Genomic DNA, 115,343 nt, shown 5'->3' on the forward strand with positions numbered 1-115,343 from the left:
ACTTTTCCGGTAATGGCTGGAATGATTCCCATAAAATCTGATAAACGCAGATTGGTTTTATCTACACCGGATTTTAAAGCTCGGCGTTCTGCACTGCTAATCAGGTTTTCAAAAGCCGTAATACTCATTCTGGCACTTACACCGCTTTTATTGTCGATGTATTCGCTTTCACGTGCTTCAAAACTAATTTGTTCTAAAATGTCTCTGGCTAAACTCGGCACATAGACTATATCGCTTTGGTTTTGATCCAGTTTTGCTTCCTGTTGTGTAATGGTTCTTGCAATTTCTACGGTTTCAGGATAATGCGTTAAAATCTGCGAACCTATTCTGTCTTTTAAAGGTGTTACAATACTTCCTCTATTGGTATAATCTTCCGGATTTGCGGTAAAAATAAACTGCATATCAAGAGGCATTCTCAATTTAAAACCACGAATTTGAATATCTCCTTCCTGCAGAATATTGAATAATGCAACCTGAATTCTGGCTTGTAAATCAGGTAATTCGTTGATTACAAAAATACAGCGGTTTGCTCTCGGAATCATTCCGAAATGAATTACGCGGTCATCTGCATATGATAATTTTAAATTCGCTGCTTTAATTGGGTCAACATCACCAATTAAATCGGCAACTGTAACGTCTGGAGTTGCTAATTTTTCGAAGAAACGTTCGCTTCTGTGTAACCATGAAATTGGAGTTTCGTCTCCTTTTTCTTCAATTAGATCTTTTGCAAAACGTGAAATAGGATTAAGCGGATCATCATTAATTTCCGAACCTGTTACAAACGGGATGTATTCATCTAATAATTCGACCATTTTACGTGCCAAACGCGTTTTTGCCTGTCCGCGAAGTCCAAGTAAATTGATATTATGACGAGAAAGAATTGCACGTTCTAATTCTGGGATTACCGTATTTTCAAATCCGTGGACACCTTCAAAAACTGGTTTTCCAGTTTTGATTTTCTCACGAAGATTGTTTCGTAATTCATCCTTTATACCTGTGCTTTTATATCCTGCAGCTTTTAACTGCCCTAATGTTTTTATATTGTTTATTTCCATTTTTATTGAAATATCGATTTTGTTATTGTTTTTATCTTCTGCAGATAATAAGCCCTGAATTTAATTTAAATACCAGCCGGCAAAAGCAGCGCTTTGACTTCGCTCAGCGTGACAACTGTGGCAGAGACTGATTACTGTGAATGAACACTTTACCTAACTCTCTTCTTCCTATTCGTTTCATAATCTTCAAAAATCATTTCGCCCAGACCTTTTAATCCTGTATAAAATGCTTTTCCTTGATTGGCTTCTGTGAAATGATTTACAAAACGCTGCAAATACGGATCATTAGCAATCATAAAAGTCGTAATTGGAATATGTAATTTTCTGGCCTGTTGTGCTTGTGTATAGCATTTATCTACTATATATTCGTCGAGACCGTTGCTGTTCATATAATACGAACCGTCACGTTCGCGCACGCAGCTTGGCTTTCCGTCGGTAATCATAAAAATCTGCTTGTTGGTATTTCGTTTTCGGCGTAAAATATCCATTGCTAACTGAAGTCCGGCAACTGTATTTGTATGATAAGGTCCAACTTGCAAATACGGTAAATCTTTAATTGGGATTGTCCAGGCATCATTTCCAAAAACCAAAATATCAAGTGTATCTTTTGGATAACGTGTTGTGATTAATTCTGCCAAAGCCATTGCAACTTTTTTGGCAGGCGTGATTCTATCTTCGCCATACAAAATCATACTGTGGCTTATGTCAATCATTAAAACGGTGCTCATTTGTGCCTTGTGCTGTGTTTCTTCTACAACCAAGTCGTTTTCGGTCAGCATGAAACTTTCGACACCGTTATTGATTTGGGCATTTCGCAGACTTTCGGTTAACGAAATACGTTCTAAACCGTCGCCAAAATTAAATTCACGAAATTCTCCGGTATGTTCATCACCATTTCCGGCATGTTTTGTTTTGTGATTTCCGTTTCCGGAACGTTTCAGATTTCCAAAAATCTGATCTAAAGCCTGCTGGCGAATCGCACGTTCTGTTTTAGCCGTAATCCCAAAACCGTTCGTTCCGTCTTCTTTGACTTCGTCTTTTATGTAACCTTTCTTTTTTAAATCTTCGATAAAATCATCGATTGTGTAGTTCTCGTCGGTCAGTTTATATTCTATATCTAACTCACGAAGCCAGCTGATTGCTTCATCAAAATCACCCGAAGTATGGGTGATCAGCTCTTTGAAAATGCCAAAAAGTTTTTCAAACGGAGACTGAAAAGGGGCTTCGTACGACTTAAAATAAAAACCTTTTTTAAATTCGTTTTTCATAATTTTAAAATTACGTTTTTTTAGAATTATGAAAAACGAAACGTTTATTAATTTTTAGTTAAAATATTCAACCAAAATCTACTGCTAACGGTGTTAGATATAATAATTATTCAAACTTTCCATCAACATAAAACCAAGAGCCATTTTCGAATTTAAAAGTAGAAAATTCGTAATGTATTTGAGTTTTTTGCACAGAATCTAAAAAATAAGCTTTAAACTCAACTGTATTTTCGGTAAAACTCAAAATTTCCAGTTTCTGCCATTTATTTTCTTGTGCCCACCTTAAAATTTCTGTTTTAGAATAATATTTTCTTTCAGAAATATAGGTCGTTTCTATAAGATAATCAGCATTATGGCTAGCATAAGCCGAATATCTGGAACGCATTAAAGCCAAAGCTGTTGGTGCTTTTTGATTCTTTTGAAGATATAATCCGCAGCAATTTTCAAAAAGTAATCCTGTGTCGCAAAAGCAGGTTTTATTCTCCATCGACCGGTTCTTCTCCATTAATTTTAACGTGAAGCTGATTTAATAAAACCTGATAACGGCTGATTTCTCTCACTTCTTCATCTTCTTCAGCAAAATCAATCATTTCATCTAGTGTATCACTTACTTCAAGAAGTTTATTATTGGCTTCTCTTGTATCTCCTGCAGCAATTAAATCAATGATTTCCTGAACGCTGGCTTTTAATGTTTCGAATTTATTACTCATGGTTATTTTTTTTAGGTTTCAAGTTTTAGGTTTCCAAGTTTCACGTTATACAGCAACTTGAAACCCTAAAACTTGAAACTATAATTTATTACTCTTTACTTTCGTTGAATTTTTTCACAATTTCTTTCAGCTTTTCTTTGCGGGAAACTTCGGCTTGTTTTTTCTTTGCCTGGGCTTTGTGCAATTTGTCATTGTGAATTTTGATGTTTCGTTCATTATTGCGTCCCATATATTGCTCTTTTAATTTCTTCTAAACTTTTTTCGGTAAAAATCAGTTCTGTAATTATCTCTTTTCTCAAATCGTTTATATCTCCATATTCAAAATGTTTTGCCCATGAAGTTAATTGCTGCAAATTTCTGACTTGTTTTAAACGTTTTGTCGTTTCAAAACTTGTCCTTAAAATTGCTTTTCCGTCGTATTCTGGATTTTTTTTATGCTGATAATTTGCGAGATTTTTTTCAAAATCGGCTTCTATATAATATAGTTTTTCATCGGCATTATCCGGATAAAACTCTTCCCAAAGAGCAAATCCTATTTTTGTTTTTGACTCAGTTTCGGGCTCACGAGCCAGTAAACGCCATTTACTATTGGCTAATCTTCCCCAATGGTTTGATACGCGATACATTCCGGCTTCGGTATAATAATAAGAACTTCCTGCTTTGCTTTCGAATTGTTTCTTTAAACCTTCAATTTCATTTGGAAGTACTTCATTAAAAACACAAAACGTATTTTTGAATGAATTAGGATGGGGTTTAAAATTTTTCTGCATGTGCAAATATACTCAGATTACAGCGAACTCCCCAAAACAAACTAAATTGATTAACTTTGCTTCTTCAATTTAAAATATAAAAACATGTCTAAAGATTCACATGAAAAATTGCCGCAAAAAGGAGTTTACACCGGCGTAATCGAAAAAGATGAAAACAACAATTATTTCTGTGGAGAATATCTTTTAGATTATAAAACGGTTGAGTCTAATTTTAAAGTTGGCGACTGGGTTACCATAAAATCTGTTATTGAGAACCCAAGCGATATCAGCTACGATAAATATCCTAAAAAGTCAAGAAACTTTGATAAAGCAAATCATAAACCGGGAAACTAAAAAAGTTATAAGTTATGAATTATGGGTTTTATCTTTATGCATAACAAGATAATTCATAATTCATAATTCATAATTCGAAAAGAATATTTTTTACATGAAAACTGAAAAGTTAAAAAAAAGTGTACCTTTGCAAAAAATTTGTCGATTTGAACTAAAAAAGATCAATTTCAAACTAATAGACAAGTAGTTACCTTTTATTTATGAAAAAAATAGTTGAATACCGCAAGTTACTAAACGTAGAGAAAACTGCAGAATTAAAAGATTTAAAAACAATTTATCGTAATGCGATGAAAGAATCTCATCCAGATAAATTTGTTGGAGATGAAGCTGGTCTTAAAGCTGCAGAAGAAAAAAGTAAAACGATTATTGAAGCTTACCACTTTTTAGTAAGTATTCACCCTGATACTATCAAACTTAATTTACCTGAGTACACAGAAACAATTTCAACTTGTTCTATTACTGATTTTAAATTTGTAGAAGGACGTTTGATTATTGATTTTTCTAATGGAAGTGTTTACGAATACATCAGTGTTCCTAAAGCAACTTACGTAAAAATGGTAAATGCTGATTCTCCTGCAAGGTTTGCAAAAAGACATATCTTAAATGCTTTTACCTGGAGAAAGAAAACAAATCAAGAATAATTTTATTCAAAAATATTTCAGAAAGCACTCTTTTTACAGAGTGCTTTTTTTATACTTTATTATTATAAAAATCCTATCTTCACGTTATAAACAAAAAACAAATAGGAGTTTTAAATCAAATAAAAGCAACAAAACCCCTGATTTTAGGACGATTAGAACAAAAAAAACTATAACAAAATTTTAGGTTACAAAATTCTATATGTTTTATAATTTTAGATACTTTTGTTGCACAAATCAATTAACTAATTAATTTTTTATAATGAAAAAAATACTTTTTTTACTTACAGCTTCTGCAGCTATAATTTCATGCAGTAAAGTTAAAGATGGAGAATACCTTATTACAGGTACTGCAAAAGGAATTGAAAACGGAAAAACAATCATTCTTCAAGGTTTAGATCCTGCTACAAGAATGTCAGTTGCGCTGGATACAGTAAAAGTTGAAAATGGAAAATTTGAAATTAAAGGAAAAGTTACTGAGCCTGCTTTCCACACTCTAATCATTCAAGGTGCTAACCAGCCATATCCATTTATATTAGAGACTGGAGAAATTAATATTGAAATTGATAAAGACAGTATTCATAAATCTAAAGTTTCTGGAACTTACAACAATGATGAGTACGTAAAATTCAACGAAGAATTAAACAAAACTCAAAAAAGCTTAATTGATTTTCAGAAAAAGAATACTCAGAAAATGCAGCAAGCTCAACAAGCTCAAGATACAGCAACTATCAACAGCTTGATGAAACAATACATGGAAATTCAAACAGAAGTACAAGCTAACAGCAAAAAGAAATACTTAGCTTATGCCGAAGGTCACCCAAAATCTTTTATTTCTGTATTGATTTTACAAGGAATGATCAATGATCCAAGTACAGATATGAAAAAAGCTGAAAGTTTATACAACGCTTTAGATGAGTCTGTAAAAAATACAACTCCTGGTAAAGAAATTAAATCTAGACTAGGTCAAGCAAAAATGCCTGCGGTTGGTGCAACAGCTCCTCCAGTTGGCAGCGCTAAATGAAGAGCAGATTTTTCGGCTCCTAACCCACAAGGAAAAGTAGTTTCGCTTAAAGAAAGCTTAGGCAAAGTAACTATTGTTGATTTCTGGGCTTCATGGTGCGGACCATGCAGAAAAGAAAACCCAAATGTTGTGGCTATTTACAAAGAGCTGCATTCAAAAGGATTAAATATTATTGGTGTGTCTTTAGATAAAGATGCTGAACACTGGAAAGAAGCTATTGCAGCTGACGGTTTAACATGGACTCATGTTTCAAACCTAAAATTCTGGGATGAACCAATTGCAAAACAATATAATGTTGAATCAATTCCGGCAACTTTTATTCTTGACGCATCAGGAAAAGTGGTTGCTCAGGATTTAAGAGGTCCAGAATTGAGAGCTAAAATATTAGAATTATTAGCAAAATAATTCTCCTTTTAAAATAAGTCAAAAAAAAATCTCCTTAGGGAGATTTTTTTGTTCTATACAGTATCATAATTTAGAAATGGAAGTTTATCAACAAAAAACAAAAACCTGGCTTAAAAAAGCTCATTTGAAGAGTTATTTAAAATTGTAATAATGCTTTTAAATTTTGCAGAAGTCAATTCTAAAACAATATTCAATATATTTTTTATGAATCTTTATTTAAATTATATCAATAAAAGTAATAGCTGCCGACTTAATTTAAGGTAAAATTAAAACATAAAGCAATGATTTTACCATAAAAATATTCCTACTTTTAGAAATAAATTAAAAAAAATACAAATTAGAGTTTTTTTATTTTATTCAATTCCAATGAATTAAAAAATAACTTTAAAATAACTTAAAATTAAGTCATTTTTTTGTTTGGAAATGTAGAAAGAGTTCCTATCTTTGCAACCGCTTAGAACAACAAAGCACAACGCTAGAGATTCGGGGAGATACTCAAGCGGCCAACGAGGGCAGACTGTAAATCTGCTGTGAAAACTTCGCAGGTTCGAATCCTGCTCTCCCCACCAAAAGGGTAAAAGAAGTAAAAAGGTCACTTTTTCAATCTTTTCAAAAACCCCTAAAAAACGTGGTAAAGCCTGCAAATCGTAAGATTCGCAGGCTTTTTTCATTTATGCTGCTTTTCATATTTTTTAAAACCGCTCAAAATCTCTATGGCAGAATCGTGGCACTTTTGGTTTCCACGAAAAACTGCCACAGAAATTGAATAAATCCCTTATAACCAAAGGGGTTAACGAGGTTAACGACTTGTTTTTTTGACGCTATAATTCTACATTTATTAATCTAAAAAGACTGAATTATGTTAGAAAACAGTTTTGGGTTAGTTTTCTTTATGAAAATAACCAGTAATGACAAAAGAATTAGAACGGTTTACTTTAGAATAACCGTAGACGGCATCCCTAAAGAAGCATCAACCAAACGCAAATGGGAGTATTCAAGATGGGACCAAAAAACCGAACGAGCGGTTGGCTCTAAAGAAGATGCAAAGTCTTTAAACTTCTTTCTTGATTCACTGACAATTAAAATCAATGAAATCAAAACTGAAATGCTCTACAGCGGAAAACATATAACTGCTGAAAAAATCATGGATCAAATTCTTGGAAGAACAGCACCAAAAATCAAGGTTCTGGAAGAATTTCAAAAGCATAATGACGAAATGAAGGCTCTTCTAGGAAAAGGATATGCAAAAGGCACTCTTGACAGGTTTACCATTACTAAAAACCATTTAACTGCTTTTATTAAATTCAAGTTTAAAAAAGAGGATGTTGAATTTGCGGATTTGAATCTCGAATTTGTTAAAGACTTTGAGTTTTATCTTAGAACAGTGCGAGACTGCAGCAATAACACTACACTAAAATACATTGCAAATTTCAAAAAGATTGTAATCCGCGCGATTGATAAGGAATTAATCACAAAGGATCCTTTTAAGAACTTTAAGGGGCGAAAAACAAAACTGGTAAAGAAACCGCTTACCACTCAGGAACTGTATGAACTGGAAAGGCATTATTTTACTACTGACAGGCTTAATGTTGTCAGGGACGTATTTGTATTCCAATGTTACACTGGACTTGCTTACATAGACGCTTACCAATTAAAGAAAAGTGATATCAAAGAAGGCATTGACGGAAACCTTTGGATTATGTCCGAAAGACAGAAAACAAACTCAACAACCAATGTCCCGCTGCTCCCTCAGGCACTTAAAATCATTGAAAAATATAAAGAACATAAGCTATGCATTCAGCGCGGAACGGTACTGCCTGTCTCATCCAATCAGAAAATGAATGAATACTTGAAAGAAGTGGCAGTTTTATGCGGATTTCCATTTACTTTAAATACTCACATCGCGCGCCGCACTTTTGGAAGCACCGTTACATTAAACAATAATGTTCCTATAAACGTAGTTAAAGAACTACTGGGCCACGCATCAGTAAAACAGACTGAAGCATACGCCATAACTGAACAGGCAACAATCGGCCGTGAAATGTCAATTCTAAATAAAAAACTCAATAAAACTGAGCCTAAAATGTCTAAGCCGGACTTGGCAGTTCTCAGTAGACTGGAAAAAGAAATCCAGGCAATCAAGAAAAAATACAACATTTCTTCTTGATAAATATTTTTAAGACATATTCAAACTTAAAAGAGGCTATCTCAAATATTTTGAGATAGCCTCTTTTTACATAGTTTTACTTCGCTCTTATAGCCAGGATGATACGAAGGGGTATACTTAACGTATCCTAGATCCTGAAGTTGTTTAAAATACTTATGATAAGTTGGCAGAGTGTTCACATGCGATAATTCCATAATTTTACTGCGACTTACTTTTATCCTCCTCCTCTGCCCCTGCTTGTATCCTAACCCCAGTATAGCTGTCAAAATTGACAGGTGCCAGACATTAAGTTTGGGATCCTTAGCGTACATAGACAAAAAACTCATTATATGGCTTTCTTTTAATCTATTAAACTTTGTCATCGCTAAAGAGTTTTTGAATATCTTCCCTGTTATAATAATAAGATCCAAGTACCTTTTTAAAACGTACTTTTTGCGAGGTTCTAAGATTCTGCACCGAGCCTGCAGAAATATCAAGCATCCTACGGACAGCTTTACTTTTCAGCCACTCAGATTCCCGCTCAATATTTTTTGGCTGAAATGCTTCCGCAACAGCAGTACGCACCGTATCGGCCATGTAAAGCCCGAACTGTCTTAAATCATCTTTCGTTATAAATTCTTCCATGAAATTCTGGTTTTACTCATTATAATATTTGATCATCTACTTTAAAACAAAACTCTGTCTACTTTCAATTTTTACAGTACAACTTATTCCAAGTGAAAATAAATACTGCTCCTTCTGTTCTTATTCTTAGTAGGCACATAAATCAAATAACCGTAGTCATCCAATTCACGCATACATTTTTGATAGGTTTTATGAGACATGATCTTAGCAATACTCTGGATTTCTATGCTGTAAGCCTGAATAGGATTTACAAAATCTTTGCTTGCACGAAATTGAAGCAGGGCTGCAAAAATTGCAATGTGAGTTGTGCTGATCCTGAAGTCATTTTCGATTGCCTGAAAAAATCCCGATAAAAGATTAAGATTTTCCATAACTGTATAAGATAAATAAACATCACATATGATGAGATTTTTTTGCGGTCTGCGACTCAATATTTTGCTGAGGCTTTAGCAACGGATTAATTTTACAGCCGTTTTTAATTTCCGCCAGACTAAGTTTCTGCATCCTGTCGTTATAAAAATTCAAGTTTTTAAAGCGTGGATTTGCTTCCAAAAAAACCTTCATTTCTCTCCCTTGTATCATAAGAAGAACTTCTTCCCTCCTGCCCTTTTTCAAAGAATCGGCCAGGGATTCAACTGCCTCATAATCATCATTTTTAAGAGGAACAGTCCTTAAAGCATCGCTTACATTGTATCCATACGATTCTGGAAACTCATGCATTCTATAATTGTCATTAAGATCCCTGTCGTTGAAGTTAAACTGTTTCCAAGTTCCGACTTTTAGGACTGCTCTCCCCGCAAGCATTCCGTATGCGTCTGCAGCGCTGAAGCCCTCAGTTTTCTCATTCTTAAAGTAATGTGTACAGCGTCTGGATGGCGACGAATCTGTGTAAAGAATTGATCTGAATCCATCAAATTGGTAAGCCCCCTGCGCATCTTTTACAAATTGAAGTGAATGTTCAAGTCTTTCATTCTCTGAGATGTGATAAGAAACAGGAATAGAAAAATTTAACTGCTGCTCCTGCATATGCTCCAATACTTTGCCATAAGCCACATGAAAACCGCTTTTTATAAGCTGTTCCTCTAAAGTTTTCTTGTTTAATTCCAAATCTTTAAGATAATCCTGTTTATCTATCCTTTGAAAAGCGACAGCACTAAGCGCTTCATTTACAAGTCTAACAATGATATTGGGATAGACTTGATGCTTCAATTTATTATATTCATGCTTAAGAAACCTGAGAGTTATTTTTTCATCTACAGCTTTCGTCTTTTTATATTTAAAAAGGAGCATCTTAAAAAATTTCAGTTTCTCTATGCCAAAAGAGCGTTCTATATTAGGGCTGTTCTGAAATAGAAATTTTAATTTTTCTTCCTTGCACTGCCAGACTTTTATCTCATTTTCTACTCTATTGTTTTCAGAAGACATAGCTGAACTCTAATTAATATTAAAACTTAAACCGATCTTCCTGCTTTTTTTGAACGGGAATTACTTTTTTTTTCTTTCTGAGAAGGCTCATCATTATTAGTGCTCTGCTCTGCACTCTTTTCTTTGGATTGGGACTGTTTCTCAGTCTTGCTTTCTCGGTCATTGATTCGCTGTAAAGAAGAATCGTAAACCTTTATGGTTTTAAACTGCGGATTAGCTTCAACGAACTGTTTTCTCTCCTCTCCGCCGACAACAAAAGTTACGGACTGAAGGTTTCCTTTTTTAAGCGAATTCATCAGATCTTCCTTGTACTGCGGTGTTAGCAGTTCTTTGATTGAATGCTTTTCCAGCGCAGCCTCCAAATCATAGCCATAGTTCTCATGATAATGCTGTAATTTGAAATTTCCATCATTTTCACTGTTTTTGAAGTCAAATTTTAACCAGCAATTATATGTTTCTCCTTCTTTAGTTTTTAAATCCTTATTAACTGATCTGCCCTCCATCAAATTATAGGCTTCTTTGAGTGTAATGCTGGTGTTATCGCTGTTTATATAAAACGTCTGCTCCAGTCCCGGCTTATTATCCTCTTTCTGGAGATTCACCTTATAGGAATTAAAAAAGTACATATCGCTCTGATCGGACTTTTTAAAATTCAGTTCAACGGTAACGGTATCCCTGTTAGGAACACCATTGTTCATAATGCCGGTATGGATCATTTTAAAATCTTTATCCCCTTTTAGGATATTCTCCCTTAATTCAGCATCGAAAGTTTCTCCGAAGCCGGTATATTTTAACTTGTCTTTCAGATACTGCACATTTTTCTCGTTCATGATCTTTACATTTTAAATTAGTACTAATTATAGGTTACCCAGTATTTCAAGATTAACCAGGTGCCTGTTCTTTATGTTAAGTTCCAGATGCCTGCCTCCATTTTTCTCAAAGACCTGCATTGTGAATTTCTTCTTTTCCGGTATCGTAAATTTAGATAAGGCAAAAACTACTATAGTTTGTGATTTGTCGGAAATCCTGCTAAATTCTCCGGTGCATAAAAGCGGTGTCATTTCTATTTCCTGAGCTGCAGTTCTTTTGGATTTTTTCTGGTCTCGGATAAAAAAACGAAGCTGGTCCACATCGTAATTAATTCTGGAATCATTCCCTAAAAACACTCTGAAATACATCACGTCCTGATGAATAAATATGCCGTCAACCTTAAACTCAATTTCTGCATTTTTTGAACCCAGTCCGCTTACCTTATTTTTCTTGGATAGAGCAAGCAGGGCATATTCTTTTATTTCTTTCTGGTTTTCGTTCTCAAGAGAAAACAGCAGCGATTTATCGTCACCAATTCGTAACCGCGCATCCACATTTAATGTAGGACACAGATCATCAAAATTTAAAATGAAACTGTAAAGATTACCGTCGGAAGTTACAACAGTCAGGTTAGTCTGTGGAAAATTCTGCTTGTCAGCTTTAAGAAGCAGTATATTTTCCACTCCTTTAGCTTTCTGCACCAGAACATCACGGCTTCCGACATCCAGGCTTTTTACCGGATACGGAAATAAAATGCTTGTGGTTTTTGAATAGCTAAGCTGTATATTATTAAATTCAGCTTTAGCATCATACTGCGCTGAAACTGAAAAACCAGCCAGAAAAATAAATGTGATAATTAGTGTCTTTAAATTTTTCATTTTCTTTTAGTTTAAAGTTATTGTTCATTCTTTTCTTTTTCATCGTAGAGAAGCACTTTGTAACCTGCCTTGACTGCTACTTTTATCAGCTTAACTTTCCTGCTTAAAAGTGATTTGGCTGCCTCCACTCCCATTCCTGCCGCCTGAGCTCCCCAAGAATCACTGACTCCTGCCAGTCCAATACTCTGCATGGACCTGTCAGCGGATGCTTTTGCTACATCCCTGTTTATGGTTCCAGGAATGTAAATGCCTTTAATGCCGTCTATATCAAAGACGGATAGTTCAACCGGGAAAATGGAATTCTGGTATTTTATGGTATTGATCTTTATTTCAAGCCTTTCTCCCTTAAGTGACGCTGTCCCAAAAACGAAACTGTTTTTTGGAATTAGTACGCCATTGATAAAAACGTCACTTGCAAGTCTGATTTTTACAATAGAACCGTTGACAATCGTCTGCGTTTCATGAACCGCTGCCTCAACTGCGTTCTGATTTTGTTCATCGTTGATTTCACCATCAAGCGAATAAAATGAATTTGCTGACTGCTCATAATTTATTTTGTTGGTCTGAAGAGAGCTCAGGTTTTGCTCTTCAGCTTTTCTGTTCACTGAAAAAACTTTTCCTTTTTGAAGCTTTGAGTTCTGACGCAGTTTCTCCTGTACACGTTCTGGGTGCTGGATATCCAGAATATTTTCCAGCATGCCGCCAAGCTGGGCAAGTTCAGGATCAGGCTCAGAAGGCGCACTCATGGCTGCCATGAGCTGTTCAAGATTTTTTAACTCGGCTGATTCACCGTGAGGCATTTTCTGGTACTGAAATTCCCTCATATCCTGACCGCTCTGATATTCTTTTGGAGGTTCCGCAATAGCTTTCTGGAGCGCTTCAAGTTTCTGGTACATCTTCTTTTCATTCTCTGGTTTGAAATAGTCTGTTTTCAGTCCGTTTTGTTTATCATTCCATGCAACCTCATCCGTATCAAAAAAACGTTTTGATTCAAGATTATCATTATCTTCCGCACCAACCGAATAATTAGGATCTTTCTTTTTTTGTTCCTGCAGTTTTATAGAATCAATTGATGCCTGGTCATAATAGCTCATTTTATCCAAACTGGAATCTTCCTTTAGTTTTGGATTTGGAAGCAGCATATTAAATCCCTTTTTTTCAGTTCCTGAAATTGGATTTTCTGTTCCTTTGCCTCCTCCAAGCACCCAGAACAGCATGGTTATAAATGGAAGAACAAGCAGTGGAAGAACCAGCATCATACTGCGATTCTTTTTCTCTCTGGCTGAAAGTGTTTTATGTTCCATAATCTTATTTTTTATAGTTAGATGAATTCGTTTCGTTGAGCTTCGGACTGCTGCTAAAATCTTCAGCGTTGGAATTTTGATTTTTAAACAAATCGATTAAGTCTGCCGCATTTATCACACTGTCAATATATCTGCTGAGATTGGATCTCTCAGCATATTTGTTAAATGGAAGATTCAGAGAATGGATATGGCCTACCTCATCACTATAAGATGGCTTAAGCACTTTTACTGCATCAATGTTCATTGATTTTTGACTTTCTGACAGAAAACCGCTCAATGCGTTATAAACACATAAAATCGTTGCAAGGGCCGCAAAAATGATTACTGAAAACTTAAGCTGTGAATTTGAAAGGTCTCTAGTCAGCCTATTCATTTTTGTTACCCACCAGAATCTGATCATCAGATATGACCTTGAAGACTTTACATTCTGTCTTTGTTTCCGCATCAGACTTCTCATGGCTTTCGATTTACTGTTCCAAGATCTTTGTTCTCAAGAGTATTGAAGCGTTCAATCAAAAACCCATGCGGATTGTTATCGCTCCTTGAAACATTTCGCAGCGTTCCTTCTGTAATCAGATTTCTGTTCAATATGCTTGTTGTCCTTATGATGTTCTGCCGGGCATAGCATTTAAAGCGATAGGGATATTCATTAATATCAATGCGGACGCTGTCTACAATAACAGTCTGGCTTATATTTCCTGATATAATTCCCGAATAATATCCGTTTTCTTTTAAATCATCGTATATGCGCTTGACAGAATTATCAGCCAGATACAAGGCCTTGGTAACATTGGCTTTAATTACTTTATCATCTGGGTCAAGGCTGAAGAAAAACTGATGGAATGTCCTGACGTGATCCCTTGCTTCAACAGGTACATTATCCTTATGGTCTGATGCAAATGCCTCAAGCGCCTTTCCATTTGCGAGGATATAAACCTTGTCGTGCATCAAAGCGACGGAACTGAAACTTTTATAAATAGAATAAGAGGTTATGGCAGCGCAGCAAAGAATAACCAGCATTGTAAATCCTCTTATATGACGAAAAGCAGTATCTATATTTTTCATTTTACTAAACATAATCGAGTGCTTTTAATTTTTAGAGTTTCCCTTGAGCTTCTCGCTCATGTAATTTCCTTTTTCCTCAAAATAAGGCGAAGCAGCTGCTGAAGATGACATGCTCTGGCTCATTCTGCCTGCTGCACTTCCCATTGAATCCATTACCATTCCTGCTGCAGTGGCAGCACCACCAATGACAGTAGAAGTTGAACCGCCAAACAAGCTTGTCACTTTCTGTCCCAATGCGCTTCCTCCTGATGCATGCACGATATAATTGGCCACGGAAGGCACAGTAAAGTACCCCACAATTCCAATAATCATGAATATTAAGTATCCGGGTTTGATAGGACATTCTTTCGGCGGATATGAGGTCAATTTCATCTTGACGCGCTCCTCTTCTTTTGCTGCTGCGGTATCAGGAGCTGGAATAAGTGATATGACCGCATATTATTTCAGTACGGAGAACAATTACAAAGGCACACAAGCTTGGCGTTTTGAGAGCCAGCAGTGGCGCATGAGGAATTCGTTTTATAATGCTAAAGAATCCTACTATGAAAACTCTCCAATCTTTCATGCTGAAAAAATAACTGCGCCGCTGCTTATCTGGTGCGGTAAGGAAGATGTTACCGTTCCTGCTTCCCAAAGCGTAGCATTATACCATGCCATGCGCAGGCTAAAAAAAGAGACGGTATTCCTGCAGTATAAGAATGAGGACCATAATCTCAAAAGCAAAGAATCCCAAAAGGATCTTAGTTTGAGAATAAAACATTGGTTTGATCATTATCTGAAAGGAGAGAAGTCCGAAAGATGGCTTAAAGAAAACCTGTAAAATAAATGCAGCCCGAAGGCTGCATTTTTTAATTAGTTTTGATCCTTAAAAAGAGGGACATTACAAGGTGCATCCGGAGAGTCTTTGTCCCAAGCGACATCTTCATTAATCCCGTAAGTACAGGTAGGACCATTGGATCTGTTGCACTCAACCTGTACTGGTTCACAGGGATCAGCAAGGGTATGAATATAAGCAGTTTGCGGTGGCAACGCTGCTCTGCTAATTTTTGCAGTATTGGTGCTTACAGCTCCAGCACTGGCTAATGCAAATCCAATCATTGGAAATGCAAGCATTTTCACAGTTGTTTTCATAATATATGGATTTAAAATTAATGATCTACTCTATTGCAGGTTTTCGATCGTTCCCCTGATACCGGCCGGTAATTTATTAGCGCCTGATATGTTTTTTAACAGGCTTTCCAAAACTGTATTTCTGTATTTTATCTCCTAAAATGCCGTAAAAGGCAGTCTGGGTAACTGTAAATTCTTTAAGCTTGTTTTTATCAGAATGGTAAACATAAAAACTGGACAGGTAATGGCCATTTTCTAAATAATACAGATCAATAGCTCCCGCAGTATTCCATACTTTTATGGACTCATGTTTGCCCATCAGCATGGACTGCACAAAAAGAACTCCCCCTTCCGCACCTATCTGCCTGTTGACCATTAAAGGAGGCGCAGCAAGCCTTGTATCACCAGAACCTTTCATAGTTACTATCTCAAGTTTTGCCTTTGAAACTGTATCGATTGTTCTGCCCCTTAAGGAGAGCTGCATTGTACTGTTTGCAGCAATAAACTCATTCCTATAATAATAGATATAAATAACTTTACCACTAGCTTTATCATAGGTAAACTGCCCGTCTGTGTCAAACACTCCATCCTGTTGCTTGATCAGAAAATCTGGAAAGAATTTGGTCTTACCCTCGTTGCCAATCTCCAGCAGTCCAGCTAAATGCTCTCCTCTTGGCGGCTTCTGTCCTCTGATGACAAAAGTGTTTCCGTTTATCACTGCTGCATCGGTAAAAAAAATCTTCTTATCCATTATGGTCTTGGCTGAAAAGTCTGAAACATTTCCCCGGAAGATTACTGGAACCATACCATCATACAGGAAAAAATAAGGATAGTCTATTCTTACTTCTGTAGACTGGAATGGATAATCATACTTGTCAAGGGTAATTTTGTGTTTGGCACTTTTACGCAGCAATGTATCAATTTCAGTAATGTAAAGCGGCGTGCTGTGATTGCCAAGATATATTTTATCTCTGTAGGATCCTGCAAAATAATAACCATAGCCGTCCAGTTTATATTCTGCTGAAAATTCTGCTGACATTGGAATAAACCTCCTGGTGAAAGGGTTCTCTTTCTGCATTGCTGATTCAGAAGAAAAAAGCAGCAGCGTAACAAAAGCTACACTTCCTAAAAGTGCTCCTAAAAGGCTGAACAAAATATTTATCGGTTTCATACAGTAAAAGTTTTAGTGGAATTTTTATACTTTTTATTCTCGATAATAAAAAATCCGGTGCCTGAAATAATCACAAATACAATATTGAAAATAATGTGGTCCCGCCAACCCAGACGCTGCAGGACGCCTCCACAAGAGCAGGGTATGTAATCACTGAAATTTAAAATGATAATAATATAGCATGTAAACATTGCCATAAGGATAAAGGATGCTAGAAGCGCAAATTTTCTGTACGGTTTCCATGCAAGAAACAAAGCCGTTAAAAGCTCTGCAATAAGAACGCTTGGAGCTGCTGCACCTGCATAAGCACTCAATACCGGAGATTGACCTAGTTCGACCCTGAAATTCTCATAATCAAGGATTTTGCTCATTGATGCATATACAAAAAGCACAATAAGACTGAAACATATTATTTCTTCTGTAATCGATAAAAATTTTACTGAAAATTTCATTTGTAGTAGCTTCATAGTTGTTATGCTAAATTAATAAGCATATTGCTTTTAAAGCTTTGCCAAAAGGTGCAGAAACTTTATCAAAAGGATAAAAAATAAAGGATGCCGCAGGCATCCTTTTAAAGTCATTTTTTTGCTGCTGCGCTCAGCTTCAGCAGCTTCTCGTTTATCTCTTCAAGCCCTCCTTTTTTTAGGCAGTCGGCTGCGAGAACTTTTAATTCCTCTTGTGTAGCACCGGAAACAAGACCCGAGAACGGCATGTCTTCCTTTACCTCGTTGCCCTTAAATCCTCCGTCGATAATCTGGTGCAATAGAAGGATTGCCTTCCTTGAAATCCTCGTATCGATCCTTACCTGCTCATTCATGCCGGGAGTGCTGAGAACCGTATCAAACACCTGGGCTACTTCATTGTTTGTCATCATACATCTAGCGTTTTAAAATTTTTAAATTAAAGTATAAAGATAGCTATACAGACTTAAGCCATCATAAGTAAAATTTACCCATGATGGTACGTAATCAATTTTCCTGTATAAATTCGTCTAAATATTTGAAGTGGTCTGAGTTTTTATACAGACTCTTTAAGATTGCCTGTCTTGCAGCAATCTGCAAGATGTCCGGTTGTATCACAACCGATATCTTGCTGCCTCTCTGCTCGGAACTCGCTGGCAGTGAAAACTGGAAGATTTGTAATGTCGAATGAAAAGGAAAAATGATGAAAGACGAGAAAAAAAACAGAAACAGATGGCTCCATCTCAGGCTCAGTGAGCAGGAATACAAGATCCTTCAGAAATATTTTGCAGAGTCGCTCAGCCCAAAACTGAGTGATTTTGCCCGAAAAAATCTGCTCCAAAAACCTGTTGTTTTAAAATACAGAAACCAGTCTCTTGATGATTTAATATCCGAATTAACAAGGCTCAGAACAGAGCTGAATCCCATTGGAAACAATTTTAATCAGGCAGTGAAAAAACTGCACTCGCTTTCACAGATTCCTGATTTAAAAATGTGGATTCTGGGTTTTGAAACAGATAAAAAAATGCTGTTCAATTCTATTGAAGATATTAAAATAACTATCCGAAATCTTGCTGAAAAATGGTTGCAGTCATAAATACGGGGTCATCAGTCAGAAGCATTTTCAATTACAATGAAAATAAAATGGAAGCAGGAAAAGCAGAACTTATAGGAGAAGGAAATTATCCTGCTGAAGCCTCCGAGCTTCGTAAGGACTTAAGGTTGAAACTGCTTTTACAACAGCTCGAATTAAATACAAATGTCAAGCGCGGAAGCGTTCACATATCGCTAAATTTCGATTCCTCTGAAAGCAATATTTCAAAGGAAAAGCTGATGGAAATTGCGCATTCTTATATGGAAAAAATCGGGTTCGGATTCCAGCCGTATCTGGTCTACCAGCATTATGATGCAGGACATCCCCATATCCATATCGTCTCTGTAAAAGTGAAGTCTGACGGAAAGAGAATTGACATGCAGAACATTGGCAGGAACCAATCTGAAACAGCTCGTAAAGAAATTGAAAAGGCATTCAACCTTGTTCCTGCAAAGGGCAGACAAAAGGAAAAAATACTAAATATAAAACCTGTGCAAAGCAGTGTTATAAAGTATGGAACAGCTGAAACTAAAAAATCAGTTGCTGCTGTGTTAAACGCAATAATTCCTAATTATAAATATACCACCCTAGGAGAATTAAATGCAGTGCTGAATCTTTATAACGTTACCGCTGTGCAGGGTAGCAAAGATTCAAGAATGTTTCTCCATAAAGGTCTGGTTTACCAGATTCTTAACGATAAAAAGCAGCCTGTGGGCGTTCCCTTAAAAGCCAGCAGTTTTTACATGAAACCTACCCTTAAAAATCTGGAATTAAAATTTGCTGCAAATAAAACAAGCCGCAATCCACATTTAAAAAGAGTAAAAAATGCAGTTGATCTCGCCTTTATGCATAACAGAATAAAGTCAGCTTTTGATCTTGACAGAATTCTGATAAAAGATGGAATCAAGACCGCTGAACGAAGAAATGAACAGGGGATTCTTTATGGCTTAACCTATATAGACCATAAAACAAAATGTGTATTTAACGGGAGCTCTCTGGGAAAAACTTACTCAGCTTCCGGCATAGAAGAACGCTGCTGCCTCGAAGGTTTTAACACCGGCAGAGCCGCCGTTGAAATTCTTGAGGATAATGCATTAAAAAATAAACCATCGCAGTCCTCATTTATTTCCGCTGGCGAGCTTCAAAAGATAATTGATTCGGTGCTGCAGCCTGAGTTTTCCGCTGATTTTATTCCCTCTCAGCTGAAAAGAAAAAAGAAACGAAAAAAAGGAAAAGGACAGTCCGATTATTAACTAAAAAAACTAAGACTATGCAGACAGGTGAAAATGAACAGGCGCTTAGAAAAATTTTGGATATGACAAGGCTTATCAGCATGATATTGTTAGGTCTTCATTTCTATTATTACGGATATAATGTGTTTAAAATATGGGGACTTGCATGCAGTTTTGCCGATAAAATATTAGCCAATATTTTTCACACAGGACTTTTTGATTATTTTCATTTGTCCAAGCTCTTTTCTTTGGGATTTTTATGCATTTCCCTGCTTGGAGCAAAGGGCAGAAAAAATGAAAAGCTGGACTTTAAAACTGCGTTTTTTTATATTGTTTTGGGACTCTTAACTTATTTTTTGAGTTACTTTTTTCTCATCACGAAGTCCACTGTGGAAAATAAATTGGTTCTCTATATGCTGTTCACCGCTGCTGGATATCTGCTCCTGCTGTCAGGGGGAACACTTCTTTCTAGAATCATAAGAAGAAATCTCAGCCGCAAGGATATTTTCAACAGCGAAAATGAAACATTTCCGCAGGAAGAAAGGCTTCTTGAAAATGAATATTCTATTAACCTGCCGGCACAATATAATTTAAAAAACAAAGTACGAAAAAGCTGGATCAATATCATAAATCCTTTTCGGGGAATCTTGGTTGCAGGAACCCCTGGCTCTGGAAAATCCTATTTCGTCATCCGTCATATCATAACCCAGCACATACGCAAAGGCTTCTCAATGTTTGTATATGATTTTAAGTTTGATGACCTCAGCATAATAGCCTATAATACCTGGCTTGAGAATAAGCATCTATACAAGGTTGAACCCAGATTCTATGTCATAAATTTTGATGACCTGAGCCGTACGCACAGATGCAATCCCCTTGATCCAAAATCAATGGAAGACATAACAGATGCAGCTGAATCAGCACGTACCATACTTCTGGGATTAAACCGCGAATGGATAAAAAAACAGGGAGACTTTTTCGTTGAATCGCCAATCAATTTTCTTTCTGCTGTAATATGGTATCTGCGTAAATATAATAACGGTGAATTCTGCACTCTGCCTCATGTAATTGAACTCATGCAGGTTGAATATAACAGCCTTTTTACTCTGCTGAGAACTGAAAAAGAAATAGAGATTCTGATAGATCCATTTGTCAGTGCCTACCTTCAGAATGTCATGGAGCAGCTGGAGGGACAGATAGCATCTGCTAAGATATCTATGGCAAGGCTTTCCAGTGCACAGCTTTACTATGTGCTCTCTGGAAATGACTTCACACTTGACATTAATAATCCTGCTGACCCTAAGATTGTCTGCATGGGAAACAACCCGCTAAAAATCCAGACCTATGGTGCCGTTCTCTCACTTTATGTAAGCAGGCTCATCAAGCAGGTGAACCAGAAAGACAGGATTAAAAGCAGTCTCATATTTGATGAATTCCCGACTATTTATCTCAATAATATGGACAGCCTTATAGCTACAGCCAGAAGCAATAAGGTAAGCACATGTTTGGGTATTCAGGACTTCAGCCAGCTTCGTAAAGATTACGGCCGCGAGCAGGCTGACGTCATATTAAACATTACCGGAAATATCATCAGCGGACAGGTAAATGGTGATACTGCAAAACAGCTCTCCGAACGCTTTGGAAAAATAATGCAGGATCGTGAGAGCATTTCCATAAACAGCTCAGATACGTCCATCAGCAGATCAAAACAACTGGAAGCTGCCGTGCCTGCTTCGAAGATTTCCTGTTTGAGTTCCGGTGAATTTGTCGGCATTACAGCCGATAACCCAGACTGTAAAATTGAACTCAAAGCATTCCATTCGGAAATAATCAATAATCACGAGCAGCTTAAAAAAGAAGAAGACTCATATCAGGGAATTAGCCCGGTGCGTATTATTAACAATACCATGATTGAACGCAATTATCTGCAGATTAAAGAGGATATCTCCGAAATTGTAAATTCAGAATTTGAGCGTATATTGCACGACCCTGCACTTTCTCATTTGATTATCAAAAAAAAGAAATAATTCTTTCATACTTCTGATATTCACTTTACATGCAACTCCTTTTTACCTAATTTTGTACTGATGAATTCCGAAGTAGCTAAACGATATTTCATCTATAAATGCTAATTAAATATACTTTAGGAATTATATCCCATTCATATTTCTTGGACACTATGAAAAGAAAAATTGATATCACTATTAGTATTTGTCTTTAAAACATTGAATATAATTCATGACAGTATACACGTCCCCTGAATTTATATTTCTGCTTAAAGAACAATTTATCCGCATCATCAAAACCTTCTCTTATGCAACTAGCTAAAACCCTAATATTAGGAGGAATTTGATGCTCTTTAAATTTTTTCTGTTTTGCTTTTTCTAGTGTAATAAATGACAATATTCCTAAGCTAAAACTCAGTTCAGGAACGAGTCTCAAAATAAAACTTCGGGCTTTTATCAAATACAAGCTTTTATCTGGTGTTTTAGGATCCGGAATAATATCATTTATCTCTTTTATTGTTTTGCCTTCTACATATTTTTTTAAAATTTCACACACAACAGGAAGTTTCTCAAGTATTTCCTTGTCGCTATGAACCTTACTTAGTTGCATACCACAAGCTTTTCTAATTTGATCGCGCGTATTAGGTTTGGTGAAAATTCGGCCTAGGAATTTTTCATCCTTACCTAGCCACTTGAAAAACCAATCTATGAATTCAGATATTGAATAATTAATAAATTTTTCAAAATCCTCTTCATCTATATTCTCCGAAAGTTGTAAAATTAACGTTGGGTCCACACCCGTTTTAAAGCTGACTTCTTTTGTCCACAGAACATCTTCTGACAAATCATCTAATTGTTTTCTTCTTTCTAAAAATTTTTCAATCTGACTTTCAAAACTTTCAGATTTCAACTCTTTTTCTGCTTTAAAAGCATACAAAGAATTCCTCAAAAGCACTCTTGTATCAAATTCTGAAAGTTTTTCTGCTTTAAATCTATATAAGATATTTGCCTGATTTACATCGAGTGCTTCTGCATCGTCTTGAAGGGAATCAAGCAGATATTCTAAGGGGTCCTCAATTTTAAGACATTGGTCGCCTTTTGAAAACACACGCTTTTTTAAATCCCACCATCTACTGGAAATCACTAAATCCCGCATCGTTACTATATCGCCAGGTATTAAGATAACCGCTCCCTGTGATGAGAGACCCGCTCTTCCTGCTCTTCCTGCCGCATTCAATAGATCATGCGGTTTAACTGGTTCTCTATACCCTAATTCATCATCAAATCTATCATCACCCGCTATAATTACTATTTCTGCCGGTAGGTTAATTCCTTGGGCCAAAGTTGCAGTCGCCACCATCACGACAGCACCATCAGCTATTTTATAATATTCTTCAATTAAATTCCTTTCAGCAGGAAGAAGAAGTCCATGATGCACACTTACATTGTACTGCATGTAAAAATAGGAATGTTCTATTGCGCCTAATTCTTTAGCTAAAAGTTCAATTTCTTTATCTTTTTCTTTACAAAAATCGGTAAAACTATTTTCTCGATCTAAGTTGTTATTGATCTTTTTCCAGGTCGAGTTTGCTATTTTAGGATCATCTACAAAAACCAATGTTTTGAGCCCCAATCTCGCAAAATGGATTGCCAGTTTCGAAGCAACTTCATTTCTATTACTTGTTAACTGCCATTTTTTATTTATATCAAGCGCCACCTTACTATTAATAATAGATGTTCTCAAATAATCACTATCAGCAGTCGTTTCCCAAATATTTTTCAAACTGAAAAAACAGTATGGCATGATCTTCATTTCTCTTTTTAAACCTAATGACGGACCAATGGTATCACCTCTGTACCTAGCTTCATTGCATAAATTCCGTAGATCCGAAATCTCGCTTTCCTCAAAAACAATACATCCGTGGAGCTGTCTTGTTGGTTTCCACGAAGAGTTAAAGAGAAGGCATTCGCGATTGGTGATTTTTTCCACCCAAGAACATATCTCTTGGCCATTTTCAACCATTGCAGAGATCAACAAATAATCTGAATGTGGAATTAAGGTAAATAGCGACAGCAAACAGTACATCGCATCTATTGAACGTCTATCTTTTTTTATATCTGTTCCGTGAATTAAATGAAATTCATCAAAAACAACCAAACCAACATGATGGAATATCTCAGGATATAGATTAATTATGGTGAGACATCGTTCGGGTGTCATTACCAAAAAAGGGAAATTATTAAATTCTGCAAATTCAGTATATTCTCCATCAAATTCAAAATCCTCAGGATCGTAGTCTTCAAAAAGGTCCTTTAAATTTCTCTTTACCTGATCTTCTAAGGCATGTGTCGGCACCAAATAGATTGTTTTTTTTCCAGAGTATGCAGTTGAAGCGATCTTTAGCTCCGACAGTGTTGACTTCCCTGCTCCTGTAGGCAACGTTAAGACTGCAGATGTTCCAGGCTGTAAAAATTGCGTAGCAACTGCATCCTTATGATTTTCCCACAAATATGGACGTTGTGCTGCCAGCTTGCTTAAAAATTTATTCCAAAATCCGCTATCGACACCATCGGGAGTAGGAATATTGATAACTCCTCTACCAGTTATATCACTTCCCAAAATTTTTAGAAGTCGTGCTAACCTATATGGTCCAGCAAAGACACTTTTCTGACCCAAAAATGCTTCTTCCGAGATAGACAATTCTATTACGTTATCAAAATGTACTTCGTGATCTAATATTTCTTTTCCTGTTAAGGAGGAGGCAATAGACACAATTCCCAATCCCAGTTCCCTCCACAGAAAATTTAAAGCTATATCTTCCAGATCAGAATCAATAGAAATTTCTTTTTCACTGAAACTAGCTTTAGAGATGAAAGATAATCTCCCTTTCGCCAATTCAACTATTGAAGCTACAAGTCTCTGCTGTGTCAAATTTAAGATCTTTGATTCAGGCAGTGAATTGGTCATCTCTGCAGCATCTGCCTGACTGTTTCCAATCAAAAACAGTATAATTGAAGCAATATATCTTGATATTACATCCGCATCTAATATTTTACCTGACTTGACGTCCTCCGATAAGGTTATTTTATATAATAAGCTGTTAGCTGTTGCGGCTACAAAAGCAATGGACTCTTTTTGCTCGTGATTTGGAATGCTAATAAGAATGGTTTCTAAATTGTTCGCTAATTTCTGTAGCAACATGAGGGAATTTAAAAGACCATCATTTTCTAAATTTACATCTCCCTCAGTGATTTGTCGCCTCAAACTAACAACCTGCGCATAAATTCTCGTCAATTCCTGGGGCAGCCTTTCAATATCAATATCTCCGATCTGTGGAATGTCTTTAATTTTTTCTTCTGTCTTACTATTATACATCCTAGCTTTTTTTTGATTCAAGATAAGTAATTACTTTATTAGCAAAATCATTCATCCATACCCTCATATCTTCGATGTGTATGCTGGAAGCACTTCTTCTGACCGAGGAGTCCCCTTCAACTGATTTATCATAATTTAAAAATAAACTTATCCTGCCTTCCAAGGGATTGTGGTCTGCATTTCTTGTTATCCCAATTCTATAGAGACGAAATTTATTTTCAAAGATATCATTCTGCACTTTTTCTAAAATTTCTCCCGCATTTAATCCGCCAATTAGACTCGAAATGATTCCTACAAGTGCATTATCTTTGGCGCCCTTCTCAAATTCTTTAAATTCTGGAAAAACCTGCGTAACAATTTTATTTCTAGGATTAGCTGTACATTTATCTTCTGTAATTATAATATTTTCAATTGTATCATCTGAATTAAGAGTGATAGCTAACCCATCAATACCATGCTGTGCGGGAGCAAAATGTGGATAATTAGAAAAGAATGGTACTGCAGATTTGCTTTTCGCAAGAACGATCCATGAAATCATTTGAAAAAGCCAGCCATCACGTTTGGAAGCACTGGTAGATCTAATTTTTGCGATTATCTGATCTATAGAATCATTTTTTTGAACAGGAAAAGTAGTAGACAAGGACCTAATTATTCTTAATATATGATGATGATGACCTAACAGCATTTCTCCAACAAATTGCGCCAATAAATCCTTATCGACTATCTCATATTCATTATCTACAAATGAGGGTGAACCATTTATTACATTAAATTTAAAAGGCATATTAAATTTTATTATTTAGAAAATATTCTTCCAGCTCCCGATGCGGTGCTCGTTTCAAAAATAGTCATATCCAATTGATTCAACTTAAGTAAAAATACTTGATTTACCATTACAGCAAGAAAAATACTCGTCGATACTGTTTATGTGCAACCTTATTAAAAACTACTATTTGATAAGTCAGGGTCCAAATTACAGAGGGATTATCAATATCCAAAAATAATACTTCACTAATACAATAGGATTTAATGCAAGAAGCAGAAAATCATTTCATCCATTTGGAAGAATACATTATGAAGGAGTTTTGAAGCAGACACTTGTAAATAATAGAACATTTTTAAATTTATTTCATTAAATAATGAAAAAGGATATTAAAAAAACTAAAATTAATTAACCATCACAATACTCGAATCCGGAAAATCAATATCCAGAAATTTCTTGATCATTCCTGTCACAACATCGATCCGTGTTCCTATGATTATATTTTTGTTCTTAGCGAACCAGTCAGTCATTATCGCCGTTAGTTTGGGCTTTATGATTCCAGTTGACATATCCTCGGGATCGGTGAACCAGAGTCCGCAACCGCTGATGCCATAAAGGTCCGGGCCTGTGCCATAAGTGCCTTTACTACCGTTATACACGTGTTTTTTATTGTACGTCGCGATAACATTCACGTAAGGATTCCGCCCCAACTGTTCGTAATGCTCGGCTCCTATCGGTGCTGTAAAATGAAATAGCGTGGTGATGCAAAAAATGTCGGTTTTATATTTGACTTTTGTCTTGCTGGCGGGAAATCCAAGAAAAGCGTAATATTCCCAAGGCTGGAAGATGTGATTGATGGCCAGATCCTCTGCCTGCACAAAACTATAAGACCTCTTGATATGTGGCAGACACTCGTCGTCCAATCGGAGGACTGCAATATCCAGCTCATCCTTTTCGCGATTCTCTGTTCGATTGATGTAGGTATCACCACCCGGATATATTATCTCTTTTTCCTGAGACAGAAAAATAAAAAACTCTCCGTGCTTGTCCATAACATGGGCGGCCGACACAAGGAAATAGTGATTTTGAATCTGAATAAACACGCCAGTTCCATGGGCTTTATAACTATAGCTGGACTTGTCTAGCATGACAATGCACGTGCAGCTCCTTATTGCTTCGATACTGGCAAACTGCAGTTTTCTGTATGCTTCAGCAGATGTATCCATATAAAATTATATTAATTCTACAATTAATTTATTACCTGAAAAATAATCAAAAATCGGAAATATAAACAAACGATGACAAAGTTTAGGCATTTCAACTTCATTAAGAATATTTAGCCCGTACAACAATTTATAGAAGAGGATGACAATCTGCGGCACTGCTTATGTACTAACGAATATTATAAAAGGAAAAATTCGCTTATACTATCTATAAAAGTGCTAGGACAGTCCCTTAAAACCATAGAACTATTACTTAGAAAGATGGAAATCATCCAGTGCTGAGGATTGAAGAATAATTCTTCCAATCATCACAGGCAGATTGTGAACCTGATAAAGAGCAATCTTCATCAGCTAAAAGAGAAGATAAATAATAGAAAAATTGATGCATAATCTTAGAGCCGGTATTATTACGGGCTCTTTTTTTTTGCCGACGAAGACACTTTAATGCCATAAAGATCTGAAAGATGTATTGCTTTGGAAGATGAAAAACATTTGTAATACAACATCTCAAAAAAACAGATGAAAGTTAGATTAATTTGGCAAATATTCCTTTTTCAGTAACTACGCCAAATACAATCTGAGCCTCCTCTGTTTGGATCTCATCCAATTCTTCTGCTTTGCGAACCCTTAGATTATGATAATAAGCAAGTGTAGGAACTACTACTACGATCCTAACACTATCCATTTTCTTGGAAGATATTTTGGAAGTACCTTTAGCTAGTGAATCATTAATTTTTCGCATCAGTCTATAGACAGACATATTTGATGCTGAAATTACCTCCACGCCCTGTTTAGTTATAAAATCTTCAATTATAAAATCCGGAAAGCGATTGTTTCGTATTATTTCCTTATTTCCCTCCGTTTGTTTTAGCCATGCATAGACCGCCTCCTCCGCCTGGTATCCTTCCAAATCCAGAGGATATACATTTTCATTCAATTCTATTTCCATTATCTTTACTTCTGTAACTGCTTCCTCGGCAGCACCAAGTATATCTAAAAATTTCGATGATTTAATGATATGTAATGTTTTATCCTCCGTATAATTTTTAAACTCTGTTATAAGTTCAAATCTGGGATACAGGGACTGGCTATCACTCCTGTAAAACCAGTCATTCTTTTCATCTCCCGAAACAAAAACAATATCTTTATTTTTGTTTTTCGCTACAGCCAATATCGTTCTCCAGATTATCAGATCTCCTATCCCATAATCATCTTTCGCTTTATCCTTAAATCCAGGAGGAATATTGTGCTTGTTTCTTCTTTCCAGATCATCTATTAATTCATCTTGCGAAAGGTCAAGTTCTTGTATAATATTAGACTTGAATAACTCCTTATAGACTGCACTCACTGGATCATCCCAGCGCCATTTTTTCATATTTTCAAGAATATTGTCTATTTTTTTTGAATAATTTTTCTGTAGTTCCTGTATCTGCTTTTCAATATCTTTTGCTTCTTTGTACTCCGTCAAAGATTCGAGTAGCGGATACTGACCAGTAGCGGGCTTACTGATCTTGCTTTTCACCGCATTAAGCTGTTGAAATAATGTTTTCAAGTGCTCGGGCCTGTTTTTAGCAAACTCTCGGGCGACTTGCGCCGGGATTAGCAGCTGATCTTTTGCAATAAGTTTCGAAAATGCCTTTTCTATTTCTTCAAAACTTGAAGTTGAAGTTTTATAAGGTAGCAGCAAAACGTTTGTATCTATAATAAAAATACAGTCTTCTTTGATATCCTCAATTGATTTTATATCAACATTAAAGATGTCAGCAGCATTCGGATATATATCATGGTGCAGAAAAGCCTTTTCTTTGTCCATTAATGATGAGTTTATATTGACAGCTAATATAATATTTTTAAACGTGTGTGCTTCGCAGATGTTAAAGAAAAAATATAAATGCTTTTGTTAATTTGATAGAGTCATCACTGGATAGTTGAGTTAAATCGGTCATTCCAAACAAATTCATTATTTCTTTTAAAACCTTATAAAAAGCGAAAGCATTATTTTAATTATTACAGTAATAACTGGAAAAAACTATCTTTACAAAAACTCCATTTTTATCAATTGTAATGTAGTAAGTGTCTCTATACGAAACGCAAAAGACTGGCTAACTTGTAAGCGAAACTACTGATTTACTCAAGGTTAATTTGAAATATGGATTAGCCTGAAAAATGTCATAAATATTAGTTTAATGAGCTTTGTGGCAAAATCGTGGCACAATGTATTTTTTAAAATTTAAATCACAGCAAAATCAAGGCTTAATGGGTTTAGGTTCGAAACTGTATACGCATTTTTATTCTTATTTTACTGAGCTTCAAAATTGACTTATCTCTGTTCTGCTACCCTGCCACTTTAGCCCCGACAGAAGCGGAAATCCTTTTGCGCCGAACCTGGGCGTAAAAGATTGCTTCGCCGGTTCGCCAGCGCTTGGGTGAAACGCATAGATGGAACAGCTACAAAAAAATAAAATTAAAACTAAAACAGCGCAATACAATTGGCGGTGCTGCCCGCTCAGATCAGTGTAGCTTATCATAAAGGCTGCACCATTATAAATAAAACCCCTAATTTTGCTTTCACAAAAGAATTAAAGCAACGCAGCCTTGACGGTGCAGGAGATATGAAAAAATATGAAATAAAAAAACCGCCCAAGGCGGCCGGCCGATCTCCCGCAATGAACATTTTTGGAACTTATGTTCACCGGAATTCAAATTTTAAAGCTGATTTATTATATAAGATCTTTCTGCAGATCTTTCAAGAGTCTTATTAAATCTCTTATTTCATCTTTCTCATAAGGGCTTCTGGGAGCATCTGTATACTCCCGGGATAAGATTTCAATAATCTCTGACTGGACTGTAATGATCTCAATTAGTTTATCTGCTTTCATAATAATGGCTTTTAACCAAATATAATCACTAATTTTGATACTTTAAATTCAATAATCACAAATACTGAAAAAAGGCTTCCAGACTCTGCCTGAAGCCTGCACAAGGGGCAGGCAGATCAAATAGCCACAAGCCTTTGAATTACAATGTCCGATATATTCAAAAAACATATAGCCAAGTTCGCCAAGGTACCAGAGGATGACTTTGAGCAGATCATAAAATTCTTCGACATCAGTGAGGCGGGTAAAAAAGAAAATTTACTGGAGCAGGGACAGATCTGCCGGCATCATTATTTTGTCCTGGAGGGGCTGCTCAGAAAATTCTACATCAACGAGAAAGGCAACGAGCAGACCACTGAATTTGCCATAGAAACCTGGTGGCTCACCGATAACTTTGCCTACGAGAACCAGCTCCCGACAGAGTTTTATATTCAGGCAGTGGAAAAATCCACACTGCTCTGCATCACACCCGAGAAGCGGCAGAAGCTGCTGGAGGAGTTTCCGGTGATGGAGCGCTATTTCCGTTTTGTCTACCAGCGGGCTTATGCAGCGGCCCAGAAACGCATCAAATTCCTTTTCTCGTTCTCAAAAGAAGAATTTTATTTTCAGGCAGTCCGCAACCACCCTGAATTTATTCAGCGTGTTCCCCAATACCTGATCGCTTCCTATCTGGGATTCACTCCCGAATACTTGAGCGAAATCCGCAAGAGGGCTCTTTCTTAAACCAGTTTAAGTTTTTTGTTTTTCATATTATCCAATTTTGCATGGAACAATTTAAATGAATAATACCATGCAGAAACGACTAAACATCAAGCAGGCCGCCCCTGATGCACTCAAAGCGATGATCGGCCTTGAAAGCTATCTTTCAAAGATTTCCATCTCCAAAACAGCCAAAGAACTCATAAAGATCCGCGCCTCGCAGATCAACGGCTGCGCCTACTGCATCAACATCCACACTCAGGACGCGGTAAAAAACGGCGAGACAAACCAGCGTATTTTTCTCCTGAGCGCCTGGAGGGAAGCGGGGGATATTTTTACAGAAGAAGAAAAAGCAGTGCTGGCGATAACGGAAGAAATAACATTAATACATCAACAGGGATTATCAGACCAGACCTATTCAAACGCCGTGCATTTTTTCAGCGAAAACCAGATTGCAGATATCATAACTGCCGTAATTACCATAAATCTTTGGAACAGGGTTGTACTGAGCACCCGACTGCCTATAGGACAAAGTCTGGCATAAAACTGCAAACAAGTGCGGGCTTAGACTCCATAAAAAACTTTAGAATTATAATCAGATCTGATAATAATGAGCCCGTTTGTTTCGGGCTCATTTCTTTTCCAGGAATACCAAAGCCAATCAGCAGCATCACAATTCAAAAATAAGAACTCAGCCCCGGAAGCATATGAATAAAATAAAAAAAGATTTCTTCTAAAAACTGCCTTTTAACACGGCCTTTCCTTTCAACAACCCAATTAAAGCATATCTGAAAAATCCCTTATAAATAGACTCAAAAAGCCATATTGACAATTTGGAGTTGATACCATTTATGCCACAAATATTTGAGGCGAATTTACAGTTTTTTTTCAATGAGGAACGTTTTGTGGTACAATCATCGCACATCGAATTCTGAATAGGATATACTAAATAAAATCAATACTTAAAAAGACTAAATTCGAGTATATTAATCGGACCTTTAGCCTGCGACCAATTCTTCAAATACTCGTCCCTTTCAGCAATCTTCCCGTTCACCGGCCAAAATCAAAAAAAATAAGTCTACTAAAAAAAACAACTAACTAACTAACTAACTAACTAACTAACTAACTAACTAACTAACTAACTAACTAACTAACTAACTAACTAACTAACTAACTAACTAACTAACTAACTAACTAACTAACTAACTAACTAACTAACTAACTAAAGAAGTTGTTTAAAAACTGAGGCACACTTTTTTTCTGTTCATTCACTTATATAACATAGTACTCCAGTATTGAAGTAGTCCAACTAACTCAAAGCGGAACCTCTTCATCCGCAACAAATTTGCCATAAATCATCTAAAATCTATTTTGAAAATAGACGATTAGTTTTGTAGCAAAATGATGGTACTTCGTGTTTTTAAAAAGTACTAATCCAGCAAAATAAAGGCTTAACGAGCTTAGGTTCGAAACTGTATACCCACATCAATTATACAGTTGTACTCAGCGGACTGGTCAGGGATACCTATCAGATTGTCCTGTTCAACGATACTGAAGAAATGCTGTCGCTCTATCAGGCAATGGAAAGGATGAAAACCCACTACGGATTTGACGTCGTGAGGAGATGCGCATGCGTCTCTTTCAAACCTAACAATAAACACGAAATTTTAAAACGCAAAAAATAAATCATGTTTCTCAACTGCCATGCCTATCATTCCCTGCGCTGCGGCAACATTCCGCTGGATGATTTTCACTGTGACAAATGTTCTTTTCGAGAGAATTATTGTTTGCAGCAAAGCAGCTTGATGCAGCAGCTATGCTGCATATCAGTATTTGAAGCATATACCCGTATGATATTGGATCTGCCTGCTTGTCTGATTGCTATTTTATAACTGGAATTCATTATTCTGTAAAGAAAATTGTACCTCTCCGCTATAATTTTGCTAAAGAAGCATTATGCATCCAGAGAGCTGCAGCGATCCTCCCTGCGGGGCAATCCCTTAGCGGCACGCGATAGCAAAAAAATAATTTAAAAATATAATGTGATGAAAACAGATAAAAAGGAAAATGAGCGTCAGAATTACAAAAATTTCCAAAATACAGATTCAGGCAAGCAGGGAGAGCAGAAAACCGCCTCCCCTTCCGACCACCCTTTTACAGAGAATGCCGAACCCGATTACGCAGATGATCTGAGCACGGAAGAGATCGGCAGCGGATCCGACCACCAGAAACCTTCAGACGCGGACCCGCAGAAATTAAAAGTCCGCAATTCAGACGTGCAGGACAGTGATAAAGACAGTAATCCATACGATTCAGAAAATCTTGATAATGAATCCGACAGCGGCTCGAAAGATATAACCGAGAAGGACATTGAAGAGGATCTTATAAATAATGATCCTTCTGAAGGTTTTGAAACTGACATTGACGCGCCCCAGAGTGATGAAACTCAAAGTGGCGGCTTCGAAACCATTGAACCCGATCACGATAACCCCGTTAACAAGGAATTTGAAATTGGGGAACTTGGCAACGAAGAGCTTAAAGAAGATGAACGCGTCAGAGATGAAACAGATAATGGTGCAGTCCACAATTACAGACCATCCCAACGAAAATTTTGATACACTTACCTTTTCTTTCCATATAAAACAGTTACGAATAACGGTTTTTTTATATGATTTCGTTTTTATAACCGCATCAGAGAGCTGAGGCCAAACTATATTTAAGAATCTGCCTATTGCTTATTACGCATACTGTTAAGTTGGAAATTAAAGACCATCTGCTTAAAATTATATAACAAAGTGCAAAAAAAAATATAAGCTCAGAATTTTAGAGTACATTATTTTTATTAAGTGAAGTACTTTTAAGCTAACCCCAAAAAAAAAATTATGAAAGCACTATTTTCCAAAGTTGTTATACTATCGGTTTTAATGGCGGCGCTGCACATCAGCTGTGAAGCGCTATGCGAAGATGAAAATGATGCCTCGAACCGCAAAGAAAATTATATAATCAAAAACGACTCACTTACTGTTTCAAAAAATTAATGACTGCCGGAAAGCTTGGCAGCTCTCAGTCGCCTTATAACAGTTTCTGAGTCTGCATATTTCCCCATCATGATGCCTGCTAAAGTGCGCACAGCAATGACCTTTGCATTTAATTGGCTGACAGTTAAAACAATAATAATCTGAAAATAATGTAATTAAACAGATACAGACTGTAATATAATCCGGCTCTTTCTACCGTAACTTTACTGCTCTTTAAATTACAAGAAAGAAAAGACTGCAGATAAAGCAGCATTTATTAACTATCTAATTTTAACATTATGATACCACAAGAAAACTACGATACTTACCGTCAGGACGACAGTCTGTATCATATGGGGGAAGAATCCATCCAGTCCGAAACCATGGAACATACCGATCCGGGCGTGAACCAGCATTATAAGGACGAAAGGTCTGCCGACCACCAGCCTACCGAACTGGATCATGACGATGCCGACAGAAGAACTTTAGATGAATCTGAAGCCGATGAAGATGATGAGGATTAAAGATATTACTTTTTCCGAGAATGACCAAAGTATATAAGCCTGCGTGATGCAATCATCTCGCAGGCTTTTTTAATCTATTATTTTACGGGGCGGCAATTAATCTGGCAGCTGGTCAATGCTGACTGGTTCTATCCTTGCCTTAGCATTCATATGGTGCCTGTATCGGCTTGAAGTTTCATAGGCCAGTTGTCTCACCCGCATAATATTGCCCAGCGGACGATGATCAGCCAGGCTGTGAAACGGATTAAAACTCAACGTGTCGTCTGCATACACACGGCGCTCGGGACTGAAAGTTTGCTGCGGATGAAAAGTAATTTTACTAACAGGCTGATAAGGACTCTGGTCCTCGGGCCACTGCACGGATCCGTCTTCCACGGGCATGATTTCCAAATCGGTGCAGAGCTGTGCGCCGATTTCATATTCCGCTGTAGCAGACTGGAAAAAATCAGCTACAATTTTTGTTAAAAAAGCGTGCTCATCTGCGTCGATAATATCCTTATCAATTTTCTTCCCCGCTAATTCCTTTACATTATCCGAAAGCGGCTTAACATTTATTTTGGCCACATAATCCCCAAAACGAAGTGCTGCCATACTGAAATAAGTATCCCCAAGGATATGCGGTCCCGGTGCGCTCAATTGATTGGTATCATCAGCAAGACCTACTGCGGCAAGTACATTCTGCACCCCGACAGCGGCCTTCTGCGCGATTTCCTGAAAGAGCTCCCCGCTTTCGGCCTGCTTTTCCAGCCCCTCCTGCATCTTGAGGTATTCCTTTATCGTTCCGGTTGGAATGACAGGATAATTTACCATAAGAAAGTCCTGGGTCACAGCGTCTGAGAGTTCTGGCAGCAGCTTTTCTCCTTCCACTCCGATTACTTTTATGGCCATACCCCTGAATGCTGACATTTTATCGGGTACGATGGAGCCCTGCGCCGTTGATAAGCGCACAATTACTGGATAAGTTCCGGCCTTGGCAAACAACCCCTGCGCCAGATGTTCGGGCAGGTTATCATATACCTTAAGCTCGCCTTTCAATACAGCATGGCTTTTGGCATGCGCATCGCGTATGGCATGTCGGTATTTCTCGTACATAAGGCGGTTAACCCTTGCCATCGAATCCACGATCTTCCGGCTTATTTCAAGTTCATCGGGCTGTATTACTTCGATCGAATCGCTATAAGGAATATACTCTATCATGTATGGTATGTTATTGTTTTTTAATCTTTTATTTTTTTACAGGAACAAACACGGCCTGCTGCAGGGAAAACTTTTTTGATGGTACGTTATTACCTTCAGTAAGTTCGCTGAAATTCGCATTCATGATCCAGGTTTCACTGCCCGAAACAGCCGCAGTAGAAGGAAAGGCAAAACGGTCTTCTACAGAAGTGGATTCCGAAACCTCCGCCTTAGTCCAATTATCGGTGCTTTTAATCTTGAATATTTTGTTTACTCCTCCATTCTGCACTAGTGTCAAAGTGGAATTGTCATTTAAAAGCATACCGTCTGCGCTTGGAAAGAACTGGTCTATTTTTACCTTTGTCCCGCTATTGGGATTTGAAATCGGCAATTTTATAAGTGCTCCTTTCCCATTGTTTGCTACCAGCAGAAAACCTTCCGGATGATAAACAATTCCATTGGGTCCGACTCCTGCTGTTTTAAGCAGTTCGTTTGTGCTGAATACTGACGCTGTTCCTTTTGCGTCCACTTTATACACAGCATAGGCATAACTATCTGTGATATAAGCATTCCCTTCTTTGTCAAAAGCCAGGTCATTAGGAAAATGTTCTCCAGCAACAAGGCCGCCCAGATCAATATCATTTAATTTCTTACCTGTTTTAAGGTCAAGGATAAGAAGCCTTGCCATTTTCTTTTTGGTATCAGGCGTGCTGAATTTGCTGTAGTTGGCATCGCCTGCACAGACAAACAGCCTTTTTCCGTCGGGATGTACTTTAAGCCCATAAGTTGATTTTAGGGTTTTATCGGTATATAATTCCGAATACCTGCCCTCTTTGGTAACTTTTCCAACGGTACCCAGTCTTGCCGAGGATACATAAAACGCATTGGCAGTCTGATCGAAAGCCACTCCCTCGGGATAACTTTCAGGCGCTTCAAATTCAATGCGTTTTGTCGGCTGCTGAGCCCATGTTAACTGAGCCGCTAACAGTAGTATAATATATTTTTTCATCTTTATTTTTGTTTGAGTGCGTAAATAATACCATTTGCATCATCTGAAATATAAACCACATCAGAACCGATCGCCAGTCCTGCGGGTCTGCCGAACCGTTCGTTGCCGATTAAAAATCCCGTTAAGAAATCTTCAGACCCTGTGGGATTGCCCTTGCTGTCAAATTTGATGCGTTCCACTTTGTAACCGCTCGGATTTTGTCTGTTCCATGAGCCGTGCCAGCATACCAGTGCATCTCCTTTATTTTTACCGCTGTCGAAAAATGCAAAAGCAATCGGGGCGCTGTGCGCGGGGAAATCCATTATAGATGCCTGAGTTGGTTTGACCCAGCCCTCCTTGGTATTGCCCACAGGGTCTTCCCTGCTCTGGTCCACTTCCTTCTTGCCGTAGGCGAAAGGAAATCCGTAATTGCCTCCCATAATAATCTTATTTAATTCTTCGGGAGGCCAGTCGTCTCCTTTAGTGTCTCCGCCGTTGTCCACACCCCACATTTCTTTGCTCTGAGGCTGCCAGTCAAAACCGATGGTATTTCGAAGCCCTGACGCATAAAGCCTTCTTTTCCAAGTCTGCGGGTCCACCTGCAGCATGGCGGCAGTTTCCTTATCGCTTTCCTTACAGTCGTTGCAGACGCTTCCCACTGAGATATACAATTTGCCGTCAGGCCCGAAATCCATCGTGCGGTTCGCATGCTGCCCGCCGCTCGGCAGATCTTTAATCAGCGTATCGGCGGCCTTGCCCAAAGTTCCATCCGCATTTAATGCATATCGAAGTACTTTGTTGTTATTGCACAGGTACATAAAATCATCTTTGGCCGTAATGCCGTGTACTCCTGGAAAATCAGCTACACGTGTCATATCGTCGAACCTGCCGTCGTTGTTGGTATCGGTCAGCATCAGCACATCTCCCGCATCGCGTCTTGTAACATAGAGCTGGCCTTTTTTGCCGATGTACAGCATCCTTGGTTTTCCAAGTCCCGTCGCGGCAGGGGTCGACTGCCAGCCATTTGCCGTTTTAAGGCCCGATGCGAGTGAGGAACTGTACTCAAGATGGGTAGGGAAATTGGTAATGGTCACTTTCTTGGTATCTTCTTTAGGAGGTATGCCTTTCTGGCCGTAGGAAAGCAGCCCCATCACACATAGAAATGCAGTAAACTGGTATTTCGTTTTCATATAGCGTAAATTAATTAGTTCTTAATAGCTGCGCAAATACCTTAAAATAAGAATATTAGTCTGGATTTGCGTATCCAAAAGTATTACCAATAAATAGTAATCAATTACAAGATATGCTCTAATACTTATAGGATTTACATCATATGGGAAAATTCAAGTAGGACTGGAATGGGTAAAATGGGTCTGGCAGGCAGAATTGAGTCCTGACTGGCAGTACTAGATAGTGAGAGAGGACGAAAATTTTTCTAAACTAAATTTCCTCGTCGGTTATTGGATGTATTAATCTTTGATTTAGCAAATTCGTCCAAAATCAGCTGTACAGATCTTTCTACATCTTTTGCGATAAGGGAAGATTCCAAAAGGTAATTGTCGACGTAATCAAAGACAGTCTTTTCTGTTTCGTCCAATTTTCTGATCGGATCTTCCCCATTGGACGAAGCAAAAGTACTTTCGAGATGTATTTTCAAATCGTTTTCAAATTTTTCTAATAAATCTTTCATTTATTCTTGTAATTTTTAAATGTTCCATAATAAAATAAGTATAATATCATATATGAAAAAAAAAACAGTACTCCAAAACTTGAATCAGCTGGCCATCTCTTATAAATTTTTAATACAAATAATATAGGCTGACTGCAGGCCTGACCTGTAAATTTCACCTTCCTTTCGATGAGCTGTAGATTATATAACTTGCGAGGTACTGTCTTTGTATTTATTAACCGGATTACAATACCTAATCTGAACTTCAGGTAATTCTGCATACTAGTACCGCTTATAAAAAAGGCCCGTACTCACAGTACAGGCCAACTTTTATATTATCGTCATTAGTGATATTATTCCTAGGCCTAATCTTCCTCGTTTGCATCAAAATTGATGGTATTATAGGCTGCCTCGGTAAGCAGTGTATCTGCTTCTTTTTCCTCCGCCAATGTTTTCTCCAGCAGCAGTACCGCATCATCTTCGCCAAGTGTAGTTGCAAAAGCTGCCAATGTACCGTATGTTGCAATCTCGTAATGCTCAATTTTCTGAGATGCTGCTATGATTCCTGCGTCACGAACAGATCCTGCTTCGGTTTCTTCCATAATGCTTTCTCCTTCCTTGATAAGTCCTTCCATTGCGTCGCATTTCTTGGCCGCAGCCTTCTCGCCAATTAAAGAAAAAACCTGCTCCAGTCTTTTAACCTGTTCTTCTGTAACGCTAAGATGATCGTTGATAGCAGTTATCAGGTTCTCGGAAGTCGCATTCTTAGCCATCTTTGGCAAAGCCTTAGTCAGGGCTTTTTCTGCCCAGTAAATATCTTTCAATGAATCTACAAATAGTTCTCTTAGTCCATCGGCAGCAGTCGATTTTGCTTTTACTTTTCCATCTGTGCTCTTAGATGCAGTTTTTGCAGTATTTCTTGATGCAGTATTTCTTGATGCAGTACTTTTGGATGCCGTACTTTTTGCTTTATCCGCCGTAGTTTTTTTTGCTGTAGTTGCCATAATTTTTTAATTTAATATTATATCCAAATTTACAAAGCCATCAACAGAGAGCCTTACATAATGATCCGTTATATCTTACAGTATTCAAACCTCATAGCAATATAAATCAGCAGGTTACAGACGCGAACTAATACATCGGAAACAAAAGCTGCCAATAATTATTCGAACCTATTACACTTAAAAAACACTAAAGGCTGCTAGTATTTTGAAGAACCAGTTTACTTGAAACCGCCGTCGCGCTTACTATGTGTGAGAAAAACTATAAGAAGCATAAAATGTGGCAGCAAGCACCATGGATGCACGATTTTTTTAAACGTTTAAATTCCAAAAGATAGAAGGATTGTGCACACAAAAAAACCTGCATCCAAACAGGATGCAGGTTTAAATAGAAATATAAATAATCAACCTTGGCAGCTATTTACTGCCTTTACTGTTAGATGTTGAATCTTTGTTTATGGTTGTAGTCCCTTTTTGCGTAGTTCCATCCGAACCAGAACCAGTCGAACCCTCGCCGGTAGCACCAGTTGTTCCATTTGTACTTGTACGGGTCGTATCCGAGTCAGCTCCAATGCTGTCAACAGCTGCCTGCGTTGAATCTGTTTCATCTGCGTATGGATCTGTGCTGGAATTCTGATTGTTTTTACAAGATAGCACCAGGGTAAAGATCAGTGTAAGGAATGAAGTTTTTAATATTGTTTTCATAATGTCCTATTTTAGTTTCAATAACCTCAAAGTTAATATCTTAAAAGTTGAGATCGTTATATCATTAAATGAAGTATTTACAGATTTAGTACTTTAAACAATTAATAACCAGAGCGATAATTATATTTAACGCAATCGGTTTTTAGATATAATAAGCATGACGCGTTGAAGAATTATTTCTATTTCCACGGATCAAGTACTACTTTTACACATCCGTCTTCACGTTTTTTGAAAATATCGTAAGCATGTGAAATCTCACTCAACGGCAGTCTGTGCGTTATTATGTCTTCTAGCTTCACCTTTCCCTGAACCACATATTCTAAAAGTTTATCAATGTGTTTGTGAGCCGGAGCCTGCCCTCCTTTTAGGATTATCCCTTTATCAAAAAACTGTCCTATCGGAAAATTATCATAGTTGACAGGATAAACACCCAAAACAGAAACAATTCCGCTTCTTCTTACGGCGCTCATGCAGGCTTCTAAAACTTTTGTTGATCCTTTTTCGAAATTGATGGTTGCCTTAATACGGTCAGCTAAATTACGGTCCGGTTCAAATCCAACCGCGTCAATGCAGACATCTGCGCCGCGGCCATTTGTAAGAGAACGGATCTGTTCAACAACATCTTTAGGCCCATCCTGCCATAGAATTGTGGTACAGCCCGCTGTAGCTTTAGCTTTATCGAGTCTAAACTGAAGTGTGTCAACTACAATGACCTGCGCCGCGCCTCTAAGCCAGGCGCTTTTGGCCGCCATGATACCAACAGGTCCCGAACCAAATATCGCTACGGTTTCCCCGCCCTTGACTTCCCCCCAGTCCACCCCGGTATAGCCTGTCGGGAATATGTCGGTTAGAAAAAGAAGCTGCTCATCACTTAGATCTTCAGGAACAACTCTGGGTCCGTAATTGGCATATGGTACGCGCACATACTGTGCTTGACCTCCGTCATATCCGCCATAGAGGTCTGTATAACCGAAAAGTGCCCCGCCTTTCTCTGTGAGAATTCCACCCTCAGGACCGTAATGTTCGGGGTTGCTGTGCTCACAGTTGCCCGGAACATCGTGATTGCAGAAAAAACAATTCCCGCAGGCAATCGGGAAAGGAACCACAACTCGGTCCCCTCTTTTCAGGTGGGTGACAGCCGAGCCCGTTTCCTCCACAATACCCATAAATTCATGGCCAAGCACCATGGGAGTTGTTGGCATGGCACCAGAATAAATATGCAGATCCGATCCGCATATTGCCGTGGAAGTAACTTTTAGAATAATATCATCCTGTGCTATGATTTTTGGATCTTCTACCGTATCATATTTAATCGAACCAGGTCCGTGAATAACTGCTGCTTTCATGATGTCCTTTTTAAAATTAATTGATAGCTAAGTAACTATAATTTAAGGCATTAATTTTACAGGATCAGTTTAAATTCTTACAGATAAAACACTGTTGTTCAGGTATGATCCCCGCTCCGCATCACATATTGGCAATAACCTGCAGACAATTTTATGTTAGTGAATCAGCCTAGAGGATCCGTCATTGGAACGCGCAAGAAAGCCCAATAGGCATAGTATGCTTCCAATTTCTTTCTACAAGCTTTTTATTTTACTGTCTCCGTTCTCTTTCTGGAGACCAGCTTTGGTCCAAAGCCATTTCAGGAGAGTAATCAATTACTATGACCAATTCTCGTCTTTGGAAAATCTTGTAAGAACTAGTACAAATTATGTAAGAAGAAAAATTAATGATATGCCGAAATTTGATATAAACCAATTGGATGATGGATGCCTTTTTTAGAAATTACGGCCTATTAACTTATTTCCTTCTGCTCTCTATAGGAGCGGTTGTGACTGGTTTTGTTCTCTTTAACTGGGAATAATTTTAATGTGCTTCTAAATACAGGCTGAATCTCTCATTCCCTATTCACTGGATATCACTTTTTATAAACTAAAAATGATCAATATGCATACAGTTACACCATGGAGCGCAACTGCCCAGGCAGATATTGAAAATAGTGAAATACTTTTGGAGAAAAAAATTCATTCTTCCACGTATCAATTTTATAATACGGGCGATTCGCTTTGGATTGTTGCTATAATGCCCTGTACTGGGAAAATAGCCTTTCGTGCCGCATTTGCCATGAACAGCTGTTTTGAAGTTACCAATCTTTTTGAAGACCAGGATATTGTAATCGTAGTACTCAATTCCAGACTTGGCAATTATGAGGTCCGTATTGAATTTCCCTCTGCTGAAACACCAGTTTTGCATTACACCACATCCTTCAATGCTAATATTCCTCTCTTGATGCCATTTTGGCCGAGGGACATAATTCCGCTGACGCAAAGCGGGAATATTGCTAATACTGCCGGAACAATTCACATGGAACAGTTAGGATCCCGCTCCGGACTTCTTTTTGCGAGCATTACAAAACCGCAGACAGGTTCGTTTTTTTATTTTCAAAACCTTACATCACTATCCGAGTATTGTGAAGCTACGGAAACGGAATCCAAAAATACAGTAGGCGGAAGCTGGCCCGAAATCGGGTTTCAACTACCGACCACTGATAAACTGCCTCTTCCGGCGGGAAAAGCCTTCACTATCTCGAATGCCTATGTCGTTTTTCACACTGAGATATTTGATCAGACAACAACAATCTGCGAGCATTTTTTAAATAATCTGGTCACGGTATATAAACTGCTTGAACAGCCGCGGATCGAATACCACAACTGGCCGGAAATCGCTCAGAAAGTGGTTTCAGATTTAACGACTAATAAGGGTTCCTGGACACAAAAGCTAGGACACCCCTATTTAAATGCCTACTTATGCGACTATGAAACGCCGCCCGAAAGTATGGTCCAGCTTGCCGTATTGGCTCCTTTTAAAGAATATAAAAAATGGGGCGGCGAAAAAGAGCCTATCTGCGAAGATTTAATTAAAGGATTACCTGAATTTTATGATGAAAAAATAAACTGCATAAACCGCTGGCTTCCCTCGATGGTTGACAAACTGGATCAGTCCGAAGAGCAGAAAAAAGAAATGGTGATGGATTCCTGGTATCTGCATCATCCATTGATGAATCTGGCCAGACTTGCCTTATGGGGTGATAAAACTTCAGAAAAACTTGTGCTTGACTCGATAGAATATGTTATAAGAACGGCACACCATTTCAATTATGAGTGGCCTGTATTTTATAATATGGAAACCCTTGAGGTCATCAAAAAAGAAACGGCACCGGGAGCTGGAGGAGAAAGGGATGTTCCAGGGGCATACGCGCATTTGATGCTGCTGCTTTTTAAGATAACTAAAGAAAAACGATACTTAAACGAAGCAGAAAAAGCGGCAAAAAAACTGGAAGGACTCGGATTAAACATTCTGTATCAAGCCAATAACACTGCTTTTGCAGCCGGGGCTTTATTGGAATTATACAAAATTACCAATAAAAAACTTTACCTCGATTTAAGTTACAGATGCCTGACGGGATTATTTAAAAATATTCAGCTTTATGACTGCAGATACGGATTTGGTAAAAATTATACCAATTTCTTCTCCATTTTTCCCTTGAATGATGCCCCTTATACCGCCGCATATGAGGAGATGGAAGTCTATGCAGCATTGTCAGAATATATGGTTCAGGCAGAAGATGTTGAGATTCTTCCGGCACTGAGAACACTAATTCCCGAGTTTATAAAATATGCTGTCGGCAGGATTGCCTATTACTATCCCGCTATGCTCCCTTTTGATATGATTTCTGAAGAAGTTAAAACCGGAGAAGTTCAGGCTGATCTGTGGATTCCACTTGAAGATTTATACAACGGCTGGGAGAAAAGCGGTCAGGTCGGTCAGGAAGTCTATGGCGCCGGAATGGCCTTTGGTGTCGTGCCAAGGCAGTACATCAAAATTGGCGATGAGTTTCTACTTTTTGTTGATTATCCCATTATTCACCAAAGTAAAAGGGGAAATACAGTCACCATAAAATTAGATGGTGATAAAGACTTGAACTGCAATTTAAAAATTATAAAAATTAAAAACAGCAGCATTAAAATGGAGGTCTTGCAGGATAAGCAAACACAAAAACCTTTTACAGCAAATGCGAATATACACGAGTATAAAATTTCAGGCCGGGGTACCGTAAAAATTCAGTGGTAATTTTTGATCCTGCAGTTTAAAGGTCCAGAATGTAAAAATGAACCTAAAGATCTACAGGAAAGAATGATCGCAGATATGTTTTTTTTTAGTATGTGCATCTGTATATAGTAACATGGCATAGATAAAACCAGATTTGCGCACCAATTTCATACTATGACACTGTATTACCGTGACATTTCAATTTGGTATGCCGGACAGAATAGATAATAATAACTTAAAAAAAAAAAAAAAAACTTATGGAAAAATTAACAAATTACTTTGGACAGAACATCAAGGATAAAAAAATAGTTATAACGGGTGGAACAACCGGAATAGGAAAAGCAATTGCCGATGTCTTGGTTTCTCTTGGCGGGCGCGTACTTATTTTTGGAAGGGATAAGGAAGATTTTGAAAAAGCCGTTGCAGATATAAAAAAGCAGTTCCCGGACAGCGAACTTTACGGTACTCCCGCAGATGTTACCAAAAAGGAGGACATTGACAAAATACTGTCAATAGCAGATACCAAACTCGGTGGAATAGACATCCTTATTAATAATGCGGCCGTTGCAGCCCCGGGACTAACAGAGGAAACTTATGAGGATTATAAATATGCGATCGATACCAACATTACCGGTTATCTTGCCTTTGCTCAGGCAGCTGCTGCACGAATGAAAAAGCACAAATCAGGACATATCATCAATATCGGGTCAATGAGTGCGGAGAGCCGCACGCCTGAAAGCACCATTTATGTAGCCACAAAAACAGCCATTCGCGGATTCAGCACCTCACTTCGCAAGGAACTAAATCCTCTTGGGATCAAGGTTTCCCTTATTGAACCGGGCGCTGTGACAAGTGACATGCAGACCGATCCGAAGAAAGTGCAGCATGAGAAAGTTGAGAAACTGGAGATGCTGGAAGCTTACGATATTGCAATGAGCACTTTGTTTTGTCTCTCGCAGCCAAAGATGCGATATCGTCACGATGCAGATCCGTCCGCACCTGCAGATCATTTAATAGAAACGCATTTATTCTGGCTTTTGATAAAGATCCGTAAATATATATTTCATGGATATAGATACAGTTTTTTAATCCGTTCTCAATAATTTCCCCAATCACCTTGGCACAATCTTTTTGAAATCTTAAATTTGGCAAAATCAAGTTTAAATAAATATGGTTTCGAATATTTCCAGATTTGGAGTTGCCTTCAATTTTGCCACAAAAAGTTAAATCGGTTTTTAAAGATATTTCACCGGTCTAAGTTTTGTGGCAAAATCGTGGCGCATTGCCTTTCCATAAAATAGGAATCCAGGAAAATCAATTGCTAAAAAGCTTAGGTCGAAACTTATACAAATATTTACAAGGCAGTGGCTAAGCTGGAAAAAATTAAAAAGCCTGCAGAAATTATATTTCTGCAGGCTTTTTGAATTAATAATAACCATTTATTTTAATTAAGAACCTACTTTGCTGGCGGCGGAGTCATGGTTTTAGAGGTATCGGTCCCAACAGTATCGGCTGGAACCGTACTGATGGTATCAGCCACAACAGCAGAGCTGTCTGCATAAGTATCATTGGTTTCAGCAGGAACTGTCTCATTTTTTTTACACGAAATGGAAAGCCCTGCAAGCACCAGCAGAACTGCAAACCCAGATTTAAAATTGATTTTCATAACAATATATTTTTTTAGTTTGAAATCCCAAGTTAAAAGAAAACCTGCTTATATTCTTACATAATTTCAGTGTTTTATTACAAAACTTTATGATAGAATTCTAAAAATTAGCAAGTTTTTTTTAAATAGACGCCGTTACACTATTACTGAAACCAGCAGCACGGCAATAAAGAATACTATTGAAATGACCATTGCATTTATTATAGCTCCTTTTCTCTTCTGTGATTGCTGTGCACGGTCGATGATGTGCTTTTTATTGCTTTTAAATAGTTTCATTACGCTGTGATTTTATAATTTTAAAGAAAACGTAAAAATACTGCCCCATGATTTAAAAAGCTTACAGCTTTAAAATCAGGTTTTTCATAATTGGAACATCCTGCATTCCTGTTTTATAAAATAGCCAGCTGGGAAAGAAAGCCCTATTTTTTTTTTGACAGAATGCTTACATAATTAAAAATCAATAAATTAAATCCTTCCGTATGTGCAGAAAAAGATCCTTGTTTCAATGAAAGGCCGAAAATTGAAAACAAATATTTAATCGGCTCTAAACCTGCTGTTTCTGCAGAGCATCAGAACAAGTGTCACCACAATACACGAAGCGCTTCCTTCAAATAAAAGGCAAAGGATATAGATGGGAACCGAAGGTTCCGCTCCGAACATAAAGGTCTGGGATAAGGATTCAACGTAATGGTCGCCTCCCCGGGCATAACTGTAGATCATAAGTGCAGCAAGACTAAGCACTACGCCTATAAACGAAGTAATCATGGCTGATACCGCATTAAAAAGAAAATTATTCTGTCCTTGGGCAAGGTTAATGTTTAAAATCCTGTTTACGCCGTAAAATATAAAAAACACATTCAATAAACGCAGATAAAATACATGGGAGAGATTCAAAAACTCCATGAGTAAAAAGAAAAGCGCAACTCCTGCAAAAATGATCAGGCCGCTGCTTAATTCCTTAGGAACAGTGGATGAGTATGCTGTTTTCATAATAATTAAATTTTATTCGTATAAACTTCAAATTTAACACAGCTTTTCCCCGCTGCGTTATAAAATTAAAATACAGCTCTTACAAAATACACAGTACTAAATCACTGATAATCCAATAATTGCAATTGAAATAAATACAATACTAAAATAAAAAAAATGAAAGAATTGCAGTTTTCTGATTTTCTCTGATGCGCATAAAGTTTACAGCGCACGTCCGCCGACAAAAAAAGCCCCTCAAAATTCAAGGAGCTTTCTGGCAGCCGGCGGGTGCCTGAAATGGTATGCGGTAACTAACTAAATCATTGTACAGAACCTTCAGACGAACCCCGCCGGTCCCCTGTTTTTTTTTCTGACTGATTAAATTGCTGTTTACCTTTACCAGTATATAGCAAATTTACCAAAACCTAAGGCAGATCACTTACAGTATATCCTTTTAGAATTACAGCTTTTTAAGGCTTAAACCCATTCTTTTGACAATTTGATTTAATCATTCTCCGGATCTGGCGGCGTACAAATGGTATTTATACGTCCTTTTTATAAAAAAAAAAGCAGCACGCTTTGGCCTTAACGATATAAAACCAAATCATTCTGGCAAAAAAGTACAGGTCAAATACGGGCAAACAGCTGGGCTCCAGAATAGTGAAAACCCTGATCGAAAACAGAAGCCCGGCGGGCTGTAAAAGCAATGCCGGCCTTGTCTGATATATGGTTTTGGATTATTTTTGCAGCATGAATTACGAAGATATAAAAAGACATTTTGAAGCGTTTCCTCCTCCCCTTGAGGTGGAATGGAAGCCCTGGGCAAAGATTACAGATACGCAGCTTTTTTTGAAGAGCTGCTACATCGGCATACGCAATTTCAACGGTCCTGTAGAGAGATGCCCGGCCTGGTGGCATCTCAAGGATTTTTACCTGCACATCAAACGCACCATGCCCAGTCAAGGGAGTCCTGAAAAAGAAACTGCCCCTGAACAATAAAGCCCTGTCCTGTAAGATCTTGTCTGATTAAAAATCCGCAAGCATTCAGATCCCTCATCATTATTTTTATCTTTAGCAGGCTGGAAGTTTTTTTTCCATCTCTTTTCTTAAGCTCTTAAGGTCCCTGTCCAAAATCCCTTTTAAAAGATCTTTCAATTCCATAAAGGTAGGCGGTTTTACGGCATAATAATCCGCCCCTAGATTATAGGCGGTCCGGATATGCATCGCACTGCTGCTGGTGGACAGCATGATAATCTTTATATTTTTGAAATCGCTGCCGCCGTTTCGAATTTCTTTAAGGCATTCAAATCCGTTTTTTCGGGGCATATTGATATCCAGAAATATCGTTTCAGGAAGATGCTTCGCCTTTTCAAGGGTTTCCAGCAGTTCGCAGCCGTCTGCCGTCTGCACTACCAAAATGGGCAGGTTTAATTCTTCGACTGCATCAGCAAACAGCAGTCTGTCATCTTCGTCATCTTCAGCCAGATAAATAATCTTCTCCCAATTCTGCTTTTGTGGCATAGCTTTTAAATTTATAGTGCAGCAGGTAAAAATAGATCTGAAAGCCGCAGCGGTTAAAAAAACTTAGGTCTTAGACTATTGAAAATAGAATTACATTTTTTGGTGGTAACTGTAAAGATAATTCTTTTTTTCTAAAAGAAAAAACTTTCAAAAAAAGATGATTCCTGTGGGCTGAAATGCCTGTTTGGAAAAATCCAAATATGCTGGCGGCGGCGGTTTAAAAAAATCCAAAATAAAGACCTGCCGTAAATTCTGAATAAAGTCTTTCTGCTTAATTGCAGCATAATCCAGACCGCCCCTAAAATCAGTATTTTGATTTTTTGTTATTATTTAGAACATAATATTTTTAAAAATTGTTATCATCTGTACTAATTTTGACAGGTATAAATGATATAGATTATGAACCGGGCTATTGTACACATTGACATGAACACCTTTTTCGTCTCCTGCGAAAGGCTTACCAATTCAGAGCTTAATGGGATTCCGCTGATTATCGGCGGGGGCGAGCGCGGCGTTGTGGCTTCCTGCTCTTATGAGGCGCGGCGTTTCGGGGTGCGCTCGGCAATGCCCATCCAGATGGCGCTCAGGCTTTGTCCGCAGGCCAAGGTTATGAAAGGCGATATGGAACTCTATTCAAGGCTCTCCCATGACGTTACCGAAATCATTCAGGAGAAAGCCCCTGTGGTGGAAAAGGCCTCTATTGATGAATTTTATCTTGACATTACCGGAATGGACAGATTCTACGGAAGCTACAAATGGACCGACGAGCTGGCCCGCCGCATCACAAAGGAAACCGGCCTTCCCCTCACCTTTGCCCTTTCCATCAATAAAACGGTATCGAAGATCGGAACAGGTGAAGGAAAACAGAAACAGAACCTGGAGATCCCAGAACATCTGGTGCAGTCTTTTCTGAACCCGCTCTCGATCCGTAAGATCCCGATGGTGGGTGACAAGACCTTCCAGCTCTTATCCCGAATCGGAATCCGCACCATCAAGACCCTTTCTGAAATGCCAGCCGAAGCGCTCCAGCGCATGATCGGCCAGAACGGCATTGAACTCTGGAAAAAAGCCAATGGCATTGACAACAACCCCGTGGAACCGTATACCGAAAGAAAGTCGATTTCCACCGAGCATACTTTTTCACAGGATACCATCGACATGGATAAACTGGGAAGGGTTATCCTTGGTATGGTCGAGAAGCTTTCGTATCAGCTGCGCTCCGAGCAGTGGCTCACCTCAACGGTTACGGTCAAGATCCGGTATGCCAACTTTGATACAGAAACAAAGCAGTGCAGGGTGCAGTATACCTCGGCAGATCATATCCTGACCCAGACCGCAATGGATCTTTTTGGCAGGCTCTACCAGCGCCGGATGCGCCTGCGCTTGATTGGGGTGCGTTTCAGCGGACTGGTGCGGGGAACCTATCAGATCGACCTGTTTAACGATACCCAGGAAATGCTGGCGCTCTACCAGGCTATGGACCGGATGAAAAACCGTTACGGTTTTGATGCGGTGATGCGGTGCGCCGGTGCTTCCTTTAAGCCCAATACCAAAGACGAAATCTTAAAACGTAAAAAATAAATCATGTATCTCAACTGCCACTGCTTCCACTCCCTGCGTTATGGCACCATACCGCTCGAAGATCTGATATCCAAGGCAGCCGCCTTGGGTGTCAGGGCTATGGCACTCACTGATATTAATACCGTAACAGGGATTTATGACTTTGTAAAGGGATGCCGGGCTGTGAATATAAAGCCTATTGTCGGAATAGAATTCCGGTCAGAGCATCAGCTGCGCTATATCGGGCTGGCAAAAAATGCGACGGGCCTTGCTGAAATGAACCGCTTTCTTACCAGGCATAATTTTGAGAATGCCCCGCTTCCTTTGTCCGCTCCGGACTTTGAAAATGTTTTTGTGGTTTATCCTCTGGAGAATGTGCCCGCAGTTTTAAAAGAACATGAGTTTATCGGGATTCGTCCTGAACAGACCCCTGTACTGATTCTCAGTGACTGGAAGAACCAAATAGACAAGATGGTCGTGCTCCAGCCGGTTACCTTCCGCACCAAAACGGAATACAAGCTGCATAAAATACTGCGGGCCGTTGACCTGAATGTAATTCTTTCACGACTCGGCAATACCGATTACTGCAGGAAGACAGAAGTAATGGTGGATCTGGGCAGGATCCTGAAATGTTATGAAGGATACCCGCAGATCATTTCCAATACGGAAAAAATAATAGCGGACTGCCATTTTGAATTTGATTTCAAAACGCCGAAAAACAAGAAATACTACACCAATAATAAAAAAGACGACTTGCAGCTTCTGACCACCCTTGCCCAGAAGGGGCTCGAATGGCGCTATGGGCAGCATAATGCAGAGGCAAAATCAAGGATGTTCCGCGAGCTTAAGGTAATAGACCAGCTGGAATTCAGCGGTTATTTTTTAATCACCTGGGATATCATCCGTTTCAGCAATTCTCAGGGATTTCTGCATATTGGGCGCGGCAGCGGTGCCAACAGCATCATCGCCTACTGTCTCGGAATTACCGATATATGTCCTTTGGAACTGGATCTGTATTTTGAGCGTTTTTTGAACCTGAACCGCAAAAGTCCTCCCGATTTTGACATCGACTGGAGCTGGAAGGAACGTGACATAATTCTGGAATACATTTTCTCCCGTTACGGATATGACCATGTGGCCTTCTGCGGCACCAATGTAGAATTCAAATACCGTTCGATTTTTCGCGAGGTAGGCAAGGTTTTCGGGCTTCCAAAAGAAGAACTCGATGCGCTTGCCAAAAACCCGATGACCCTGCACCCTGCAAATGAAGTGGTCCGTGAAGTACAGCAGTACGGCATGATGCTGGAGAAATACCCCAACCAGAGAAGCATGCATTCCTGCGGCATCCTGATTTCCGAAGAGCCCATCACCAACTATTCCGTACTGGAAATGCCTCCCAAGGGCTTTCCCATAGTGCTTTTTGACATGCATACCGCCGAAGATATCGGGCTTGAAAAGTTTGATATCCTGAGCCAGCGCGGGATCGGCCATATTGATGACAGCGTAAAACTGATTGAGAAAAATCGCGGCATAAGGCTCAATATTCGTGACACCACGATTTCAAAAGATGAAGCCAGCTGCAACAGCTTTCTTGCAATGGGAAAAACCATAGGCTGCTTTTATATCGAGAGCCCTGCCATGAGAGGGCTGCTGCGGCGTCTGAAATGTGACAATTATAAAACCCTTGTGGCGGCCTCCTCCATTATCCGTCCCGGTGTGGCGCAGTCGGGAATGATGAAGGAATATATCTTCAGGCACAATCATCCCGACAGGTTTGAATACTTCCATCCGGTGTTCGAGCAGCAGCTAGGGGAAACCTACGGCATAATGGTATATCAGGAAGATGTCATTAAAATTGCCCTGCATTACGGCGGGCTTCCTGCAGCCGACGGGGACATTCTGCGCCGTGCCATGTCTGGAAAAGGACGCTCCAAAGCGGCACTGCAGAAAGTAAAAGACAATTTTTTTGCATCCTGCGCGGCCCAGGGGCATCCCTTGGCGCTCAGCCAGGAAATATACCGCCAGATCGAGTCCTTTGCAGGCTATTCCTTCTGCAAGGCGCACTCGGCCTCCTATGCCGTGGAAAGCTATCAGAGCCTGTATCTGAAGGTGCATTATCCCATCGAATTTATGGTGGCGGTAATCAACAATCAGGGTGGTTTCTACCGCACCGAAGTGTATGTCCACGAAGCAAAGATGTCAGGGGCGGCAGTGCACAATCCCTGCGTGAACAAAAGCGAGTTGGAAACCACTTTGTATGGTTCTGATGTCTATCTGGGGTTCATGCACCTGCAGGGCCTTGAATCCAAAACAGCTGTTTTGATCCAGCAGGAACGGGAAAAAAACGGGCTTTACAAGTCATTGGAAGATTTTATCAACCGCATACCCATTGGAATTGAAGCCATACAGATTCTGATTTACATCGGCGCATTCCGGTTCACCGGGAAAACAAAAAACCAGCTGCTGGTCATTGCCCGTCTAATTCTGGTAAACTTCAAGCCCGAGAACCGCGCACCGATGCTGCTTCAGGAGCCTGTAAAGGAATTTGTGCTGCCCCAGCTGGAACGTTCTGCTTTTGAAGATGCCTTTGATGAGATTGAACTGCTGGGCTTTCCGGTCTCCTGTTCCCCTTTTGATCTGCTTCAGACTCCTTTCAGGGGCAGTGTCATGGCAAAAGACCTTTTGGACCATCATAAAAAACAGGTCCGAATGCTGGCTTATCTGATCTCCCGCAAGCATGTGCCCACAAAGATGGGCGCTATGTATTTCGGCACCTGGATAGATGCTGAAGGGCAGCTTTTTGATACGGCGCATTTTACCGACAGTCTGGCCATGTATCCTTTTCAGGGAGGAGGGTGCTACCTGCTGCTGGGCAGTGTGGAAGTGGATTACCATTTCCCCACCATAACGGTTACCAAGATGGCTAAAATGCCCTTTATACCGGATCCGCGCTATGAACAGGAAAACGACTGGAAATACAGGGCGCAGCAGAGAATACGCGAAGATGTGAGCATGACCCATCGTGCTCCCTATCCGCAGGAACATGAAATCAATATTCCAAGGCTTAAAATGAGCAATTAAAAGGCTTCTTTCGGCTTTAGGCCTGCACTGAGTATGAACTAAAAAAATAAAGAACATGATGCTTTTTAATGACACCGAAATTTTTTCATCAGGCAATGGCGGCAGGAGAATATTTGACGTCCCTGACGCGGATCTGCTGCTGATTGATAATTTCTTCAGCAAAACCGAATCCGATCATTACTACAATGTTTTATACCACGGCACACGGTGGAGGGAATATGAAATGCCCATGTATGACAAAGTGGTTACAGCTCCCCGCATGATCTCCTGGTACGGGGACAGCAGCAGGCCGGAGCGAAAATCCAATCCGGATTGGCCTTTGGAACTGCTCCAGATCAGGGAGCGCGTGGAAAAGGAAACCCGCATAAACTTTAACGGCGTACTGCTCAATTTGTACAGAGATGGCACCGATGGTGTGGGATGGCACAGCGACAAGACCTCATCAAGCAATAAGAATATGAACATCGCTTCTGTGACTTTCGGAGAAACGCGTCTGTTCCGACTGCGCCATAAAATTCTCAAAGATATGGCGCCAATCGAGATTCCACTGCACCACGGAACCTTTCTTCTCATGGCAGGCAGCACCAATACCCACTGGGAGCACCAGGTGCCTAAGACGGCCCGTCCCGTACTGCCCAGAATCAACCTTACCTTTCGTCAGGTCAGGGAAATATAAAATAACGAATCCTTTCTAACCGCTTGAAAACCATAGCAATCCTATAATAATAGGGGCTTAAAATATAACAGCTTTATTTTTCTGTCATGTTAACTTTGGAATTCACTATTAAATTTTAAAAATCATGGAAAATCTACATAATAACGGACAAGAGCAGAACGCTCATATTGATATTTCACAGCAGGCTGAAATCCAGCAATGGGCTGAAAAGTTAAATGTGCCTGAAGAGATATTAAAAGATGCAGTAAGGGCAGCAGGCACTACTGTGGAAGAAGTAACCGAGCACTTGAATGAAACTCCTTCCAGAGAAAGCGCCTCAGAAACCGTCCGTTTGAAAGACGGTCCCTGGCATGATGAAAAGGAGAATAGTGAACATCACAATCAGGAAGGAAAAAGCATTGAAGAGGCAACAGACCCTTCAAAACTATCACAGCTTTAAGTTGCAAAAAACGTATCGGCATCGCTATTAATCATTGCTTTATAAAAAGTAAAAACAAGAAGATGGAAAAGATCCTGAAGGGCATTTTTTGATTAAGCAGTCAAATGATGCTCTTCAGGATTTTATTTTAAGATAACCGCTGTCTCATTAACCGATAGCTAATCATCCTGAATATAACAATTGCTTCTTACCTTTCTTTTGAGTTAATTGCATAAATTTGTGCTGCAGACTCTTTGATCTGCCCCTCTGCTTTAAAAAAATAAATAGAGATCAAAAACATTCCGTTTTAAAAATGAACGATCCAATACTAGAGAACCTTAATCCCAGCCAGCTCCAAGCCGTGAAAACCACAGAAGGCTATGTGCGCGTTATTGCAGGAGCCGGCTCAGGAAAAACAAAGGCCCTTACCTCCCGCTTTGCCTACATTGTGGACAGGCTGGGCATCAATTCCTCCAATATCCTCTGCGTGACCTTTACCAATAAAGCGGCGCAGGAAATGAAAAGGCGCGTCAAGGCGCTTATTGGCGATCTTTTTGATGTCAGCTTCATCACAACCTATCACGGTTTCTGCGTGCGTTTTCTGCGTGAGGAAATCAACAAAATCCATTACCCTAAAAATTTTATCATACTGGATGCCGAAGACCAGAAAACCATTTTAAGGGAGGTGTTCAACGAACTGGATATCAATTCCAAAAACCTCACTTTCAAACAGGTGCTCCGCTTTATCTCCAAACAGAAAAGCACCTCCGATTATCTGGGATACATGCTCGAGAATAAAAGCTTTGAGCCCGATGAAAAGGAATCGCTCTCCAGCCGCGTGTATCAGAAATACCTCGACAAGCAGAAGCGCAATTATGCGCTGGATTTTGATGACCTGATCCATTTTACGGCTTTCATACTCGACAGCAATCCTGATGTGCTTTTCAAATGGCAGCAAATGCTGCATTACATACAGGTCGATGAGGCGCAGGATAGCTCCGACAGCCAGTTCCATCTGGTGGAAATGCTCTCGCGTGTGCACCAGAACCTGTTTCTGGTAGGGGATCCCGACCAGACGATCTATGAGTGGCGCGGTGCGAAACCCGAATACCTGGTGGAATTCGACAGGATGTTTCCTGACACGAAAACCATTATCATGAACCAGAACTACCGCTCTACGCCAAACATCCTCAAAGTAGGCAACCATATTATCAAAAACAACAAGGTAAGGGTGGACAAGGATATGGTCACGGATAATCCCGAGGGGGTTGAAGTGGTGCATTTCCATGGAAAAAATGACTTTGAGGAAACCTTCTGGGTGGCTTCCGAAATCAAGGAAATCCTGAAGACCCAAAATGCCGCTTATTCTGATATCACTATCCTATACCGCTCTAATCATCTTTCGCGAAATATTGAACAGGCGCTTATTAAAGAAAACATTCCCTATGCCATATTTGGCGGCGTGCGTTTCTTTGAACGGAAAGAAATCAAAGATGTGCTTTCCTTTTTAAGGCTTATCGTACAAGGAGATAATTTCTCTTTTCTGCGCCTGCACAACCACCCTTCCCGCGGGCTGGGGAAAAAGTTCCTCGAAAGGCTCAGCCTTCTGGCGGGCGAACAGAACCTGTCCCTGCTTCAGGCCCTGCAAAATAATATTGAGGATAAAGAGCTCAATAAAAAAGGGGCTGTTGATTTCCTGGCTCTGGTTGAAGAGCTGAAAACAGATGCCCAGACAAATTCCATCTCTGATCTGGTCAAGATCATACTCGATAAAAGCGGACTCTCCGAACTCTACCGAAAAGACGGCGATGAGGACAGGCTGGAAAATATAAAAGAGCTGGTAAGCTCCATGCTGCTGCTGGAAAAAGAAAACAACGGCCCTGTAAATATTGCCGAATACCTGCAGGAAATTGCACTCTATACCGATCTGGACAAAGACACTGAAAATCAGGACAAGGTGCGTCTGATGACTATCCACATCTCCAAAGGCCTTGAATTTCCTTATGTGTTTCTCTGCGGTTTTACCGAAGGGGTGCTGCCAAGCGCCCTTTCCATAAAAGAAAGAAGAAAACGCGCAATCGAGGAAGAAAGAAGGCTCATGTATGTGGCAGTCACCCGCGCTGAGAAAAGGTTTTACATGACCGATTCGGAAGGCTTTAATTTCACCACAGGGCTGAGCAAGTACCCGTCAAGGTTCCTCTTTGAAATCAAGGAAGAATTTTATGTGCGTAAAGGAAAACTGTCAGCAGAAATCCTCCAGGCGGCGCAGGTATCGGCAGCTGCGGCTCAAAACAGTGAAGATACCGCCTTCAATGAGGGAGATATTGTAATGCATCCTGTCTGGAACAAAGGAAAAGTGCTTGCTGTGGACAGGGAGAAAAACCAGTACACGGTGCATTTTTTTGAAATGGGAAAAGAGAAACCCATTGACTTTTCGTTTCGTTTCCTAACTGCCGGATCAGATGCTGAACCTGAGAGTTCTTCCCCTGCCGAACTTCTGGATATCCAGGAAAACTTAAAAAATGCACCGGATCCCTTTGCAGACCAGGAGCAGCAGAACGGCTTTGCTGACAATGAAGATAGCCGTATTTTTAATGATAAAAATACAGACAGTAAAAAGGACGAATGGTAAAAACCGGCTCATCAGAGCGGTATTGCCGTATCGGTACTTAAATCATTTTTTATACAAAAGCCCATTGTTTCAAACAGCAATGGGCTTTGTCTTGTATCGGCGTATAATAGGCAGTACCTGAAACTTTTTCATAAAAGGCATGCGGTGTTATCTGAATATAACTTAAACTATAACGCTGCAAAGCTGTATTTTAGTGTGCAGCATCCTGATTTACTCCCTGCTGTTCTCCATGCCGCTGATAATTTTAGCCACTTCAGTTTCGGTCGATTTTAGTTTTGCCTGGCAGAACTCTATCAGTTCAGATGCCCTTTTTACTTTGGCAGCCAGTTCATCCACAGAGATGGTTTCGTCTTCCATCTCTTTGGCGATCAGGGCCAGCTCTTTGGCTGCAGCCTCATAAGTCAGTGTGTTTTCCATCATATTCTATTTTTTCGTTGACCGTACTTTTCAGTACGGCATCTTTTGTTACTATTTCAATCTCTTCGCCTTCCTTTATGCTCCCTGCTCCGTTTACAATTTTATTGTTTTTTCGGATCACGGCATATCCTCTGCTGAGCACATTCTGCGGGGAGAGCAGCTTTATAGTTTTATGGTGGTCCTCCAATTGGACTCTGCGGCTTCGCAGGTACTGGCTGGTAAAGATCTTCAGGTTCGCTTTTAAATGCTGAAGATTGCTGTTTTCCTGCTGGATGATGCTCTGCGGCCTTTGCAGTGCTTTTTGCGCAGCCAGCAGCAGATGCTGCTTTTTTTCTGCCAGCAGGTTTCGGCTAGCCTGCGAAATATGCTGCTTTTGCAGCATAAGCCCTTCTTTCTTCGCGGCAATCAGTTCCCATGCATTATGGCTGACCAGATTTTTGATCTCGCTGAGTTCCTTGTAATGCCCGAGGAAAAGCTGCTGGGATTTGATGGCTATGGTCCTTTGCAGCGAGAGTATGTGCTGCTCGAAACTGCGGTTGTGCGCTATGATGAACTCCGCCGCCTTGGTGGGGGTTTTGGTATGGGTATGGGCCATCAGATCGGTAATGCTGACATTTTTCTGGTGCCCGATGCCGGTTATGACAGGTATCGGGAATTTAGCGACAGCCCTTCCGATATTGTAGTTGTCGAAAATCAGGAAATCGGACTGCGACCCGCCTCCCCTTGCAATGACAACGGCATCGTAGGGAATACCTGTATTGTAGACCTCGATAAGCTTGTTTAGGAACAGCTTGGCGTTGTTGTCACCCTGCACGACTGTATGATAGTCATCGATCTGGAAGACATATCCAAAATCGTTATGCTGCATCGTATGGCGGAAATCCTCATTCCCGGCGGAACTGCTCGAAGAGATTACCGCAACCCTCTGAATTATCGCAGGAAGCTTCAGACGGCTGTTCAGCGTGGAGTATCCCTCGCCTTCTTTGTGTATGAAATCATTATCCCTTACAAGTCTCGCCAGTGTGGCATTGCGCTGCTGTTCCAGAATGCCGAGCATGAAATTGCTGTCGATATCCAGAAGGTTTACCGAGAGACCGTACAGCGGATGGAAATCCACGCTCACCTGAACAAGAACATGAAGGTTGTTGGTAAAACGCTGTCCGGTGCTGTTTTCAAAATCAAGGATCTTCAGCGCTCCTGCTCCCCAGCTCTTGCCCATTATTTTAGCAGTGATCACACTGCCTTTCTCTGATTTCTCCACCAGTTCAAAATAATGGATCTTTTTATCGGCCTTAAAGGAATGGTTGGTGATATCAGCCACTACCCAGTACGTCTGTCCCTTAAAGCGGGAATGGATCGTCTCCTGGATCTGGCCGGTGAGCTGTGAGAGTCTGATATACTGGTCTGGTCCCATATTGTTTTTAGGGGTCTGCTGCTGTTTGTTTTTTCTTCTTCACCGCTAAGATAGCTATTCTCAGGCGGATCTCAAAAACAGAAAAAAGAGAGGTTAATTTTCAATTCAAAACGGGTTAAAAGGGCAGCCAAAGTAGTGCCCGCCCTCACCTGCATGCGCATAACGGCCCCTGGCCGCCCTTCGGGACTTATAGCACTCCGGCTCGGTATCCGGACACTTTTCTTCTGCTTTCTTTTTTCCCGTTTTTTCTTTTGAAAAATTTCATTTGGGAAGCAGGGGAAAAGAAAACTTAAAAGAGTATTCACTAAAACTTTATTGTCATGGAAATCACAGGACGAATTGTAAAAGATGCCTCCGTTTTTAAAGTAAAAGAAAACCGTGAGGTCGTAAACTTCTCCATAGCGGTCAACGACAGCTATAAACCCAAAGGAAGCACAGAGGTCAAAAAGATTGTAACCTATATCGACTGTTCTTACTGGCTCAGCTCGGGACTGGTGCAGTGGCTTAAAAAAGGTACGCTCGTCCAGCTCTTCGGACGCATCGGACTGAATGTCTATATCGGAAATGACGCTCAGGCTCACGGGTCATTGACCTTTCATACCTCGGATATTAAAATCCTTGTATTCCCACAGACGCAGAGCACAAAAGCAGTACCCGCGGCTGAAAAGGACAATAAAAACGAAGAGCCTGACGACCTGCCCTTCTAATTGTTATCTCCATTAAATTTTTATACACGCCTAAATGAAATAGTATGAAAGCCTTAGAAAGATCAAATTACAGTGGGTACCGTGTAAGCGATGCCTTTAATGAAATTATCCTAAAAAGCATTACTTCCTACAGCGGAAAACGCAGGGAAAAGCTCAAATCCTTTTTCCTTGATTTGCATCAGGGAGGATGCGTGAGCGGCATGATTTCAGAATTTATCTACCACACGGACTGCAAAGCGTTTTACATCGAACATATCGATGACCTTGAAAATATACGTACTGAATTGGAAGAAGCTGTCGGCGAGCCGATCGAAAACCGATTTGGGGCACCGCATTACACCTTTGTCTGCTGGCTCTGCTTCGAGGAATATTGTTATGAGCTCTATTCTAGGCTCTTTGAATAGAAATTTTCAACCTTAAATCTATTCCTATGAAAGCTTCTGAAAATTTTAAAAATGCCATAGAGAAATACCTCAGCACTTTGGCGCAGGGCGATACCGCCTTTGCGCCGCACTTTGCCAAAGCTTCCAAGAACCTCGAAAGCTGTCTGCATTATATCATGGGCGAGGTCAAAAAAACAGGCTTGTGCGCCTTTGACAATCAGGAAATCTTCGACATGGCAGTAAAGTACTACACCGATGATTCTATCGGAACGCCTGCGCCGATTGCGTGCAGAGCCGTGGTGCAGACCCCTGCACCGTCCGACCTTTTTACGCAGCCCGAAATCCCTGCTGCGCCTGTCAAAACCGAACCTGTTCCAACCGTAAAAAAAGACGTAAAACCTGCGGTGCAGACCGCCCTGACACTCTTTGACCTATGACACCCAAAACCATCATCGAAAAGCAGCTGACGGCACTGAGCGCCTCTCTTGCGCCTATCAGAGAAGAGGTATTTACTTGGGCAGAGCAGACTATTTTTCTCAAATGGGGTGTGTTGTCCCGCAGCAGGTTCTACTGCCTGGACTGCACCCACGTTTGGAAGCCCTCCTGCCAACGCACCTGCGCCAAGTTCACCACCTGCCCTGCCTGCGCAGGCAGACTCAAAATGATGCCTTATAATCAGGTGCATTTCAAAGAAACCGAATACTTTGCCGTGGTCGAGAGATGTGCAGAGTATCAGGTGGTGCGCATGGTCATATCTCATAAACACATGAAAAAGAATTTCCTGCCCTCCTATTTCCATAAGGAAGTCATGCAGCATTGGATAAACCCCAAAGGGGAAGTGCGCACCCTTGCGCTCAGCACCAATGTGTTTTCCAGTAGCCTTGATGCATGGAAATTCTATTCCCCGCTTGAAATAAAGCCTAAGGACTTCATCCGAAATGCCCGATTCTATATCAATCCTTTCAAGGTCTATCCGCAGATGAAAGTGCTTCCGATTTTAAAACGCAACGGATTCAAGACTTCGGTATATGACATTGCACCGCACTTATTGTTTTCATCGCTTCTAAGCGACCCCATCGCCGAGACCCTTCTAAAGGCAAAACAGCTGAACCTGTTGCAGTATTACCTCTGCGCATCGCGGCAGAACATCCGCCGCAACTGGCAGGCGGTCAAGACCGTCATCCGAAACCATTACAAAATTTCAGATGTCCCCCTTTGGGATGATTATCTCGAACTGCTGCGGTATTTCAAAAAAGACCTTTCGTGTGCGCTCTATGTATGCCCCGATAACCTCAGCGAGGCGCACGACCATTTAGTAAAAAAGAAAAGGGACTTCCTTCGCAAGAAAAAACTCCGCGACCTGCGCCTTGAAATCGAAAAGGCACAGAAAAGATATGCAAGCGACAAAAAGCGCTTTTTCGGGCTGTCGTTCCGCGATGGGCAGCTCAGCATTTCCGTTATTGAAGAAGTAAAAGATTTTATGGCCGAGGGCGACGACTTGGGGCATTGCGTGTTCACCAATGAGTATTATGTTAGAAAAGATTCGCTGATACTCTCGGCAAAGGTCTGCGAGAAGTCCGTAGAAACCATCGAAATTTCACTCAGCCGTATGGAAATCCTGCAGTGCAGGGGACTGAAAAACAAGCCCTCCAGACATCACAGACAGATCCTGCAGCTGCTGAGCCAAAACTTGTATCAGATAAAGGAGCGCATGAAAAAAAGAAAACCCAAAATTATAAGCCGATAAGCATATCGGCTTTTTTTATGCTTTGAAATCAAAGCCCGAAAGCCCGCCGTCCTCCCGGACGGCGGGCTCTGGATTCCAATGCCTGCCAAAGCCGCATTACTTTAAGGTAATCGCATCGGCAAGGTTTTCCTGATCGATAAAGGCCGTTATATACTGCCGGGCTTCACCGCGCTTCTCCAGATCCGTTTCAAAGGTATTGAGATGATACTCCTCGTCCTGGTCCAGAATATGAATGATCTCGGTATAGCCTTTCGAAATCAGGCTCCCTTTGAGCTTGATCACGGTGAGCTGCTGGTGCGGGTCCAAATCTTTTCTCACCTTTAATTGTATTGCTTTTTCCATTGTGAAAGATCTGTATGTTAGGGTAGTTGTAATTCTCCTATCAAATATAGCAATTAAGACCGCAGCCGCAGCACCGGGTACTGTTAAAAAAAAGACAAGCAGCATTTTACCGTACATGTTAATTTAGTAAGAAAAATAAAATTTACTGTAAGAAAAAAATAAGGAAATGATTTAATTTTAGGGAGGCAGAATCTTAAAAACGTTTAGCCCTCACAATGGAAAATCAAAACTGGACAAAGCTAAATTACTTAATTTAAAGCGCATCTTTAAGACATGAGAAGTAACGGAGAAATAATAATAATCGAAGATGACGAGGATGACAGGCTCTTCCTTAAGGATATTTTTGAAAGCCTGGACTATCCCAACAAAATAAAATTCATTGAAGACCCAATGGATGCCTTTTCTTACCTTTCCAATTCGAAGGTAAGGCCTTTCCTTATTTTGTCAGATATCAATATGCCCAAGATTAATGGCTTTGAACTCCGCGAACAGATACTTGCCCTGGCGGAAATCCGCGAGAAATGTACTCCTTACATCTTTCTTTCCACCTCGAAAAACCCGGAAAATGTGCTCAGGGCGTACCGCTGCCAAGTACAGGGATACTTTAGGAAAGAAGAAGACTTCTCAGTCTATCAAGCCATGATAAAAAACATTGTGGAATACTGGCGCCTAAGCCTTACTCCGGGATCAGCACTGTAAAAAGCACCTCTGCTTTATTTATATTGTACCAATCCGCCCGCTGAACTTCAGGTAAAATCTGTTGAGGCTTTCTATTTTTTTTCTTGCTCGAAACATCAAAATGGCTATGGCTGCAAAAGCGAATCCAGCTGGGAAAGAAGCTCGCCAAAACTGTTGGGCTTGCTGATATAGGCAAGGATGTTGTGCTGCCCGATTTTGCTCTTCATGAAATCCGCCGAGGGGGTCGAGATCATCACTACAGGAATATCCTTCAGCCTTGCGTCATTTTTTAAAGAGATCAGCAGCTCCAGCCCATTGATTCTGGGCATATTATAATCTAGAAAAATCAGTTCGGGCAGCTTATCAGACCCCCTGAGTTCTTCCAAGGCAGTCTGCGGACTGCTCTCCCATCGCAGCAGTATGTTTTTATTGAGCTGGTCTACCGCTTCCATAAACAGCTCGGCATCTTCACGGTCATCATCGATAAGCAGAATACTTCTATATAACATGGCACATACATTTTTAAGCTCCTCGGCTGCAATTAAATACGGTTTTTAGCCCGATGCGGTTTGGCGCGGCAGGCAAAAAAAGATAAATCGCCTATACAGCCGCCCTTAAAGATACGGCGATTTTCTGCGGCAAATGGACGCTGGCTGCCAGATGTGGAAATTTTACAACTCTATTTTGGAATTATATAAGAACAATGCTGCCGTGAAGATTATTTTTGCGTTTTTATAGGATTTTTCATCCTTGCCTATCTGTTTTATTTTGGTTTTAAGTTAGAACTGCAGACTATGAGACCCCTACTGTTCCTTTTTTGCGCACTGGCTGTCTGGGGCTGTTATCCGCAGCAGCACCATGATCCTAAAGTGCTTCTTGCCATGGAAACCTATGCTTTTTTGAAAGGACAGAGTGCCGCCCTGAAAAAGGCCGCCAGCCAATTCCCTGCCTTTGCAAAAGAAGCGGCCGACCTTCAGCAAAAGGCTCAGGCGGTATTTGGAAGGGCAGAGAAAAATGCGGAACTCTTTCTGCGGCAGCAGCTCGCTGATCCGCAGTTCAGCAGCTTTCAAAAACACATTGACTCCCTGATAAACCAGCAGGTGCGGCACCCTATTGAAAAGAAAGAATATGCAGCCAAATTTCTTCAGGCCGTCAAAGACAAAATAGGGTTCAGCCCAGCTGCCGCTCTTCCCAAAGGCCTGCTCGCCTTTGCCTACCATGACGCGCCCCATCAGGAAATAATCGACGGCCATACGGTAAAATTCTCCACAAAGGGCCATCCCAAAGCAGACCAAAGCGTGGTTGTGCTGCCGATACCCAAAAGCTGGGAGGCGCAGGAAGCCCAAATGCCCGCAGCCGTGCAGCAGTTTAGCAGCTGTGAGGGAAAAGGAAATGAAAAGATACTGATCGTAATTCATGATCTGCCCCAAGAATACCAAAACCTTGCACTTAATGAAAAATCCATGCAGGAAATGATACCCCCCCAAAGCAGGCTGATCCGCACAGAGCCGGTTACCATCGATGATATGCCGGGCATAATGGTAGAAATAGAGGAAATTTTGGACGAGCCCCAAAAAAACATGAAAGTGCGCATGCTCCAGTTTATGGCGGCAAGCGGGGGCAAGTTATACTGCCTGCAGGGCAGCATCGGCCCTGCTGCTGCGTACCAGAATCTGGATCACCAGCTGAGAAAATACGAACCTCTGTTTCGTATGGTGGCCCAAGCTGCCCGGATAGAGAATTAAAAAGCGGGACAAAAAACACAAAACGCTGTAAAAGAGGACCATCTAAATTTTGAGCTTCCCAAGAAGCGCCAGATCGCAATGCACAGCTGAAAACCGCAGATTACCATTCGATACTCTATATCTTGCAAAAAATTGCTGTAATCTTATAATAATGAAGGCTGGTTCGTTTTTTAAATTTGATTCCATTTTTTTAGGAAAAAAGAAGATGATTTTTAAAAATGCAAAAAGTAAATGATTATGGAAAGCAAAAACAATATACCGCAGAATGCTGAGCAGACCGGTGTGGCACCTGCACTTGGAGAAAGCGCGCTGCACAGCGAAAACACCTTAAATCCAGCCGCACAGCAAAACAGCCATGCTGCTGAAATGCAAGACCCTGTCACCAAATATGCAGTACCGCCCTTCAATGAGCAGTCGCAGCCATGGCCGGGTCTTGTCAGTAAAATGGATCCCAGACCGGATCATGGTGAAGAAAGCTACAAAGGCACAGGACGATTAAAAGGCCGTAAGGCCCTCATTACAGGAGGCGATTCCGGTTTGGGAAGAGCCGCCGCAATTGCTTATGCAAGAGAAGGAGCTGATGTTGCCATAAACTATTACCCTACCGAAGAGGAAGATGCAAAGGAAGTGATCCAGCTCATTGAAGACGCAGGAAGAAAGGCTGCTGCCATTCCCGGGGATCTCCGCGATGAGACGTTCTGCAGATCTCTTGTCGATCAGGCAGCCCAAGCCCTTGGCGGATTAGATATAGTAGTCAACAACGCGGCAAGACAGCAGGCTCACCAATCCATCTTAGATATTTCCTCAGAAGAATTTGACTGGACCATGAAAACCAATATTTATGCTCCTTTCTGGATTATCAAAGCGGCGCTGCCTTACCTGAAACCGGGATCATCCATCATCGGAACAAGTTCTGTGCAGGCCTATGCTCCCACCGAAGATTTATACGATTATGCCCAGACAAAAGCCGCCACTACAAATTACATCAAATCACTGGCCAGACAGCTGGCACCAAAAGGAATCAGAGTCAACGGTGTAGCCCCAGGACCAGTGTGGACTGCATTGCAGGTAAGCGGAGGTGCCAGTATGGAAAAACTCAAAGAATTTGGATCCCAAACTCCTTTGGGGAGACCAGGACAGCCGGCCGAACTGGCTTCCATTTATGTACAGCTCGCCGCTGAAGATGCCAGCTATGCAACTGGGCAGATTTATGGCTCAAGCGGCGGTGAAGGCAATCCATAATCAATCAGAGAGAGGATTTATAAAGTACAAAACCTCTGCAATAGCAGTCTGCAGAGGTTTTTATTGACTGTAATAAAATTTACCTTAAAATACTCTATTTTTTATAAAAGCTATCAGAGACTGATAATGAGAAACTGCAATTCTATCTGCTGGCGATTTGATTTTCGATGATAAAAAGTAAAACTAAATTTAATCTTCTCCATATTTTTTACCTAACCAAGTATTCCTGTAACAAATCTTTTCTAAAAAAACATTTCCTATATTTTAAAAAACATCCCAGTAGGTTCTTTAAAAGAGTACTGTCCATCAAATGGAGATGATTCTGTTAATATTTTCCTGTTTCAGTACGTTTAAAAGTTTTCGCGGCTATCTGCTCTCCTAAATCATTGACGCTCATCAGCAGGTCGTTAATCTGATTGGCATAGAAGAGTTTAGCCTCTGTGTTTTTGACAGGCAGAATAGCTAAAAAATGGGACCATCTTAATTGCCGGGACAGTCTTGCGACAATTTCTTTGTCTGCAAACTCATCAGCAAACCGCATCATTGTCCGAAGATTTTTTTCTTCAAAATTGCTGCCGAATTTATTCTTTAGTTCCAACGACAAGGCAGTCACGATCTGTCGTGCGTTTTCTGATAGTTTTTTATCAAGTATTGTTTCATTAATTTTAAATCCAATTTCCCAAAAAAGCAGCACTGAAGAACTGTTAGCCTGCTGTTGGGTCTGCTCGGCAAGGCGGGATAACTCGCTGATTAAATCCGCTTCAATAAACGCTGTATTATTTATATTTTCTGCCATAGTATCCCATCATGCTTAACCAAATTACAGGGCTTCTAGTTTAGTTGAAATCATCACAATTTTTATTAAAAGTTTCAGCTAAAGGCCTAAATAAAAATTGAATATTTCAAAGATAAAAAATCTAACAGCATCCGCCCTGCGTTTTTTTAGAAATAAATAAGCAGTAAGACATCAGACACTCTTTAAAAGCGATGCGGATCAATATTTTTAAAACAGCCAGGATTCTAAATTAACACATCCAAAAAAATGGTTTAAAAAAATAGTCGGATCCGGCTTCCCACAGACAAAACCTTAAAAATGCCATTGCAGTATGCAGATGTAGTGTTTGGCATTATTTAACTAAAGTTTTACGCCGCAAATGCAGTTGAAAAACTAAAGCCTTAAAAGTGACAATTTTAAAATTTTCGATAAAAATTGTATAAAAGCTGCCACAGCGGAAAAATTAATTTTACGCAAGACAAAAACTATTTTTTTACGCTGGCTGTTAGGCAGAAACAGCATATCGGATGAAGAAGTCCGTTCCATCGGAACCGCAACAAAAAATAAAATTGCTTACTTTTACAAAAACCAAAACTGTTATCCTGTATGCAGCAGCCCTTCCTAAAACTAAAAAATTGAATCAAGACCCAAATACTTCAGACTTTTACTTTCTTCAAAATGGAGGTGAAGCCGCCGAGCTAATTGAAAATATTGACTGGGAAAGCCATACTTTGGGCACTCCGGACACCTGGCCGGAGAACCTCAAAAACACCATTGCCACAATCGTGTCCTCAAAATTTCCGATGTTTCTCTGGTGGGGTGATCAGCTGATACAGTTCTACAATGATGCCTATCGTCCCAGTTTCGGAAATGAGGGCAGACATCCCAAAGCCATGGGACAGAAAGCCGTGGACTGCTGGCCTGAAATATGGGATTTTATCCATCCGCTGATTCAAAAAGTGCTGTCAACGGGAGAAAGCATCTGGTACGACGACCTGCTGCTGCCAATATTCCGAAACGGCAAAATGGAAGACGTATACTGGACTTTCAGCTATAGCCCGATAAGGGACGACCGCCGCCAGATCAAGGGTGTATTGGTAATCTGCAATGAAACCACTGAAAAAGTAAACAGCAGACTTCATCTGCAGCAAAGCAGCGACGAGCTGGAATTTGCCATCAACGCAGCCGAATTTGGGACTTATGACCTGGATCCAAGGACACGGCGCTTTTCTTCAAATGCAAGGCTCAAGGACTGGTTCGGGCTCAAGGCCGATCAGCAGGTGAAACTCGAACATGCCCTGGGGGCAGTCGCAGAGAAGGACCGTCAGCGTGTCACTGAATCAATTAATTATGCACTCCGATACGAATCAGGCGGGCGATACGATATTGAGTATACCATCATCCACCCCATTACCAAAATACCGCGGATTGTGCATGCCCTTGGAAAGGCATGGTTTGACAATACTAAAACCGCATATCGCTTTAACGGCATTCTGCAGGATATCACCCAGCACCGCAAAGCGGCTCAAGAGCTTCAAAAATCAAGACAGCTCACCGATCTTACCATACAGAGCATGGCTCTGGGACTTTTCAGCGTGGATTATGCCGCTGATACCTTGGAGTATTCCGCTGAATTCAGCAGGATACTCACCGGGAATTTTAAACCCGGCCTGGGCAGGAAGGATTTCCTCAAATACGTGCATCCCGATGACCTGCATCTGAGGACCGGCGCTATCAAAAGCGGCATGGAAAATGGCACCTTTAACTATGCCCCAAGGGTTATTTGGGACGACGGCAGCATACACCACATTGCCATATCAGCTGCACGCATCATCAATTCCGAAGCAAAAGCACCGATGTTCTCCGGAACGGTCGCCGACATCACCGAAAAAGAAAACAGCCGTCTGGCCCTTGAGCAGGCACAGTCACGACTTGAGATGAACAAGCGGGAGGCAGACCGCCATTTTTCAAATGTAACCGACAGCTCCCCTACCGGGTTATGGCTTTCCAATCCGCAGGGAATGTTTACCTATTTCAACAAAACCCTTATTGATTTCACAGGGGTGCCCTACCAGGAACTGCTGGAGGGAAAATGGACCTGGGTCATTGCCGAGCAGGACTATAAAAAAACCAAAGAAGCATACCTTAAGGCCCTGGAGCAGAAAAGCCATTTTGATGTGCTTTTCCGGGCAAGGAAAAACAATGGGCAGCTGATCTGGTGCCGCGCCGCCGGCGACCCTTTTTATGATGCCGACGGACAGTACGGCGGCTACGCCGGGTTCTGCATGGACATCGATGAAATAATTTCCGTGCGCCAGGCCGTTATTGAAAGCCAGAACCAGCTCACCTCGATGATCGAGCAGTCCCCCGTGGGGATCTGCCTCTTTACAGGACTGGATATGAAGATCGAAATTGCCAATGATATCATGATTGGATACTGGGGCAAGGACAGCTCCGTGATAGGGCTGCCCATGGAAGAAGCCGTTCCCGAATTAAGGGGGCAGCCTTTTATGGATATCCTGCAGCAGGTCTACCGTACAGGCGAAACCTATTACGGTCATTCCGTACCGGCGGACCTGAAGCTCAACGGAAAAATCAGCACCTACTATTTTGAGTTTACCTATACCCCGATCCGCGACTCCAAAGGCACGATTTACGGGGTTATGGACATTGCCATTGACGTTACCGATCAGGTCATCGCCACCAAAAAACTCGAAGAGACAAGGATGGCGCTCACAGGGGCTATTGAACTGGCCGAACTCTCCACTTGGACGCTCGACGCCGAAACTAAAACCATTACCTGTTCGGACCGTTTTAAGGAGTGGCTCGGTTTAAGCGCCGGCACCGCAGACCGGGAAGAGTTCCTGCAGCGCATCAGCGAACCCTACAGGCATAAAGTTGCCGCGGCCCTGGAAGAGGCCCTCAGCGGTTCGGCCGAACAATTTTATGATTATGAATTTCAGATTGTAAACAAAATAACAGGACAGCAGCGCATTATCCATGCCAACGCCCAGGTGCAGTACGGCAAGGATGGTGTGGTAAAATCACTCAGCGGCACGGCGCAGGACGTGACCAAAGAAAAGGAACTCCAGCAGGAGCTTACCTTCAAGGTAAAGGAACAGACCGCCGAGCTGCAGACTAAAAATGCCGAACTGGAGGCCAACAACCGCGAGCTTTCGCAGTTTGCCTATATCGCCTCCCACGACCTGCAGGAACCCATAAGAAAGATCAGCGTTTTTACCGATCTGCTGCAGAACAATCTGGGAAAGAACCCCGAGAAGGTAAATACTTATATCGACAAGATCAGCTCTTCTTCCAGAAGGATGGAGAACCTCATTAAGGATGTGCTGCAGTTTTCAAAGCTCACCCATATTTCACATCAATTTGTACCGGTAAACCTCAATACAGTGCTCAGCGAAATATTGGCAGATTTTGACCTGGTCATCGAACAGAAAAATGCCCAGGTAAGCATCGGGCAGCTTCCCCTCGTGCAGGCCATACCGCTTCAGATGTCACAGCTTTTCGGCAATCTGCTCTCCAATGCCCTGAAATATACCAAGTCCGGCACCAGGCCCGAAATCAGCATTAACGCACAGCCTGTTCCAGAAGCTCAACTCAGGCTGCATGCACTGGATCTGGAACTTCCCTATATCAAAATAGAAGTGCGCGATAACGGCATTGGATTCTCACAGCAGTACGCCGAACAGATTTTCAATATCTTCCAGCGCCTGCATGGAAACGACCAGTATTCAGGCACCGGAATCGGCCTTGCCATGTGCCGCAAGATCATGCAGAACCACAATGGTGAAATTACTGCCGCATCGCAGGAAGGCTCAGGCACTGTTTTTACTATTATTATGCCTGAACTGCGCGAAAAAATTGGGGGGATGATAAAAAATTAGGAGGGAAAATAGTATATTTACACTCCATTATTATACATATGACGACCATTTTTTTAATTGATGATGATCCAGACGACCGCGAAATCTTTGCTGAACTGCTGGCCGAAGACCATCCCTCAATTGTACTGCAGCAAGCCATAAATGGCGCAGATGCCTTTGAAAAACTTAAATCTGAAAACTTTACAAAGCCGGATTTGATTTTTCTGGATCTCAATATGCCCATAATGGACGGGCGTACCTTCTTGCAGCACATTAAAATGGATCCCGACCTGAAGGATATACCGGTTATCATATATACGACATCCTCAAGTGATCTGGACAGGAATTTTGCCATGGAAAACAAGGCCGCCTTTTTCCTGACCAAACAATATTCGCTGCAGCAGCAGCGAAAGGATATTATGGCAGCCATAAAGAATTTCTAAACTGCAGATTTCCATTGCATTGCTTACAACTATTAAAAAGGGATTGTTTTTTATAAAACATGCCCTTTTTTAAATTTTGAACTCTTCACATGGGTTTAATTCATTAAATGCAGACTCTTCTCTGCTGCAAGCCGAACAGCGGAAAGCTTCTCTCAACTTTGCGGCAAAAAGTTAAAGCTGTTTTTTCAGCGGCCCAAAAGCAAGAATTCATCCCGTCCTATTTGAGATTACCGATTCAAAGAATTTTAAAAGCAGATTCATAACTAAAGCATAAAAACTAAGCAGATTTAAAAAAATCTCCTTAGTTTTATTAGTTTTTTTGAATTCAGATGCAGCCCAGTAACAGCTGGAATTCTACATCCATCACACACAAGGGTCCAAATGGCTTTTTATTTTGAAAAAAAACAAATAAATGTCCAAAACCGGAACACCCAGATGTCTTTAATGAAATTTTAAAAATAATTTATTATGAAAAAGTTCCTATTATTACTTCATGAAGACATTGAAAAACTAAACGAGCTCTCATCAAAACAAATGCAGCAGCTGGCTGATGCGCATATGAGGTGGGCAGAAAAATTGGCAGCGGCAGGACATTTGATTTCAGGCGACGGACTGCAGGAAAAAAGTGTTTTGATCAGCGGGAAAGACTGCATCATCAAAGACGGGCCTCATCTGGAATCCAAAGAAATTATTGGGGGATATTACTTACTGCAGGCAGAGGATTTAAAAACGGCTGTCGAACTGGCTAAGGAATGTCCCACGCATCTTTACGGAGGCACTACCGAAATCCGCCAGATAATGGAAATGGAAGATTATGGGCAATGAAATGTTTTTCGTGGAAGAAAAGAATTACCGGGCCTTGTACGGAAAGCTGTTTGCAGCGTTATTAAATAAGTTTGGTGCAGATTATATTTCTGAAATTGAGGATGCCATTCATAATTCCTTATTAAAATCCTTAAAAATACGCAGCCAGAATACCATCCTGAACAATATGGAAAACTGGCTTTTCATCGTTGCCCGAAATGACCTGCTGAACCAGATCAAAAAGGATAAAGAAAAAAACAGTTTTTCTGCGCAACATATGGAAGGTTATGCGGCGGAAAGCTGCCAGACTGACCTGCGGCTTCAGACCGTTCTTTTTATATCTGCTGTAGAAAATATTTCCAGCCAAGCCAAAATACTCTTTGCTCTTAAGGATATTTTTGGACTAAGCATATCTGAAATAAGCAGCTGCACCTTGATGGGTAAAGAAGCCGTTTACAAAAGCATTGCCAGGACAAAGAAAAACATAAGGTCCCAATTTAAGGGCAAAACTGTCGAACTGGATTCAATAGCAGCCGTCAGGGAAGAAATCGCCATGGCAGAAGAAATATTTTACGCTGTCTTTAATATAGGCTACGACTGTTTTGATGAAAAGGCCCAAGGGGTTTTCAATGAAGATTTATGCCTGGACGCAATGGCTCTGACTAAACTTTTATACGGCCGCTATAAGTATGGCTCCACAGGCAGTCTGCTGGCTCTTTTCTGCTTTCATGCCGCAAGAAGTGCAGCCCGGGTTGTCAATGGCAGACTCATTTCTTTTTTCAGCCAGGACCGCGAAAAATGGAATGCGCAACTGATCGCTTTAGGCTTTCATTACCTTAAAAAACCCAAAACCTTAAACCGTTTTTATCTTGAAGCGGTTATCATCAGCAGGTACATGTCCATTGCGCAGCTAACACAAAATGACTGGCTTGATATTGTGAAATTACATGAAATCATGCAGCAGGTCTGCCAGTCTCCTATTGCAAGACTGAACTATTGCTTTTGTCTGGCTAAAATTGGAAAAACGCAGCAGGCGCTGCAAATTCTTTCTCAGATTGAAAAAGAGCTGCCGGCCGAACATATTTATTTTTCTCTGGTAAAAGCTAAAATCCTAAAAAAAAGCAGACCTGAAGAGTCCGATTATCTACTCGCTTCGGTGTTAAGTAAAATGAACCAGAAAATAAGGAAAGAATACCTGCTGGAAAACGAGTCAGTCGGATTATAAAATAAAAATATTTCAATTGATATGTCTTTTTTGATTCTTCCTTTTCAGATAAGAGACATGATCTCCAGCCGCAGGCTTTAGAACTGCATAAAATTAAAAAAGCGGCATCATTTAAAGGCTGCCGGCCTTCACTTCTTTCCGCCGGGAAATCCAAACACTGAAAAGCATAAAAAAGCCCCTTTAAAAAAGGGGCTTATCGCATACAATCTCTTTACAGTATTACATCTTTGGAAGCAGCACAGCATCAACCACATGGATTACTCCGTTCGACTGGTTTACGTCCGCTATGGTAACTTTAGACTTATTGCCGTTCTCGTCGCTGATATATAAATCCTTACCCTCCATCCAGGCTGTCAGCGTACCGCCGCTTACTGTTTTCAGCACTGCTTTTCCTTTTCCTGCTTTTATCGCTTTTGCAATATCGGAACTGTTCATCTTTCCTGCAGCCACATGGTAGGTCAGAATAGTCTGCAGCATTTTCATGTTTTCCGGTTTCAGTAAATTGTCTACTGTTCCTGCAGGAAGTTTGCCGAAGGCTTCATTTGTCGGCGCAAATACGGTGAAAGGGCCTTTTCCCTGAAGCGTCTCTACCAGTCCCGCCGCTTTTACCGCCGCCACAAGTGTGGTATGGTCCTTAGAGTTGACTGCATTTTCTATTATGTTTTTATTTGGATACATTGCTGCCCCTCCCACCATCACGGTTTTCTGGGCGTTCATCGTAAATCCGAATCCCAATGTTAAAACTGCCAAAGCTAAAAATTTTCTAGTTTTCATAATTACATTTTTTTTTAAGTTATAAAGTCATCTACGCTTTAAACTGCTTTCTGGTTTTCATGAAAAAAAATAATATTGAAAAAAACGAAATAAAAAAGAACAAATGCTTTAGAGCCTGCTTCTTAGGCTTATAAAAAAAAATAATTTTTCTTCTATTTTTCCACGCGATATTGAAAAAGGCTTAAAAATTAAAAAATCCATCTTCTAAAATTTAGCTGGAATGTTCAAGGCCGGCAATATCACCAATATCTTTAGGCCTTACCTATCTATAAAAGCAGCAACATATGGATCAGGCTGTTTTTATCCAATAAATCTGGGAACTTCTTTCCGCAGGCACCTTGAGTCCTTTATGAAAATGCATCAGTTTATTGCTGAACTCCTGGTGGTTTTATCGGCACATATGTAATGGCCTTTCAAAATTGGCATTACATTAACATTATATCCTAGAGAGAACCGCGCTGGCGGTTTATATTTGCATTTCCACACCATTCCATTCAGGACAATGCTCAAAAAACAACTTTTAAAAACAAAACAGCTTTTACTGCTGGGCCAGCAGAAGCTGTCCCGAAAACAGTTTATATTTCTCTCAAGCGTACTCATTGGGATTACTTCGGCCGTTGCCGTAATCTTTTTAAAGGCCTTCGCTCACTGGGTCTATTCATCTGCAACCTACATCAATGGAACATTAAAATTAAGTTTCATTAACAGCATACTGCCTGTTATCGGCATTCTGCTGACTGTTTTGGTAGTAAAAAAAATACTGGGAGGAAGCCTTGAAAAAGGAACCTCCCAAATTTTATATACAGTGGCCAGAAAGGCAAGCATTATCCCTAAAAAACAGATGTATGCCCAGATAATGACAAGCTCACTGACAGTCGGACTGGGCGGATCTGCCGGACTGGAAAGCCCTATTGTAATAACAGGCGCCGCTTTCGGATCCAACTATGCCCAGCAGTTCCGGCTGAGCTACCAGGAACGGACACTGCTGATCGGATGCGGGGTCGCAGCTGGTATCGCAGCCGCTTTTAATGCGCCGATTGCCGGGGTTTTATTTGCCATAGAAGTGCTGCTTGTCGATGTGACCATTTCGGCTTTCACCCCCATTATGATCGCTGCGGCTACAGGCGCCCTGGTTTCTGCAGTTGTACTGAATGAAAACATACTGCTGGCTTTCCGCGAAAAGCAGAGCTTTGATTACCACAATATTCCATTCTACGTGCTGATGGGGCTTTTTACCGGTTTTACCGCCGTGTTCTACGCTCGTAATTTCTTAAGGACAGAACACACTTTTGCGCACTTGAAGTACGGGCCATATAAAAAAGCCGTAATAGGCGCATCTATTCTGGGGCTGATGATTTTTATATTCCCCACCCTTTTTGGCGAAGGCTATGAAAGCATCAAAACCCTGGCCGATAAAGATCCCGGAAAACTGCTGGAAAATACGCTGTTTTCAGATTTCGCTTCCAATGACTGGATGCTGCTGCTTTTTGTCGGCACTTCAATGCTGCTCAAGGCTTTTGCCTCGGGAATTACGCTGGGAAGCGGCGGGAACGGCGGAAACTTTGCACCTTCCCTGTTTCTGGGTTCTTATGCAGGCTATTTCTTTTCAAAATTTTTAAACCTCACCGGGCTGACCAATCTGCCTGTAGGCAATTTTACCCTGGTGGGCATGGCCGGAATACTGAGCGGTCTTTTTCATGCGCCGCTGACTGCCATATTCCTTATCGCTGAAATAACGGGCGGCTATGATTTGATGATCCCCCTGATGATAGTGGCATCAGTAAGTTTTGCCGTTTCCAAACGTTTTGAAAAGCACTCCCTGGATGTAAAGAACCTGGCCAGAAAAGGAAATGCCTTTACCAGCAACAAGGACGCTAATATTCTCTGCACACTGGAAATTGAAGAGCTTATCAGAAAAGATTATCTCACTGTCGGCAGCGGACAGGACCTTGAAGATGTAGCAGGACTGTTAGCCCATTCGGATCAGGTAATTTTTGCGGCAGTCGATGATCAAAATGAACTCGAAGGACTGGTTTACTTTAATGATATAAGGGAAGTAATTTTCGATAATCAAAAATCAAAAAACATCCTGGTCAGAGATATAATGGCCCAGCCCATGCAGACCGTACATCTGTTTGACAGCATGGAAACCGTGATGAAAAAATTTGAGAAAAGCGGCAGGGCTTATCTCCCCGTGCTCAAAAATGGAAAATACTACGGCTTCATTACCAAATCAGATGTGCTGGAATCTTACCGAAACAGGCTCAAATCAATGATTTTTGAATAAAGTCTTTTCTTAAGCTGATTCAGACAGGATCCTGTGCGGGCTTGTTTCCCAATGTGCCGAAATAGTCTTATCTTAGCAGTACATGCCCTGAACAGGCACTTTGTACCACACTAATTTTAAAGACAATGGGAAAAATTACTGATCTGCTCAATCTTCGAGACGGAGAAGATGACAGGGCCAGAACGCTGGAAGCCGTTAAAAAAAACATAACCTTTAAAGGCGCAAACCTCTGGATCCTTGCCTGTGCCATTATTGTGGCTTCGGTTGGCCTGAATGTAAATTCCACTGCCGTGATTATCGGGGCAATGCTTATTTCCCCGCTGATGGGACCAATAGTAGGCGCCGGGTTTGCATTGGGCATTTACGATTTTTCACTGTTCAAAAAATCACTAAACAACCTGCTTACGGCAACTGTGGTGAGTCTGGCGGTTTCCACCCTTTATTTTTACCTAAGCCCTTTCAAGGATGTGCAGTCTGAACTGCTGGCCAGAACTTCTCCCAATATCTATGATATCCTTATAGCTTTTTTTGGCGGCGTGGTCGGCGTTATAGCCGTCACACGATCTGAAAAAGGAAACCCGATTCCCGGCGTTGCCATTGCAACAGCGCTCATGCCGCCGCTGTGCACCGCCGGCTATGGACTGGCAACCGGACAATGGAAATTTTTTCTCGGGGCCTTCTACCTCTACAGCATAAACTGCGTCTTTATAGGCATCGCCACATTTTTAATCATAAAATACCTGAATTACCCTGCCGTTAAGCAGATTGATGAAACCCATCAGAAGCGCGTAAAATACATCATTGCTTTTCTGATCACTGTCATGCTGCTGCCCAGCAGCTATCTGGCCTACTCGCTTTACAGGGAACAGCAGTTTAAAAAAAATGCAGATCTTTTCATTGAGAATGAATTCACCGATAAAGGCTATACCATCGTTTATAAAAAAACCGACTTCGGCCCCAAAATAAGAAAACTAGAGCTGGCTTTTCTTTCAAGACGTTTTTCCAAGGCAGAAATTACAGCTCTCACAAAGAGACTCAACCAAAACAAATACCTTTCAGACACCCGGCTGATTATCAGGCAGGACAGCACCGATCGTCTGAATGCCCTGAAGGGAGATATCCTGAACCAGATCAAAAGCAGCGAGAATGAAATGAATTTAAAGGATGTTAAAATTATGCAGCTGGAAAAAGAACTAAGCAGAAATAAATTTGACAGCCGCCAGATCTTAAAAGAATCCAGAGTGCTTTATCCTGCCATTACCTCATTATCGGTAAGCAGAACTGCTTTAATCAATCAAAAAGACAGCATAACTGCTGTTACGGCCGTTATCTATGATGCAGAAAAAGACCTTTCTAAAACGGATGCTGAAAAATTACAGAAATGGCTCAATGAAAGATTATTGGTAAATAACGTTGAACTCTTCAGGAAACGTTAACGCTCCCGAAAAGTCCTGCTTTGTCTTTTGTTATACAGGCTCAGAATGCAGTACCCGAGAATACCTGCCAGCGTTGATGCTGCCAGTATGGCAAATTTGGCTTCATTCTGCAGCAGCGGATCTTCAAAAGACAATAGTGCAATAAATATGGACATCGTAAAGCCAATTCCTCCCAGCAGGCCCAGCCCGAGAACATGAACCCAGGAGACGGATTCCGGCAGCTGCGCTATCTTTAATTTTACAGAAAGCCAGGACATAGCAAAAATCCCAATCGGTTTTCCAAGAAATAATCCCAGCATGATGCCAAGGCCCAGATTGCTGACAAGTCCTTCTATCATGGCAGATTCAAAAGTAATATTGGTATTGGCAAGCGCAAAGATGGGCATAATGACAAAATTAACAGGCCTTGTCAGGAAATGCTCCAGCTTTTCAAGGGGTGACTCGGTAGCGTCCTCATTGGTGGGTACGGTCATCGCGACCAATACGCCCGCTATGGTGGCATGGATCCCGGAATGATGGATAAAATACCAGATTATAATCCCTGGAAGCAGATAAAACAGCAGGTTTTTAATTCCTGCCCGATTAAAGACAATTAATAAAACAAACAATGCGCACGCGTATCCAAGATAGATGAAATTAAGCTCTGAGGAATAAAACAGCGCTATCACCAGAATAGCAATCAGATCATCGACAATGGCCAGAGCAGCCAGAAAAATTTTAAGCCCTGACGGCACTCTGGTCCCTAAAAGAGATAAAATGCCAAGTGCAAAAGCAATATCTGTAGCCATGGGTATGCCCCAGCCTTTAGCTGCAACCGGATCTGGACTGTTAAAAGATGCGTAGATAAAAGCGGGGACCACTACACCACCTACAGCCGCTAGGACAGGAAGCGCTGCATGGGAGAATGATGACAGCTCTCCTTCTATCACCTCCCGTTTAATCTCAAGTCCGACAAGCAGGAAGAAAACCGCCATCAGCCCGTCATTAATCCACAGCACAATAGGGTATTGTAAATGGACCCAAGCTGCATTGAATCCCAATTTAAAGTTAAGGATCTCTTTAAAACCTTCCGACCAGCCTGAATTGGCAATCAGCAGTGATACCAATAACGAGATTATCAAAAAAATGCCGCCTGCCGAAGATGAGCGGAAAAAATGCATAAATAGTTTTAAGTTTATCAGTTTTGTCATATTTACAAATTTAAAACTTAAAAACTGTTATTCCAACTCTAAAAACAGCGGAAGCAGCTCAAAAAATCAGCAATTCAAAGGATGTCCTCAAAATATAAGAAGGAGATCAGTTCAATGCCGTTGTGCATCTCTAAAAGCAATAATCCTATTTGCATGAAAAAAAATCAATCTCTAATGGAATGTAACTCTCTACTGAAAGTAGCCGCAAAAAAAATGAATGCAGCCAAACAAGACAAAAGTTCTGCATCCTGCATTAATAAAGAGGCAAAATTATCGATTTCTGCAAGATCAAACAGCAGCACAGCATACACCCTTAAAATTGGGATTTTTTAAAGTGATGCCCTTTATTTCTGCTTTTGGATTATTTGCATAAAAAATAAATTACCTTTATCCGGCATTACCACTTTATAAGAAATTAAAATTTATTTAAGCTTTAAATCCAATCCTATGAGCCAAGAAGAATTATTGGTATTAATCCGCAAAAAAGATGAAAGAGCTTTCACCCATCTCTACGATATGTACTCAAAAAGCTTGTTTTCGGTCATAAATGTTCTGGTAAAAAACCGGGAAGAAGCCGAAGATGTCCTGCAGGAAGTCTTTGTGAAAATCTGGAAAAACATCGATAGCTACAGTGAAAGCAAAGGCAGGTTCTACACATGGATCATTAATATTGCAAGGAATACATCGATTGATAAGCTGCGATCCAAAAATTTCAACAACACCCAAAAAAACCTTTCTTCGGATAATTTCGTAAATCTGTTAGATGACAGCAATAAATTAGCTAATAAACTAGATGCAATTGGTATTCAGGAGTTCGTTAAAAAACTGAAACCAAAATGCATTGAGATTATTGATCTGCTGTTCTTTAAAGGATATACCCAGCAGGAAGCTTCAGAAGAGCTAGCTATACCTCTGGGAACTGTAAAGACACAAAATAGAAACTGTATCAACGATTTAAGAAATTATTTAAAGATATAAATGGAAGCGAAGCAATATATTGAATCAGGCATTTTAGAACTGTACGTTTACGGCCTGCTTACAGAAAAAGAGAACCTGGAAATTGCCGCACTGGCCAGAGAAAACCCCGAGGTTGAAAGTGAAATCATCTCTATAGAAAAAGCTGTTTCGGCCTTATCATCAAGCTTCTCTCCTTTCCATTCGGTCGCCAATTTCGAAAAAACAAAAGCGCTATTAGAGCTTAAACATACTAAAGTTGTCAATATAAAACCAGCATCAAACCTGTCGCAATACTTGGGCTGGGCAGCTGCAGTATTATTATTGCTAGGTTTTGGATATCAGACTTTAGAACTGGCAAAATCCAAACAGGCAGTCTCTGAGGCCGGAGGCGAAAAAAATAAAATTGAAAGAGAATATGCTTTTTTAGACCAGCAGAATAAACAGACTGAGAAAAACCTAAGCATTGTGAGAGACATTAAAAACACAAGCGTTACTCTGGGCGGACAATCTGTATCTGCGGCATCATTTGCAAAAGTGTACTGGAACAAAGAAGCAAAAACGACTTATATCGACGCGGCAGGTCTGCCAAACCCTCCTAAAGGAATGGTTTACCAGGTTTGGTCTTTAAAACTAAGTCCGGTGCTTACCCCGACAAGTATTGGTCTGCTGGATAATTTTGAAGAAAACACTCAAAAAATCTTCGCTGTAAGCCAAACCGATTCAGCTGAAGCTTTTGGCATCACGCTGGAACCTGCAGGGGGAAGCCCGACACCTACAATGGAGCAGCTTTATACTTTAGGAAAAGTCTAATTCCATAAAAAGTCCAAACTAAAAAGCGCATATTGATCCTATTCAATATGCGCTTTTTGGGATTCAATACTATAACTATACTCTGGCGGAACGTTATCCAAACCCCTTAGCCGTCGTAAAAAAATCTAAAATCATCGTCAAATTTTGATTTGAATATTCTCTCATGATAATAGTTTAAATTTGTGCCGCCAAAGTAGAATTATAAAGAATGCTTTCAATAATCAGATACTTTCGACTGATACTTTATTTGATTAAAAAGTTTAAGCTTACCGTTTTTTAGCGTTTAACCCTCGAGGATGTTTATAAACTGTTTTTGACCAACAATTTCAAATAGTAATCTTCCAAATTCACTTGAAAAATAAGATAAATTGAAACTTAGCGTAAGTTAAAAGTTAACAGGATTCGAACGCCAAAAATAGAATAGACCCATACTCTTATTATTTAAATTTCTATTTAATTGAAATAATGAAAACCCATTAAATAACTATTTATCATTTATTGAATTTTCCGCTCTCATTCTCTTATTATCAATTATTGCTCAGCTGGGGCAGAAAATTAGTTTACTGCTCAAGCGTTTGGCACGCCGCTTCTTTTATAACATGGATCAATGATGTGAGGCAGTTTATAGTAAAAAAGCTAATTATAAAATTAATTAATAATCATCTAATTATCACTAAATTAATTAGTCTAACTTTACCAAATGAGGAATTGATTACTCCCATGCAGAATTAAGTAAACATTTTTTGGAAGATTATGTTTATGGACAAGCCCGTCGCAGCGTGCAGCGCAGCTGACGGGTTCTATTTTTGTATAGCTTGCTCAGAACTTTGCTGTAGGTTTCAAACTGAAGCTGATTAAGCAGTTATGATAGATTGATTTTGTATTTTTCTTCTATTGGTGAAGAAGCCTTATTCGGCGCAAGATGCCCTATCTGAAATACTTTTTCAATGAATTCAATACTTTGATCTACTGAAGTATTTTCATTTTTTAAGTGGGATGCAAAATGGTTTGTTAATTTTTGAATAATCCTTGAACTGATTAAATCCATCTGTGCATCATCAAAATGGGTTGTTTTCTTTTTTTGAAAAGCAAATTCTGCTGATACAATATCATTTAGCTTGGATTTTAAGGCATGAATAGTCGGAGCACATTTTCGGCCGTTCACCCAGGTATTCAGTTCTAATTTCAGATCATCAATAATGGCTTCCGCAGCAGGAATATGCTGTTTTCTCTTTTCCAGCGTGTCATCAGTAATTTGAGATAAATCATCCAGATGTATCAAAGTTACACCGGGGATTTCTTCTACATTGGTATCTACATTGCGAGGGATGGATAAATCCAAGATCAATAAGGGTTTCTGTAAAGCAAGCGATGTTTTGTCAATAGTCGGATTTTGTGCTCCTGTAGCTACAACGAGCACATCGGCCTGCTGCAGTTCCTGTTTTAAATCAGCATAATCTTTTACAATAACATTCAGCTTGCCAGCTAGTAATTCGGCTTTGTTTTTTGTTCTGTTTATAAGGGCAATATGGCTGTTTTTAGTATGTTTTACTAAGTTTTCGCACGTATTTCTTCCTATTTTCCCCGTTCCGAATAACAAAATATTTTTGTTTCCAATATCCGCCACATTTCGGATAATATACTGCACTGATGCAAAAGAAACTGAAGTTGCACCAGAAGAAATTTTCGTCTCCGTTTTAACTTTTTTGCTCGCCTGAATAACTGTATTTATCAACCGGTCCAGAAATGTATTGACCAAACCTTCCCGTTTACTATTGTTAAAGGCGGTTTTAATCTGGCTGATGATTTCAAAATCACCCAGAATCTGACTGTCTAAACCTGTTCCTACCCGAAACATGTGGCTGACAGCTTCTTCACTCTTATATATATAAGCAGCTTGCCGAAATTCTTCTACAGATCCATTGCTATTTTCGCAAAGCAGTTTGATAAGCTCATAAGGATGATGGGCAAAACCATAAATTTCAGTTCTATTGCAGGTCGAAGTAACTATTAATGATTCTATACCTTCCGCTTTGGCCTGCATCAATAAATCAGATTGCGCTTTAGTATCTAAACTAAATTTTCCTCTAATTGCTGCATCTGCTTTCTTATAGCTTAACCCTAAAGCGTAAAAAGTAGTGGATCTGGACATATTAAAATTTTCCATATTTATGCTCTGCTTAAAAAGTTCAAAAAAATATTACTAACTAATTTATATATAACAACGCCAGAAGGATTTAATATATCGCTGTGGAATAAATGGATTCAAATTGGCAATTTTATATAATTCATGCCATTATACAAGAAATCAGAGTTTCAAAATATTTATATAATGATTGTATAATATTAAGAGTCCGGCACTGCAAATAGTAATGAAATATAAAACGCTGCCTTAATAAGGCAGCGTTTTGAAAATTATTTTTGAACTATAGGAGTTCTCAATGATTCCAATACAGCAACGATATCAGTATAAAGCTCTGTATTTGAAGCAACACCGTTTGCATTGGCAGCAGCCCCTACATATCCTTCAAATTTTGTATAATCTGCACTACTGGATTTTGTTCCCATACGAGGATTTTTTGCAGGATCATGAGCAGCAACCATGTTCAAACCGGAATATGTATTTACCGCATTTGTACCACCAGTATTATAAGAAAAGAAATCAGTCAGATTATCTGATAATTTAGCAATATTAGTAGACTGGGTAGTTCCAGTTTCTGCCAACAAAGGGGCAAAATGTGCCTGCAGGTTTCCTGCAGCATTCGATTGAACGTCAGCAACAATTAATCCTATAGCTGAATTTACGACTTTTCGGAAACTCAAACGTCCCTGCTCGATCATCTGACCTGAATTATCCGGATCGGCAACCATTTTAGTCCCGCCTAAGCGTTCATAGATTGATGCCTTTACAGGAGGTGCTGGGGTTTCGTCGTCATTACTGCTGCAGGAAATCATAGCTGCAGATGCAGCAAGTAATACACTAAGTGTAAGTTTTGAATAAATTTTCATAAATTTAAAGGTATTAAAGGGTTAATTAAAAAAACGATTTATCTTTTGAGACAGTCTATAGCTCAAACTATTTTGATTCATGGGGCAGACTTCTTTGTTTGCTAAATTGGCTGGTAAAATATAACGCTGGGCATCATAACGTCCTTTAGCCATCAACTCGTTGAAAACTTTCTCAGAGTTTGTAATTTTATTATTGTGGAAGTACACCACAACATTTCTTTTAACGATGATAGAGTCTGATGTCAGGCCTTTTATGCTTCTCAGGTCGGCACAGATTTTTCTGGCCTGCAGAGAATCAATATCTGATTTAAAATCGATTCTGCTTACCTGAAGATTTGGGGTGTCATAAACGGGCGGTTTGGCCGTTATAATGTGAAAAAGCAAAATCGCGGCAAACAGTACAAATATTCCGCTCAGAATTAAAAGTCCTTTTTTGATTATTTTATTAGTCTTCATAATTTTTTATGGTTTTAAAATTATCTACGTGTACTTCAGAGCCGCGGTTTTAGAAATAGTTGCAAATCGATCAATTTAGAATCATTTTAAATACAGAAATTACCTAATAATTTAATTATAAAGCAGATACTAGAAAACTCTGGCAAGATTAAATCCAAAAAATATATCTCCTTTTGTCCAGTCGCCAGTGGTTCTTCCCAGATACCCAGCTTCATCAATTGCTTGAGAGCTGGTAAAATGCATTTGAAAAACATGCCCGCCGGTTTCCAGATCAAAACCTATAGATAACGGATTTTTATAAAGAGAATTTGGTGCTCTGTTTAAATGCGCCGCATAATCCATATTTAAAGACCAGCGTTTAGCGAATTTATATCTACCTCCAAACCCCACGGCATATTGAGTATTGCTTTGGTCTACGTCTTCAACAAAATTTTGATGAAAGAATGACGGCACAATTTCTAAAGACAGCTTTTCAGAAAATTTTCTGGAAATCAGCAGCTGCGCAACATAAGTAAGCCTGTCTTTAAATTGAAGTTTCGGATACAGACTTTCTTTTAATGTGTTATTAATAGACAAACTATTAAATCCGGCGATAGTAACAGGGAAACCGTCTTTTATTTGAGGAAACAGCATATATTTTGTTGCAAAGTCATAAGCAAATTCACTTCGGGCTGCACTTACATTAAGTCCATTTGTTACACCGTAAATAAATTTAATCTGCGTATTGGCATTATCGAGTCCATAAAAACCTTCAAAACCATCTTTAATAGAGCCGAATCGGTGTGCAACAACAAAATACAAATCGCCTTTTGCGGCCAATTTTGTAGATTCGAGATTAACGATTTTTAAGGCTTTGAATGCAGATGTCACTTTTTCTTTTGCAGAAGGAGTTTCTACTCCAGACAATAAATCGGTTTGGGAGAAGGTTAACAGCGGAAATAAAAAAAATAATAGAATAAAGTTTTTCATGAGGTTAGTTTTAAATTGTTATTTGTATTAGTGTACAACTGAAGATTGGTCTATTTTAAATTCCTGGAGCAATTCGTCATATCCTAAAAAACGCCCTTTAATTTTTAGGGTTTTTCCAGATATAATATTTTGCGGCAAACGGTTTTTGAATGTCACAAATACTTTTTCGCTCATAACAATTCCATTACTGGCTTTATCAATACTTGTTACTCGTGCAGATAGTTCAATTGTTTTGTCCTGATATTTGATGTAAGCCAGACTGTCGTTTGAAGTAAACTCTCTTTCCAGTTCGTTAACGGTTACAACATAATCGGCAGTTTCTGATTCTATATTTCTATGCCCTTTGTAGAGGTAGAGGTACGCTGAAATTCCGATTATTATAAAAAGGAAAATTGTAATTAGTATTTTTTTTCTCATAACTGGTTTTTAGTATTTCAAATTATCTACGTTAAAAAATACCTATTGGATTTAAATCATTAAATATGCCTCTTGCCAAATCTGTATTATTCTTTTCAACGTATATAATTTTGAAATGCCTGATGATCCTTAAAAAAATCATGCATTTATTTATAACTAAAAACCAATCTTATGAATTTAAAAACCCTTCTGGCCATCTCATCATTAGCTTCAATTTTTGTAAGCTGTGCCAACGATGATCCAAGTACTTTAATTGACTCTACACCAATTAATGGTTTGGCAACATACAACCAAAATGTAAAATCTATTATTGATAATAACTGTGTTGTATGCCATGCGGCAGTTCCTAAAAATGGAGCGCCGATGTCTTTAGTTACTTATGAACAGGTTAAAAATGCAGTTTTAAATCGTGGACTGCTTACACGAATTTCTTTAGAAAATGGAGATAGTTCCTTAATGCCACAGGGTGGCCCAAGATTGCCTCAAGCGACTATTGACATTATAAATAAATGGAATCAGGATGGATTATTAGAAAAATAATCTATAACAAGAACATGAAGAAAATCATAATAATGCCAATGCTATTGGCTTCTTTTATTGTTTTTTCACAAGAAAAAATAGTAACCAAATCTGCAACAATAACTCTGGAAGCTTCAGTACCTTCTTTTCAGCCGGTTGCAGGAACTAACAGCAATGTAACTTTTGTTTTGAATCCCGCAACTGGAGAAGTAGCAAGTCTGGCTTTAATGAAAGGATTTGAATTTGAAATGGCATTAATGGAAGAACATTTTAATGAAAATTACATGGAAACCGATAAATATCCGAAAGCTATTTTTAGAGGGCAAATAGAAGGATTCGATATTAAAAGTCTTACAGAAGATTATAAAGATTACACCGTAAAAGGAAAATTAGAAGTGCATGGAAAATCCAAGGATATAAGTGCCGATGCAAAAATTACAAGATCGGGTTCCCGAGTCACCTTTATATCTGATTTTGAAGTAAATGCGAGTGATTTTAACATTCCAATTCCAGCGCTTATTAAATATAAACTGGATAATAAAGTCAAAATTCAAATTATTGCAGTTTTAAAATAAGACTGCATAAAACAGAATGATTTTATAAAAAAATAAAGGCAAAATAATGAAAAAAACAATACTTATTGCAATGCTGTGTGTTTGCGCCATTGGCGTATCACAAGAAAAAATGATCAGTAAATCGGCAAAAGTCATTTTTGAAGCTTCCGTTCCTTCTTTTGAAGAAGTTAAAGCAGTAAATCAGAATGTTACTTTTGTTTTGAATCCAGCAACAGGAGAGATTGCAAGTTTAGCCCTGATGAAAGGTTTCCAGTTTAAGGTTGCTTTAATGGAAGAACACTTTAATGAAAATTATATCGAAAGTGACCAATATCCAAAAGCCGTATTTAAAGGAAAAATACAAGGGTTTGATCTTCAAAGCCTAACAGTAAATCCCAAAGATTTTATCATTAAAGGCAAATTAGAACTTCACGGTAAATCCAGGGATATAAATACTGCTGCAAAGATAAGCAGATCACCATCAGGTGTCAGCATTTCATGTAATTTCAGCGTAAATGCCAGTGATTTTAATATTGAAATCCCAAATTTGGTTAAAAGCAAGCTTTCCAATAAAATAAATATCCAGGTTGCCGCAGTCTTAGAAACCAATAGACAATAACCTCCTGAACACTATCTTGAAAAGTCAGTAATTTTTATATAAAAAAAATGGAGGAAGAAATACAAATTGAGGACGGCCTTACCCTTATCCGTTTCCAGAACGACAGCTCAGAATCTTTTTCTGCACAGCACGAAATAGGTGCCGGGCTGATACAGTTTCATTTCGGACTAAAAGGCAATGCATTTTTTTTGTCCAGTCAGAACCATTGCACTTTAGAATTAAAAGAGGAAAAATCACTGATTTTGTGCAATCTGCAGCGTCAGTCATCGCTTAAGGTAGAACTTTCTCCAAATTCATGGGTGATTTCTATTATTGTTTCGATTAATAAATTTCACTCGTTATTTTCCATTCAAGCAGATTATATTTCTATTTTAAGCCCCGATAAGAAGAAAAAAAAGTATTATGCCGAAGGAACCATCTGTCCTTCTATGGCTATTGTTTTGAGCCAGCTGTTTCATTACAGCCTTCATCCTTCCCTAAAGAACCTTTATTATAAAGGAAAAGGATATGAATTATTGAGTTTGTATTTCAATAAAATGGAAGATCCAAACGCAGTGCAATGTCCATTTTTGATTGATGAAGATAACGTAATGAAAATCAAAAAAGCCAGAGAAATACTTATCGCTAATATGGCCGAACCGCCAGGACTGCAGCAGCTGGCAGATGAAATTGGACTGAATATGAAAAAATTAAAAATAGGCTTCAAACAAATTTATGGTGATACGGTTTATGGTTTTCTCTTTGATTACAAAATGGATTTTGCACTAAAACTATTGGACAGCGGTTCTTACAATGTAAATGAAGTCGGCCTGAAAATAGGATATAGCACCGGAAGCCACTTTATTGCGGGATTCAAGAAAAAATTTTCCACAACCCCAAAAAGATATCTGATGTCCATTAATACCAATCATAAAAACAGTATCGCTTTTATAGATTAGAGCATAAATAAAAATATATTAATTGATTTCTAAGAAGCGGCAAGCACTGAGTTTGAGGAAAAATTAGAACAAATCTTAAAACAAAAAAGATAATGAAAGGATTATTATTAGTAAATTTAGGATCTCCCGAAAGTCCCGCGCCAAAAGATGTCAAACCGTATTTAGATGAATTTTTAATGGATAAATACGTGATCGATGTTCCGTATTTATTAAGAGCTTTACTAGTTCGCGGCATTATTTTAAGAAAAAGACCAGAAGAATCTGCCCATGCTTACGCAAAAATCTGGTGGGAAGAAGGTTCACCATTAGTTGTGCTGTCAGAAAGAATGCAGAAAAAGGTTCAGCCTTTGGTAAATGTTCCTGTTTCCTTAGCAATGCGTTACGGAAGCATGACAATCGAAAAAGGACTTCAAGAATTGAGTGATAAAGGAGTTACAGATGTAATGCTTTTTCCTTTATATCCGCAATATGCAATGGCTTCGACTTTGACTATTTTAGTAAAAGCAGAAGAAATTCGCAAGAGGAAATTCCCACACATGAAATTTACAGATGTTCCGGCATTTTACAATAAACCAGATTATATCAAGAATTTAGCCGATTCAATTCAAAAACATTTAGTTGGTTTTGATTACGATCATTTGTTGTTTTCGTATCACGGAATTCCAGAACGTCACATTCGCAAAACCGATGTAACTAAATCGCATTGTAAAATTGATGGTTCTTGTTGTAATACGCCATCTCCGGCACATGAATTCTGCTACCGTCATCAATGTTACGAAACAACAAAACAAGTCATAAAATTATTAGGGCTTCCAGAAGATAAATACAGTTTGACATTTCAATCGCGTTTGGCGGGAGATAAATGGTTAGAACCGTATACCGATGTTGAAATTGATAACATGCCAGCAAAAGGAATCAAGAAATTAGCAGTTGTAACTCCAGCTTTCGTTTCGGATTGTTTAGAAACTTTGGAAGAAATCGCGATGCGTGCCAAAGAAGATTTTGAAGCAAATGGAGGAGAAGAGTTTTTGGCAATTCCATGTTTGAATGACGACGACCAATGGTGCCGGACAGTGAGTAAATGGATTAGGGACTGGTCTGAATAATCCTCAAAGGGCACTTCTATCAATCCATTAAATTAATCTGATGAGATTTGAAATATTTCTGATATCCTTTATACAACTGATTAATTCCTAAACCTATAAAAAATAAAGAGATCATATTACAAAATACAGACTGGAGCTGCTTTCAATTTTGCTACAAAAGATTAAAGCGATTTTTAAAGATATTTTACCATTCTAAGTTTTGTGGCAGAATTGTGGCACATAGCACTTTTGAAAACCAAATAGTCAACAAAACCAAAGATTAAGCTGTTTAGTTTCGAAACTTTTAGATTCAATAATAACTTGCCTTACTCACTTACAGATTTACGGAGCCTGCATAATCTAATAAATAAGAGTATATTTTTTATATAGTATGATTATATTCTTCTTTCAGATAGATACCTCATAAAAAAGAGCCAGTTACTTAATTGTAAGTATAGCTAGCTCTTCTTAAAGCAAATCACTGACATAGTATCAGCTAAGTAATAATTTTTAAATCTTCACTTTGTATTTTATCATCCACCACCGCTTCTTTTAGCAGTTGATATGGATTTTAATTTCTCTTGTGCCTCTTTAAGCTTCAAATAATTATCAATAGTAATTGGACCAGGATATAAGTTACTTTGTACTACATGAGGTGGATATTTTTCATAGGTTTTTGCAAATTCTCCAATAATGTTCTGAATAGTTGGCAAGAACCATGTTTTCTCTGTAAAGTTGTTCATGAATAAATCATAGCGCTCTTGCGGATCTGCCCATAAGTCAAATATTTGTGGTACAGTTGCTACATAACTCGCCGCCCCTTTCCAGCCTAAATTAGAATCTACCGCTAAACCTCCTGTCGCTTGTCCGTTATCACCACGTAAATTAAAGACTGCTTTGAATTTTCCAACTCTTATTGCTCCTGGCAATAATTCATCTTCTGTAAAATAAAACCACATTGTTCGTTTTGATTTACCCGTTCCAAATAAAACCGGAGACATGTCATAACTATCAAAAATTGTTGGTTTTCCTTCTCTGTCTACCGCCGGCAATTCCTGTCCAGACAAAGCGGCAAATGTTGCCATAAAATCAAGTGTTCCTAAAATGTCACTATTTTTACTATTTGCTTTAATTTTTCCAGGCCACCATGCCAAAGTTGGAATACGGCTACCTCCTTCGCGATCCGTTCCTTTTGTTCCTCTAAACGGAGTGTAGCCACAATCAGGATAAACATCCTGCCATGTACCATTATCAACTGTATAAATGATTAAAGTATTTTCGGCTATACCAAGATTTCGAACTTCATCCATAATATGGCCAATTCTTGCGTCAAGTTCAACAATACAATCGGCGTATTTATTTTTACCTGCAGATTTTCCAGCATAGTCTGGGTGAGGTAAATTAGGCTGGTGGTTTTTAGCAAAAGAAATTTCCATAAAAAAAGGCTTGTCTTTTTTCGCATTTTCTTTCAGCCATTTTAGAGATTCTTCTTCTGTATACTGATCCAAAAACGGAATCACTTTTCCATCTATTTTTCTAACTTCTCTATATGGTTTTCCAGCTTCTCCTTCTAAAGCACCTTTGGTTCCTTTAACCCATGTCGCTCTAATATCATCTGGCATGTCAGCATTCCAATCTGGATCTGTATATGTATAAGCATTTAAGTGATATAATGTTACATTTTTCATCACATCAAAACCTTGTGCAATTGGCATAGAATAATCTTCCTCGCCAAGATGCCATTTTCCGGCAAAAAAGGTATTATAATTTTTACGTTTTAATAAAGAAGCCAACGTCCATTCGGCTTTTGGCAAACCTCCGCCATCGCCAGGGAAAGCTACGGTTGTCATACCGCTACGGTTTGGAATTCTTCCTGTTATTAATGCTGCTCTTCCGGGCGTACAGCTTGGCTGTCCGTAAAAGGACCAAAACTGCATTCCTTCATTAGCCATGCGGTCAATATTAGGAGTTGCTGCTCCCCTTGCCTCCCCACCGCCATAAGGTCCTAAATCTCCCCATCCAGTATCATCTGATAATAAAATTATAATATTCGGGCTTTTCGCAGTTTGACCATTAATATAAACGCACGTAAATAGCGAAAGTACCAACATAAATAGTAAATGCTTTCTTCTTTTCATAATAGTAGATTTAAAGTTATACAACAGATTAAAAGATTTTCCTTGCATGGAATTATAAAATTGCTTTTGATTAATTTTATTCAAGCAGTCAACATTTAAAGCAACTATAAATTTAAATAAAGAGCCAATACCGATAAAAAGTAAATGGTTGCATTTTATAATTTGAAACAGTAAAGTGAAAATTGGAACCAATTTTATATTCTTGAAAAATCAAATTTGAAAAGCAAAAATTTTAAAAAATAGTCTATTGAGTAATCAAAATAGAGTGATTTTTATGGTTGCTTTCAATTTGTCCAATAAAACCTAAGATATTTTAAAGATATTTCACAAGGCAAAGTTTTACGGCAAAACCGCGGCACATCGACTTTTGGAGGTGCCTGTAAAAGTGCCGCAGAAAGCTAAGGCGGATTCTGTATAAGCTGTCTTAAAAAATCAAATAGATTTTTATACCAATCCCCAACAGGGCATCCGGACCAAATTCTTACAGCCAATCAAAAACAGACACTAAATATAGCATGACAATCTCTTTAAATCGTCCAAAAATTTTACAGAAATTTGTCCTGTTACTCTCGGCGCCTTTTTTATTACAACCTTCTGTTTTTTTATTAATCTAAAGCCCCGCCGCATGCTATGTTTACTGCATCACTTTAATACGGGATTGGCTGTTGATTAGAAGTGCAAAAAGCGGGTTTGAATTGCAGTTTTCTAAGACAAAAAGCACGTCTGAGGATCCTCGGCACCGATAGCAGTAAAATCTTTTGCTGCGGGGTTCACCGCAAAGATTGCAGCGCACAGCCGGAAGAGCTCCTAAGAAATAAACATTGTCAATCACAGTATATTTTATGATGCTGATAGCAATTTTATATTATCTTAGACAGGCCGCGTGCAATCAATTGATCACTGGCATATTTTTTCTTCGGACCTTTTAAAAAACCAATTCCCAGAAAAAGAAATTACAGCCCTGCAGGTCAAAAGAAAAAACAATCTTTCCCTTCTATTTCAGCCTGAAAATCAGCCGCTGGATAATCATAAGCCAGATTGCAGTCAGCATCATAGTTGAAGTAATTACAGCCAAAGTTATTTGATACATATAATTTTCTACTAATTTTAAAGAAGCTGCCATGGTCATTAAAATAAAACTGAATTCCCCTATCTGCGATAAGAGTGCCCCTGCATATAAACTGTCCCGCCAGGAGTTCTTAGTCAGTTTAAAAAGAATGGTATTAATCAGGCTGTTTATAAAGAGTACTGAAAATGAAATCAATATAATTGTACCTGTATTTTGAATAAAAAAATTAATATCTAACTGCAGTCCTACAGCTAAGAAAAAGAAAGCCATAAAAAATACCCTAAAAGGAATAAGGGAACTGCCCAGCCAGCGGGTTGCCTTATCATGCCCGATTAATATTCCTGAAGCAAAAGCACCAAAGGCAGTAGACAAGCCAAACCATCCGCTGATCCAGGCCATTGTGAAACAGATACTAAAGCCGATAAAAACCTGCAGTTCATGGTCAGCAGTAATCTCTTTGCGCATCGGAATTTTAAAAAGTTTTTTAGTCAGAGCCCCTTTCAAAAAAAGAATCATTAATACGCCTCCTGCGCATACTTTTATCAATTGAACTGCTGATACAGCGGTACCTGACATAAAATTCAAAGCCAGCATCATAGGTATAACCAATATATCCTGCATTAATAATACACCGCAGGTAATCATGCCGAGCTGACTTTTAATTTGGCCTGTTCTGGCTAGATACTGAAATACAATGGCCGAACTGCTGATGCTGATTGTAAAAGCAGTCAGTACAATTATTGTCATTTCCCATCCTGCATATGATCCAACAAAATACATGCAGATAAAACTAAGCACAATCTGAACAACTGAAATCAACAGCGGCTTGTAAAAATTACGCGTGAGATATTGAAGGTCAATCTCGCTTCCTATAGAAAACATCATAATAATGATCCCTATCTCACCAAGCTCTGATATCACATCAGGTTTGTGGATAATATTAAATACCTGAGGACCTAAAAGCACACCGGCCGCTATGTAGGCGATAAAGTAAGGCTGCTTTAACCGCCGAAGCAATAAAATCAACAATAAGACAATAAGGGAAAGCACAGCAATCCCCGAGAATAATTGTGAGAGCATATTTTAAATTATTATCAAGAAAGCTGCCTTTATGGGGCAGCTTTCAATAAAAAATTCATAAAAGTTTTTAAGAAATCTCTATCATCCTTGGTGACTTTTGTCTAGCCTGTTCCAGTTTTGGAATAGACAGCAGTAAAATTCCATTTTCGTATCGGGCACGAATTCTATCTTCGTCCACGACATTTTTGGGAAGCACAAAACTTCTCTGGAAAGACTGGTAGCTGAACTCTCTGCGGGTGTAATTTTCTTGCTCTTTATTTACGTTTTCATGTTTAAAGGAAGAAATAAGCAAGTGTCCATTATCAAGGGTAACCTTGAAGTCATCCCTGCTCATGCCGGGAGCGGCAACCTCCACTTCATAATTCTCATCAGTTTCCTTAATATTCACTGAAGGCAGTGTGGTGCTTGTGGTTGAAAAATTGTTGTTTTCCCAATTGAAAAGATCGCGGCCAAAAACATCATCAAAAAACAAGCGTTGGAAAGCCGGCACATGGCTTCCGTTTCTTTTAATAAGATTCATAACAGTAATTTTTAAAATTGTTATACAATAAATTTTTGAACTTGCACATAGGTGCGCAAAAGGAAAAAAACAAATAATATGCCAGGGGTTAATTCTGACATTTTTTCATTATTCACTATGAAAAAATGTCATTTTTAATCTACTACGAATTCTTTATTTAGCACTGCTTAATTCAATACTGAGCGAATCTGCTGTCCTTGCTTTTTACAATCTGAATCTAATACTTTCAGAAAAAAATGTCACTTCACCTGTAATAATGTCGTGTGATCCTGCAGCAATTCCAGTTTCTCCGTTTTCAATCATTTCTTTCAATATCGGACTGCGCTGCATTATCGATGATACGGTACGTTTAATATTAATGAGACATTCCTTTGGAAGTATCCGGTACATCAGCCGTGGATGATTCCAGGTTATTGAATTTGAAGCCGTATTTCCTGAATGCACTTTTTTTTATAGATTTTAAAAAGTATCCTTAACAGGTCCTCTTTTCCATTATGCTTTCTGTACCTGAATCTATAAATAATTTCAGCATCGCTGCCTGGTGTTTTTCCATCCGCTGCGAAAACAACCCAAAAGTGTTAAGGATATTTTCTCCCCGCTGCCTGAAGTCTGCTCCTTTTTAATTATGGAAAGAGAATATGGTTAATATTAGAAAGAGCTGTCCTAGAGCTCTGATTTGAAAGTAATCAGAATGGCTTTCCACGTCTTGATATCCAAATAGTCGAACTGTATAATTTCATCTGCCATGGGGACAGCCAGCACCAGTCTGCTGTTGTCCTCTTCCAAATCAAAATAATCCGGTGATACTCCCTGCTGCACGGAATCCACGATGGCTTTAAACTCCTGTTCCAATGCTTTGAAATCTTTTTTTGCAGAATTGATGATCACAGCGTAGTATATCACGTTGTCCTCCTTGTTGACTCTGGCAGCATATGCTCCTTGCGGAAAAGGAACACCTGACTGCAAGGGGGTCTGATAGTACAGCAGATCACCGCTTTTTAAGGGCTTCACCGAAAAGAGCTTGACAGCCTGAGGATTGTTTTTCAAAAATGCAGCCGTGCCGGCATTCATGCGGAATTTATATTTCTCTTCCAAAACCTTGACAAACTCAAGACTTTCAGCCATTCCTGTCTTCTCCTGCTCGGACCTTTTTATTTCTGTTTCTTTATTAGCCTGTTCCATCCTGCTTATCTGCGCCCTGCCGGCCGTGCTTTTTATTTTCTCGGCGATATCCAAAATCTCTTGGTACTGCTTTTTCTGGTGGGGCAGCGATGCATAATTATTAAAGTAAAAATTAATCTGCTGTTTTAATTCCTGGATCCGGTCGGTCTGATCCTCAATGCGGGACGCCGCGATTGAATTTAGGGCCAGAATCCGCAGATGAACGATCGCGGCGTTGGTATCACCGAGATTTTTTTCGGTCTGCTCCAACTGCAGCAGAGCTAAAACATATTCCTTGTTATGATAGGACTTCCGGGCCTGCTCAAAGGTCAGTCTGGCCAGTTTGTCCTGTCCAGAAGCAGCAAATCCGCAAATAAAAAACACAAAGAGAAAAATGCGGCAGAGCGGTATATCAGTCCTCATAAAAAAATTATTTGGAGAGATTTTCATCTGTTGAGCCTATTGTGATATGTCCCATATAAACATCCCTGTCCATCACCGAATGCGTTTTGTTCAGCATAAAGGTTTTGTTGTTTTTCTTCCAGATGTAAGTGGTCGAAGCCAGACTGTATTCCTTGATGTATTCAGTCTTCTCCTCCGGGGCAAACATAAATTTTTTGGTAAAATACTTAAGATACTTTTCACATTCCGCGTCTGTTCTTTCCACAGAGCCTCCGTAGACGCCGTTGGTATTGTCCAAAAAGGCAGAATAACCGTCCACCTTATTGTTTTTAAAAGTGAACGTCGGGGTATAATAGCTGAATTTACGCTGCATCAGAACTTCCTTGTATTTTTTGAGGTTTTTATGTTTCTTGAGCATTTCTTCAACGGTAAGCCCTAAGGTATACTCCGGAAAATAATTATAGTCCATAAAAACGTTCTCGTTTTCCTTAAGCTTCTCCGCCTGCTCCTGTTTTTTTGTCTCCAGTACCTGGAACTGCTTTTGAAACTCTTCCTTGGAGACGGCAAAGTCAGAGAGGTAGCTTTCTGCCTTGTACACTTCCTTGAAATTCAACGCACTGGCCGTTTTTTCATAATCCTTGAGGTATTTTCCGGCAAGGTTTTTAGTAGCCTGTATCAGTTCAAAATTGGATCCGGGATCCATTTTTACCATTTGTGTCTGCGCCATTACCTGAAGATGCATGATTTTTTCACTGCTTGTCTTTAAAATTGTTTTAGCCTCCTTTAACTTTGACAGAACTAGCTTGTAATCATGTACTGCATAAGCCTCCTGCGCATCTTCAAATTTCGCATTGGCAAGATTGTTTTGACAGTATGCAAAACCAGACTGGATCAAAAATACTAGAATAATAAAATGTTTTTTCATGATGATAGCGTATAATATTACTGCTTAATAGCTGCTGTTTCTGCTCTGGTGCTCCACTCTTTGGCCAGTTCCTTGTCTTTCTTAACCCCGCGTCCTTTTTTATACATCATCGCCAGCTGCTTCATGGAAGGACCGTCACCCTGAGCCGCCGCCCTGCTGAAGCACTCGGCCGCTTTGGTATAATCGATGCTGTTTCCGTAACCGTCAAACTCATAATACAGAAAGCCCAGATGTCTTAGCGCCGCAATATCATCAGCTTCCTCCACCGCACGTTCATAATATCCCCTTGCAGTGCCGTAATTTATTGCAACACCAGTGCCGTCACGATACATATTGCCCAGCAGCACCAGCGCGTCCCTGCTCCCCTGATCGGCCGCTCTAAGTAGGTACTGCACCCCTATTGCCGGATCGGCCGCGGTTCCGATTCCCTGAATATAAAACAGCCCACGGCTTTCAAGGCATTTGGCATTTCCGATCTGGGATCCCTTTCTGAACCAGTCCATTGCTGTAAGGTCGTTTTTTTCCACTCCTACTCCTCCAAAATATGCCGCCCCCAGATAATACATCGATTGGGAATAGCCCTGCTCAGCAGATTTTACAAACCACTCAATGGATTTTTCAAAGTTTTTCTTCACCCCGAAACCCATCTGACAGCAGTATCCCACAGCGCACATTGATTCCCCATCTCCTAATAAAGCCGCCTTATAAGTCCACTCATAAGCCTTGGTGAAATCCTGTGACACCCCGGCACCGGTAAAATACAGAAAGGCCATAGTGCCTATCGCATCCACATTACCCGCAGCTGCTTTTTTCTCTACAGCAGGCAGATAAGCTGCATACAGTTCAGAGGCCTTTTCCTTGTTTTTAGGTGTCCCTTTTCCTGAAAAATACAGATACGCCATCCCAAGGCTGCCTTCCGGGGCATTTTGCGCTGCTGCTTTTTTGTAAAATTCCATTGCGGTTTTAGGGTCCACCTTGGTTCCCTTGCCATATTCATGCATAAAACCCATTTTACAGGCCGCCATGGCGCTGCCTTTTTTTTCCAGATTTTGATACAGGGCCAGTGCCTGTTTGAAATTTCCCAGATCCAGATACACTTTAGCGATCTTAAGCCCAGCTTCCACATTTCCCTTACCAGCTTCTTTCAGATCTGTACTTTTGACTGGTATATTTTTGAACTGTTCTCCTATCTCAAAGACCTCTTTGTATTTGTCGTCGCTGCTGCCGTAATTTTTCAGATAGGTGTTTATTTCTGTTTTGATAACCGAGATCTCTTCTAGTGAAGGATTGTCCTTTGCTTGAAGCTGCTTATTGCGCGCGGCTATTTTGAGATAAAGTATTTTTGGGGTGGTTTTCTTCTGGAGTTTTTCGGCTTCCTCCAATTTTTGTATTGCCTTTTTGTAATCCTGTACCGTATAAGCCTGTTCGGCATCCTCAAATTTTAACTGTGCCACTGAATTCTGGCTGTACATCACTTGACAAAGTACCGTTGTCAACAGGATGAAGTAAAGTTTTTTCATAATTTTCATTTTCTATTAATTCATCAATTACCTCTCTAATATCATTTTATATCGGGCTCTTCAAAAAAGTCCGTTTCCTTTCCTTTGGCACTGCCGTTTTTCTTCACCGCTCTTGTATTCCATGAATCCTGCTCCAGATCATTCTCCGCACCGGGTCTTCCTTTGTATTCAAATACCGAGATCTTGAACTCCAAAGCCTCCAGCGATTTTCTGAAATTTAAATAAGCGGCCTCCGCTTCATTTTTACTGGTAAAGTATCCGGTCAGCACAACCTGTTTGGTTTTTAAAATTTCTTGGATATCATTTTTGATATTGATCGTGTAGGGCCATGTACCATCTGTATAACGGGCAACGGCAAATACATTGGTAAGATTGATCAGGGGACTGCCGCTCTTAAGGGAGGCTTCATCAGCACTGCTTGCATAATAATACAGCAGCTGTTTTTCCACTTGATCCGAGGATAAGGGCACCGCACCCTGCTTGAGCTCATTTATTATTTTCTGCTGCCGGGCCGTTTTTTCTTTCCGTTGCTGTTCGGCTATACGTTCTCGCTCAAATTGTTCTTCTCGCTGCTGCTGCTCGTATTCCTTTTTTCTTCTGCGTTCCTCGGCCAACTCTCCCAGCAGTGATAAGGCTCCGCCGACAGCCTGAATGGTCATTTCTGTTTTGGCTTCCCTGATGGCCTGTCTGGATTTGAACTCTTCTTCTCTGGCTTTGTTTTGGGCTGCCTGAAGTTCTTGTGCAGCAACGGCCTGCGATTCCATCTCCGCTTTTTTTGCCGTATTGTTGCGCGAAGCATTTTGTATGGCATCATAACTCTGCGGGGTGGTTTCCTTGACAGTCCCGTCTGCTCTCTGGATATAGTTCTTTCCGTTCTGCTGAAAAGCCTTCATCTCCTCGCCGTTTACCCGTACGGTCCCTGACATGTTTTGGATATCATTGCTGGCATCCCTCATTACGGTTTCCCCGCTGTTTGTTTTGATCAGCGCACTCTTGACAGTACGGCCGGGTTCTGAGGACACTGTGCTGTTCTGCCCTGCAGTACTGCCCGAAAACTGTTGCTTTCTGCTGTCCTGAAGGGACTGCTGTTCCTTGAGTTTTTGTTCCGCCGCCCTTTTGTCGGCTTCAATTCTGGCAAGCCGGTTTTTTTCATCCTCCTGCTTTTTTTTGAGTTCCGATGCTTTTGCCTGGGTGAGATTCACCTTGCTGAGAATCTGCCAGGTGTGGCCTCTGTAGAGCGTATAAGTATTACCTTCCGCAATCAGGCAGGATTTCTGTTTTTCTTTATCCGAAGTGATCATGTAGTTTCCCTCATACTTCTGCTCACCGAAGGGCGGCAGGTATACTTTGCCGTTTACACCAAGTCTTCGGGGTTTGACATCATAACAATTCAATGTCAGGTCAAACTCAATTTCGAGCATGTATTCATCGGCAGTATTGTTGGTCACAAAAATGTAGTAGGACTCCTCATCTGCAACTCCAGACCAGTATTTTTCAATGGAAAAGGTAAATCTTGCATCGAGCTGGTGTGTGCCGACGATTTTCCGAAGCGGATTCCGCTGGGTGTAACCCAGGACAAAGAATGCCAAAAAAAACAAACAGAAGGCTTTTTTTCTCATTTATGATTTTCTGATTGATTGCTGCCAAAACCCAGCGGAATCCAAATTTTGAATTCCCGCCGCTGATTCCGGTCCATTAGAAGAAATCCCTTATTAGGTTCCGTTCACCTCCCAGTCTCCCTAAAGACAGCCTGAGTGTCCTTGAATTTGTAAAGACCAGAGCTTGTAAGCAAAACTAAAGCAACCAGAAGGCAAAAAAAATACTCCAAAAGGAGTATTTTAAAGTTGGGCACCATTAAATGATTCCCTGAAGTATGCATTTCTGGATGAGTTCCGCCGTATTTTTAGACTCTGATTTTACAAGTATGTTGGTGCGGTGCTTTTTCACGGTAAGAGGGCTGATGAAAAGTCTTTCTCCAACGGCTGCATTACCCAGTCCGACTGCCAGAAGCCTGATGATGTCTATTTCTCTCTTGGAAAACTTCCTTAAAGGTGTCTTTTCCTGCTCCTCCAGGCTTAGATTCATAAAGGAAGGCTCCCCGTGGAGTCCGATCAGCGATATCTTATAGGTATTGAAATTACTGATATGGTCGATACGGGTATGGATATTGAGTGATTTGCCGTAACCGCCGTTCTCGTCCATGGTCAGCATCAGGGCTTGGTGATTGAAAAGCACATATTCACCGTCCTTTGCCCTGGCGCGGTAGCAGTAACTGATCTTGTAGGTCAGCAGTTTTTCCCTCTCCACCTTTTCAGAAAAAAATTTGGTCAGAAACAATTCAGCCCTGGTCACAAATTCTAGATCCGAGGGGTGTATTCCGTCAAGGATGTCATTAAGGGTGACGCTCTCAGGCAGATACCCTTGTATATCGGCTATAGAGGGGCTGATATGGGAGAGCGACATATCGTAAAAATCAATGATATAAAAATAGAAAGGCCCCGTACTGATGATGGAATTGTTCAGATTCTCAAAAGAGAGCTGCGGCGCATCCCCTGTCTGAACCGTTCTGTTATGCAGCCATACATCATGAAGATTCTGGATCTGGGAAATCATAAAACACTACTGTTAATAATTTGTTAAAGCAAATTAAGCAAAAAAATGGTTAACTTATTTGTTTTCTGCCTTTTTAAATCAAAAATAATCATTGAACCCACCCTTTATAATAGATTATGTATCTTTTGCATCTTACTGCAATGTTCATTCCGGCATTTCTTAGAATTATTTGCACCAGCCCAATTGCCATCTTCAAAAAACAGGTTTCATTTTATAATGTGCATCAACATTTTAAAATTCCGACTATCAATTTATTGTATTTTAAACCTATAATTTATTGGAGTTGATACCTTATTTTGCCACAAAAAGCTAAGGCGGTTTTTTAGAAATATTTCATAAGTCCAAGTTTTGTGGCAGAATCGTGGCACATGGTGTTTTTGAAAACAAGAAATCCATAAAATTAAAGTCTAACAGGTTTAGGTTCAAAACTTTTAGATAACACTGGTAAGAGCACTTAGGAGTCCCCGCGAGATATATTCTTTTCAGAAACAAAAAATAAATTTTTAACCGGACCCAATAAAGCTTTGGCCCAGTGCAGAAAGAAGACCTTCTTTAGTACCAGTACAAAGCCATTAAAAGAATTGGGCTTCTGGACATAGAGGTCCGCCCCCTTATCAAAGGTATCTTCAATATCTGCAGGATGATCCCAGGTGGACAGCATAACGGCAGGAATGTCCCGAAGCTCTTTATCTCCCTTTATTTCTTCCAGCGCCTGCTTTCCTCCTTTAACGGGCATATTGACATCGATAAAAATAATATCGGGATCGCTCTGGGATTCATCCCTGAGGGTATCGAGGAGCTCCTGCCCGTTTTCAACGGTCGTTACCTCAGAAGCAATCTGCGCTTCATCCAGGGCATCGATAAACAATTCCTGGTCGTCTTTATCATCCTCGGCCAGCAGAATTTTTACCGGCTCTTTTTCTTTTGGGCTTTCAGCATCCGGATTCTCAGCACTTATCATATCAAGCGGTTTTGTAATGTCCAAATGTACTAAAAATGTCCAAATGAAATTATATGCTGCAAAAGATGCTCCCAGGATCTCATTTTACAAACCCTTTTAAACTGCAGAATATTAAAAATAAGACTATACCAGTACAATTCCCTGCCGTAATACAGTCCGGTGCCAGCCCATGTTGTCCGCTGTATCCTTAAATTAGTTTTTTAAGCATTCCATCAAATATAAAACCATGGAATGGCAAGACAGAATACCAATATATTTTGCCCATAAGTCCGCGCGGCTTAAAAGTAGCAGCCTGATATAAGGTATTGTTGATTATTTTAAATTCCAGCCAGGCTTCACCCGGAAGTTTCATTTCGGCATATAAAATCAATTTACCTTCCTTTTTATTGGCGTATACAACCCTCCAGAAATCGAGTGCATCTCCTGCATGTATTTCCTTTTTATGTGTTCTTCCCCTTCTGGTCCCCACACCGCCAAAAATCTTATCGATGAACCCACGCAAATCCCAAAGCCAGTCGGCATAATACCATCCTGTTTCTCCGCCTATTGACCAAATTCTTGCAATTGTATATTCCCTGTTTATAATTGTTCTTTTTCTTCTGTCTATATAACAGCCTTTTTTAGGAACCTTTAAATATTGAGAAACATTTCCTTTGAATTGCCCGCTTACTTGTGAATCTTTCCAGCTTGAAATAATATCATCATCACTAATCTTTTTCAAAGCCCTTTCTAATGCCTGTCTGTAAGAGATAGGTGTAACTGCCAGTAAACTATTAATCCTGTTATCGCTGCAGACGACTTCCACTTTCATACTGCTGACCAACGCCGAGGCCAGCTTAAAAGAAGTTGACGTCACAAAATACAGCCAGTAAGACGATAATTTTGGAGTCATCACCGGTACTGTATAAATATATCTTTGGAGTTTTTTTGCTTTGGCAAACTCCAGCAGCATTTCTTTGTAGGTCAATATATCAGGTCCCCCGATATCAAAACTTTCATTATACGTTAATGGATTTAACAGTGATCGGATTAAAAATTCTAAAACATCGCTGATCGCAATCGGCTGGCATTTCGTATTGAGCCATTTTGGGGTAATCATAATGGGGAGTTTATCCACCAGATCGCGTATTATTTCAAAAGAAGCACTTCCTGATCCTACTATAATTCCCGCTCTGAGTACAGTTGATGGAACTGCTGCGGTTTTTAAAATTTCTTCTACAGCCTTTCTTGAGGATAAATGTTTGGATAATGATTGGTCATTTACAATTCCGCTCAGGTAAATAATTTGTTTTGCATTTGTCTGGTTTATTTTTTCAATGAAATAATTTGCAGAAATACTTTCCAGTTCATCATAATTAGAAGCTCCTGACATCGAGTGGATCAGGTAATAAGCGGCATCTATATCATTGGGAATATTCTTCAGACTTTCCGGATCCAGAAAATCAACTTCGATAACCTTTATTTTATTTTTAAACTGTTCAGGAAAACAAAACCTGTTTTTATCCCTGACACAGCAGATTACTTCATTTCCATGATCAAGTAACAAGGGCAAAAGCCTCTTGCCGATATAACCTGTAGCGCCTGTTAAAAGAATTTTCATTTTTGAGCTGTTTTACAATTTAAAGCTTACCAAACCATAATCCATTGAGAGAACCTGACCTGAAATTGATGCTGCATCTTCAGAGATAAGATATCCTGCCATACGGGCAACCTCATGGGGTTTGAGGTAATTTTTCAAAGGGTGTCGTTCGATCATATTTTCTTTCATCCGGTCGTTTCTTAAAATAGATCCGGACAAAGAAGTTTCTGTAATAGTCGGCGCAATACCATTGATTCGGATTAACGGGGCAAGTTCAGCGCCGAGTGATTTAACGAGTCCCTCAACGGCAGCTTTCGCTGTTGCTACACTGGCATGAAAAGGCATTCCTAATTTTGCCGCAACAGTACTGAATAAAACAATCGAAGGATTTTTTCCTTTCTTTAATGCAGGCAGATAATGCTGAATCACTTTGACGGCGCCCACCACATTAATTTCAAAATCATTTCTGAAATCATCAAGACTTAAGCTCAAAATGGGTTTCAGGTTTATGGACCCCGGACAATACACCAGGGCATCAATACTTTCAAATTCAGGCAAAGGATCCCGGAGCACATCAACTGAAAAATGAATTAAGTTTGGATGGGTAATATCGGGAGCTACCCTGCTGATATTAATAACCTTATAATTTTCCAGCTGCTGCACTAAAACACCATTACCGATTCCTTTACTGCCACCAACAATTACAATAGTTTTCATTTTTTAAAGATTAGAATTAAATAACCGTTCTGATTGTTTCTGCTATGATTTTCAAGAAAATAAGATATTATTTATTAATTATCAAAAAAGCTAAAGGGGTATTCCATATAAGATGATATCTTAATGTTAAAGGTAATAATTGTTTAACTATTTTAAATAAATATTAAACAAAATAAAAATTATTTTATCTAAATTAGCTATGCTCTGCTTAATTCGCTATTGGGAATCCCTCAAAAAATACAATTATGAAAAAATTAAAACGGCAATTTCCCGATCGTGACCTGGACCGAATCATTGAAATGGCATGGGAAGACAGAACCCCTTTTGAGGCCATTGCATATCAGTTTGAGCTTCAGGAAGCTGATGTAAAAATTTTAATGAAGAAGGAACTCAAACCCGGCAGCTATATACTTTGGCGTAAAAGAGTAGAAAACTGTCAAACAAAACATAAGCGGAAACGCAGTGACGCAATTAAACGCTTTAAGTGCAGTGAGCAGCGGGTCATTTCCAATAACAAAAAATCGAAGCAGAAACAATAGAAACAATCAGCTGTATTATTGGAATTATGATACAAAATGCAGAATTCATGTAACCATAAACATTTAAAAGCCAATAGCTTCGCCATTAAAACTATACCAATCAAATCTAACGCTATGTACCGTAATCCAGGGCTTCTACAAAATATAATTGATGCTATCCCTCTTCCCGTCGGAGTGTATGTGGGAGATAATTTAGAAATTGCACTGGCCAATGATGCCATGATCAAAACATGGGGCAAAGGAAATGATGTACTTGGAAAAACCTATCTCAGTGTCGTTCCAGAAATTGAAAACCAGCAGATTCTCGATGAGGCGCTTGGCGTTCTTAAAACCGGAACTGCCTTTCATGCTGTAGGAAAAAAAGTAGATTTGGTCATGCAGGGGATTATGACCGAACATTACTTTAATTATAGTTTTATTCCGCTCTTTGACGAGCATGGAAAAGTCTATGGCGTGCTTAATACCGGCGCCGACATCACAGATCTGCACAAAGCAAAAGAAGAAACCCTGAAATCGAATGAAAAATTAACCATAGCCATAGAAAGCTCCGGGATAGGAAGTTATGAAATAGACCTTGAAACCAAAAAAATCAAGACTTCAGCAAATTTCAATACGATCTGTTCCATTGGAAGCGAAACAACCAATGACGATTTAATTGCAAAACTTCATCCAGAGGACCTCCCGGCGCGCGAAAAAGCACACCAGCAGGCTGAGGCAACCGGAAAAATATGCTATGAGGCGCGGATTTTAAATGATGACGGCTCCTACCGCTGGGCTAAAATCAATGGAAAGATTATCAAGGACAAGGACGGGTCTGCAAAGACCATCATCGGGATTGTTCAGGATATACACGAGCATAAGGAATTTCAGGAGGAACTAAAAAAGCAGGTCGCAAGCCGTACAAATGAGCTCACGCGTTCTAATAGCGATCTGATGCATTTTGCCAGTGTAGTGAGCCACGATCTTCGCGAACCGTTACGAAAAATTAAATTTTTCAATACTCTTTTACGAAATGATATTGAAGACAATGTTAATGACAAATCTAAAAAATACCTTCATAAAGTAAGCCAGTCTGCCCAGAGAATGGAAAACATTATAGAAGGAATTTTGAACTATTCGACCCTGGATAAAACTTTACAGCATATCGAAACCATAGATCTCAATGAGGTGATTGAAGATATAAAAATAGATCTAGAACTGATTATAAAGGAAAAAGGTGCTATTTTAGTTACTTCTGATCTTCCCGAGATTCAGGGAGCGCCGATTTTAATTAACCAGCTTTTCTATAACCTCCTGCAAAATGCCTTAAAATTTTCCAAAGCGGACCAGCCTCCAAGAGTTATAATAACAAGCAGTATCATCAATAGTAACGGCCATGATTTTGTACAGATAAAAATAAAGGATAATGGTATTGGAATTGATGCAGAATTTGCAGAAAAGATTTTTACGGCATTTGAAAGACTTCATTCCAAAGATGAGTATGAGGGAAACGGCCTTGGACTTGCCCTGTGCAGAAAGATTGCCGAAAGGCATAATGGTAAAATAACTGCAGCCGGGGAAAAGGACAACGGCGCTGAATTTACGGTTACCCTACCCTTAAGGCAAACAGAGGATACAATTTAAGAAACTTTCTTTGTATTTATTTTTCATTGTGTATTATTGCTAACTTCAGATGGAGTTTATAATGGTGATGGTCCAATATTGGTTAAGATTTGTTTCTACAAATTATGTAAAATAAATTTATTTAGCTTTACAGCTAATCACCTAACACCATTTTCATATATCAAAATATTAGGATCTTATAAGATACAACTGGCAGCATAGATCTGAGATGATCTTCTGCATTTTAAAGAAGCCCTAAGCCATAGCTTGAGGAAACCGGTAAACAGATCTTGAGCTCATCATAAAAGCAGAAAGGAGAAAACTAAAGCTCATCAGCAAATCTAAATGAGCAGTAGATCCTTAGCTCTTTATAAATTACAATTTTGCCTATGACATCAAAATCTAATTTATAATCAACAGTAAATTGGTAATTTTTATACGTTAATACAATGTCCATAGCATTATAGATAATAAAGTCTAAATTTAAGACTGGTTCTTTAGACAAGATGAGATATAAAGGCAAAGAGTTTTTTGGTAATTACTTATTAATTCGTATGCCAATATTTTCTGTATGACTTCTTTCCACAAATTGATTACTTGGAAAATTTATTGGTCTTTCAATTATATAGGATTGCTATTGATGTAGTTCTACCTTATCAAATGGAATTGCCTGAATAGTTAATTACGCTTCTGGAAGCTCAAAAAATGCTTAATGATGAAGGAATGAATGTGACATTTGAAGAAGCAACAGATATTTTGAAATTTCTTGCTAAAATAGCAGATGTAGCAGTACGAAAATTTTTAAATGAAAAAGAAGAAAATTTATAACCAATTTAGATTTTGTAGCAATCTATTTTAATATTTAAAATCTTGATATTAGTAATATTCGTGAGGATCGGTCGAAATTTTATTAGCATAAAAAGTTCGTCAAGTTATTGCTTTAAGTTTTGTGGCAGAATCGTGGCACATTTGGATTTTAAAAAGTTAAAACTTCAGCAAAATAAGGCTCTAAAAAGCTTAGGTTCGACACTGTATTAGCATCCTACTGTCTTATATATTTCTTGTTGTTCAACCGATGCCAGAAATTGAGTTATTTCATAGCTTGTTTTTTTGAAACTATAATTATAAGGAAAAAAAGAATTAAATTTATAGTTTATGAAAAAGACAAGAAACAAGCACACCGGAATTTAAGATTCTCATATCCTCCTTGAGCATCATCCACCTTCAGACGAAACCCGCCAGTTCCCTCTTTTTTTCCTGATTAAAAAAGCTTTTTTTACCTTACGTACTATAGGACAAATTTACCCTAATGCTGCTTCGATTCCTAACAGTTTATGATTTTAAATTACATATTTTTTATATCCATCACACTGGCACTTCAAAACAGCATACAGTATCAGCTGCGGATCCGCACCCCGGTTAATTCTTTTTTGCCTCTCGCTGAAAGTCCCAGTTCCCGCATATAATTTCTAACCGTTTTACTAGATATCTTATGCCCGGCATGCCTTAGTTCCACAGCAATTCTTTCGCTCCCGTAACGTCTTTCAAATGCAAAGAAGAGTCTGGTTATTTCCTGATGCATCAAGATCTTTCTGCGCTTTGTTTCATTAAGCGGATTTTTTTTCCATTTATGATACCAGTACCTGCTGGCTCCTAAAACTTCGGTCATTAACCGGATGGAGTAGCGCTTTTCATTCTGCAGGATGAAATCATAAAGCACGTCTTTCTTCTTCGAAATGCAGCTGCCGGCATTTTTCAAGATTTCAAACTTCAGTTCTGCTTTTTTAATCTCTAGTTCCAGACTGGCAGCATAAAGATCTGCAGCACTTATTTTATTGTCCTGCTTCATATTCTAATCCCTGTTTCTAAGTAATAATCGTTATTAAACTGCTCTATCGTTTTATTATTCAGAGAGGTGTGAATTCTCTTTGTATTATACCAGTTTTCAATAAATTCATATATTTCCTGTCGCATCTTTCTGCGGGTAAATAAGCTATTTCTCGGATCTATTAACTCTCTTTTCAGCGAACTGAAAAAGCTTTCCGATACAGCATTGTCACAGCTGCATCCTTTACGGCTCATGCTTTTTATAAACTTATAGGAAGACAGCTCCTTAGAAAAGGCTCTGTTGGCGTACTGAACACCCCTGTCAGAATGAAAGATGAGCCCCTCAGCTGCAGTCCGGTTTGTCGCCGCCATTTTGAGAGCCGGCAGAGTAGTATTTTTACCGGCGAGACTTGAGCCTAGGTTCCAGCCTATTATTTTACGGTCATACAGATCAATAATGATGGTGAGATATAAAAAACCTTTTGTAGTCTGAAGATAGGTAATATCAGATGCCCATACCTGGGAGTGGGAATGCACCTGAAAGTTTCTGTCCAGGATATTTGGAGCTGTGTAATAAGTATGTTTAGAAGCCGTAGTAGGCTTAAATTTTCTTTTTTTTATGCGGCGCAGGCCTAACTCCCGCATGTAGAAAGAAACCCTTTCCTGACATATAACATAACCAAGCTTATGAAGTTCCTTTGTAATTTTATTGCGTCCGTAATGTTTTTTAAAATAAAAAAAAATTGATTTAAGATCTTCTTTAAAAAGAGCTGTCTGCTGCTGTTTTAAAGAAATGCCGTTTTTCTTCCACCTGTGGTATCTGCCGTAACCCACCTCCAAAATGCTGCACATTTTTAGTATGGAATAACTGCGCTCATTTTCTCTTATGAACTCATAAATCATTAAATTTCCCTGATAAAGATATGGTGATGCTTTTTTTAAAATTTCATATTTCAGGGCCGCTTCATTTAATTTCTTTTTTAAATTAAAAACTTTATGATCATCGGGATGATACCTGTCATATCCTATACCTGGAAAACTTCCCTGTCCGAATTTTTGATATTCTTTTCTCCATCTGCACAGCATGCTGGATCTTATTCCAAGTTCATCTGCTGCTGCTTGCAACGTATTTTTTTCATCGATTAAACCAACAGCTCTCTCTTTAAAAATGCGGTCATATCTTTTATATATTTTTGCCATAACTTAAAAATTTTTATCAGATTTCCGGTCAGTTGAAAACTAAGTTACTAAAATACATCATACTTTATCTTGAGCTGCTTTTAATTTTGCCGCAAGAAGCTAAGAGTTTTTTTTATTTGAATTTATTTAGACATTTTATACAATTTAAAAAAAAGGACAAAACAATCAATTTTATAAAAAATTACTTATATTTACAGCATAAAGAATTACAGCAGCAAAACAGCAGGACAAATCATTAAAAATCAAAACATTAGCAAAATAAATTAACAGTTTTATTTTTATGGCAAAATCGTGGCAACAACAGTTTTAAAATAAACATAACGCAGCAAATAAGCGGGATTCCAGACTTAAGTTCGAATCCTGCTCTCCCCACGAAACCTGCAAGTCTTAGATTTGCAGGTTTTTTTATTTTATACTGCTTTTCATTTTTTTAAGCGGAACAAAAAATTCTACAGCAAAATCGTAACACTTTTAGATGTGGAGCTGTCTCCAAAAGTGCCACAAAAAGTTAAGGCGGATTCTGTTTAAAGCCATTTGAAATCTACTTATGATTCTTACAGCACCTGGCAAAATAAAGCACGTAACTTTTACAGTATCGAAAGCAGCAGAAAAAAACAGCCTGCACCACTGGAAAAATCTCTTCCAAGAATGAAAGTTTGCCCTCTACAGAGAAAAAGTCCTTATTGAGATAGAAAGAAAATAGCCAGACTTCAAAAAGAGCTCAAAAACATCAGACTGGAGCGGAATATCTTAAAAGAAGGCGCCAAAATTCTAGATCGGGACAAACGCACTGTATAACCATTTTATAACAGAAAATAGTTTAGATCTGAAAGTTTCAATTTTAAAAGAATGGAAACTTTATATCTGTATCAGTTTAATTTTTCCACATTCACAATATATAAGCACTAATTATTTCTACTTCAGATAAAACATAAGTTTGTGATATAAAAAATATGTATTTGTAAGAAATATTATTTATTTTGTATAACTTTAAATCAAGACTTCAAAGATATAATTCATTAAATATTACGAACAAAACAATATCATGTCAAAGACTTTTCCTTTTATACTCAGCATTTTTATTTTTTTACAAAATTCTATATCTTCAAAAATAACTGCCCAAACAAAAAAAAACATCTCAAAAGAGCGTGTTGAGGAAAAAATTATTCAGGTAGAAAATAATTTAGTTCCCTGGGTTAAAAATCAAGATAACTCAAAATATTCTATTAAGGAAAGAATGGCTAAATATAACGTAAACGGATTATGCATAGCAGTAATAAAAAATTACAAAATAGAATGGGTTAAAGCTTATGGCTGGGCAAATGTTCAAAAAAAAGAGCCTGTTACATCAAAGACTTTATTTCAGGCAGGATCAATAAGTAAATCATTAAACGGTGTTGGTGTTTTAAAATTAGCCCAGGAAAAGAAATTAGATATGTATACCGATATAAATGACTATTTAATATCATGGAAATTTCCTTATGATTCTGTATCAAAAAACAAAAAAATAACAATCGCAAATCTCTTAAGCCATACGGCTGGATTGTCTGGACATGGGTACAGCGGTTACAAAAAAGGGCAAGAGATTCCTTCCATTTATAATATATTGGATGGAACAAAACCAGCTAATTCAGAAGCAGTGCGTTCAATATCTGAGCCGGGCAAAATTTCCGAGTATTCTGGTGGTGCGATAACAATATCACAATTAATTGTAACTGATATTACAAAGAAAAAATATGAAGATTATATGTTGAATAGTGTGTTAAAGCCTTTGGGAATGACACAAAGTTTTTTTGATCAGCCTATACCTAATGGCAAACTAAAGCTGGCTGCTTCAGGTTATTTAGCAGATGGAATTGAAATGGTTGAAGACAGTTTTTATATTTACCCTGAGAAAGCAGCAGCCGGACTTTGGACCAATTCAACTGATCTTGCTAAATATATTATTGAAACACAGCTTTCCTTAAAAGGAGAATCTAATAAGGTGCTTTCTCAGGAATTGACCAAAACAAGATTGACTCCATACATCGATCCTGAAAGTGGTTTTGGCGTATTTATAAAACAAAAAGGTGATGAAAAATATTTTACACATAATGGAGGAACGAGAGGATTTATATCAGAATATATTGGAAGTCTTGAAAATGGAAACGGGGTTGTTATCATGACTAATTCTGGAAATCCGGGAATTTCTTCGGAAATTATTAATAGTGTCGGGATTGTTTATGATTGGAAAGATTTTTACAATCCTGCAATAAAAAAAACAATTACATTATCAAATACTGAAATGCAAAAGTATATTGGCGAATATAATTGGTATGGAAGTCCTGTATCAATCATAATGAAGCAAAATGATTTATGGTTTGATGGTCCGGTTAAAAGTAAATTATACTTTACTTCTGATCTCGATTTCTATATTGAAGAAAAGGAGATGAATTATAAATTCACAAAAGATAAAAATGATCTTGTTGATGGTTTTACTGATACCCGAAATGTAAAAGTTCAAAAAATAAAGTAAACCAATAGTCATATATTTTATTAGATTATTTCTACAACAAAAAACTCATGATAAAAAATCATGAGTTTTTTTGCTTTATTTATTTTTCCAGATTAACTGAGAATTTCAAATACAATTGCTTCTACTGCTCCTGTTGCCGAATTAATAACACCTACATCTGTTTTCACTTCTGACATCCTTACCCAGACTCCTCCATAAAAATCACCAAAGCCAAATGCGCCCCAGATGAGTTTATGCGGAGTCCATTCATTTTGTTGATTTGGAGCTGTAAAGTCAACTGAATCACTAAATTCCTGGGCAATAAAAGCACCTGTTTTTAGCGCTGTTTCCAGTATTTCTTCCCATTCTTTATCATCTGTAAATTTGCCAATAAAAACATCTTTTCCCTGATATCCTCTTGATGCTTTTATCACAAATCTGCTTTTATTTTTTTTAAGTAATTGTGGAAGATTATATTCTGCACCTTTAAAAATAGTGGCTTTATTTTTAACTGGTGAGGTCCAGGGAATATGTCTGAGCATTAATTCACTATCTCGTGGAGATAATTTTCCAGACTGAGCTAATTCTCTCAATATGGCCAAATTTCTTTTATCACCAAGCATTCTTAGTCCTACATGATCAGGAAAATATATTTTATCCATTATAAATGCTCTAAAAATTGCTGGAGTTATTTCTACATCTAATGCTAAAATTATAACTCCGTGTATAACTACATTTTCAAAATATAATTCTCCATCAACTAATTCTAACGAATTGATGTTTGCTGAATATGCTTGTCCTCCTAATCCTTGTTTTTTTAATTCTTCCCTGTAAAAGCTATCAAAAAAAGATAAATTTTTCTCTCTCTCAGAAGCTTCAATATCTCTCATATCGATAAATAAATTAAGAGTAGATTTTTCTTTTCCAACCTGTTTTCTTATTTGTTCAATAAGATATTCCATGTATATCTTAAGTGTATTTCTAGTCTTATAATTACACGATTTTTCCTCATCACGCAGTTCAGGATGGTTTCTTCTTATTACAGATTCAAGACTATGAATCTGCCATCCTCCTAGGGAAGACCCCATATTTGCTTCTAAAATTTTAAAACCATCTTCGGTATAAGTCAGATCTAATCTGCATCCTACCTGAATGTTTTTATCGTGACACATCATTCCAAACTCTGCAAGGATCTCATTTCCTTCAAAATAAAAATCAGCAATTTTTTTAATGTCGTTATTAAAATATAGAGACGGAATTTTATTTAATAGTCTGGGAAGTCTTTGTGAGAGTTCTTTTAATTCTTCAGCTATCTCTTTATTAATAAGTATCGGCCAAGATGTTACGGGATACTCATAATTTTTGAAAACTTCAGGAACTGAATCATCGTTAGTATTAATCCTTGGAGGAAATTGCTCTTCATTACTGAATTCTGAAAATTTATCTGAAAGGATCGAATATTCTTTCGTTGCATATTTTAGCATAATAAATTGTTTTATTGTTATTTTTTTTATCGAAATTAAATAGGATGGCTTTCTGTTACAGGTCTCTTATATGATTCCCCAATAAAATAAATAAGACGCCAGCAGTATGTTTGAAAAGATTACTGCAAAGGCAATCCCTCTTTCGTTTGTTTTTTTAAGCGTAAAAATGAAATATGCAAACGTTAAAGCTAAACTGCCTAAAAACCAAAAAACTAATGAGAATATATAACTGAAATTTTCAGGAAGCCCGAATGCCAGAATAAAAAAATTCTGTTTTGATACCGATAATAATGCCATAACCAGACTGGCAAAAAGACTTAATCCTATTATAGATGTAATAATTAAAAATATTCTCATTACTCTATCCTGCAGTGCATGATATCGCTTTTTGATAATTTTCACAAAGTATATTAATAATAAAACCAGCATAAGTATCAACGCAATTATAAGTGGAAATAAGAATATCAAGTTAAATTCACCTATGCTGTTTCCAGCTTTAGATATACCCTTATTAATTATAATTCCTGTTACAAGTTTAATTGGTTTTGCCTCATTAAAAGCATTCAGATTTACTTTTTGTTTTGGGTTATCGATGAAATTTTCTGCTGCTTCACGTCCAATGGCTGTAAAACTTGGTACATGTCCATACGTTTTTGCTTCAATATTAAGAGCATTTCCAAATTTTTGAGCTGTTTTTTTTCCATTTGTTTGTGGTGTTATTGGATCAAATTCTCCGGAAAAAACAAGTACTGGAAATTTAGCTGTACTAAGATTTGAGAGATTATATCGTTTTATAAAATTTTGATTTCTGTTTTTATTCCATGCATCACAAACTTTAAAATCAGATTTATAGAAAGAAATTCCGCCGCTTAGTCCCCTAAATTTTGAAGCTTTCTTTTCGTATTCCATAAAATCATTATTTGGCAATGTTTCATTACAGCTTACACAATAATAAACTCCATAATCCATCTCTAATAAATTTGAAAAAGCGCTCACCAAATTACCCAGTGATTCTTCTTTTCTTTCATAAAATTGATAAATCAATACCGGAATAACTTCTACCAGTTGTTTATTATACAATGCCTGCTGAATAGCGACTTTAAAATCTTCTGCATTGTAGGTAAATTTACCAGAAGGCACAAGTGATTTATCGACAGTAACTGTTAAAGGATTTTTTTCCAGATCATCTATAACCTTATAAAATATTTTCTCTAAGTTGGGATATTCTTTACTGTAGTTTTTATCATTTTTACAGAGATCAAATATTTTTTGTAAACTGCTCATATAATTATTAGTGTTATCAACGTAATAGGTTGATATATCATTGATGGAAGAATCTAAAATTAATGATTGTACATCTTTTGGATAATTACTAGCATATACTTGTGCAACATACGTCCCGTATGAAACTCCGTATACATTCCACTCTTTATATTTTAAAACTGATTTTAAAGCATGAAGATCATTTGCTATTGAAAAACTATTGTACGAATCTATATTTACTCCTCTGTTTATAAGATCTTGTTTACAAAGCATTACTGCATTTGTTTTTTGTTTTTCCTCTTCTTTTTCACTTTGATCTCTTGCTAAAATTTCTAAAAACTTTTTACCGAGATTTTCAGATAATCTTGGTTTACAAAATCCTGTTCCCCTGACATCAAATAGTACGATATCGTTGTTTTTTCGAAGAGGATGATTAAGCCATGTCCAAACATTTGCAATGCCAGATGCACCTGGACCTCCCTGAATAAAAACTACAGCTTTTGAACTTTTGCCTATTGAAGTTTTCTTTAAAACAGTTACAGCTATTTTTATTGTTTTACCATCATGTGAGCCCCATGTTTCGGGAACATTCAGATAGCCCCAAATCATAGAATCAGAATCCTTAAACTGAGATAAAAAAGGAGCACTCTCTTCAAATGTTATATTTTGTGCCTTTATTTTCACTCCAATATTTATGAGTAAGAAAATAATAAGGATAATTGTCGTTTTTAATTTCATAATCTTTTTTTTGAATGTTACTTTATAATTTCTATTTAAAAATTTAAACCAATTTCAATTTTACTTTCTTTTTCAAAAGGCAGTTCAATATCAGTTGAGGCCAAAGAAATATTCGGATTTTTGATAATTTCACTCAATATCTTTTCATACTTCATTGTGATTAGTTCTATAGTTTCAATACTGTAATAGTCAGCATTATAACTAATGTTTCCTTTCAGGTTTTCTTCATTTGATATAAAATTGATAAGCAGCGGTAATCTGCTGTACAACTCCTTTATTGCTGTTTTCTGCAGATGAAGGTCTTTATCTATATAAATATTTTCATAATCAACAGATGGGTTTTGCAGTACTAATAAAGTATCCAGCCTTAATTTATTTTGAATTATGCCGGGCATATCCTGATGTTCATCAATGAGCAGTAAATTTTGATGTGTGTGCTGTAATATTTCCAGAATAGTTTGTTCTGGAGCGATTTTCGTTCTTAATGGCAATGTCTTTACATACATTCCTAATTGACTGTGCAGCCCCGCATTTGTTCTTCCTGAATTAACTGTTCCTGTACAAAAATCCTCTTTACCGTACATTTTGTAAATCAAGATATTAAAAGCACTAACCAGAAGCGTATGCAGAGATAAATTGTATTTATAAACAAAACTATTTAATTCAGAATTTTGTAATAATTCATATTGAAACTCATAACTTTCTCCCGAATGTTTTTCATCAAAATTTTCATAATCAAATGGGATATTATTATTCCACCAATATCCTTTTAGATAATTACTCCAAAATTTAAAGTTCTTTTCATTATTACCTTTAAGTTCTTTTTCATGCCAAACTGCATAATCTTTAAACTGGAACTTTAATTTTTGTGATTCTTGTGTATTCTGTTTTTCTTTGGCTTTATATCTTCTAACAAATTCTGCTATTAAAATTTCTAAAGACCACCCGTCCATTACAATATGATGTGTTGAAAAAGCTAAGTAGGACTCTCCGTTGTTTTGATGAAATAACGCAGCTTTAAAAAGAGGCTCTATTTCCAGATCGAATTCTTTATTTATATAATCCTGAAGAACTTTTTTGATATCTTGTGCATTACAGAAAAATTCCTCAGTTGAAATATTTACTTCCTCATAGCTCGTAATTTTCTGATAAGGTATTCCTCCTATTTCAATAAAATTAGTTCTTAATGTTTCATACGCTTGTTGTATTTCCTGAAATACCTCATCCAAAACATCTTTATTTATTTGTCCATGAATCTTAAATACTGCCGTCATATTATAAGCGATAGATTTCTCTTCTTGTTGAGAAGCCAGCCAAATATTGTATTGAGAAGGAGTTATAGCATAATAAAGATTCTCTTCTGCAGGTTCAATGTTAACATTAAACACCAATTGGCTGTTTTCTAAATACTTAGAAAGCTTTTGAATTGTAGGATAATCAAAAATATCTTTTAAAGTTATTCTGTAATGCAATTGATCATTGATAC

Annotated in this window: 110 protein-coding genes, 1 tRNA gene and 1 pseudogene (2 of these 112 cut by a window edge); 48 read left to right on the forward strand and 64 right to left on the reverse strand. The window is 39.0% G+C overall.

All coding sequences use genetic code 11. From position 1 onward, the window contains the following. The 6 genes from PQ462_RS15250 to PQ462_RS15275 form a co-directional block, all read right to left on the reverse strand. Positions 1 to 1,055, reverse strand: partial view of an AAA family ATPase gene (locus tag PQ462_RS15250; protein ID WP_012026310.1) — the 5' portion only. 409 nt of this gene lie to the left of the window's left edge; only the first 1,055 of its 1,464 coding nucleotides appear in the window; it begins with the start codon at positions 1,053 to 1,055; its stop codon lies beyond the left edge, outside the window. Positions 1,056 to 1,204: 149 nt separating this feature from the next. Next, the gene (locus PQ462_RS15255; protein ID WP_012026311.1) at positions 1,205 to 2,323 is read right to left on the reverse strand and encodes a vWA domain-containing protein; all 1,119 of its coding nucleotides are present in this window, start codon (positions 2,321 to 2,323) and stop codon (positions 1,205 to 1,207) included. Positions 2,324 to 2,429: 106 nt separating this feature from the next. Then, entirely contained in the window at positions 2,430 to 2,828 is a 399-nt protein-coding gene (locus tag PQ462_RS15260) for a YchJ family protein (RefSeq protein WP_274250635.1), read from the reverse strand. Continuing rightward, entirely contained in the window at positions 2,800 to 3,033 is a 234-nt protein-coding gene (locus PQ462_RS15265; RefSeq protein WP_274250636.1) for a hypothetical protein, read from the reverse strand. Before PQ462_RS15265 ends, PQ462_RS15260 begins: the two co-directional genes overlap by 29 nt. A gap of 88 nt (positions 3,034 to 3,121) precedes the next feature. Further along, positions 3,122 to 3,262: a hypothetical protein gene (locus PQ462_RS15270; RefSeq protein ID WP_085950295.1), complete on the reverse strand. Its 141-nt coding sequence runs from the start codon at positions 3,260 to 3,262 to the stop codon at positions 3,122 to 3,124. Continuing rightward, a complete protein-coding gene (locus tag PQ462_RS15275) occupies positions 3,249 to 3,803 on the reverse strand; it encodes a hypothetical protein (protein WP_274250637.1) in 555 nt (184 codons plus the stop codon). Before PQ462_RS15275 ends, PQ462_RS15270 begins: the two co-directional genes overlap by 14 nt. Before the next feature lie 84 nt (positions 3,804 to 3,887). On the opposite strand from PQ462_RS15275, the gene PQ462_RS15280 reads away from it, so the two are divergent. The 6 genes and pseudogenes from PQ462_RS15280 (at position 3,888) to PQ462_RS15305 (ending at position 8,370) form a co-directional block, all read left to right on the forward strand. Next, on the forward strand, positions 3,888 to 4,136 hold the full coding sequence (locus PQ462_RS15280; RefSeq protein WP_012026315.1) for a hypothetical protein: 249 nt from the start codon (positions 3,888 to 3,890) through the stop codon (positions 4,134 to 4,136). Between the two features lie 200 nt (positions 4,137 to 4,336). Beyond that, positions 4,337 to 4,777, forward strand: coding sequence for a KTSC domain-containing protein (locus PQ462_RS15285; RefSeq protein WP_012026316.1), 441 nt, complete (start codon positions 4,337 to 4,339; stop codon positions 4,775 to 4,777). A 259-nt stretch (positions 4,778 to 5,036) separates the two neighbouring features. Beyond that, on the forward strand, positions 5,037 to 5,798 hold the full coding sequence (locus PQ462_RS15290; RefSeq protein WP_012026317.1) for a DUF4369 domain-containing protein: 762 nt from the start codon (positions 5,037 to 5,039) through the stop codon (positions 5,796 to 5,798). A gap of 18 nt (positions 5,799 to 5,816) precedes the next feature. Beyond that, positions 5,817 to 6,203 (forward strand): annotated as a pseudogene (locus PQ462_RS15295) (peroxiredoxin family protein); the annotation flags it as partial. A gap of 485 nt (positions 6,204 to 6,688) precedes the next feature. After that, a tRNA-Tyr gene (locus PQ462_RS15300) sits at positions 6,689 to 6,772 on the forward strand. 290 nt (positions 6,773 to 7,062) lie between these two features. After that, complete coding sequence (locus tag PQ462_RS15305; RefSeq protein WP_274250638.1) at positions 7,063 to 8,370, forward strand: site-specific integrase; 1,308 nt, start codon at positions 7,063 to 7,065, stop codon at positions 8,368 to 8,370. Positions 8,371 to 8,718: 348 nt separating this feature from the next. On the opposite strand, the gene PQ462_RS15310 is transcribed toward PQ462_RS15305, so the two are convergent. The 9 genes from PQ462_RS15310 to PQ462_RS15350 all read right to left on the reverse strand — a co-directional run bounded on the left by PQ462_RS15310 (position 8,719) and on the right by PQ462_RS15350 (position 14,773). Further along, a complete protein-coding gene (locus PQ462_RS15310; protein ID WP_184160586.1) occupies positions 8,719 to 8,994 on the reverse strand; it encodes a DNA-binding protein in 276 nt (91 codons plus the stop codon). 83 nt (positions 8,995 to 9,077) lie between these two features. After that, complete coding sequence (locus PQ462_RS15315) at positions 9,078 to 9,365, reverse strand: hypothetical protein (RefSeq protein WP_184160584.1); 288 nt, start codon at positions 9,363 to 9,365, stop codon at positions 9,078 to 9,080. A gap of 22 nt (positions 9,366 to 9,387) precedes the next feature. Beyond that, positions 9,388 to 10,419 carry a hypothetical protein gene (locus PQ462_RS15320; RefSeq protein WP_184160582.1) on the reverse strand — a complete coding sequence of 344 codons (1,032 nt, stop codon included), beginning with the start codon at positions 10,417 to 10,419 and terminating at the stop codon, positions 9,388 to 9,390. A 26-nt stretch (positions 10,420 to 10,445) separates the two neighbouring features. Next, positions 10,446 to 11,249 carry a hypothetical protein gene (locus PQ462_RS15325; protein WP_184160580.1) on the reverse strand — a complete coding sequence of 268 codons (804 nt, stop codon included), beginning with the start codon at positions 11,247 to 11,249 and terminating at the stop codon, positions 10,446 to 10,448. 27 nt (positions 11,250 to 11,276) lie between these two features. Beyond that, positions 11,277 to 12,107, reverse strand: coding sequence for a conjugative transposon protein TraN (gene traN, locus PQ462_RS15330; protein WP_274250639.1), 831 nt, complete (start codon positions 12,105 to 12,107; stop codon positions 11,277 to 11,279). 17 nt (positions 12,108 to 12,124) lie between these two features. Next, entirely contained in the window at positions 12,125 to 13,411 is a 1,287-nt protein-coding gene (gene traM / locus PQ462_RS15335; RefSeq protein ID WP_274250640.1) for a conjugative transposon protein TraM, read from the reverse strand. A 4-nt stretch (positions 13,412 to 13,415) separates the two neighbouring features. Next, entirely contained in the window at positions 13,416 to 13,784 is a 369-nt protein-coding gene (locus PQ462_RS15340) for a hypothetical protein (RefSeq protein WP_274250641.1), read from the reverse strand. A gap of 80 nt (positions 13,785 to 13,864) precedes the next feature. Continuing rightward, positions 13,865 to 14,488 carry a conjugative transposon protein TraK gene (gene traK / locus PQ462_RS15345; RefSeq protein ID WP_274250642.1) on the reverse strand — a complete coding sequence of 208 codons (624 nt, stop codon included), beginning with the start codon at positions 14,486 to 14,488 and terminating at the stop codon, positions 13,865 to 13,867. A 12-nt stretch (positions 14,489 to 14,500) separates the two neighbouring features. Beyond that, positions 14,501 to 14,773 carry a hypothetical protein gene (locus PQ462_RS15350; RefSeq protein WP_274250643.1) on the reverse strand — a complete coding sequence of 91 codons (273 nt, stop codon included), beginning with the start codon at positions 14,771 to 14,773 and terminating at the stop codon, positions 14,501 to 14,503. Between the two features lie 13 nt (positions 14,774 to 14,786). Between PQ462_RS15350 and PQ462_RS15355 the strand changes: the two genes are divergently transcribed. Continuing rightward, positions 14,787 to 15,296, forward strand: a complete 510-nt coding sequence (locus PQ462_RS15355; RefSeq protein WP_274250644.1) for an alpha/beta hydrolase family protein — start codon at positions 14,787 to 14,789, stop codon at positions 15,294 to 15,296. 32 nt (positions 15,297 to 15,328) lie between these two features. Here the strand turns inward: PQ462_RS15355 and PQ462_RS15360 are convergent, their stop codons facing one another. The 4 genes from PQ462_RS15360 to PQ462_RS15375 all read right to left on the reverse strand — a co-directional run bounded on the left by PQ462_RS15360 (position 15,329) and on the right by PQ462_RS15375 (position 17,631). After that, positions 15,329 to 15,607 (reverse strand): hypothetical protein, encoded by a 279-nt coding sequence (locus tag PQ462_RS15360; RefSeq protein ID WP_274250645.1) that lies wholly within the window; start codon positions 15,605 to 15,607, stop codon positions 15,329 to 15,331. Between the two features lie 76 nt (positions 15,608 to 15,683). Then, positions 15,684 to 16,757 carry a hypothetical protein gene (locus tag PQ462_RS15365; protein WP_274250646.1) on the reverse strand — a complete coding sequence of 358 codons (1,074 nt, stop codon included), beginning with the start codon at positions 16,755 to 16,757 and terminating at the stop codon, positions 15,684 to 15,686. Then, the gene (locus PQ462_RS15370) at positions 16,754 to 17,209 is read right to left on the reverse strand and encodes a MauE/DoxX family redox-associated membrane protein (protein WP_274250647.1); all 456 of its coding nucleotides are present in this window, start codon (positions 17,207 to 17,209) and stop codon (positions 16,754 to 16,756) included. Before PQ462_RS15370 ends, PQ462_RS15365 begins: the two co-directional genes overlap by 4 nt. Positions 17,210 to 17,334: 125 nt before the next feature. Continuing rightward, positions 17,335 to 17,631 (reverse strand): hypothetical protein, encoded by a 297-nt coding sequence (locus tag PQ462_RS15375; protein ID WP_274250648.1) that lies wholly within the window; start codon positions 17,629 to 17,631, stop codon positions 17,335 to 17,337. Between the two features lie 290 nt (positions 17,632 to 17,921). Between PQ462_RS15375 and PQ462_RS15380 the strand changes: the two genes are divergently transcribed. From PQ462_RS15380 to mobC, 3 genes are read left to right on the forward strand one after another with little or no spacing between them, the layout of a single operon-like run. Further along, a complete protein-coding gene (locus tag PQ462_RS15380) occupies positions 17,922 to 18,314 on the forward strand; it encodes a plasmid mobilization protein (RefSeq protein WP_274250649.1) in 393 nt (130 codons plus the stop codon). A gap of 47 nt (positions 18,315 to 18,361) precedes the next feature. Beyond that, positions 18,362 to 19,564, forward strand: a complete 1,203-nt coding sequence (locus tag PQ462_RS15385; protein WP_337992963.1) for a relaxase/mobilization nuclease domain-containing protein — start codon at positions 18,362 to 18,364, stop codon at positions 19,562 to 19,564. A 17-nt stretch (positions 19,565 to 19,581) separates the two neighbouring features. Further along, a complete protein-coding gene (gene mobC / locus PQ462_RS15390) occupies positions 19,582 to 21,570 on the forward strand; it encodes a conjugal transfer protein MobC (protein WP_274250651.1) in 1,989 nt (662 codons plus the stop codon). Between the two features lie 190 nt (positions 21,571 to 21,760). Here mobC and PQ462_RS15395 read toward each other — a convergent pair whose 3' ends face one another. From PQ462_RS15395 to PQ462_RS15415, 5 genes are all read right to left on the reverse strand, one after another. Next, on the reverse strand, positions 21,761 to 24,925 hold the full coding sequence (locus PQ462_RS15395) for a DEAD/DEAH box helicase (RefSeq protein ID WP_184160568.1): 3,165 nt from the start codon (positions 24,923 to 24,925) through the stop codon (positions 21,761 to 21,763). Between the two features lies 1 nt (position 24,926). Beyond that, entirely contained in the window at positions 24,927 to 25,709 is a 783-nt protein-coding gene (locus tag PQ462_RS15400) for a hypothetical protein (RefSeq protein ID WP_184160566.1), read from the reverse strand. Positions 25,710 to 26,092: 383 nt separating this feature from the next. Then, on the reverse strand, positions 26,093 to 26,914 hold the full coding sequence (locus PQ462_RS15405) for a hypothetical protein (protein ID WP_274250652.1): 822 nt from the start codon (positions 26,912 to 26,914) through the stop codon (positions 26,093 to 26,095). A 523-nt stretch (positions 26,915 to 27,437) separates the two neighbouring features. Beyond that, positions 27,438 to 28,724, reverse strand: a complete 1,287-nt coding sequence (locus PQ462_RS15410; RefSeq protein WP_184160562.1) for a PIN domain-containing protein — start codon at positions 28,722 to 28,724, stop codon at positions 27,438 to 27,440. Positions 28,725 to 29,631: 907 nt separating this feature from the next. Then, positions 29,632 to 29,790: a hypothetical protein gene (locus PQ462_RS15415; RefSeq protein WP_184160561.1), complete on the reverse strand. Its 159-nt coding sequence runs from the start codon at positions 29,788 to 29,790 to the stop codon at positions 29,632 to 29,634. Positions 29,791 to 29,934: 144 nt separating this feature from the next. Between PQ462_RS15415 and PQ462_RS15420 the strand changes: the two genes are divergently transcribed. The 5 genes from PQ462_RS15420 (at position 29,935) to PQ462_RS15445 (ending at position 34,027) form a co-directional block, all read left to right on the forward strand. Continuing rightward, positions 29,935 to 30,510, forward strand: coding sequence for a Crp/Fnr family transcriptional regulator (locus PQ462_RS15420; RefSeq protein WP_207296813.1), 576 nt, complete (start codon positions 29,935 to 29,937; stop codon positions 30,508 to 30,510). Positions 30,511 to 30,577: 67 nt separating this feature from the next. Next, the gene (locus tag PQ462_RS15425; RefSeq protein WP_274250653.1) at positions 30,578 to 31,030 is read left to right on the forward strand and encodes a carboxymuconolactone decarboxylase family protein; all 453 of its coding nucleotides are present in this window, start codon (positions 30,578 to 30,580) and stop codon (positions 31,028 to 31,030) included. A 1,501-nt stretch (positions 31,031 to 32,531) separates the two neighbouring features. Continuing rightward, positions 32,532 to 33,101, forward strand: coding sequence for a hypothetical protein (locus PQ462_RS15435; protein ID WP_274250654.1), 570 nt, complete (start codon positions 32,532 to 32,534; stop codon positions 33,099 to 33,101). A gap of 267 nt (positions 33,102 to 33,368) precedes the next feature. After that, complete coding sequence (locus PQ462_RS15440) at positions 33,369 to 33,524, forward strand: hypothetical protein (protein WP_184160553.1); 156 nt, start codon at positions 33,369 to 33,371, stop codon at positions 33,522 to 33,524. Positions 33,525 to 33,802: 278 nt separating this feature from the next. After that, positions 33,803 to 34,027: a hypothetical protein gene (locus PQ462_RS15445; RefSeq protein WP_012024726.1), complete on the forward strand. Its 225-nt coding sequence runs from the start codon at positions 33,803 to 33,805 to the stop codon at positions 34,025 to 34,027. A gap of 96 nt (positions 34,028 to 34,123) precedes the next feature. On the opposite strand, the gene PQ462_RS15450 is transcribed toward PQ462_RS15445, so the two are convergent. From PQ462_RS15450 to PQ462_RS15480, 7 genes are all read right to left on the reverse strand, one after another. Further along, the gene (locus PQ462_RS15450) at positions 34,124 to 35,224 is read right to left on the reverse strand and encodes a catalase family protein (protein WP_274250655.1); all 1,101 of its coding nucleotides are present in this window, start codon (positions 35,222 to 35,224) and stop codon (positions 34,124 to 34,126) included. Positions 35,225 to 35,252: 28 nt separating this feature from the next. Then, positions 35,253 to 36,212 carry a beta-propeller domain-containing protein gene (locus PQ462_RS15455; RefSeq protein ID WP_274250656.1) on the reverse strand — a complete coding sequence of 320 codons (960 nt, stop codon included), beginning with the start codon at positions 36,210 to 36,212 and terminating at the stop codon, positions 35,253 to 35,255. 2 nt (positions 36,213 to 36,214) lie between these two features. Then, positions 36,215 to 37,381 carry a PQQ-dependent sugar dehydrogenase gene (locus tag PQ462_RS15460; protein WP_274250657.1) on the reverse strand — a complete coding sequence of 389 codons (1,167 nt, stop codon included), beginning with the start codon at positions 37,379 to 37,381 and terminating at the stop codon, positions 36,215 to 36,217. Positions 37,382 to 37,626: 245 nt separating this feature from the next. Further along, positions 37,627 to 37,881 (reverse strand): hypothetical protein, encoded by a 255-nt coding sequence (locus PQ462_RS15465; protein ID WP_274250658.1) that lies wholly within the window; start codon positions 37,879 to 37,881, stop codon positions 37,627 to 37,629. Between the two features lie 344 nt (positions 37,882 to 38,225). Then, complete coding sequence (locus PQ462_RS15470) at positions 38,226 to 38,864, reverse strand: YciE/YciF ferroxidase family protein (protein ID WP_274250659.1); 639 nt, start codon at positions 38,862 to 38,864, stop codon at positions 38,226 to 38,228. Between the two features lie 414 nt (positions 38,865 to 39,278). Further along, positions 39,279 to 39,566 (reverse strand): hypothetical protein, encoded by a 288-nt coding sequence (locus PQ462_RS15475; protein ID WP_219071278.1) that lies wholly within the window; start codon positions 39,564 to 39,566, stop codon positions 39,279 to 39,281. A gap of 179 nt (positions 39,567 to 39,745) precedes the next feature. Beyond that, complete coding sequence (locus PQ462_RS15480; RefSeq protein ID WP_149207793.1) at positions 39,746 to 40,912, reverse strand: zinc-dependent alcohol dehydrogenase; 1,167 nt, start codon at positions 40,910 to 40,912, stop codon at positions 39,746 to 39,748. 604 nt (positions 40,913 to 41,516) lie between these two features. Between PQ462_RS15480 and PQ462_RS15485 the strand changes: the two genes are divergently transcribed. Together PQ462_RS15485 and PQ462_RS15490 are read left to right on the forward strand one after the other, a co-directional pair. After that, the gene (locus PQ462_RS15485; RefSeq protein WP_274250661.1) at positions 41,517 to 43,700 is read left to right on the forward strand and encodes a hypothetical protein; all 2,184 of its coding nucleotides are present in this window, start codon (positions 41,517 to 41,519) and stop codon (positions 43,698 to 43,700) included. A gap of 236 nt (positions 43,701 to 43,936) precedes the next feature. Further along, complete coding sequence (locus tag PQ462_RS15490) at positions 43,937 to 44,782, forward strand: SDR family oxidoreductase (RefSeq protein ID WP_274250662.1); 846 nt, start codon at positions 43,937 to 43,939, stop codon at positions 44,780 to 44,782. A 353-nt stretch (positions 44,783 to 45,135) separates the two neighbouring features. On the opposite strand, the gene PQ462_RS15495 is transcribed toward PQ462_RS15490, so the two are convergent. The 3 genes from PQ462_RS15495 to PQ462_RS15505 all read right to left on the reverse strand — a co-directional run bounded on the left by PQ462_RS15495 (position 45,136) and on the right by PQ462_RS15505 (position 46,335). Beyond that, positions 45,136 to 45,345, reverse strand: coding sequence for a hypothetical protein (locus PQ462_RS15495; RefSeq protein WP_044047735.1), 210 nt, complete (start codon positions 45,343 to 45,345; stop codon positions 45,136 to 45,138). A 135-nt stretch (positions 45,346 to 45,480) separates the two neighbouring features. Beyond that, positions 45,481 to 45,621: a hypothetical protein gene (locus tag PQ462_RS15500; RefSeq protein WP_179005270.1), complete on the reverse strand. Its 141-nt coding sequence runs from the start codon at positions 45,619 to 45,621 to the stop codon at positions 45,481 to 45,483. Positions 45,622 to 45,879: 258 nt separating this feature from the next. Beyond that, positions 45,880 to 46,335, reverse strand: a complete 456-nt coding sequence (locus PQ462_RS15505; RefSeq protein ID WP_149207796.1) for a hypothetical protein — start codon at positions 46,333 to 46,335, stop codon at positions 45,880 to 45,882. 729 nt (positions 46,336 to 47,064) lie between these two features. On the opposite strand from PQ462_RS15505, the gene PQ462_RS15510 reads away from it, so the two are divergent. Further along, positions 47,065 to 47,313 (forward strand): DUF6965 family protein, encoded by a 249-nt coding sequence (locus PQ462_RS15510; protein ID WP_274250664.1) that lies wholly within the window; start codon positions 47,065 to 47,067, stop codon positions 47,311 to 47,313. Positions 47,314 to 47,385: 72 nt separating this feature from the next. Here the strand turns inward: PQ462_RS15510 and PQ462_RS15515 are convergent, their stop codons facing one another. Next, positions 47,386 to 47,835 carry a response regulator gene (locus PQ462_RS15515; RefSeq protein ID WP_149207797.1) on the reverse strand — a complete coding sequence of 150 codons (450 nt, stop codon included), beginning with the start codon at positions 47,833 to 47,835 and terminating at the stop codon, positions 47,386 to 47,388. Between the two features lie 399 nt (positions 47,836 to 48,234). Between PQ462_RS15515 and dinB the strand changes: the two genes are divergently transcribed. The 5 genes from dinB (at position 48,235) to PQ462_RS15540 (ending at position 56,202) form a co-directional block, all read left to right on the forward strand. Beyond that, on the forward strand, positions 48,235 to 49,416 hold the full coding sequence (gene dinB / locus PQ462_RS15520) for a DNA polymerase IV (RefSeq protein WP_274250665.1): 1,182 nt from the start codon (positions 48,235 to 48,237) through the stop codon (positions 49,414 to 49,416). A 3-nt stretch (positions 49,417 to 49,419) separates the two neighbouring features. Beyond that, a complete protein-coding gene (locus PQ462_RS15525) occupies positions 49,420 to 52,476 on the forward strand; it encodes a DNA polymerase III subunit alpha (protein WP_274250666.1) in 3,057 nt (1,018 codons plus the stop codon). Positions 52,477 to 52,531: 55 nt separating this feature from the next. Next, a complete protein-coding gene (locus PQ462_RS15530) occupies positions 52,532 to 53,152 on the forward strand; it encodes an alpha-ketoglutarate-dependent dioxygenase AlkB family protein (protein WP_274250667.1) in 621 nt (206 codons plus the stop codon). A gap of 124 nt (positions 53,153 to 53,276) precedes the next feature. Next, positions 53,277 to 53,591, forward strand: a complete 315-nt coding sequence (locus PQ462_RS15535) for a DUF3606 domain-containing protein (RefSeq protein WP_274250668.1) — start codon at positions 53,277 to 53,279, stop codon at positions 53,589 to 53,591. Between the two features lie 292 nt (positions 53,592 to 53,883). Continuing rightward, positions 53,884 to 56,202, forward strand: a complete 2,319-nt coding sequence (locus tag PQ462_RS15540; protein ID WP_274250669.1) for an ATP-dependent helicase — start codon at positions 53,884 to 53,886, stop codon at positions 56,200 to 56,202. 210 nt (positions 56,203 to 56,412) lie between these two features. On the opposite strand, the gene xseB is transcribed toward PQ462_RS15540, so the two are convergent. Beyond that, complete coding sequence (gene xseB / locus PQ462_RS15545; protein ID WP_392389475.1) at positions 56,413 to 56,622, reverse strand: exodeoxyribonuclease VII small subunit; 210 nt, start codon at positions 56,620 to 56,622, stop codon at positions 56,413 to 56,415. Then, positions 56,597 to 58,033 (reverse strand): exodeoxyribonuclease VII large subunit, encoded by a 1,437-nt coding sequence (gene xseA, locus PQ462_RS15550; protein ID WP_274250670.1) that lies wholly within the window; start codon positions 58,031 to 58,033, stop codon positions 56,597 to 56,599. The genes xseB and xseA overlap by 26 nt, the downstream gene beginning before the upstream one ends. A gap of 320 nt (positions 58,034 to 58,353) precedes the next feature. On the opposite strand from xseA, the gene PQ462_RS15555 reads away from it, so the two are divergent. Genes PQ462_RS15555 through PQ462_RS15570 form a run of 4 tightly spaced genes read left to right on the forward strand, consistent with a single transcriptional unit; the run spans position 58,354 to position 60,870 of the window. After that, complete coding sequence (locus tag PQ462_RS15555; RefSeq protein ID WP_274250671.1) at positions 58,354 to 58,740, forward strand: single-stranded DNA-binding protein; 387 nt, start codon at positions 58,354 to 58,356, stop codon at positions 58,738 to 58,740. Positions 58,741 to 58,784: 44 nt separating this feature from the next. Further along, entirely contained in the window at positions 58,785 to 59,144 is a 360-nt protein-coding gene (locus PQ462_RS15560; RefSeq protein WP_274250672.1) for a DUF7222 domain-containing protein, read from the forward strand. A 26-nt stretch (positions 59,145 to 59,170) separates the two neighbouring features. Further along, entirely contained in the window at positions 59,171 to 59,560 is a 390-nt protein-coding gene (locus PQ462_RS15565) for a PcfK-like family protein (protein ID WP_274250673.1), read from the forward strand. After that, positions 59,557 to 60,870 carry a PcfJ domain-containing protein gene (locus PQ462_RS15570; RefSeq protein WP_274250674.1) on the forward strand — a complete coding sequence of 438 codons (1,314 nt, stop codon included), beginning with the start codon at positions 59,557 to 59,559 and terminating at the stop codon, positions 60,868 to 60,870. Before PQ462_RS15565 ends, PQ462_RS15570 begins: the two co-directional genes overlap by 4 nt. Before the next feature lie 96 nt (positions 60,871 to 60,966). On the opposite strand, the gene PQ462_RS15575 is transcribed toward PQ462_RS15570, so the two are convergent. Further along, positions 60,967 to 61,212, reverse strand: a complete 246-nt coding sequence (locus PQ462_RS15575) for a hypothetical protein (protein WP_149207808.1) — start codon at positions 61,210 to 61,212, stop codon at positions 60,967 to 60,969. A gap of 273 nt (positions 61,213 to 61,485) precedes the next feature. Here PQ462_RS15575 and PQ462_RS15580 point away from each other — a divergent pair, with 273 nt between their 5' ends. Further along, entirely contained in the window at positions 61,486 to 61,911 is a 426-nt protein-coding gene (locus tag PQ462_RS15580; RefSeq protein ID WP_274250675.1) for a response regulator, read from the forward strand. A gap of 104 nt (positions 61,912 to 62,015) precedes the next feature. On the opposite strand, the gene PQ462_RS15585 is transcribed toward PQ462_RS15580, so the two are convergent. Further along, positions 62,016 to 62,399, reverse strand: a complete 384-nt coding sequence (locus PQ462_RS15585) for a response regulator (RefSeq protein WP_274250676.1) — start codon at positions 62,397 to 62,399, stop codon at positions 62,016 to 62,018. 372 nt (positions 62,400 to 62,771) lie between these two features. Here PQ462_RS15585 and PQ462_RS15590 point away from each other — a divergent pair, with 372 nt between their 5' ends. Both PQ462_RS15590 and PQ462_RS15595 read left to right on the forward strand, forming a co-directional pair. Then, positions 62,772 to 63,635: a hypothetical protein gene (locus PQ462_RS15590; RefSeq protein ID WP_274250677.1), complete on the forward strand. Its 864-nt coding sequence runs from the start codon at positions 62,772 to 62,774 to the stop codon at positions 63,633 to 63,635. Between the two features lie 237 nt (positions 63,636 to 63,872). Then, positions 63,873 to 64,877 carry an SDR family oxidoreductase gene (locus PQ462_RS15595; protein ID WP_274250678.1) on the forward strand — a complete coding sequence of 335 codons (1,005 nt, stop codon included), beginning with the start codon at positions 63,873 to 63,875 and terminating at the stop codon, positions 64,875 to 64,877. 325 nt (positions 64,878 to 65,202) lie between these two features. On the opposite strand, the gene PQ462_RS15600 is transcribed toward PQ462_RS15595, so the two are convergent. Next, positions 65,203 to 65,673 carry a DUF1016 N-terminal domain-containing protein gene (locus tag PQ462_RS15600; protein ID WP_274250679.1) on the reverse strand — a complete coding sequence of 157 codons (471 nt, stop codon included), beginning with the start codon at positions 65,671 to 65,673 and terminating at the stop codon, positions 65,203 to 65,205. 506 nt (positions 65,674 to 66,179) lie between these two features. Between PQ462_RS15600 and PQ462_RS15605 the strand changes: the two genes are divergently transcribed. From PQ462_RS15605 to PQ462_RS15620, 4 genes are all read left to right on the forward strand, one after another. Continuing rightward, positions 66,180 to 69,554, forward strand: a complete 3,375-nt coding sequence (locus PQ462_RS15605; protein WP_274250680.1) for a PAS domain-containing sensor histidine kinase — start codon at positions 66,180 to 66,182, stop codon at positions 69,552 to 69,554. Between the two features lie 38 nt (positions 69,555 to 69,592). After that, positions 69,593 to 69,976, forward strand: a complete 384-nt coding sequence (locus PQ462_RS15610) for a response regulator (RefSeq protein WP_149208524.1) — start codon at positions 69,593 to 69,595, stop codon at positions 69,974 to 69,976. Positions 69,977 to 70,444: 468 nt separating this feature from the next. Next, entirely contained in the window at positions 70,445 to 70,801 is a 357-nt protein-coding gene (locus PQ462_RS15615) for a YciI family protein (protein WP_274250681.1), read from the forward strand. Then, on the forward strand, positions 70,791 to 72,005 hold the full coding sequence (locus tag PQ462_RS15620) for a DUF6596 domain-containing protein (protein ID WP_274250682.1): 1,215 nt from the start codon (positions 70,791 to 70,793) through the stop codon (positions 72,003 to 72,005). Before PQ462_RS15615 ends, PQ462_RS15620 begins: the two co-directional genes overlap by 11 nt. A gap of 219 nt (positions 72,006 to 72,224) precedes the next feature. Here PQ462_RS15620 and PQ462_RS15625 read toward each other — a convergent pair whose 3' ends face one another. After that, positions 72,225 to 72,779: a fasciclin domain-containing protein gene (locus tag PQ462_RS15625; protein WP_274250683.1), complete on the reverse strand. Its 555-nt coding sequence runs from the start codon at positions 72,777 to 72,779 to the stop codon at positions 72,225 to 72,227. Positions 72,780 to 73,281: 502 nt separating this feature from the next. On the opposite strand from PQ462_RS15625, the gene PQ462_RS15630 reads away from it, so the two are divergent. Further along, positions 73,282 to 75,066: a chloride channel protein gene (locus tag PQ462_RS15630; protein ID WP_274250684.1), complete on the forward strand. Its 1,785-nt coding sequence runs from the start codon at positions 73,282 to 73,284 to the stop codon at positions 75,064 to 75,066. Between the two features lie 125 nt (positions 75,067 to 75,191). Further along, a complete protein-coding gene (locus tag PQ462_RS15635) occupies positions 75,192 to 76,502 on the forward strand; it encodes a DUF389 domain-containing protein (protein WP_274250685.1) in 1,311 nt (436 codons plus the stop codon). Here the strand turns inward: PQ462_RS15635 and nhaA are convergent. After that, the gene (nhaA, locus tag PQ462_RS15640; RefSeq protein WP_274250686.1) at positions 76,499 to 77,692 is read right to left on the reverse strand and encodes a Na+/H+ antiporter NhaA; all 1,194 of its coding nucleotides are present in this window, start codon (positions 77,690 to 77,692) and stop codon (positions 76,499 to 76,501) included. The two genes, PQ462_RS15635 and nhaA, sit on opposite strands and share 4 nt — an antisense overlap. A 153-nt stretch (positions 77,693 to 77,845) precedes the next feature. On the opposite strand from nhaA, the gene PQ462_RS15645 reads away from it, so the two are divergent. The 3 genes from PQ462_RS15645 to PQ462_RS15655 all read left to right on the forward strand — a co-directional run bounded on the left by PQ462_RS15645 (position 77,846) and on the right by PQ462_RS15655 (position 79,459). After that, on the forward strand, positions 77,846 to 78,025 hold the full coding sequence (locus tag PQ462_RS15645) for a hypothetical protein (protein WP_274250687.1): 180 nt from the start codon (positions 77,846 to 77,848) through the stop codon (positions 78,023 to 78,025). A 114-nt stretch (positions 78,026 to 78,139) separates the two neighbouring features. Beyond that, on the forward strand, positions 78,140 to 78,670 hold the full coding sequence (locus PQ462_RS15650) for an RNA polymerase sigma factor (RefSeq protein WP_274250688.1): 531 nt from the start codon (positions 78,140 to 78,142) through the stop codon (positions 78,668 to 78,670). Further along, the gene (locus PQ462_RS15655) at positions 78,671 to 79,459 is read left to right on the forward strand and encodes an anti-sigma factor (RefSeq protein ID WP_274250689.1); all 789 of its coding nucleotides are present in this window, start codon (positions 78,671 to 78,673) and stop codon (positions 79,457 to 79,459) included. An 862-nt stretch (positions 79,460 to 80,321) separates the two neighbouring features. Here the strand turns inward: PQ462_RS15655 and hemA are convergent. The 5 genes from hemA to PQ462_RS15680 form a co-directional block, all read right to left on the reverse strand. Next, positions 80,322 to 81,626: a glutamyl-tRNA reductase gene (gene hemA, locus PQ462_RS15660; RefSeq protein WP_274250690.1), complete on the reverse strand. Its 1,305-nt coding sequence runs from the start codon at positions 81,624 to 81,626 to the stop codon at positions 80,322 to 80,324. A 248-nt stretch (positions 81,627 to 81,874) separates the two neighbouring features. Next, a complete protein-coding gene (locus tag PQ462_RS15665; protein ID WP_274250691.1) occupies positions 81,875 to 82,468 on the reverse strand; it encodes a hypothetical protein in 594 nt (197 codons plus the stop codon). 21 nt (positions 82,469 to 82,489) lie between these two features. Then, complete coding sequence (locus PQ462_RS15670; RefSeq protein WP_274250692.1) at positions 82,490 to 82,924, reverse strand: hypothetical protein; 435 nt, start codon at positions 82,922 to 82,924, stop codon at positions 82,490 to 82,492. A 129-nt stretch (positions 82,925 to 83,053) separates the two neighbouring features. Beyond that, positions 83,054 to 83,893 carry a DUF5777 family beta-barrel protein gene (locus PQ462_RS15675; RefSeq protein ID WP_142452371.1) on the reverse strand — a complete coding sequence of 280 codons (840 nt, stop codon included), beginning with the start codon at positions 83,891 to 83,893 and terminating at the stop codon, positions 83,054 to 83,056. A 27-nt stretch (positions 83,894 to 83,920) separates the two neighbouring features. Continuing rightward, a complete protein-coding gene (locus tag PQ462_RS15680) occupies positions 83,921 to 84,310 on the reverse strand; it encodes an OB-fold protein (protein ID WP_223704575.1) in 390 nt (129 codons plus the stop codon). 171 nt (positions 84,311 to 84,481) lie between these two features. On the opposite strand from PQ462_RS15680, the gene PQ462_RS15685 reads away from it, so the two are divergent. From PQ462_RS15685 to hemH, 5 genes are all read left to right on the forward strand, one after another. Continuing rightward, entirely contained in the window at positions 84,482 to 84,850 is a 369-nt protein-coding gene (locus tag PQ462_RS15685) for a hypothetical protein (RefSeq protein ID WP_184160480.1), read from the forward strand. A gap of 14 nt (positions 84,851 to 84,864) precedes the next feature. Continuing rightward, the gene (locus tag PQ462_RS15690) at positions 84,865 to 85,404 is read left to right on the forward strand and encodes a YceI family protein (RefSeq protein WP_184160478.1); all 540 of its coding nucleotides are present in this window, start codon (positions 84,865 to 84,867) and stop codon (positions 85,402 to 85,404) included. A gap of 46 nt (positions 85,405 to 85,450) precedes the next feature. Then, positions 85,451 to 86,002, forward strand: a complete 552-nt coding sequence (locus tag PQ462_RS15695) for a YceI family protein (protein WP_219071217.1) — start codon at positions 85,451 to 85,453, stop codon at positions 86,000 to 86,002. Positions 86,003 to 86,049: 47 nt separating this feature from the next. After that, complete coding sequence (locus tag PQ462_RS15700) at positions 86,050 to 86,940, forward strand: AraC family transcriptional regulator (RefSeq protein WP_274250693.1); 891 nt, start codon at positions 86,050 to 86,052, stop codon at positions 86,938 to 86,940. A gap of 92 nt (positions 86,941 to 87,032) precedes the next feature. After that, positions 87,033 to 88,046, forward strand: a complete 1,014-nt coding sequence (gene hemH, locus PQ462_RS15705; RefSeq protein WP_223704573.1) for a ferrochelatase — start codon at positions 87,033 to 87,035, stop codon at positions 88,044 to 88,046. Between the two features lie 512 nt (positions 88,047 to 88,558). On the opposite strand, the gene PQ462_RS15710 is transcribed toward hemH, so the two are convergent. The 12 genes from PQ462_RS15710 to PQ462_RS15765 all read right to left on the reverse strand — a co-directional run bounded on the left by PQ462_RS15710 (position 88,559) and on the right by PQ462_RS15765 (position 102,710). Further along, complete coding sequence (locus PQ462_RS15710) at positions 88,559 to 90,163, reverse strand: arylsulfatase (protein ID WP_274250694.1); 1,605 nt, start codon at positions 90,161 to 90,163, stop codon at positions 88,559 to 88,561. A gap of 994 nt (positions 90,164 to 91,157) precedes the next feature. Further along, on the reverse strand, positions 91,158 to 92,312 hold the full coding sequence (locus PQ462_RS15715) for a cation:proton antiporter (protein WP_274250695.1): 1,155 nt from the start codon (positions 92,310 to 92,312) through the stop codon (positions 91,158 to 91,160). 67 nt (positions 92,313 to 92,379) lie between these two features. Next, on the reverse strand, positions 92,380 to 92,832 hold the full coding sequence (locus PQ462_RS15720) for an Hsp20/alpha crystallin family protein (RefSeq protein ID WP_274250696.1): 453 nt from the start codon (positions 92,830 to 92,832) through the stop codon (positions 92,380 to 92,382). Positions 92,833 to 93,036: 204 nt separating this feature from the next. After that, positions 93,037 to 93,276 (reverse strand): hypothetical protein, encoded by a 240-nt coding sequence (locus PQ462_RS15725; RefSeq protein WP_274250697.1) that lies wholly within the window; start codon positions 93,274 to 93,276, stop codon positions 93,037 to 93,039. A 219-nt stretch (positions 93,277 to 93,495) separates the two neighbouring features. Next, positions 93,496 to 94,416, reverse strand: coding sequence for a hypothetical protein (locus tag PQ462_RS15730; protein ID WP_274250698.1), 921 nt, complete (start codon positions 94,414 to 94,416; stop codon positions 93,496 to 93,498). 7 nt (positions 94,417 to 94,423) lie between these two features. Further along, entirely contained in the window at positions 94,424 to 95,320 is an 897-nt protein-coding gene (locus PQ462_RS15735) for a hypothetical protein (RefSeq protein ID WP_274250699.1), read from the reverse strand. A 17-nt stretch (positions 95,321 to 95,337) separates the two neighbouring features. After that, positions 95,338 to 96,840: an SEL1-like repeat protein gene (locus PQ462_RS15740; RefSeq protein WP_274250700.1), complete on the reverse strand. Its 1,503-nt coding sequence runs from the start codon at positions 96,838 to 96,840 to the stop codon at positions 95,338 to 95,340. Between the two features lie 41 nt (positions 96,841 to 96,881). Then, positions 96,882 to 98,459, reverse strand: a complete 1,578-nt coding sequence (locus PQ462_RS15745; RefSeq protein WP_274250701.1) for a hypothetical protein — start codon at positions 98,457 to 98,459, stop codon at positions 96,882 to 96,884. Positions 98,460 to 98,694: 235 nt separating this feature from the next. Further along, the gene (locus tag PQ462_RS15750) at positions 98,695 to 99,453 is read right to left on the reverse strand and encodes a LuxR C-terminal-related transcriptional regulator (RefSeq protein ID WP_274250702.1); all 759 of its coding nucleotides are present in this window, start codon (positions 99,451 to 99,453) and stop codon (positions 98,695 to 98,697) included. Positions 99,454 to 99,907: 454 nt separating this feature from the next. Beyond that, the gene (locus PQ462_RS15755; protein WP_184160470.1) at positions 99,908 to 100,414 is read right to left on the reverse strand and encodes a response regulator; all 507 of its coding nucleotides are present in this window, start codon (positions 100,412 to 100,414) and stop codon (positions 99,908 to 99,910) included. Positions 100,415 to 100,601: 187 nt separating this feature from the next. Beyond that, entirely contained in the window at positions 100,602 to 102,014 is a 1,413-nt protein-coding gene (locus tag PQ462_RS15760; RefSeq protein WP_184160468.1) for an SDR family oxidoreductase, read from the reverse strand. Between the two features lie 12 nt (positions 102,015 to 102,026). Next, entirely contained in the window at positions 102,027 to 102,710 is a 684-nt protein-coding gene (locus PQ462_RS15765; RefSeq protein WP_274250703.1) for an SDR family NAD(P)-dependent oxidoreductase, read from the reverse strand. 245 nt (positions 102,711 to 102,955) lie between these two features. Here PQ462_RS15765 and PQ462_RS15770 point away from each other — a divergent pair, with 245 nt between their 5' ends. From PQ462_RS15770 to PQ462_RS15780, 3 genes are all read left to right on the forward strand, one after another. After that, a complete protein-coding gene (locus PQ462_RS15770; protein WP_219071213.1) occupies positions 102,956 to 103,249 on the forward strand; it encodes a TIGR03643 family protein in 294 nt (97 codons plus the stop codon). Positions 103,250 to 103,363: 114 nt separating this feature from the next. Next, the gene (locus PQ462_RS15775) at positions 103,364 to 104,872 is read left to right on the forward strand and encodes a sensor histidine kinase (protein WP_184161238.1); all 1,509 of its coding nucleotides are present in this window, start codon (positions 103,364 to 103,366) and stop codon (positions 104,870 to 104,872) included. Positions 104,873 to 105,556: 684 nt separating this feature from the next. After that, positions 105,557 to 105,679, forward strand: a complete 123-nt coding sequence (locus PQ462_RS15780) for a hypothetical protein (RefSeq protein ID WP_262902428.1) — start codon at positions 105,557 to 105,559, stop codon at positions 105,677 to 105,679. 568 nt (positions 105,680 to 106,247) lie between these two features. Here the strand turns inward: PQ462_RS15780 and PQ462_RS15785 are convergent. Both PQ462_RS15785 and PQ462_RS15790 read right to left on the reverse strand, forming a co-directional pair. Next, entirely contained in the window at positions 106,248 to 106,700 is a 453-nt protein-coding gene (locus PQ462_RS15785) for an IS3 family transposase (RefSeq protein ID WP_223704571.1), read from the reverse strand. Then, on the reverse strand, positions 106,697 to 107,878 hold the full coding sequence (locus tag PQ462_RS15790) for an IS3 family transposase (RefSeq protein ID WP_274250704.1): 1,182 nt from the start codon (positions 107,876 to 107,878) through the stop codon (positions 106,697 to 106,699). The genes PQ462_RS15785 and PQ462_RS15790 overlap by 4 nt, the downstream gene beginning before the upstream one ends. A 1,045-nt stretch (positions 107,879 to 108,923) precedes the next feature. Here PQ462_RS15790 and PQ462_RS15795 point away from each other — a divergent pair. Then, entirely contained in the window at positions 108,924 to 110,393 is a 1,470-nt protein-coding gene (locus PQ462_RS15795) for a serine hydrolase domain-containing protein (RefSeq protein WP_274250705.1), read from the forward strand. Between the two features lie 92 nt (positions 110,394 to 110,485). Here the strand turns inward: PQ462_RS15795 and PQ462_RS15800 are convergent, their stop codons facing one another. From PQ462_RS15800 to PQ462_RS15810, 3 genes are all read right to left on the reverse strand, one after another. Continuing rightward, positions 110,486 to 111,856 (reverse strand): hypothetical protein, encoded by a 1,371-nt coding sequence (locus PQ462_RS15800; protein WP_274250706.1) that lies wholly within the window; start codon positions 111,854 to 111,856, stop codon positions 110,486 to 110,488. Between the two features lie 66 nt (positions 111,857 to 111,922). Further along, positions 111,923 to 113,857, reverse strand: coding sequence for an alpha/beta fold hydrolase (locus tag PQ462_RS15805; protein WP_274250707.1), 1,935 nt, complete (start codon positions 113,855 to 113,857; stop codon positions 111,923 to 111,925). A 35-nt stretch (positions 113,858 to 113,892) separates the two neighbouring features. Then, positions 113,893 to 115,343, reverse strand: partial view of an amino acid adenylation domain-containing protein gene (locus PQ462_RS15810; RefSeq protein WP_274250708.1) — the 3' portion only. Its footprint extends 2,995 nt past the window's final position; 1,451 of the gene's 4,446 nt are visible here — the last part of the coding sequence; its start codon lies beyond the right edge, outside the window; it ends in the stop codon at positions 113,893 to 113,895.

Source organism: Flavobacterium sp. KACC 22758 (genome assembly GCF_028736135.1).
GTDB lineage: Bacteria > Bacteroidota > Bacteroidia > Flavobacteriales > Flavobacteriaceae > Flavobacterium > Flavobacterium johnsoniae.

What these genes read in the sequence shown, in the direction of transcription:
- PQ462_RS15775 (WP_184161238.1), top strand. Translation starts at nt 103,364, where the DNA reads ATGTACCGTAATCCAGGGCTTCTACAAAATATAATTGATGCTATCCCT.
- PQ462_RS15270 (WP_085950295.1), bottom strand. Translation starts at nt 3,262, where the DNA reads ATGGGACGCAATAATGAACGAAACATCAAAATTCACAATGACAAATTG.
- PQ462_RS15575 (WP_149207808.1), bottom strand. Translation starts at nt 61,212, where the DNA reads ATGGAAAAAGCAATACAATTAAAGGTGAGAAAAGATTTGGACCCGCAC.
- PQ462_RS15255 (WP_012026311.1), bottom strand. Translation starts at nt 2,323, where the DNA reads ATGAAAAACGAATTTAAAAAAGGTTTTTATTTTAAGTCGTACGAAGCC.
- PQ462_RS15395 (WP_184160568.1), bottom strand. Translation starts at nt 24,925, where the DNA reads ATGTATAATAGTAAGACAGAAGAAAAAATTAAAGACATTCCACAGATC.
- PQ462_RS15500 (WP_179005270.1), bottom strand. Translation starts at nt 45,621, where the DNA reads ATGAAACTATTTAAAAGCAATAAAAAGCACATCATCGACCGTGCACAG.
- PQ462_RS15570 (WP_274250674.1), top strand. Translation starts at nt 59,557, where the DNA reads ATGACACCCAAAACCATCATCGAAAAGCAGCTGACGGCACTGAGCGCC.
- PQ462_RS15405 (WP_274250652.1), bottom strand. Translation starts at nt 26,914, where the DNA reads ATGGATACATCTGCTGAAGCATACAGAAAACTGCAGTTTGCCAGTATC.
- PQ462_RS15310 (WP_184160586.1), bottom strand. Translation starts at nt 8,994, where the DNA reads ATGGAAGAATTTATAACGAAAGATGATTTAAGACAGTTCGGGCTTTAC.
- PQ462_RS15720 (WP_274250696.1), bottom strand. Translation starts at nt 92,832, where the DNA reads ATGAATCTTATTAAAAGAAACGGAAGCCATGTGCCGGCTTTCCAACGC.
- PQ462_RS15505 (WP_149207796.1), bottom strand. Translation starts at nt 46,335, where the DNA reads ATGAAAACAGCATACTCATCCACTGTTCCTAAGGAATTAAGCAGCGGC.
- xseA (WP_274250670.1), bottom strand. Translation starts at nt 58,033, where the DNA reads ATGGGACCAGACCAGTATATCAGACTCTCACAGCTCACCGGCCAGATC.
- PQ462_RS15620 (WP_274250682.1), top strand. Translation starts at nt 70,791, where the DNA reads ATGGGCAATGAAATGTTTTTCGTGGAAGAAAAGAATTACCGGGCCTTG.
- PQ462_RS15365 (WP_274250646.1), bottom strand. Translation starts at nt 16,757, where the DNA reads ATGAAACCGATAAATATTTTGTTCAGCCTTTTAGGAGCACTTTTAGGA.
- PQ462_RS15580 (WP_274250675.1), top strand. Translation starts at nt 61,486, where the DNA reads ATGAGAAGTAACGGAGAAATAATAATAATCGAAGATGACGAGGATGAC.
- PQ462_RS15735 (WP_274250699.1), bottom strand. Translation starts at nt 95,320, where the DNA reads ATGAAAAAACATTTTATTATTCTAGTATTTTTGATCCAGTCTGGTTTT.
- PQ462_RS15635 (WP_274250685.1), top strand. Translation starts at nt 75,192, where the DNA reads ATGGGAAAAATTACTGATCTGCTCAATCTTCGAGACGGAGAAGATGAC.
- traN (WP_274250639.1), bottom strand. Translation starts at nt 12,107, where the DNA reads ATGAAAAATTTAAAGACACTAATTATCACATTTATTTTTCTGGCTGGT.
- PQ462_RS15615 (WP_274250681.1), top strand. Translation starts at nt 70,445, where the DNA reads ATGAAAAAGTTCCTATTATTACTTCATGAAGACATTGAAAAACTAAAC.
- PQ462_RS15325 (WP_184160580.1), bottom strand. Translation starts at nt 11,249, where the DNA reads ATGAACGAGAAAAATGTGCAGTATCTGAAAGACAAGTTAAAATATACC.
- PQ462_RS15790 (WP_274250704.1), bottom strand. Translation starts at nt 107,878, where the DNA reads ATGGCAAAAATATATAAAAGATATGACCGCATTTTTAAAGAGAGAGCT.
- PQ462_RS15785 (WP_223704571.1), bottom strand. Translation starts at nt 106,700, where the DNA reads ATGAAGCAGGACAATAAAATAAGTGCTGCAGATCTTTATGCTGCCAGT.
- PQ462_RS15610 (WP_149208524.1), top strand. Translation starts at nt 69,593, where the DNA reads ATGACGACCATTTTTTTAATTGATGATGATCCAGACGACCGCGAAATC.
- PQ462_RS15795 (WP_274250705.1), top strand. Translation starts at nt 108,924, where the DNA reads ATGTCAAAGACTTTTCCTTTTATACTCAGCATTTTTATTTTTTTACAA.
- PQ462_RS15675 (WP_142452371.1), bottom strand. Translation starts at nt 83,893, where the DNA reads ATGAAAAACTTTATTCTATTATTTTTTTTATTTCCGCTGTTAACCTTC.
- PQ462_RS15445 (WP_012024726.1), top strand. Translation starts at nt 33,803, where the DNA reads ATGATACCACAAGAAAACTACGATACTTACCGTCAGGACGACAGTCTG.
- PQ462_RS15765 (WP_274250703.1), bottom strand. Translation starts at nt 102,710, where the DNA reads ATGAAAACTATTGTAATTGTTGGTGGCAGTAAAGGAATCGGTAATGGT.
- PQ462_RS15400 (WP_184160566.1), bottom strand. Translation starts at nt 25,709, where the DNA reads ATGCCTTTTAAATTTAATGTAATAAATGGTTCACCCTCATTTGTAGAT.
- PQ462_RS15780 (WP_262902428.1), top strand. Translation starts at nt 105,557, where the DNA reads ATGCTTAATGATGAAGGAATGAATGTGACATTTGAAGAAGCAACAGAT.
- PQ462_RS15650 (WP_274250688.1), top strand. Translation starts at nt 78,140, where the DNA reads ATGAGCCAAGAAGAATTATTGGTATTAATCCGCAAAAAAGATGAAAGA.
- PQ462_RS15465 (WP_274250658.1), bottom strand. Translation starts at nt 37,881, where the DNA reads ATGAAAGATTTATTAGAAAAATTTGAAAACGATTTGAAAATACATCTC.
- hemA (WP_274250690.1), bottom strand. Translation starts at nt 81,626, where the DNA reads ATGGAAAATTTTAATATGTCCAGATCCACTACTTTTTACGCTTTAGGG.
- PQ462_RS15530 (WP_274250667.1), top strand. Translation starts at nt 52,532, where the DNA reads ATGATGCTTTTTAATGACACCGAAATTTTTTCATCAGGCAATGGCGGC.
- nhaA (WP_274250686.1), bottom strand. Translation starts at nt 77,692, where the DNA reads ATGACAAAACTGATAAACTTAAAACTATTTATGCATTTTTTCCGCTCA.
- PQ462_RS15555 (WP_274250671.1), top strand. Translation starts at nt 58,354, where the DNA reads ATGGAAATCACAGGACGAATTGTAAAAGATGCCTCCGTTTTTAAAGTA.
- PQ462_RS15685 (WP_184160480.1), top strand. Translation starts at nt 84,482, where the DNA reads ATGAATTTAAAAACCCTTCTGGCCATCTCATCATTAGCTTCAATTTTT.
- PQ462_RS15285 (WP_012026316.1), top strand. Translation starts at nt 4,337, where the DNA reads ATGAAAAAAATAGTTGAATACCGCAAGTTACTAAACGTAGAGAAAACT.
- PQ462_RS15450 (WP_274250655.1), bottom strand. Translation starts at nt 35,224, where the DNA reads ATGATAGAGTATATTCCTTATAGCGATTCGATCGAAGTAATACAGCCC.
- PQ462_RS15540 (WP_274250669.1), top strand. Translation starts at nt 53,884, where the DNA reads ATGAACGATCCAATACTAGAGAACCTTAATCCCAGCCAGCTCCAAGCC.
- PQ462_RS15690 (WP_184160478.1), top strand. Translation starts at nt 84,865, where the DNA reads ATGAAGAAAATCATAATAATGCCAATGCTATTGGCTTCTTTTATTGTT.
- PQ462_RS15585 (WP_274250676.1), bottom strand. Translation starts at nt 62,399, where the DNA reads ATGTTATATAGAAGTATTCTGCTTATCGATGATGACCGTGAAGATGCC.
- PQ462_RS15320 (WP_184160582.1), bottom strand. Translation starts at nt 10,419, where the DNA reads ATGTCTTCTGAAAACAATAGAGTAGAAAATGAGATAAAAGTCTGGCAG.
- PQ462_RS15385 (WP_337992963.1), top strand. Translation starts at nt 18,362, where the DNA reads ATGGAAGCAGGAAAAGCAGAACTTATAGGAGAAGGAAATTATCCTGCT.
- PQ462_RS15480 (WP_149207793.1), bottom strand. Translation starts at nt 40,912, where the DNA reads ATGAAAGCAGCAGTTATTCACGGACCTGGTTCGATTAAATATGATACG.
- PQ462_RS15625 (WP_274250683.1), bottom strand. Translation starts at nt 72,779, where the DNA reads ATGAAAACTAGAAAATTTTTAGCTTTGGCAGTTTTAACATTGGGATTC.
- traK (WP_274250642.1), bottom strand. Translation starts at nt 14,488, where the DNA reads ATGTTTAGTAAAATGAAAAATATAGATACTGCTTTTCGTCATATAAGA.
- PQ462_RS15700 (WP_274250693.1), top strand. Translation starts at nt 86,050, where the DNA reads ATGGAGGAAGAAATACAAATTGAGGACGGCCTTACCCTTATCCGTTTC.
- PQ462_RS15695 (WP_219071217.1), top strand. Translation starts at nt 85,451, where the DNA reads ATGAAAAAAACAATACTTATTGCAATGCTGTGTGTTTGCGCCATTGGC.
- PQ462_RS15645 (WP_274250687.1), top strand. Translation starts at nt 77,846, where the DNA reads ATGAAAAAAAATCAATCTCTAATGGAATGTAACTCTCTACTGAAAGTA.
- PQ462_RS15715 (WP_274250695.1), bottom strand. Translation starts at nt 92,312, where the DNA reads ATGCTCTCACAATTATTCTCGGGGATTGCTGTGCTTTCCCTTATTGTC.
- PQ462_RS15460 (WP_274250657.1), bottom strand. Translation starts at nt 37,381, where the DNA reads ATGAAAACGAAATACCAGTTTACTGCATTTCTATGTGTGATGGGGCTG.
- PQ462_RS15485 (WP_274250661.1), top strand. Translation starts at nt 41,517, where the DNA reads ATGCATACAGTTACACCATGGAGCGCAACTGCCCAGGCAGATATTGAA.
- PQ462_RS15355 (WP_274250644.1), top strand. Translation starts at nt 14,787, where the DNA reads ATGAATATTAAGTATCCGGGTTTGATAGGACATTCTTTCGGCGGATAT.
- xseB (WP_392389475.1), bottom strand. Translation starts at nt 56,622, where the DNA reads ATGATGGAAAACACACTGACTTATGAGGCTGCAGCCAAAGAGCTGGCC.
- PQ462_RS15525 (WP_274250666.1), top strand. Translation starts at nt 49,420, where the DNA reads ATGTATCTCAACTGCCACTGCTTCCACTCCCTGCGTTATGGCACCATA.
- PQ462_RS15755 (WP_184160470.1), bottom strand. Translation starts at nt 100,414, where the DNA reads ATGATAAGTGCTGAGAATCCGGATGCTGAAAGCCCAAAAGAAAAAGAG.
- PQ462_RS15340 (WP_274250641.1), bottom strand. Translation starts at nt 13,784, where the DNA reads ATGAATAGGCTGACTAGAGACCTTTCAAATTCACAGCTTAAGTTTTCA.
- PQ462_RS15595 (WP_274250678.1), top strand. Translation starts at nt 63,873, where the DNA reads ATGGAAAGCAAAAACAATATACCGCAGAATGCTGAGCAGACCGGTGTG.
- dinB (WP_274250665.1), top strand. Translation starts at nt 48,235, where the DNA reads ATGAACCGGGCTATTGTACACATTGACATGAACACCTTTTTCGTCTCC.
- PQ462_RS15260 (WP_274250635.1), bottom strand. Translation starts at nt 2,828, where the DNA reads ATGGAGAAGAACCGGTCGATGGAGAATAAAACCTGCTTTTGCGACACA.
- PQ462_RS15415 (WP_184160561.1), bottom strand. Translation starts at nt 29,790, where the DNA reads ATGAAAGCAGATAAACTAATTGAGATCATTACAGTCCAGTCAGAGATT.
- PQ462_RS15665 (WP_274250691.1), bottom strand. Translation starts at nt 82,468, where the DNA reads ATGAAAATTTATTCAAAACTTACACTTAGTGTATTACTTGCTGCATCT.
- PQ462_RS15495 (WP_044047735.1), bottom strand. Translation starts at nt 45,345, where the DNA reads ATGAAAATCAATTTTAAATCTGGGTTTGCAGTTCTGCTGGTGCTTGCA.
- PQ462_RS15740 (WP_274250700.1), bottom strand. Translation starts at nt 96,840, where the DNA reads ATGAAAAAACTTTACTTCATCCTGTTGACAACGGTACTTTGTCAAGTG.
- PQ462_RS15760 (WP_184160468.1), bottom strand. Translation starts at nt 102,014, where the DNA reads ATGAAAATTCTTTTAACAGGCGCTACAGGTTATATCGGCAAGAGGCTT.
- PQ462_RS15375 (WP_274250648.1), bottom strand. Translation starts at nt 17,631, where the DNA reads ATGATGACAAACAATGAAGTAGCCCAGGTGTTTGATACGGTTCTCAGC.
- PQ462_RS15605 (WP_274250680.1), top strand. Translation starts at nt 66,180, where the DNA reads ATGAAGAAGTCCGTTCCATCGGAACCGCAACAAAAAATAAAATTGCTT.
- PQ462_RS15475 (WP_219071278.1), bottom strand. Translation starts at nt 39,566, where the DNA reads ATGAAAACAATATTAAAAACTTCATTCCTTACACTGATCTTTACCCTG.
- PQ462_RS15745 (WP_274250701.1), bottom strand. Translation starts at nt 98,459, where the DNA reads ATGAGAAAAAAAGCCTTCTGTTTGTTTTTTTTGGCATTCTTTGTCCTG.
- PQ462_RS15710 (WP_274250694.1), bottom strand. Translation starts at nt 90,163, where the DNA reads ATGAAAAGAAGAAAGCATTTACTATTTATGTTGGTACTTTCGCTATTT.
- PQ462_RS15630 (WP_274250684.1), top strand. Translation starts at nt 73,282, where the DNA reads ATGCTCAAAAAACAACTTTTAAAAACAAAACAGCTTTTACTGCTGGGC.
- PQ462_RS15565 (WP_274250673.1), top strand. Translation starts at nt 59,171, where the DNA reads ATGAAAGCTTCTGAAAATTTTAAAAATGCCATAGAGAAATACCTCAGC.
- PQ462_RS15280 (WP_012026315.1), top strand. Translation starts at nt 3,888, where the DNA reads ATGTCTAAAGATTCACATGAAAAATTGCCGCAAAAAGGAGTTTACACC.
- PQ462_RS15370 (WP_274250647.1), bottom strand. Translation starts at nt 17,209, where the DNA reads ATGAAATTTTCAGTAAAATTTTTATCGATTACAGAAGAAATAATATGT.
- PQ462_RS15360 (WP_274250645.1), bottom strand. Translation starts at nt 15,607, where the DNA reads ATGAAAACAACTGTGAAAATGCTTGCATTTCCAATGATTGGATTTGCA.
- PQ462_RS15315 (WP_184160584.1), bottom strand. Translation starts at nt 9,365, where the DNA reads ATGGAAAATCTTAATCTTTTATCGGGATTTTTTCAGGCAATCGAAAAT.
- PQ462_RS15670 (WP_274250692.1), bottom strand. Translation starts at nt 82,924, where the DNA reads ATGAAGACTAATAAAATAATCAAAAAAGGACTTTTAATTCTGAGCGGA.
- PQ462_RS15380 (WP_274250649.1), top strand. Translation starts at nt 17,922, where the DNA reads ATGAAAGACGAGAAAAAAAACAGAAACAGATGGCTCCATCTCAGGCTC.
- PQ462_RS15535 (WP_274250668.1), top strand. Translation starts at nt 53,277, where the DNA reads ATGGAAAATCTACATAATAACGGACAAGAGCAGAACGCTCATATTGAT.
- PQ462_RS15730 (WP_274250698.1), bottom strand. Translation starts at nt 94,416, where the DNA reads ATGAGGACTGATATACCGCTCTGCCGCATTTTTCTCTTTGTGTTTTTT.
- PQ462_RS15455 (WP_274250656.1), bottom strand. Translation starts at nt 36,212, where the DNA reads ATGAAAAAATATATTATACTACTGTTAGCGGCTCAGTTAACATGGGCT.
- PQ462_RS15425 (WP_274250653.1), top strand. Translation starts at nt 30,578, where the DNA reads ATGCAGAAACGACTAAACATCAAGCAGGCCGCCCCTGATGCACTCAAA.
- PQ462_RS15470 (WP_274250659.1), bottom strand. Translation starts at nt 38,864, where the DNA reads ATGGCAACTACAGCAAAAAAAACTACGGCGGATAAAGCAAAAAGTACG.
- PQ462_RS15800 (WP_274250706.1), bottom strand. Translation starts at nt 111,856, where the DNA reads ATGCTAAAATATGCAACGAAAGAATATTCGATCCTTTCAGATAAATTT.
- traM (WP_274250640.1), bottom strand. Translation starts at nt 13,411, where the DNA reads ATGGAACATAAAACACTTTCAGCCAGAGAGAAAAAGAATCGCAGTATG.
- PQ462_RS15680 (WP_223704575.1), bottom strand. Translation starts at nt 84,310, where the DNA reads ATGAGAAAAAAAATACTAATTACAATTTTCCTTTTTATAATAATCGGA.
- PQ462_RS15590 (WP_274250677.1), top strand. Translation starts at nt 62,772, where the DNA reads ATGGAAACCTATGCTTTTTTGAAAGGACAGAGTGCCGCCCTGAAAAAG.
- PQ462_RS15265 (WP_274250636.1), bottom strand. Translation starts at nt 3,033, where the DNA reads ATGAGTAATAAATTCGAAACATTAAAAGCCAGCGTTCAGGAAATCATT.
- PQ462_RS15490 (WP_274250662.1), top strand. Translation starts at nt 43,937, where the DNA reads ATGGAAAAATTAACAAATTACTTTGGACAGAACATCAAGGATAAAAAA.
- PQ462_RS15305 (WP_274250638.1), top strand. Translation starts at nt 7,063, where the DNA reads ATGTTAGAAAACAGTTTTGGGTTAGTTTTCTTTATGAAAATAACCAGT.
- PQ462_RS15290 (WP_012026317.1), top strand. Translation starts at nt 5,037, where the DNA reads ATGAAAAAAATACTTTTTTTACTTACAGCTTCTGCAGCTATAATTTCA.
- PQ462_RS15770 (WP_219071213.1), top strand. Translation starts at nt 102,956, where the DNA reads ATGAAAAAATTAAAACGGCAATTTCCCGATCGTGACCTGGACCGAATC.
- PQ462_RS15275 (WP_274250637.1), bottom strand. Translation starts at nt 3,803, where the DNA reads ATGCAGAAAAATTTTAAACCCCATCCTAATTCATTCAAAAATACGTTT.
- hemH (WP_223704573.1), top strand. Translation starts at nt 87,033, where the DNA reads ATGAAAGGATTATTATTAGTAAATTTAGGATCTCCCGAAAGTCCCGCG.
- PQ462_RS15420 (WP_207296813.1), top strand. Translation starts at nt 29,935, where the DNA reads ATGTCCGATATATTCAAAAAACATATAGCCAAGTTCGCCAAGGTACCA.
- PQ462_RS15655 (WP_274250689.1), top strand. Translation starts at nt 78,671, where the DNA reads ATGGAAGCGAAGCAATATATTGAATCAGGCATTTTAGAACTGTACGTT.
- mobC (WP_274250651.1), top strand. Translation starts at nt 19,582, where the DNA reads ATGCAGACAGGTGAAAATGAACAGGCGCTTAGAAAAATTTTGGATATG.
- PQ462_RS15510 (WP_274250664.1), top strand. Translation starts at nt 47,065, where the DNA reads ATGAATTACGAAGATATAAAAAGACATTTTGAAGCGTTTCCTCCTCCC.
- PQ462_RS15515 (WP_149207797.1), bottom strand. Translation starts at nt 47,835, where the DNA reads ATGCCACAAAAGCAGAATTGGGAGAAGATTATTTATCTGGCTGAAGAT.
- PQ462_RS15805 (WP_274250707.1), bottom strand. Translation starts at nt 113,857, where the DNA reads ATGAAATTAAAAACGACAATTATCCTTATTATTTTCTTACTCATAAAT.
- PQ462_RS15600 (WP_274250679.1), bottom strand. Translation starts at nt 65,673, where the DNA reads ATGGCAGAAAATATAAATAATACAGCGTTTATTGAAGCGGATTTAATC.
- PQ462_RS15560 (WP_274250672.1), top strand. Translation starts at nt 58,785, where the DNA reads ATGAAAGCCTTAGAAAGATCAAATTACAGTGGGTACCGTGTAAGCGAT.
- PQ462_RS15435 (WP_274250654.1), top strand. Translation starts at nt 32,532, where the DNA reads ATGAAAACAGATAAAAAGGAAAATGAGCGTCAGAATTACAAAAATTTC.
- PQ462_RS15440 (WP_184160553.1), top strand. Translation starts at nt 33,369, where the DNA reads ATGAAAGCACTATTTTCCAAAGTTGTTATACTATCGGTTTTAATGGCG.
- PQ462_RS15750 (WP_274250702.1), bottom strand. Translation starts at nt 99,453, where the DNA reads ATGATTTCCCAGATCCAGAATCTTCATGATGTATGGCTGCATAACAGA.
- PQ462_RS15410 (WP_184160562.1), bottom strand. Translation starts at nt 28,724, where the DNA reads ATGGACAAAGAAAAGGCTTTTCTGCACCATGATATATATCCGAATGCT.